We start from the raw sequence: 115,343 nt of genomic DNA, 5'->3' as shown, positions 1-115,343 counted from the left end.
TTATGAAACCGAATGTAAAGGGAATTGTGAAACATAATATTAGTCCGGAATATAGTTTCAAATGGGCGTATGTAGAAGAGAAATAAAAAAGAGAAGAGCATTTTCAAGTTGCGGTATAGCACTTGGAAATGCTTTTTTTATGTGCACGATTTATTGATAGGTGAATATATGTATTATAGAAAATTTAAAGGAGAATTCTATGAAACGAAATACTTACATCGATTTCCTAGCTTATTACGGAATAGGAAGTGCTCATCCTGGTGGTTTTACGTTAACGAAACAATTGTTAGCACAATTACCTTTTAAATATGGAGCAAATGTCCTTGAGATAGGCTGTGGTACGGGGAAAACAGCGGCATATATGAAGAAAGAATATGGTTATAAAGTAACGGCGGTTGAAAAGAATGAGATTATGATTCAAAAGGCGAAAGATAGATGGTCGTTTGAAGGAATAGACATTCAATTAATTGAAGGAAATGTAGAGCAATTACCTTGTTTGCATGACTCATTTGAGTTCGTACTCGGAGAATCGATACTCGCTTTTACAGAGAAAGAAAGGGTTATCCCGGAGTGCTATCGTGTACTACAGAAAGACGGTAAACTTGTTGTCATTGAAATGATTATTGATAGGCACATTGAGAAGAGTGAGGAAGGAAAAATTGCCCGACTATACGGGATGAAAGAACTATTAACTGAGAGTGAATGGGTACAATTATTTCAGAAAGCAAATTTTAAAAGAATTACAATTGCTGGCGGTGGTACAATTGCAGAAACGATCTCGGGCTATATAGAAGAGCCAGAATGGAATGTATCCTCGCATATTCCAAATGAATTATATGAGGCATGGGTACAGCATGAAAATGTACGACTTATGTACCAACATATTTTAGGACATCGTATTTTTATATGTGAAAAATAAAGAAAGAGAGTTGACTAAAGCTAGTCAACTCTTTACTATGTTAAATGAAAAATAATGCAGCTAATGTAATTCCGAAGATGAAACCAAATCCGAGTTCAACGCCCCAGCCGCCGCCACCCCAGCCACCACAACTACCGCAACCACGACCGCCACATCCACAGCCGCTGAATCCACCACCACAACCAAATCCGCAACTATCACATCTGCTAAGGCCCCCACAAAGGTCACAGCCACCGTTTGCATATGCGTCATAGTATCCAAATCCTGTATCAAAAGATGAGCGCTGTTGCACTGGTTCAATCCATACAGAGCTGTTTGTCACATCAATTATTTTGCCTAAATGAATGCGACCATCACGATCTTCAATTCGAACGACTTTACCGAAATAACGTTGGCACGTATCGTAACATTTTTGTCTATGCATGTTCTTTCCTCCTTCCCCATTACAGTAATACGATATGTAATGGGGACAAGTGCGGCTTGTACGAATGCCCTATCTATCATAATTGTTATAGGAAAGGGGAAATATAGGAAGAGGATATATAAGGAGGCAAAAGGCATGAAATCTACAGATCAGTTTCAGACATACGAAGTACCGTGGGAAGAATTTATTGAAGCATTGCGAGAGGAAATGAAGAAGCAAGTAGGGGCAGATATAATTGATACAGTAGTTTGCAATTTAGAAGATGGCTTTGAAGTGTATACATATGTGCAGGGGGATTTGGAGTTTGAATACAAGGAAGCACTTGAAAGAAAATACGGAAGCGATGCAAAAACTCCTAATGTGCTAACGATTATGTTATTAGCTAGTATTTATAGTACAAGTGAAGAGAATTTACGCTTGCATGCGGATAATAAAGAAAATCCGGTTGTTGAAGTGTATGTGAAGCAATAAAACACGCTGTGAAGGCGTGTTTTTTATTTATCCCGCATTAACGGGCAGTAAGGCCCCCACTGATTCAAGTTTCACTTTATATGATAAAATGTTAGAAAATTAAGAAATATGGTGATGGTTTGAAAATTAAACATCTTAATTTAACAGTTTCAGATGTAGCAGCTACTAGAGAGTTTTTAGAAAAATATTTCGGTTTAACTTGTAGCGGAGCAAGGGGAAATGGCTTTGCGGTTATGCGTGATAATGATGAGTTTATCCTTTTCGGCAAGAAGACTCCATCTGATTTGTGTTACGGGTGAAACCCAACAATTCAGGTGGAGATGAGTTGCCGTCAGTCAATAAGGCTGAACTCTTTTGTTTCGTTCATAACAATTTTTTAGGGCGAATGTTTGTTTTTTTGTCTTACGATACAATCTGTCCTTAGATAAGGAGGGAATAGATTGTAAGACAACGAAATTGGATAATGATCATCATTCGGCTACTTGAACCAAAAGGAATTACGATGAAGACCATGTTCACATTTCTTTCCAAATATTGATTTATCAAAAGTAATGAACTTTCTAAGAAAGGTGGTGAAAACAATGGCTAGAAAGAAAGCAGTGAAAGTATTACGTAAACAAAAGAAAAGAGAAACCATGCAACGATTCACTCAAAAACAAAATATCGGACGAGCGTGCCTCACAGCTAAAGAATTTCGTTTACTTCAGCGCATGTCGCATAGTTCAAAAGCATTGCGAAATGTTGGATTGTATACCATTAAACAAAGTTACCTGAATAATAATAAGATTGCTACTGTAAAAGAAGTGGACACTGCTATGCAAGCCGATTTGAATTACTGGGGCATGCAATCAAACTCTGTTCAAGCGATTCGTAGAGCCTTATTTACAGAAGTGAAGAGCTTTTTTAAGGCATTGGAACAGTGGAAGAAAAAACCTGAAGCATTCACAGGTCGTCCTGAGTTTCCAAATTATTCTCGTTCTACTGATAAACGAATTATTGAAATCTATCAAGTTCCAAAAGTGGATGAGAACGGGTATTGGATCATTCCGATGAGTGTGGCATTCAGAAAAAAATTCGGTTCCATTAAAATACGTATGCCTAAGAACTTAAGAAATAAAAAAATCTCCTATATTGAGATTGTACCGAAGCAAAAAGGTCGGTTCTTTGAGGTGCATTATACATCTGAAATGCACGTTTCTCAAATGAAGAAACAATCCACGACCACTAGTAACGCTTTGAGTTGCGATTTAGGCGTAGACAGATTAGTAAGTTGCGCAACGAATACAGGTGATACATTCTTAATTGATGGAAAAAAATTAAAATCTATAAACCAATATTTTAACAAAATGATATGTAACCTCCAACAGAAAAATATTGACAATGGAATTTCAAAACGTATTGTAACGAATCAAATGGCTGCACTTTGGCATAAACGAGAACGACAAATAAATGGTTACATTTCACAAACTATAGGCCTGTTGTTCAAAAAAGTGAAAGCATTAGGCATAGATACGGTTGTCGTAGGCTATAACGTTGGTTGGAAACAAAAATCTGATATGGGAAAAAAGAATAATCAAAAATTTGTTCAAATCCCATTTCATAAAATGATTGCAGCAATTGAGAATAAATGTATAAAAGAAGGTATACGATTTTTCAAACAAGAAGAAAGTTATACTTCAAAAGCTAGTTTTCTAGATAAAGATCCGGTTCCAGTTTGGTCTAAGGATGAGAGGACGCATTATCACTTTAGTGGCAAACGAATCACTCGTGGTCTGTACCAAAGTAAGGCAGGAACATGTATCCATGCTGATATTAATGGTGCATTGAATACATTGGAAAAATCAAGAGTTGTAGAATTGGATGACAATCTCAAAGTGAAAACGCCGATTCTATTAGAAGTGCAAAAACGTAAGGCTGTTGCTTCGCGCATAGCTTAGTGGGTGCGTCAACCATCCATGTGTACTCGACTTGTCGGGGCTTGTAGCAAACGCCGGGTTCATCTGAGTGGTGGCTTCTTCCACAAGGGAGAACTGCTCTTTTTCGAAAGGGTGGTGCAAGTGGGAAAACAATCGTTCGTTGCCAGTACCAACCAAAAATATACTTGGGTGTTACCGGAAGGTGGCATGAATGCTAGAGCGTCAAACTGTCTAGCGATAGACGAAAAGACCTAGCGTTCGAACTCAAGCCCCACTGAAACGCTTCATCTCAGTGGGGGTAGTTGACGTTGAAGCACCTGGCGGATTTACAATTGAAGTGATGTGTTAATTTAAAATCAAACTTTTTGATGCTTGTTTTCAATATGAAAAGTAGGAAAATTCTGTTTTAAGTGTAGAGCTTAAACAGGCTTTTTTACTTATAGTATCGGATAGAAAACGCTAGAAGGAATCATATTCAATATATATATCTGTTTACATAATAAAGTTATGCTGCGCTAGTTGTCCTAAAATACAAGTCATATATCTTGTATCCTCTCATAAATTTAAACATAGGAATTTGTCTACAAAGGTGGCGAAGCCTCATCATGAAAATTCGAATTTGTGCCACATTCATGTTGTTTCTATTTATATGGTTACATCCTTTTTGGACTTTTGCAAAAGGAGAGGAGGCAAAGGAAAGGGTCGTTTCACTTGTATATGATGATTCGGGCAGCATGAGAAATAACGATCGCTGGAAATATGCCAATTATGCTTTGCAAAGTTTAGTTGCGCTATTAGATGAAAAAGATAAATTCTCTTATGTTCCAATGAGCAAGCCGAATGATCCATTAAACATTTCGTTAACGAAGGATAAGAGACAAACAGAAATTGAGGGAATTGGAGCATGGAAAACGTATTTAAATACTCCGTTTAGCGCAGTAGAGACGGCGATGCAATCTATAAAAAAGGAAGCAGATATAGATGGAAAACGTGAATTTTGGCTTATTGTCTTAACTGACGGGGCATTTAATGATTTAGAGAAAGATAAGGTTGGCGGAAAAGAACAAATTACACAGAAGCTAGCACAGTTTAAGAAAGAAATGGATGCAAAAAAGATATCGTTACATCCAATTTTAATTACGATGGAAGAGGATTTAGGGCAGCAAGAAAAGGCACAACTAAATACGTTTAAAGAAATATGGAAGAAAGAGATAAATGGCGTTACGATGCCATCTAGTGGAGAGGATGGTATTGTAAAAAGCGTCAATCAAGTGGCAGCATTAGTTGCAAATCGTGATCCGTTCTCCTCGGTTGAATCGATTGTAAAAACGAAAGTAGTAGGAAAGAAAGTAGAGATTACAACACCATTCCCGTTAAAGCGTATGACGCTTGTACGGCAATCGCCTTCTTTGTCTAATTATCAGGTCACACAAATTTCTAAACCATTACAATTACAATCTTCTTATTCCATACATGCACCAGGGGAAGCGAAATTATTCGGAAATATAGTTCATATAAGTACGGAAAATCACGAAGTTATTAAACCAGGAACGTATACGATAGAAGTGGATCGAGATATTGAGAAAGAAGGATTACAAGTACTAGTTGAACCGGCGCTTAACTATACTGTTTCTACTTATGACAAAGACGATAGTAGTCAAAAAAATGTGGAGAAAATGTACGAAGGTGTTACTGCTGTTATTGAAGCGAAGCCTACGGAATTACCAATTCAGTCTTCATATTTTCAGTCAGAAGTAGAAATAGACGGAAAACAGTACCCGATGAAGTGGGACGATAAAAAACATGTATTTTACTACGAAACGAAGATCGATAAAGGGTTAGTGCGCGGGAAAGTTCATATGAACATAAAGGGGTTTTACAGACAGACGAAGGAATTTAAAATTGAAGTAACTGAAAAACCAAAATTATCATTGCAAACTATTACGAAAGATTATGAGGAAAAAGTAACGAATTTAGAGAATAGTAAACCGTTTATTATACAACCACAGTTAGATGGTAAGCCGATGACAGAAGAAGCTGTAAAGAAACTATTAAAATCTACTGGTGTCACATCTAAACAATCAATCAACTATGAAATAAAACAACAGGATAATCAAATTTATATTTATCCTCGCCCTCATTACTCCGACACATTCAATTTTACAGATACCGGCACCGTAGAAGCTACCATCGTAGTGCAAGATTCAAAATTACAAGAAGTAAAGAAAAATATATCACTTCATATTCAAAATGCACCGTTCTATGAAAAATATGCGCTTATTTTTAAGTTTGTTATTCCTATCACTTTATTATTGTTAGTAGTAGGAATAATCGTTTTAGGATGGATTGTTCGTCCAAGATTTCACCGAAAAGCACTATTGTATTACGAATGGGATCAAGAGGTAGCGAAAGATTGGTTATATCAATCTGAGCCAGAATTACTTAAAAATAAATGGTGGAAACACTATTTTGGCATTCCATTCCGAGCAGAAAGAAAGACTGTGCAATCCGTTACGTTTATAGCAAAGAAAGGATCGAAATCAATATTTGTAGCGAAAGAGTCACAAGTAGTAGGAATGATTATTGATGGGATGTTTATAACAGAAGATGAGGTTGGAATGGAACATAAGACGCTATATCCAAATGAACTTTTAGTAGTTGATAGAGGGTATGGTAAAGAAATTTACAAATATGAGTGTGAATAGTAGATAGGGAAAAGGAGGGAGTCTTATCTTTCTCCCCCTCTTTTCAAACAAGCAAGAATAGGAAGGTGGTTCACATGACGTTACAAGTTCCAACGATATTAATTGGTTTAGGTGGAATCGGTAGTACTGTGACACATCAAATATATGAAAGGCTACCTGAGGAGCGCCGAAAAAAGGTAGCAATGCACGTATTTGATACAGATGTGAATACATTGAGTAAATTTGATCATATTCGAAAGTTTAAGACGCAAACGAGTTCTAGTAAAACGCCAAGAGAGTATATTGCAGGAGATCCAACGATTCCAGAGTGGTTTCCGATGGACCCGACTATACTTGATAAACCACTGACAGAAGGGGCAGGACAGTTACGCGTCATTTCCCGTTTAGCGTTACTTGCTGCGATGAAAGAAGATAAATTGACATCCTTTTGGCAAGAAATCGAGAAGATTTTTCCGGTTACAAGCGATCAAACGGAATATGGAGTGCGTGTCATTATCGTAACATCACTAGCGGGCGGAACAGGTTCAGGGATGTTTCTACAAATTGCATTATATTTACGTGAAATGCTTCGGAAAAAACTGCAGCATCACAACATTTTAATACGTGGTGCGTTTTTAATGCCGGATGTTTTAGTTAAGACGAGAACGGTTAGTGCGAAAGAGTTTGAAACGGTGCAAGCAAACGGCTATGCCTCGTTAAAAGAATTACATGCCATTACACTCGGTTCCACTGGAGAATTATCAAAACGTGGCGGTGTGACGATTGAATTAGAATATCGACCTGATCAAGTAGATGAAGACGGAAGAACGAATCATACGATTAAACAACATCATTTACCATACAATTATTGTTTCCTATACGATTACGAAAATCTACATGGACACCATCTGCACAATTTATCAGATTATATGGAGCAAATGGCAAATACGATTTATTTACAGTTATTTAGTCCGATGTCTGCAAATCATTTTGCACAGGAAGATAATCAAATTCAGCAATTAGCAGAATCAAGTGGGAAAGGACGATATTGCGGGGCAGGAACGGCAAAGATTATTTATCCGTATGAGCACGTGTTAAAATATTGTGCTTTAAAATGGGCTGTGCAAGGTTTAGATGAGTCTTGGCTGCATTTAGATCAACTGTTTCAAGAGAAGAAGCAAAGATATGACCAAGACGTCAAACGCGGGATGCAACGTGAAAAGCCAGAGCGTGGGAAAAGTTATTTAGAAGACTTAGAACATCTTGCTACCCGTCCAGAACAGGCTCATATTTTTTATAGACAAATGTACAATGAAACGCGTGAAGGAGCAGAGGGCGGTAAGGTCGGTGTTGCGAAATCTAAACTGTTTTTAGAGGCTGTAGAAAGTTATGTACAGCGTACGGTGCAAAAAGATGAGGAATTAAACCGACTGCAGCACGAGTGTAAAATTTCGGCTGCGAAACTGAAAATGATGGAGCAAATGAAAGGTGAAGTAGCAAGGGTGGATCATGCGGTTCGTTTATATGCGTATGCGATTCCGAGCCGCGTACATGAGCATGTAACGACACTATTGTATGACATGATTGAATCAGACCGTTTTTCACCAAGTGGTTCTGAAGGGCAGTCCTATCAATTAAATACATGGTTTTTAAAGAAAACAGATCCTGTTCATCCAGTATCAGCTCGTTTTATGTTGTATGAAATTCGAAAGCAGTTAGTCGAGAAAATGAATCGACTACATGAAAATAATGAACAAAAGCGTAATTTAATTCAAAACTACGATAAGAAATTTAATGTGAGTAATATTGATGGAACGGTAACAGCTGTTCGCCGAGTAGAAATCGCGCAGCAACAAGGCTGGTTTGGAAAAATGATTAATAATCAGCAGCGTTTGTTTAAAAAAGAATTTGAAGATATTGTAACGCAGTATGTACACAAATTAAACGAGTATCGCAAAGAAATGCTATTAGAACTCGTTTATCAATCGCTTTATCAAGCAGTTAATAAAATGATTCAATATTGGGAAAGGTTTTTTGATAATTTACACGAAACGCGTGAAAATTTATTGTTTGAAATTCAAAAACGAAGCAAGGAATTTGAAGGGAAAACAAACCCAACGAATGTATACGTATTAGCTGAAGAGAAGTTGCAAGAAAAGATATGGCAAGATATGCAGCAACATTTAAATTTGGGAGTATTACCGAAAGATATATCTGCGGAAATTTATATGAGTTTATACGGGGAATATTGCCGGGATGCAAAAACAGAAGAGATTCAATCGAAAAAAGTAGAAGATTTTTATCGTGAGCACATACTAAGTTATTGCTACGATGAATTACAAATACGCTATCGTGATAAATTAGAGCTGAATATCGTTGAGGCGTTACGAAAAGAGGCGGATTATAAGAAGCGTGATCGTGATGAATACGTCCGTGAAAAAATTGAAGACTTGTTTCATTTAGCAAGTCCATTCGTTCCGAAAGTTTCCCATCATAGGGAATTACAATATTGGGGTATACATCCATCTTTAAAGAAAGAATTGCAAGAGGAATTAATTCAAGAAATGTTTAAAGAAAAAGATACAGTACATGAAGCTTTTTCGCCATTTGAGGTCATTTGTTATCGTGCGCATTACGGTTTATCACTACAAGACTTTCCTAAGCTGTCGTCTGGACATATTGCAAATGGATTTATGAATGATAAAGGTGATTATTTTCAGTCTTACTATCGCCGTGTGAACAAGTTGAATAGTAAAAAATCTAGTTTAACGCCGCATTTAGATAAATATTGGCACTTGCCAGCTTTCATGCCAGACTTAAATGCAACGCAAACGAAGTTGGATTACGATAAATGTAATCGCGCTCTTCTATATGCGTATATGTATCGTTGGATTAGTTTAGTTGCTGTTGATGGCCAGTTTGTGTATCAATATAACGGTGTTGGACGTAGCTTCTTAATTCAGTCGATGGGAAAAAATATTTCAAGTGAAAGTTATAAATTACACAGAGCATTGCTTCATAATCCGTTTATTTATGAAAACATCTTGTCCAGATTTGAAGAAGAACAAGAAAAAGCTATGATACAGGGCGGACATTTATATACACATCCGTTCGTATTAGGTGCTCAAGATATTAGATGGCTTCGTAAAGAGCATGTCCATAATATTTTAGATATGATTTTAATGTATGACCGTGAAGCAAAATATGATCCAACGTTAGAAGAAACTTCTGATGAATTATTAAGATTATTCCTTGACGAAATTGAGTTATATTTCCAAAACTATTACGGTACAGGTGCCGATATGGTTGCAAAGAAAGAGAAAGAAATGTTTATTAAACAATTGTGGGATCGTTCGTACGCGAAAGGTTATGTAGATCCAAATAGTGCTCCTTATAAAAAGTGGCAAAATTTATTAAGCGTTCATGATGAAGAAGAAACGCCAAAAACGAATGTAAAATGAATGAAAAGGGAATCCTTAAAAGTGGCAATACAACTTTAGAAGAGAGGGATTCCGATGCCGTTTTTAGGAAGTGTATATCAAATATTTGGATTGTATCCAGAAATTTATTATGGAATGATTTCAGCCGAACTTGCGGAGCAGCAAAGATTGGAACAAGCGGAAAACGAAGAACCAGAAACAGAAGCGTAACTGTATAGGAAGCTTCAAAATAAAAATGATAACACGCTACTTAATCTTTGCACGTATAAGAGCAAAGAGTAAATAGCGTGTTTTTTTATTTAATAATCCCGTTCTCTAAAATTTTAATAGTAGGTGCTACTTTCACATTAGACTTTGAAAAGGCACTCGGCCAATCGTCTTCAACCGTTTTCCATTCTTTATATTGAAATGCTCTCGCATAATCACCAAACCCGAATGGATCAAGTTGCTGTTTTTGAATTTTGTGGATTAAATCGTTTAAATCTTTGTTTAGTTGTTTTGTAATAAGTGAAGTTAATTTCTTTCTACCTTTGTCTATATCCATGTTGAATGTAAGTTCAGATACGGAAACTTTAAAATTCATTGCAATATTAAATTTGAAGTGGTTATCGTTATAGCCTGTGTGAATGTCACGATTCATGCTAAGAACATTTATTGTTGCGAAGTCGTCGCCGTCTGTATCTTTTAGATGACTATTACTTTCAACTGAATTAGAAGGGATTTTCAGTGTAAGTGAAACGGGTATATTCGCTTTCTTTTGTAATAGAAGAAGAAGGGCACTTTCATATCGATTTAAAGACATTTTATAGATTCCGCGAGAAGTTAATAATACAGAGCCGGTAACGAGAATATCTTTTTTACCTTTTTTTATTTCTGAGATAGCAGGTGTTATACCTTTATTAAAAGTTTGCCTATGGAATTCATGGAATGTCGTAAACGCGGTTCGATTGTATAGTTTGTTCGTATTAATTAAATCTGTTAAATATTCAGGAAGTGCAGGCTTATCTTTAAAATTATTATATATAACTGAAGAGATTGGACCGTCTACTGCAACCATGCGCATATTTCCAGTATTTTTAGGGTCGCGATACCAAACATCAAGGTAAGGCATAGCTCCTTCTTGTTTTAAAAATTTCGTACTAAATAAAATGAGTTGTAACTTTTCTGTAGATACTAAACCGCTACTTGAACTATTAAATGTTGCTTTTGCTTCTCGAGGGGTATGTACTGTCGCTTCATGAGTTTCGTATTTTTTCTCCACATCTTCATTAAAAATAGGGTTTACGTGGTATACAATTAATTTTCCTTTTGCTTTTGCATCAAACCCGTAAATTAATGAAATGGATTGTTTTTCTAAGTCGAGCCGATCTCCTCCACATCCTGTTAAAAAGGTTATGAGAAAGCAAAATATAGTGAAAATAAAGCGTCTCATTTAAATTTTTCTCCTTTTCCAATGCTGATAAAGTGTCATGTATAAGAGAAATACGACTGGGAATAGAAAAACGATAAAATAACTTGCAGTTCCCCAAAATTCCCGCAATGCACTTATTTGATACGAGGATGGGATATAAAAAAATAAAACGAAAACACACCCGAATAATAAAAACCAAATAGGTAATGAACTCCCTTTTTTGTTAAGTAACTGATTGATTCCATCTGAGGCAGTAAAAATATAAGGAATGCAAGAATCAAAAATAATGAAGAGATAAAATGACAAAAAGATAATTTCAAACCGTTCCAGAAATGAAAAGTGAAATGGTGTAACAAGAGAAAGAGTGGGCCATAAAAACTTAGTTATACCATCTGGGCTAAAATAAACGAAAGAAACGAACGTAACTTGCAGGTAAACGAATAAAGTAATCATATTTGCAATAACGATTCCTTTTTTTGCAGATGATTTATTACTGAGATAAGGATAAAGGACAAATGCAAACTCAAATCCGAGAAAGGCAATAATAGTTGATTTTACTGTGTTGAAAACTGGTAGCCATCCCTCTTTAAGGAGAGGAAGAAGATAAACCCAATGCCCGTCTTTAAGTGGGATAAATAATAGCAATGGCATCCAGAGTGTAAATAAGACAGTAAAAACAGCATAGCGGCTAATAATAAGAACACCTTTACATGCGAGCATAACCATTGGGATAGATAATAACATCATGATTAAAAACATTGGAGATCTAGGTAAAATCCAAATGTGAATAACGTATAAGAGGGAAAAAATTAAGGATACAGCTGCAAGAACAGCATATAAAATCCAAAAAATCATTCCTACTCTTCCTAGCCACTTCCCAAGATAACGAGTTAGCACATCAAGTAAAGTATACCCGGGATGTTTTTCCATAATTTTTACAATACATAGACTGACTAAAGTAGTGATAGCGCATCATATTATAATAGACATCCAGCCATCTGTATTCGCCCCTTGCGCAACTTCACGTGGCAGTGTAAGTACACCGAACCCTACTTGAACACCACTAATCGTTAAAATGTATTGAAATAAACTAATCTCCCTCTTTGCACGCTTTGTCACTTATCTTCCTTCGTTTCTTCTATATCGCGTTGTCGATTCTCTTGTTTTAAGTTAAGGGATAGTGGTCGTTTCTTCATTAGTTTCCATGGTAAACGTACAAGAATGTCTTTTAAATCTGAAGCAAATGACGGAGAAAAAGGACTACCATAAGGAACACCAAGTGATTCCATAGAAAGAATATGGATGATGATAACTGCCATCCCGACCATAATTCCAATGACCCCAAACAAAGAAGCGGTTATCATCATTGGAAAGCGAAGAAGCCGAATTCCTGCTGACATTTCCATGTTAGGGATGATAAAAGAAGCGACTGCAGTAATAGATACGACGATAACCATAACATTACTTACTATTCCTGCTTGGACAGCAGCTTGCCCAATGACAATCCCTCCTACGACTCCAATCGTTTGTCCAACGGGACCAGGAAGCCGAACCGCAGCTTCGCGGAGCATTTCAAGTACTAGTTCCATCAAAAGTGCTTCTAATATAGGGGGGAAAGGAATTTTAGCTCGAGATTCTCCAATTGTTAACAATAATTTAAGTGGAATCACTTCATAATGAAAGGAAATCATAGCAATATAAAGAGCTGGAGCAAATATTGCAATAAATAGTCCGGTAAAACGAAGTAGTCGTATGAAAGATGGAATCATTGGCCGGAAGCTGTAATCATCTATCGTCTGAAAAAAAGATGAAAAGGTCATAGGTCCAATTAATACGCCGGGTGAGCGGTCTACAACAACAGCAATTCGTCCATCCAAAATGTGATGGGCCGTTGTATCAGGGCGTTCGGTTATTGATAATTGCGGAAAGAGAGTATAGGAATTATCTTCAACAAACCCTTCTAATTCTCCAGTAGTAATAATGGCATCCACTTTGATTGATTCGATACGGCATGCCATTTCTTGTACAACGTCTTCGTTTGCAACGTCTGCTAAGTACAGCAAAAAAACTTTGAAGTAGCTCGTTCACCAACAGTGAATTCCTTCACTTTCAATTCGCGATTTGGAATATATCGACGAATAAGTGCAAGACTGTCGCTCGCTACTTCATTAAATCCTTCGTGGGAGCTTTTTATAGCAGTTTCTGTTGTAGGTTCTTCAATACTTCTTTTTGGCGCCGATTGCGTATCTAGTTCTAATGCTGTAAGTTGTCCATTTATAAATAAAATGCTTTTACCATGTAAAAGGGAATGTTCAATGTCGGACCACTGCTGAATTTTCTTTATATTCCCGACTGTAACTGAGGATTCCCAACAATCAACTTCATTCCACTCTTTAAATAGGAGAGGTCGAAGAATATCAATGTTAATAACGGTTTTGTCTACAAGTCCTTCCATATATATAATTGCAGCTTCTTTTCCGTTTTTTAACGGAAAAGTACGTGTAATTAATTCTGGAATACCGCTAAAAAGTTTGGACAAGTGCTTTAGATTAAGGGAAAGAGAGGAAGAGATAGATTTATTTAAAAGGTGATCAGCTTGTTCTTGTGCAGAGAAAGATTTTTCACCACGTATCCATTTATTAAAAGACCCCATTTGTTCGCTTACTCCTTGTTATGTTTTATATGGGTTATTATGGATAGTTCCGTGCTGACATATGCGTAGTTTAAATTTTATATTGTATATTTCCATCTTTAACGCTATAATTATAGTGTTAAAGATGGAATCGTGATATGACCTGTTATGAATCTATCGTTTTATTTATGAATAAATGGATTGGTATTTTAGCAAGATGTGCTAATAAACTACTCCACCATGATAATAACGTGCCGAAATGTGGTGCGTATATTTTCGTGGTGGAGTTTTTTTATTCTCAAAAAGGGGGAAAGACCATGAATAACAACATGGTTCATATTACAATTGACGGAAAAAAGTATACAGCGGAGCTTGGTTCAACGATATTGGGTGTTATTAATGAGAACGGGATTGAACATCCGCAAATTTGTTACGTGCCAGAAGTAGATCCTATTCAAACATGTGACACTTGTATTGTAGAGGTTGACGGAAAGTTAGTGCGCTCTTGTTCGGCAGTAGTGACAGAAGGTATGAACATTGAACGTAATTCTGCTCATGCCAAAGAAGCACAAACAGAGGCAATGGATAGGTTACTAGAAAATCATTTATTATACTGTACAGTATGTGACAACAACAATGGGAACTGTAAACTGCATAATACAGCAGAATTAATGGAGATTGAACATCAAAAATATCCTTATGAACCAAAAGTAGATGCAAGTGAAGTTGATATGACGCATCCGTTTTATCGCTACGATCCTAATCAATGTATTGCATGCGGTCAATGTGTTGAGGTTTGTCAAAACTTACAAGTAAATGAAACGTTATCAATAGACTGGGAAGCGGAACGTCCACGAGTTATTTGGGATGAAGGAGTAAATATTAATGATTCTTCATGCGTGAGCTGTGGTCAATGTGTAACCATTTGTCCTTGTAATGCTTTAATGGAGAAAACGATGCTCGGTGAAGCTGGATTTATGACGGGATTAAAACCAGATATTCTTGAACCGATGGTAGATTTAATTAAAGAAGTTGAGCCTGGATATAGCGGCATTTTTGCGGTATCAGAAGTGGAAGCGGCTATGCGTGATACTCGTACGAAGAAAACGAAAACAGTATGTACATTTTGTGGTGTAGGTTGTTCATTTGAAGTGTGGACGAAAGGGCGTAAAATCCTTAAAGTACAACCTTCTTCTGATGCGCCAGTTAACGCAATTTCTACTTGTGTAAAAGGAAAATTCGGTTGGGATTTCGTAAATTCTAAAGAAAGAATTACGAAACCTTTAATTCGTAAAAATGGAACGTTTGTTGAATCTACATGGGAAGAAGCACTAAATGTAGTTGCAAGTAAATTAGGATCTATTAAAGAAGAATACGGTAAAGATGCTGTCGGCTTTATTTCTTCATCTAAAATTACGAATGAAGACAATTATGTAATTCAGAAATTAGCTCGACAAGTATTTGAAACGAATAATATTGATAACTGCTCACGTTATTGTCAATCGCCAGCGACAGACGGATTATTCCGTACAATTGGTATGGGCGGAGATGCTGGAACGATTAAAGATATCGCAAAATCCGGTCTTGTTATTATTGTAGGTTGTAATCCGACAGAAGGTCATCCTGTTTTAGCTACACGTATTAAACGTGCGCATAAATTACACGGACAAAAATTAATTGTGGCTGATCTTCGTAAAACAGAAATGGCAGAGCGTTCAGACGTTTTTATTAGTCCAAAACAAGGAACAGATCAAGTATGGTTAATGGCTGTTACGAAATATATGATTGACCAAGGCTGGCACGATCAACGATTTATTGATGAGAATGTAAACTTCTTTGAAGATTTTAAAGAGAGTCTTACAGAATATACACTTGATTATGCAGAAGAAATGACTGGTATTTCAAAAGAAATACTTATTCAAATGGCTGAAATGATTCGTGATGCAGATGGTACATGTATCCTTTGGGGTATGGGAGTAACGCAAAATACAGGTGGATCGGATACTTCCGCTGCGATTTCAAACTTACTGCTTGCAACAGGTAATTATCGTCGTCCAGGTGCTGGTGCATATCCACTTCGAGGTCATAATAACGTACAAGGTGCTTGTGATATGGGTACTTTACCAGGATGGCTTCCTGGATATCAGCACGTTACTAACGATATGGAACGTGCGAAATTTGAAATGGCTTACGGAGTGAAAATTAATAGTGAACCAGGTCTTAATAATATTGAAATGCTTCACGCAATTGATGAAGGGAAAATGAAAGCTATGTATCTTGTCGGAGAGGATATGGCTCTTGTAGACTCTAATGCGAACCACGTACATGAAGTGTTATCAAGCCTTGATTTCTTCGTTGTACAAGACGTTTTCTTATCTAAAACTGCTCAATATGCAGATGTTGTATTACCGGCAGCACCGTCTCTTGAGAAAGAAGGTACTTTCACAAATACAGAGCGTCGTGTACAAAGATTGTATCAAGTTCTTCCTACGCTTGGAGATGCGAAGCCAGATTGGTGGATTGTGCAGGAGATTGCGAATAAATTAGGTGCAAACTGGAATTATAGCCATCCAAGTGAAATTTTTGCTGAAATGGCAAGTTTATCACCACTATTCTCACAAGCAAACTATGAAGTACTTGAAGGGTGGAATAGTTTCCATTGGGGAAGTTTTGATGGAACGAATACACCACTTCTGTTCCAAGATGGATTTAACTTCCCAGATAAAAGAGCTCGTTTTGCGATTGCTGACTGGGTACGTCCAGCTGAATTCCCAGCGGAGTTCGATCTTCACATTAATAACGGTCGTATGCTTGAGCATTTCCATGAAGGGAATATGACAAATAAATCAACAGGTATTCAAACGAAAGTACCTGGTGTGTTTGTAGAAGTTTCTCCAGCACTTGCAAAAGAACGTGGAGTGAAAACAGGTTCATTAGTTCGTCTTGTTTCTCCTTTTGGAGCATTAAAATTACGTGCACTTGTAACAGACCGTGTAAAAGAAAATGAGTTATATTTACCGATGAACTCTACAGATAATGAAACAGCAATTAATTTCTTAACAGGTCCTGCTGTGGACGTACGTACGAACACACCTGCTTATAAACAGACGAAAGTGCGTATGGAAGTGCTAGAAGTTGATGGCGCAAATCCGATGCCAAAAGCGAACCCGCGTAACAAAAAACGTCATCCTCAAGCTGGTATTGAGGTAAATCGTAAGTGGGCACGTCCAGGGTATGTGCATTTAACGGATAAGTAGGAGGAGAAAAATATGGCTGCACCTATAAAAGTGATTCAAAAACAAGAATTAACTGAGGAAGAAATAAAACAGCAAAAATTAGATGATTTAAAAGAGCTTCTAGCTAATAATGAAGAGGCTTTAAATCAAATGTTTAATATTGTTGGGGAATTAAATGACATCGGAATGCTAGAAGCTGCAAATTCTATGTTAAAGGCGAAAGAACCGATCGCAAAGATTGTACTTGGCCAAGTGACTCGTGAGCCTGTTACGAATTTAATTAATAATATGATGGGTGCTGCGGGTGCTTTAACAGAACTTGATCCAGAACTTACGAAAAAGCTAATAGGTAGCTTATTAGTAGGGTTAGAAGAAGGTAATGAACATCTAGAGAGTAATAAAAAAGTAGGGGTATTTGACCTTATGAAAGTATTGAAAGACCCAGATATTAACCGTGCTATAGGGTTTGGGCTTCATTTCTTAAAAGGTATGGGTAAAGGGTTAAAAGACGAATAATCTTCATGAAGTGAATCTTTTCGCCCAAATGTTTGTACGAAATATTTTGGGCGGAAGGGTCATTTTGGTAAAATATATAATAAAGTAAAATGAGGATTTTTGGGAGGTATAATTGTATGTCAAAAAAAGTACATGAATTTAATGATATGATACGAAAACTTCGAAAGGAACTTTTCGGAAAAGGACCAGAACGAATTCATACTGTTTTTGCTGAAAATATGGCGATTGCGACCCTTTACGGAAACTTAACACCTACTGAAAAATTCATTTCAAGTACGATGGACGGTGCGGAAATGGTTCATATGGCTAGAACGAAAATGATTCAAGAAGTGTATGCTGCGAATTCCCGTGAACATTTGGAGGAACTTGTTGGAGCGAAATTAGTGAATTTATTTTCAGATATGAAAGTAGAAGAAGATATTGCAGTTTCGGTATTTGTTTTTGATAAAAATATAACGTGAGAGAAGGATACTGATCGTGAAACCGATACAGGTAGAAAGAGAAATCTTTCGTTATGAACAAGGGGCGTTTAAACATATAGAGGACAGTATTGTAACAGAGTTTCCTGTCACGATTAAAATGAACGGACAGGAGTTTGTTACAATGGTTAGTACTCCAGAATATATAGAAGATATGGTAATAGGCTTTTTAGCATCTGAAGGAATCATTCGGAAGTATGAAGATATTGATGACATATGGGTACAAGAGAAAGAAGGATTTGTGCATGTCACAACGAAAAAAGTGAATCCGTATTACGAACAAATGCAAAATAAACGTTATATTACTTCATGCTGTGGTATGAGTAGACAAGGGTTTGTTTTTGCAAATGATGTACTAAGCGCTAAAAAAATGAATGGTGTCCATGTACAGGTTGCTGCAGAAGACTGCTTTCGATTAATGAAAGAAATGCAGCAATCTGCGGAGACGTTTCAACATACAGGTGGCGTTCATAATGCATCTTTGTGTGATGTGAATGGCATTATTTTAAGCCGAATGGATATCGGTAGACATAATGCATTAGATAAAATTTACGGTTATTGCTTAAAAAATAATATTTCTATAAAAGATAAAGTCATTGTATTTAGTGGTCGTATTTCTTCGGAAATATTATTGAAAGTTGCAAAAATCGGTTGTGAAATTATATTGTCAAAATCAGCTCCAACCGAATTGGCTTTGCAGCTAGCAGAAGAATTAGGTATTACTACGATAGGGTTTATTCGGAATCAATCATTAAATGTATATACGCATCCAGAGCGTGTTATAAATATAAAATAAGTAAAAGTGAGGCAATAAATATGAAATCTGTCACATTAGACAAACTACAACGTCCTTTAAAGGATTTACGTATTTCTGTTACTGATCGCTGTAATTTCCGCTGTCGTTATTGTATGCCAGAAGAAATATTTGGTCCTGATTATTCGTTTTTGTCTAATGATAAAATTTTATCTTTTGATGAGATTGAAAGGATAACACGTATTTTTGTTTCTTTAGGTGTAAGAAAGTTACGCATTACGGGCGGAGAACCGTTACTTCGAAGAGGTCTTCCGCAGCTTATTGAGCGCCTTAATAAAATAGATGGTGTGGAGGATATCGGTTTAACAACCAATGGATCACTACTGAAAAAGTTTGCTCCTGATTTATATAAGGCGGGTTTATCACGTGTGACAGTTAGTTTAGATTCCTTAGAAGAAGATCGGTTTTTCTATTTGAATGGTAATAGAAGCAAAGTGCAAAGGGTCCTGGAAGGCATACAGGCTGCAGCTGAAGTTGGTATGAAAATTAAAATTAACATGGTCGTTCAAAAAGGGAAAAATGAACAAGATATTTTGCAGATGGCGCAATACTTTAAGGAAAATAAGCATATTCTTCGTTTTATTGAGTATATGGACGTTGGAAATTATAACGGTTGGGAATTAAGAGAGGTCGTCTCGAAACAAGAGATAGTAGATGCCATTCATCAAGTTATGCCATTAGAACGGATAGAAGCAAATTATGCAGGTGAAGTTGCGACTCGCTATCGTTATATTGGAAATGAAGAAGAGATAGGTATTATTTCATCAGTAACAGATTCCTTCTGTTCATCATGTACGAGAGCACGTATTTCTGCAGAAGGAAAATTATATACTTGTTTGTTCGCTTCTAAAGGAAATGACTTGAGGGAACTACTTCGATCTGGATACAGTGACGAGGAAATAACAGATATCGTACGTGATATATGGAACAACCGAGAAGATCGTTATTCAGATGAACGCTTAAATCATACAAGTAAAAAAAGATCGCCTAAAATTGAAATGTCACATATTGGTGGTTGATATATAAGAGTGACGCTTTGAGGAAGTATATACAAAATGGAAAGTATGCAACGTTTGTAGATTTTCTATTTTATAGTAAAAGTGATGATTGATATCTCTGTAAAAGATGTGCAGAGAAATTAAGCAGCATTCAAAAACCTTTATTTTGAGGAGGTTTTTTGAAGCTGCTTTTTTATTTGGAGAAAATGGAGGAATTAGTAATGGCATTTCATAAACCGGAACAAATTGCTGAGCTTGTAATTGAGGCCGGTGTTCAAAAAGTAAGTCAGACGTTGCCAGCAATGCTTATTCTCGGTTTTTTAGGAGGAGCGTTTATTTCGTTAGGTTTTTTGCTTAATATTCGTGTTTTAGGTAATTTACCTGAGCGCTGGGGTAGTTTAGTCAATGTTTTAGGAGGAGCGGTTTTCCCTGTTGGATTAATGCTCGTCGTATTAGCAGGAGGAGAATTAATTACCGGAAATATGATGTCACTTTCTATGGCGCTTTATGCAAAGAAAATTACATTGGTAAGTGTACTAAATAATTGGGTTTGGATTACTTTCATGAATTTCGTGGGAGCTATTTTTGTTGCGTATTGTTTCGGTCATCTTGGCGGATTAACAGAGGGAGATTATTTAAATAAAACGGTAGCGATAGCGGAAGGGAAATTACATGAATCATTTGGGAGAACTTTAATTTTAGCAATTGGTTGTAATTGGCTCGTTTGTCTTGCGCTTTGGCTCGCTTATGGGACGAGTGATTTTGTCGGGAAAATAATCGGAATTTGGATTCCGATTATGGCATTTGTAGTGATTGGATTTCAGCAAGTGGTAGCAAATATGTTTGTTATTTCAGCAGTTATTTTTGCAGGTCATCTGACGTGGATGGATCTTGCTAGAAATTTTGTTCCTGTTTTTATCGGAAATGTAATTGGGGGAGCTGGATTTGTTGGATTTGCTTATTTTGCTTGTTATCAAAAACAACATTCTAATATGAAATAGAGTTCGTGAGAGGAAGGATATGTAATGGATGAGCGGTATTCACGACAACAGTTGTTCAAACCAATTGGGAGTAGAGGGCAAGAAAAAATTCGGAATAAACATGTGTTAATTGTAGGAGCAGGCGCATTAGGAAGTGCAAGTGCCGAAAGTTTCGTACGTGCAGGTATTGGCAAATTGACGATTATTGATCGTGATTACGTTGAATGGAGTAATTTACAAAGGCAACAATTGTACTCTGAACAAGATGCGAGAAAGAAAATGCCGAAAGCAATTGTTGCTAAAGACCGGCTAGAACAAATTAATTCGGAAGTACAAATGCATGCTTTCGTAATGGATGCAGTTGCAGAAAATATGGAGGACCTATTAAAAAATGTAGATGTAATAATTGATGCAACAGATAATTTTGATATTCGATTTATAATAAATGACTTATCACAAAAACATAATATCCCGTGGGTATATGGTTCTTGCGTTGGATCGTACGGTATGAGTCATACGGTTATTCCGCAAGAGACACCGTGTTTACATTGCGTGCTGAAGAACGTTCCTGTTACAGGTGTGACATGTGATACCGCTGGAATTATTAGCCCGACTGTTCAAATCGTCGCAGCATATCAAGTGGCGGAAGCACTCAAAATTTTAGTCGGAGATTTCTCAGCAATTAGAAAAACATTTTTCATGTTTGATATATGGAGTAATCAAAATCATTTTATAAGACTAGGGAAAATCAAAACAGAAGATTGCCCCTCGTGCGGTTTGAATCGAACTTATCCTTATTTATCATACGAAAACCAAACGAAGGTGGCTGTTTTATGCGGAAGAAATACAGTGCAAATTAGGCCGGTAGAAAATAGGAAGTACGATTTTGACGATATAGAAAAAGTATTAAAAAAATTGGGGGAAGTAGATCGGAATCCGTATTTACTATCTTGCCAACTAGATGATTACCGCGTCGTTATTTTTCGAGATGGTCGTGTTTTCATTCATGGTACAAATGATATTTCGAAAGCGAAACAATTATATTATCGCGTATTCGGTTAATAGAAAGGGTTGTCAATAATGGAAAGAAGAGTGCCAATTACGGTTGAAGAAGCTGTTCGTAAAGTAATGGGATTTGCTAATGAGGGATTAAAGGAGTTACTACCTATTGAATTAGCTTACGGACGTATATTAGCGGAGGATTTAATAGCTGACCATGACGTACCTTCATTCAATCGTTCACCGTATGACGGATTTGCTATTAGAGCAGAAGATACGAATGTAGCAAGTTATGAAACACCAATTGTGTTTGAAGTAATTGGTGAAATTGGTGCGGGATCAATATTTCACGAGAAAGTAGGGCCGTTTCAAGCGGTTCGAATTATGACGGGAGCGCAAATTCCGAATGGGTGTGATGCGGTTGTTATGTTAGAGCTGACTCGTCAATATGAGGAAGCTGGCAACAATTATATGGAAGTGAAGCGATCATTCAAAACGGGTGACAATATTTCTTTTCAAGGTGAAGATGCTCGTAAAGGAACGGTTCTTGCAAAAAAAGGATCATACATTCATCCAGGTATTTCAGCTCTTCTTGCTACGTTTGGATATAGTGAGGTACCAGTGGCAAGAAAGCCTGTAATTGGATTGTTAGCGACTGGTAGTGAATTACTGGATGTAAATGATTCATTACAGCCAGGGAAAATCCGAAATAGTAATACGTATATGATATTGTCTCAAATTCGAAGAGCGGGCGGAAGAGTAAAATATTTTGGGAAGTTTAGCGATGAGTTTCATACATGCTTCACAGCTGTAAAAGAAGCGTTAAGCCAAGTGGATATGCTCATTACAACAGGTGGTGTATCAGTAGGGGATTACGATTATTTACCAGCTATTTACGAAAAGTTAGGTGCATCGGTTCTTTTCAATAAAGTTGCAATGCGGCCAGGTAGTGTTACGACTGTAGCACAATTAAATGGCAAGTTATTATTTGGTTTATCAGGAAATCCATCTGCTTGTTACGTAGGATTTGAATTATTTGTAAGACCTTGTATTCGGACGTATATGTTTAGTGAAAAAGCACATGTAAAAAGAGAAAAAGCGTTATTAGGAGAAGATTTTCTAAAACCAAATCCATTTACCAGATTTGTGCGAGCAAAACTGACATATAACGAAGGGCAATTAATCGCTTATCCGTCAGGGTTTGATAAATCTAGCTCGGTTTCTTCTCTAGCAGAGACAAATATATTTATTGTACTTCCAGGTGGTACGAGAGGTTATAAAAAAGATATGTTCGTAGATGTTCTTTTGCTGGAAGATAACGAAGGTAGTGAATGGCCTTGGGCATTTTATAAAGTGAGAGGTGTTTCTAATGGGACAAGCGCTATTTGAGATTGTAGATATACCGATTGTAGTTGAAGAAGTAACGAATAAAGTCGCAAGAAGAGAAGCAGGTGCAATTACAACATTTATTGGTACGGTGAGAGAATTAACAAAAGGAAAACGAACGTTACATTTAGAGTATGAAGCATATAAACCGATGGCAGTAAAACAACTTACAAAAATTGGTGAAGAAATTAACGGAAAATGGCCGGACGCAAAAGTAGCAATTAAGCACCGTGTAGGGCGGCTAGAAATCATGGATATTGCGGTCGTTATTGCAGTTTCATCACCGCATCGTAAAGTAGCGTATGAAGCGAATGAATACGCGATTGAACGTATAAAACAAATCGTCCCAATTTGGAAAAAAGAATTTTGGGAAGATGGGACGATGTGGATTGGAGATCAACTTGAAAATACGGCATATCCAGAAGGAAAACCGAAGAAGGAAGAATGAGAAGATGATTACAATTTTATTGTTCGCAAATTTGCGTGAGGAAATCGGATCGGATCAATTAATAATTTCAGAAAAACAAGAAATGACAGTGCAGCAATTAAAAGAATGGCTCAAAGCAAGCTATTGCTTACAATCGCTTGATAGAGTGATGGTGGCTGTTAATGAAGAATTTGTAACGGATGAAGAGATGATAAAAGCTGGAGATATAGTCGCATTAATCCCGCCCGTTAGTGGGGGATAATAAGCTTTTTCGCCAAGAAGATGTTGTATATAAATTCGAATACGAGAAGGGATGAGTTCTATGATTACTCAAGAACAAATAATGAACGCATTAAAACATGTAGAGGATCCGGAGTTACACAAAAGTATTGTAGAATTAAATATGGTTAGAAATATACAAATGAATGGAACAGAGGTTAAACTTGAAGTAGTGCTAACGATTCAAGGTTGTCCATTAAAGGCAAAAATTCAACAAGATGTGGAAGAGTCTCTTCAGGCAATTGGTGCATCTAAAGTAGATTTGACATTTGGTTCTATGACACAAGAAGAACGAGCTGCGCTAACAGAGAAGTTAAAGAAAAATAGTAGAACAGAAACTGGAATGCCGAGCATGCTTCGCCTTGATTCAGGGGTACGATTTATTACTGTAACGAGCGGTAAAGGTGGAGTTGGAAAATCAACAGTGACAATTAACCTTGCAACTGCTTTAGCTCGTATGGGAAAAAAAGTGGGGATATTAGATGCAGATATATATGGTTTTAGCATTCCGGCTATGATGGAAACGAATCAAAAACCGACGATGATTGATCAAACGGCAATTCCGGTTGTAAGTCACGGTGTTAAAATTATGTCGATGGGATTTTTTGCAGAAGGAAATAACCCGGTTATGTGGCGCGGACCGATGTTAAATAAATGGATTCAAAATTTCCTTGCGAATACGCACTGGGGAGAATTAGATTATTTACTTCTTGATTTACCACCTGGCACAGGAGATGTAGCTATTGATGTTGCAGCAATGATCCCGCAGGCGCAAGAAATTATCGTTACAACACCACACAACGTAGCTTCATTCGTAGCATCTAGAGTAGGTGTTATGGCAAAACATACGAAACACGAGATTTTAGGAATTGTAGAAAATATGGCTTATTATGAAGAACAAGATGGATCGAAAAATTATCTCTTCGGAAAAGGAGGCGGCGAAATGCTTGCAGAACAATTGCAAACAGAAGTGATTGCACAAATACCTTTTGCAAGACGAGAAGAAAATAACGGTTCATCTGTATATGATGAAGAGTCTCTTGTAGGAGAAGTGTTTACATCGTTAGCGGAGGATATTATTTATAGAGGATAGAGGGGGAAGTTTAGTATGGCGTGTAATATCGATCATTCTATGGAAGATGTAATGAGTAAACTTGAAAGTCAAAAGAGTTTTTTACCGGAAGTGATTTTTAAAGAGTTAAAGGTATTTTCGCGAGGGAATCATTCACAGGAAATATTAAATGATATCTTTCATCTTTTAAAAAAGTATGATTTGGTTAGTGAAGAAGAACGAGAGATGAGAAATACTCAATTATTGCTGATTATAAAATAAATACGCTTTGGCTTTTGTTTTTTTGCAGAAGGGGTGAATGTAATGAATATGAAAAAGATGATTGAAACGATAGAAGCAACTAAAGTGACTAACGAAGAATTATCGATTTCTACTTTACATCAAAAGCTTGTGAAGTTGTATAGTCAAAAAGATAGTGCGGAGTATAAGGAGATATTAAAATATATTTTATCATTATCCGTGCAGCTGAACCTACATTTCGTATTGAAATATTTTGGTGTGCGCCCGGTTGTTGTTGCAGATGAACGTATGCAATTTCAAGAGATATTTAAATGTTTAGCTAAGAAAGATGATAATGGGGAATGGTTTCTAAATTTCGTTTCTTTATATGTAGGACTAATTGTAGTTCTTCATTTCGATGAAAAAGAGATTGAGAGAAGTTTTTTCGATGATATGGTAGTGGATGAAGGGAATGCAATATAAGATTCTGCTCATAATATCTTTCTATTTAATTGCTGTAACTGCGATTTTAGTTGGTTATTTAAATATAAAGGTAACTAATTAATAAAAAGTGTTCTTCAGTTGTTTCCATCGTTTTTTCATGTTACCATTAAGCGAATTTTTCATAGGGAGAGAAAGCGATGAAATGGATTTATTTTATTATTATTAACGTTATAGCTTTTAGCCTTATGGGGCTTGATAAACGAAAAGCGAAGAAGAAACAGTGGAGAACGCCAGAAAGTACGTTGTTTTTATCAGCGGTAGCTGGAGGCGCAGTTGGTGCTTGGATTGGTATGTATATGTTTCACCATAAAACACATAAAAAGAAATTTGTTTTCGGTATACCGTTACTTGTCGTTATAACAGTATGTTTACTTTTTGCTGTATGAGAAATGTCGAAAGAATTGCAGATTGATTATTGGTAAAGTGAGCATGCGGGACCGTATAATGGAGAAAAATGAGAAGAGGAGAAAAGGGAAGATGGGGAGTCAATCAGCACAGCAAAAAAAAGGAATTATATATGCGGCTGGTGCTTATACGATGTGGGGAATCCTACCAATCTATTGGAAATGGGTTGAGGAAGTTCCAGCAGATGAAATATTAGCACACCGCATCGTTTGGGCGTTCGTTTTTATGTTACTTGTGTTAGGTGTTACGAAGAGGTTTCGTCAGTTTATTGGGGAGTTCGTGAATCTTTTTAAACGACCTAAATTATTAATGTCATTAACAATAGCTTCAGTCTTGATTAGCGGAAACTGGTTTGTCTACATATGGGCCGTTAATCATAATCATGTCATTGAAGCAAGTCTTGGATATTATATTAATCCGCTTATTAGTATTTTACTTGGTACAGTCGTTTTAAAGGAAAAGTTAAACTTTTGGCAATATGTTGCAGTTGGTTTAGCTGGAATAGGGGTTATCATTTTAACAGTCCGTTTCGGATCTATTCCGTGGGTTTCTTTATCACTTGCCTTTTCATTTGGATTATACGGATTAACAAAAAAATTGTTAAACTATGATGCGACAATTGGTCTTACGATGGAAACGATGTTAGTGACGCCGTTTGCGATTATCTATCTCGTTATGACAGGAGCGCATGGATTCGGTTCATTTGGATCTATTTCCATGTCATCGACGTTACTATTAATAGGAGCGGGCATTGTTACAGCTTTACCACTTTTTTATTTTGCAAAAGGAGCACAACTTATTCCGCTTTATATGGTAGGATTTTTACAATATATTGCACCAACGATTAGTTTAATTTTAGGTGTATTCGTATTTGGTGAACATTTCACATCTACTCATATGATGGCATTTTTCTGTATATGGGTTGCATTATTTGTGTTTTCAATAGCGAAAACAAAGTTTTTAGTGCAGAAACAACCGAAATTTATAAAAAATAAATCAGCAAAAGTATCATAATGCGTAGTATTTTCTATGCATTTTTCTTTATACTGATACTATATAGATTTCCATTATAGTCAGTAGGGAGCTGAGAACGTGGAAACAATTTTACATAATGATCCGCTTATGGCCGCTGTAATTTCATGGTTTCTAGCACAATTAACGAAAGTAGTCTTTAAATTATTCAAAACGGGTGAATTTGATTTTGCAAAGTTTTTCGCTTCAGGTGGGATGCCGAGTTCTCATGCTTCAACTGTTACAGCACTTGCGACAGGTGTTGGCGTTGTAGAAGGTGTGGAAAGTACCTTATTTGCTATTGCTGCTATCTTTGCAATAATTGTTATGTATGATGCTTCAGGAGTAAGACTTGCAGTTAGTAAACAAGCGAAAATATTGAATGAGTTCTTTCACGGTAGACAAACAGAATATAAGAAGTTAAATGAACTTGTCGGGCATACACCGTATGAAGTAGTAGTCGGTGCTTTAGTAGGGATTATTGTCGGAGTGGGATATTGCTTATGAGCAGAACATTTTATATGTTCTGTTTTTCTTTGTTTTCATACATATTTAGCTACCTTTTTGAATATCGTTATACGGATTTCGAAAGGGTGGGTGAGTAACTTGTTATTATATGAAAAAGTGCATGAAGAAATAGCGAGAAGAACAACTGCACTTCAAACGATGCAACGGCAAGATGGTACGTGGCAGTTTTGCTTTGAAGGAGCACCATTAACAGATTGCCATATGATTTTTTTATTAAAATTATTAGGTAGAGATAAAGAGATAGAACCGTTTGTAAAAAGATTAGCATCACTTCAAACAAATGAAGGAACATGGAAATTGTATGAAGATGAAGTGGGTGGCAATTTATCTGCTACAATTCAATCTTATGCTGCCTTACTAGCTTCAAAAAAATATACAAAAGAAGATGCGAATATGAGGCGAGCCGAAATGTTTATTAAGGAACGTGGAGGCGTGGCGCGTGCTCATTTTATGACGAAGTTTTTATTAGCAATTCATGGAGAATATGAATACCCTTCGCTCTTTCATTTGCCAACACCGATTATGTTTCTGCAAAATGATTCACCCCTAAGTATATTTGAATTGAGTAGCTCAGCACGTATCCATTTAATTCCGATGATGGTGTGTTTAAATAAAAGATTTCGAGTAGGAAAAAAGTTACTGCCAAATTTAAATCATATCGCAGGCGGGGGCGGGAAATGGTTTCGGGAGGAGCGGTCTCCGTTGTTTCAAACGTTATTAAGTGATGTAAAACAAATCATATCGTATCCACTTTCTTTACACCATAAAGGATATGAGGAAGTCGAACGTTTTATGAAAGAGCGTATCGATGAAAATGGAACGTTATATAGTTACGCAACTGCCTCATTTTATATGATTTATGCTTTACTCGCGTTAGGACATTCTCTTCAATCATCAATGATTCAAAAAGCTATAGCAGGGATAACATCTTATATATGGAAGATGGAAAGAGGGAATCATTTGCAAAATTCTCCTTCAACTGTATGGGATACGGCTTTACTCAGCTATACGTTACAAGAGGCCCACGCTTCGAAAGATAATAAGATGATTCAACATGCAGCAGCGTATGTATTAAAAAAACAGCATACAAAAAAAGCTGATTGGAGCGTACATGCTCCGGCGCTGACTCCAGGCGGTTGGGGTTTTTCGGATGTGAATACGACAATTCCAGATGTCGATGATACAACAGCTGTGCTAAGAGCGTTGGCAAGAAGTAGAGGGAACGAAAATGTAGATAATGCTTGGAAGAAAGGGGTCAATTGGGTTAAAGGGTTACAAAATAATGATGGTGGCTGGGGAGCGTTTGAAAAAGGTGTGACGAGCAATTTATTAGCAAATTTACCAATCGAAAATGCAAGCGATATGATTACAGATCCTTCCACACCAGATATTACAGGAAGAGTGTTAGAGCTTTTCGGGACATACGCGCAAAATGAATTGCCTGAGAAACAAAAACAAAGTGCGATAAATTGGTTAATGAATGTGCAAGAGGAAAATGGATCATGGTATGGGAAATGGGGGATTTGTTATATATATGGTACGTGGGCTGTTATGACTGGTTTACGGTCACTCGGAATTCCATCTAGCAATCCATCAATGAAAAGAGCAGCTTTATGGCTGGACCATATACAGCATGAAGATGGTGGGTGGGGGGAATCGTGCCACAGTAGCGTGGAAAAAAGGTTCGTTACTTTACCATTTAGTACACCATCCCAAACAGCATGGGCGTTAGATGCTCTCATTTCTTACCATGATGAAGAAACACCAGCTATTCGAAAAGGTATTTCATATTTGCTTGCGAATCCTGATGATAATGAACACTATCCTACCGGAACAGGTTTACCAGGTGGGTTTTATATTCGTTATCATAGCTATGCATATATATATCCGCTACTTACTTTGGCACATTATATAAAAAAATATAGAAAATAAACCGAGAGGATATCTCTCGGTTTATTTTATTGGGTAGTAGGTCCCTGTTGAAAAGAATAAGGTTGTGCGTTCCTTATTTCTCTATTGACTGGCGTTTTTGACGTGCATCAGCGGCATTTGCACGTGCGTTTGCTTCTAAGTCATTGTGGTCAGCGAGTTCACGAGAGAACTCAACATCAATGCCATCAGCAGCTTTGTTTTGTTTGAAATTTTTTTTGTTCATTCGACACAATCTCCTTGTGTTTTATGCGACGTTGCAAAGTTAGTTTGACACAAATAGACTTTTTTATACAAAGAGGAATTGGGAAGCAAAGAGCCGAAATATACAGTATAAGTAATAGAAATGGGGGATAGGGATGGAGTTTTTAAATGGGAAAACAGCTGTAGTAACAGGAGCTGCACAGGGAATTGGAAAAGAGATTGCAAGGGTTTATGCAAAACTAGGGGCTAAAGTATTAATTAGCGATGTAAATGAAGAGAAGCTACAAAAAACGACACGTGAGTTATCAGATGAAGGATATGAAGTGAAGCAGTATCGTTGTGATGTGAGTAATCAAAATGATGCGAAGTCCTTAATTGAATACGCTGTCCAAACATTTGGTACACTGCACATTTTAGTAAATAATGCAGGAATTACGCGAGATGCTATGTTACATAAAATGGAGAAACCGGAATGGGAACAAGTACTGCAAGTAAATTTAACAGGTGTTTTTTATTGTATGCAGCCAGCGCTTCTTTACATGAGACAACAAGGGTATGGACGCATTATTAATATATCTTCAATTAGTAGAGAAGGAAACATAGGTCAAGCGAATTATGCGGCTACGAAGGCAGGCGTTGTAGGTTTAACGAAAACGGCAGCGAAAGAAGTTGGAAGTTTCGGCATTACGTGTAACGCGATTTGCCCAGGATTTATGGATACAGATATGACAAAAACGATACCAGATAAAGTGAAAGAAAAGATGGTTGGCGCGATTCCGGTTGGTAGAATTGGAACGCCAGAAGATATTGCGAACGCAGCGGCCTTTTTAGCATCAGAGTACGCATCCTATATTACAGGAGAAGTATTAAATGTGAGCGGGGGATTGCAAGTTTAAATGAATACATAATGAAAAGAACCTGACCGGATAGGCCAGGTTCTTTTTTCGTTAATTTAAGTTGAGCCAAACACTCTTCACTTCTGTATAGTTATTTAATGCGTAAGATCCCATTTCACGACCAAGACCAGATTGTTTAAATCCTCCGAATGGAGATGCTGCATCAAAGACGTTATAACAGTTTACCCATACTGTACCAGCACGTACTTTACTTGCAACATAATGTGCTGTTTTAACATTTTCTGTCCACACACCAGCCGCTAAGCCGAATTGTGATTTATTTGCACGTTCAATTACTTCATCAATATCGTTAAAAGGTATTGCAGAAATAACTGGACCGAAAATTTCTTCTTTTGCGATGGTCATTTCGTCATTTACGTCAGCGAATACTGTAGGAGAAACGAAGTAGCCTTGATCGAATGGATTGCCTCCTCCGCAAAGTACTTCAGCGCCTTCTTCAATCCCTTTTTCAATGTAGCCCATTACACGTTTTTGTTGTTCTTCGGAAACGAGAGGACCGATTGTTGTTTCAGGGTTAAGACCGACACCTTGATTTAGTTTTTTAGAATAGAGGACGAGATCAGCCATGACATTATCATACATTTTCTTCGGAACAAATAAGCGTGATCCAGCAGAGCATACTTGTCCTTGGTTAAACATAACACCAGAAAGTGCACCAGGAATCGCGCGAGATAAATCAGCATCTGGCAAGATGATATTTGGTGATTTACCGCCTAACTCAAGTGTAACGCGTTTTAATGATTCAGATGCTTGTCGCATAATTTGTTTACCGACTGGAGTAGAACCAGTAAATGCAATTTTATCAACGAGTGGATGATTAACGAGAGCTTGTCCAGCTGATTCACCGAATCCAGGAACGATATTAATAACACCTTTCGGGAATCCAGCTTCTTCAATTAATTCAGCTAAGTATAGAGCGGATAGTGGAGTTTGCTCTGCAGGTTTTAAAACGATTGTACATCCTGTAGCAAGCGCTGCTCCCATTTTCCACATTGCCATAAGAAGTGGGAAGTTCCAAGGAATAATTTGACCGACGACACCAACAGCCTCATGGCGTGTATAGTTAAAGTAATTACCAGAAACAGGAATTGTTTGACCAACGATTTTCGTAGCCCAGCCAGCATAATAGCGCATATGTTCAATTGCAAGTGGTATGTCTGCTGCCATTGTTTCACGGATTGGCTTTCCGTTATCTAATGTTTCGAGCTGTGCAAGCTCTTCTTTATGTTCTTCCATTAAATCAGCTAACTTGTACATAAGACGGCTTCGCTCAGCAGTGCTCATGCGAGACCAAGGACCTTCGTCGAAAGCCATACGAGCTGCAACGACAGCTTTATGAATATCTTCTCGACCAGCCTCAGAAACGACGGCAAGTGTTTCGCCGGTTGCTGGGTTAGGTGTTTTAAATGTTTTTCCGGAAGCGCTTTCAATGAAAGATCCATTCACATATAACTTTTTTGTACCTTGAAGAAACTTTTCTACCTTTTCATGAAGATTTACAGCTAGTTGACTCATTGTATAACCCCCTTGAAAATATAATGTAAACGCAGTACGAGACGGCGTTTATTCCGAAATCAAGGATGTGGGAACTAGATGGAAAGCCTCTAATTTTAATCATAATTAACGAATACTGAAAATTCAAATTTCATTTGTGTTACAATTGTAAAAAATATGTAATGTAAGAGAAGCTTCTATATGATTATAAAAAATCCTGCTTGTTTTTGCTTTCTAGTAGGAAAAACTAGAAGAACAATGGTACAATAATACATCGTGAGAGGAGGGAGAAAATGAAGAATTATCATGATGATCCACGCTTTCGAATTGCCCATAGAGAAGCGTTAATTGGTCTTGGACTTGCTATTATCAATTTTATAATATGGTACGGATTTGCTTATGGGCTTGGTAGTAAAAATCCAAGTGAATATACATATGTATTCGGTTTTCCAGCATGGTTTTTTTATAGCTGTATCGTTGGATTTATCGTTATGGTTATTTTACTTAGTTTAGTTGTTCGTTTTGTATTTCAAGATATTTCACTCGATGAGGAAGAAAAAAGTGAGGAATAATAGATGAATTGGTATGTAATCATTCCAATGATAATTTCGTTTATCGTTGTATTTTTAATTGGTGTATATGCTTCAAGACGCGTACAAGCGACTGCTAATAATAAATTTTTACAAGAATATTTTCTTGGTGGGCGTGAACTTGGCGGTTTATTATTAGCGATGACAATGATTGCTACGTACGGTAGTGCTAGTAGCTTTATTGGTGGTCCAGGTATTGCGTACAATATGGGCCTCGGATGGGTATTATTATCTGCGATTCAAGTTGTAACAGGGTATATCGTTTTAACGGTTATCGGTAAAAAGTTTGCAATTATCGCTAGGAAGATGGAAGCCATTACTCTTATCGATTATTTAAAGGGAAGATACAATAATAAAGCAGTTGTTATACTTTCTGCGTTATGTATTATTATCTTCTTATTTTCAGCAACAGTAGCTCAATGGGTCGGTGGTGGCCGATTAATTGAATCACTAACGGGTCTATCTTATACAACAGCACTATTTTTATTTACTTTTTCTGTACTTGTGTACGTATTAATTGGTGGATTTCGTGCAGTTGCTTTATCAGATACGTTATTAGGAATCATTATGTTAGTTGGAACGACAATCATTTTAATTGCTACTGTCATTGCTGGTGGTGGAATTGAAAAGATTATGCAGGAGCTTATTCAAATCAATCCAAATTTAATTACACCATTCGGAGCGGATGGTAGTTTAACGAAATCATATGTGACATCATTTTGGATTTTAATTGGAATTGGTGTTGTTGGGTTACCGCAAATTAGCGTGCGTGCCATGTCTTATAAAAATTCAAAAGCTATGCACCAAGCGTTAATAATTGGAACGGTTGTTGTAGGTACAATTATGATTGGTATGCATTTAACAGGTGTATTTGCGCGAGTCGTACTTCCGGGTATAACGGTACCGGATAAAGTCATGCCGCTACTCGCGATGGAAGTGTTGCCACCTTGGCTAGCTGGAGTTTTCTTAGCTGCGCCAATGGCAGCAATTATGTCTACAGTAAACTCGTTATTGTTACTTGTAAGTTCATCAATTATTAAAGACATATACGTAAATTACATAAATAAAGATGCAGCAGACAGTACGATTAGAAAAGGAAGTTTGTGGATTACTGGTATCGTAGGGCTGCTCGTTTATGCAGCAGCAATTAAACCACCAGATTTTTTAATATGGTTAAATTTATTTTCTTTCGGTGGGTTAGAAGCAGCATTCATTTGGCCAATCGTATTAGGGTTATATTGGAGAAAAGGAAATGCAACAGGAGCGCTTGCCTCTATTTTAGTTGGGGTAGGCTCATATATGTGTATTCATCTTTTCTATCCAAATCCGTTCGGTATACATACAGTTGTCTTCCCAATTTGTTTTGCGTTTATAGCTTATATCATTGGAAGTATGAGTGCTGTGAAGAAAAACAGTATAGGTTAGAGGAAGAACGTAGTCCTTATAGAGGACTACGTTTTTTTGTGTGAATTTATTCTTTTTTATTCTGTATATGTAAGGTTATTCATAAATTAATAACAATTGAGGGGATGGAGTTGAGGTCGATGAAAAAAGTATTATTTTTGGGAGACCCAGGAATTGATGACTCTTTAGCCATCATGTACGGAATTATGCATCCTGATATTGATATTGTTGGTGTTGTAACCGGATATGGAAATGTAACACAAGAAAAGGCGACAAGTAATGCAGCATATTTGCTACAAATGGCAGGACGGGAAGATATACCTGTTATTAATGGTGCGAAAATTCCTTTATCCGGAGATGTTACAACGTATTATCCAGAAATTCATGGGGCAGACGGTTTAGGGCCAATTAAACCTCCAAAAGCTTTTTCACCAAATATAAAACCTTTTTGTGCTTTTTTTGATATTCTTGAAAAATATAAAGGAGAATTAATCATTGTCGATGCAGGCAGGTCAACGACACTAGCGACAGCATTTATTTTAGAAAAGCCGATGATGAAGTATGTGAAAGAATATTATATAATGGGTGGTTCTTTCTTAATGCCTGGAAATGTTACACCAGTTGCAGAGGCGAATTTTCATGGTGATCCGATTGCGTCACAATTAGTTATGCAAAACGCCAAGAATGTGACATTAGTGCCACTTAACGTTACATCTGAAGCAATTATTACGCCAGAGATGGTGAATTACATTACGAAACATTCTAAAACGAATTTTAATAAATTAATTGAACCGATTTTTACGTATTATTATAAAGCTTATAGAAAGCTAAATCCGAAAATAAAAGGAAGTCCAGTGCATGACGTTGTCACAATGATGGTTGCGGCAAATCCGTCTATTTTGGACTATGTATACCGCCGTGTCGATGTAGATACAGTAGGGATTGCAAAAGGAGAAAGTATTGCTGATTTTCGTCCTCAACCTGATGCAAAATCCTTAAAGAATTGGGTGCGAATTGGTTGGTCATTACATTATAAAAAATTTCTCGAAGACTTCGTGAAAATTATGACGTAGACATAATAGGAGAATACAAGTTAAAATAATGGAGATGATTACTAAAATAATCATCTCCATTATTTTGTTTGAAAGAGATAGATAGAGAAGAGTTATACAATAGGAGAGGAATTTTACTTGAAAAAAACTATAGTATGCGCAGTGATTGTGGGTATTTTCGTTTTGCTAATATCGGGTAATTTTTTAGTGAAAAAAGTGTGGAGTTCAAATAATGATGATGCACAGTATATCGCATCCTTTATTGAAGAACATAAAGATGAAAAAAATAGTGCCCTTCTCGTGAAGAGAAATGATAAAGTTGTTTATTCTGTAAATCCAAATGTTGTATTGCCAGTTGCTAGTACGATGAAGTTAATTGTGGCGCTTGAATATACGAAACAAGTTACGGAAGGGAAAATTGATCCGTCTAGTTTCGTTTCCATTAATGATATAAATCGTTATTATGTGCCGAATACAGATGGCGGTGCACAAGATAGATGGCAAAGGTATTTGCAAAAGACAGAAAAGATAACAGAAGGGGCAGTTTCTTTAGAAGAAGTGGCAAAAGGAATGGTTAAGTTTAGTTCGAATGCGAATGCTGAATATTTGATGGAAGTGTTAGGATTAGATAATATTAATCGTAATTTACAAAGTTTATCGCTTCCAGCACATCAGCCGCTATTTCCGATTGTTTCATCTTTATACATCCCTGGATATTTGCATAAAGAATTACATGTTCCGAAATATAAAATAGAGAAAAAGTTAAAAGAGATGTCTCAAGAGCAATATCGTGAATATGCGATGATTATACATGAACGCTTAAAGAAGAAGGGGCCATTATTACAGAAGGAAATTCCTCTTTATTTAGAGGAACGTTACGATAAAATTTGGTCAGATCGATTACCAGCAGCTTCTGCAAACGATTATATGGTACTGCTTCAAAAGGCAAATCATAAAGGTGGCCTAACAGAAGCCGAAGAAAAAGTGTGGGCGAATATCGTTGAAACAGATATGAGTGCTAAAAAATATCGTAAAACATTTAGACATGCAGGGCAAAAAAATGGCTATACGCCATGGACAGTTACAAAAGCAGTTTATGCGATGGATAAACGCGGGAATTGTACAGAAATAGTGTTTTTAGCAAATAATTTAAATGAGGACGACAGTGCAGAAATACGGAAACATTTAGCGAACTTACATTTCCAAGTGCTGCAAAGTGATAAGTATGATGCGACTTTTATTAAGTAAACTCGGTGCAGAGAGCACCGAGTTTATTTTTATCCCGCTTTAATGGGCAGTAAGACCCCCACCTCAAAATTCAGCGAAAGCAAAGAAGTTAGGTGGGGGATCAACTGCCCCTAAAAGTCCGATTGGTTCAACTAATAATCAGTGGGGGATGAAGAAAACCCCCACTGATTAAAGTTTCACTTTATGTACAAGCACTTTTTTCCTATCTCTGGGTATGATGGGTAGTAATACTTAGGTGAGAGGGGAAAAGGTGATGAAACAAAGTAAAGAAGAGTTTATAAAGAGTGAAGGCGCTGATTTCCCTGGAAAAACATATGTAGATTGCGTATTACAACATGTATTTCATTTTCAGCGAAATTACTTATTGAAAGATATGTTTCAAGTGCATAAAGCGCATATCACGATGCTGACTGAAGAAAATTTAATGAAAAAGGAAGAAGCTAAAGTTATACTACACGCATTAAAAAAGGTAGAGGGAATTCCAGAAGAGCAATTGCTCTATACAGAGCGGCATGAAGATCTCTTTTTTTTAGTGGAACATTTAATTTCTCAAGAAGCGAAAAGCGATTTTGTAAGTAATATGCATATTGGTAGAAGTAGAAATGATATGGGTGTAACGATGTATCGCATGAGTTTAAGAAGATATGTATTACGATTAATGGAACATCATTTATTATTGCAAGAAAGTATATTACAACTTGCCGATGATCATAAGGAAACGATTATGCCAGCTTATACACATACACAACCAGCACAGCCCACAACATTTGGTCATTATACGTTAGCGATTTATGATACGATGCAAAGAGATTTAGAACGAATGAAACGAACGTACAAACTTTTAAACCAATCTCCAATGGGAGCTGCCGCTCTTTCTACAACAAGTTTCCCAATTAAACGAGAGCGAGTTGCCAATTTACTTGGGTTTACAAATGTAATTGAGAACTCATATGATGCTGTTGCTGGAGCGGATTATTTATTAGAAGTTAGCTCGTTACTTATGGTAATTATGACGAATACGAGTAGATGGATCCATGATTTCTTACTATTAGCGACGAAAGAATATGATGGTATTACTGTCGCAAAGCCATATGTACAAATAAGTAGCATTATGCCGCAAAAGCGAAATCCAGTTTCCATTGAACACGCCCGTGCGATTACGAGTAGTGCTTTAGGAGAAGCATTTACAGTATTTCAAATGATTCATAATACTCCATTTGGTGATATTGTCGATACGGAAGATGACCTGCAGCCGTATTTATATAAAGGGATTGAAAAGACCATTCGTGTTTTTTGTATTATGAATGCAGTTATTCGAACGATGAAAGTAGAAGAAGAAACGTTGAAGAGTCGTTCTTATAAACATGCAATTACGATAACTGATTTCGCAGATGTTTTAACAAAAAACTATAGCATTCCATTTCGGCATGCGCATCATGCAGCGAGTGTTATTGCGAATATGTCATTGGAGCAAAAAAAAGAGCTGCATGAATTACATGTAAAAGATGTAAATATATACTTACAAGAAAAATTTAAAATAAAATTATTAGAAAAAGAGTGGGAAGAAATTGTATCACCAGAAGCTTTTATACAAAAAAGAAATGTATACGGTGGACCGAGTAAAAAAGAAATGGAGCGCATGATTAACAATCGAAAAGAGTCATTTCAAAAAGAAGAAGAGGTATTTGAAAAGGAAAAACAGAGAATTTTACAAGCGGAAAATGATTTAAATACGTTAGTTTCGAATATTATTGAATCGTAAAAGAGGAATTTAATGAATTAATCGCCAATACTTAATGAAACTATAAATAGAGAGAAGAGATTGTCGATGATTCAATTACATGTATATGAAGAGATTCTTACTTTTAAAAAAGAGGTTACACCATTTTTAGAAAAGAATGAGCAGGAAAATAATCTCATATTAGGTGTATTACAAATGGTTCAACAACCGATATTTATGGGAGTAGCAAAACAAAGAGAAGAAATTAAAGTTGTATTTCTTCAAACAGAAGAGAAGAAACAAATCATTGTTGCTACGTCTGAAATGATGGAAGAGGAAATTGTGGAACTTGCAAAAAGATTAGCAGAAGTATATCCAAATGTTCCTGGATTGATTGGTAATAAGAAAATGGTACAGAGATTAGCGGAAGAGATTGCAGTGTTAGAAAATAAGAAAACTACTGTTGCAATGGAGCAAGGTATATATGAATTAAAACAAGTGAAGAAAAAGTGGAACGGAGATGGAGTATTTCGAGAAGTAAGTAGTGATGAGCTACCATTAATAGAACAGTGGATATATCAATTTTGCGAAGATGTGAATTTGCCTACTACGAAAGAAGAAGCGACCCAAACCGCTCATACATTAATTACGAACCGTCGTCTATTTGGTTTAGAAGTAGATGGGAAGCTTGTATCTGTAGCTGCAAAAACGAGACCGACTACAAACAATATAACAGTTAATTTCGTATATACGCCGAAAGAAGAACGGAAAAAAGGATATGCATCTAGTTGTGTCGGTGCACTTAGTCAACGTATGTTAGATGAAGGGTATAAGACGACTACGTTATATACTGATCTAGCGAATCCTACGTCTAATAAAATTTATCAAGAAATTGGTTATGAACAAATTGCGGAGTCTATACTTATATTTTTAGAGAAATAAAATGAAAAGGCACGCTATTAGAGCATGCCTTTTTGTTATTCATCAATTCGAATGACTTCACCTTGCGGGAAATTCTCAGTTTCTAGTAAGTTACGAATTGCTTTCGCAACGTATTCAGGTGACAATAGTTTTCCTTCTTCTTTTAGTGCGATGAAGCGGTCTAAATTTATGAAATCTTCTTTATTTGTTTCACGAATTTGTGCTTGCATACTTGTGTCAACAACACCAGGTGCAAAAGAGACGATTTTTACTGGATATTCTTTTTCTGCTTCTTCGGTTGCTACGCACTGTGTAAACATATTTACACCAGCTTTCGTCGTGCAATAAGCGCCCCATCCGAAATAAGGATTTTTCCCTGCACCAGATGAAATGTTTATAACACGTTTATCTACTTTCCAGTCTTTCGTATGTTTCATGAAAGTGGAGGTAAGGATCATCGGTGCAAGTAAATTAATTTGAACATTCGTAATGAGTAGTTCGCTTTCAGCTTTTTCTATTGGTCTCATTGGTGCGAGTGTACCAGCGTTATTAATTAAATGAATAGATGATACAGTGTCTTCTTGAATGGATGAAATGATTTCGTTAAAGTTCGTTTCTAAATTATGTACATCTTGAAGATCTAAGGAGTGGAAAACACAATTGCTGTTATATTGCTGTGCAAGTTTCGTAAGCTCTTTATTTTCTCTTCTAGAAATAGAGATGATACTCGTGTTTTCTTCTAACAATTGTGCGGCAATTGCCTCACCTAAACCTTGTGAAGTTCCTGTTACGATAACATAGCGCATAGTGTAGTAAGCTCCTCTCGTATGTGCGGAATTTTGTTGGACAAAGTACATTGCATAGTTTGTCTACATTTTATAGTATAGAGCACTTTTTACTATAATTGAAATGAGATGATTGTGTGCCTTTTATAAATCGTTTTACAACAACAGTACCTGGTGCCGTCACGTTCACTGGGAATACGTTAGGGCTTAGCCCTACATCACCTGCACCAGGTAATATTTTTGGTACACTTGCTGTGTTTACGACAGTAAATACAGCGCTACAAGTACCAGGATTCCCGGTAGGGACAACAGATGAATGGCAATTGAATTCTTCAAGTGCAATTTTAAATCTTCCAGCGGGAAGTAGTGTGTTATATGCAGAATTAGTTTGGGCTGGTACTTTCCGGACTGATACGGAAGATGTTTTACCGTTTTTAAATGATAATATTACATTTACAACACCGGCTGGGACTTTTTCTGTTACGCCAGATCCTGCTACTGCGCAGCAAGGTTCAGTAGGGAATCAGTTTTATTATGCGCGCTCTGCCAATGTAACGAATCTTGTTAGTGCGGGTGGGGCAGGCACATATACAACCGGGGCTGTGCCAGCTGCAAGAACTTCATCTGATCCAACTATTAGTCGTTCGGCTGGATGGACGCTTGAGGTTGTGTATCAAAATGCTAGTTTGCCACTTCGGAATTTATCAGTTTATGCAGGTCAAGAAATTATCGATGCTTCATCACCACCAGTGGATGCTACTATTTCAGGATTTGCTACTCCAGCCACAGGAGCTGTAACAGGACGGGTGCTCGTAACTGCTCAAGAAGGTGATTCTAACATTGTTGGAGATCAACTTCGTTTTGGACCGAATGCAAATACTACAGTTGCATTATCCGGCCCGAGAAACCCCGCAAATAATTTTTTTCAGTCACAAATTTGTAACGATATTGGAGAGTTAGATACAACTGGAACGTTTGGAGATTTGAATCAGCCTTTAGGGATAGCTTTAGCCGTCCGAAGACAAGGGTGGGATATTACAAATGTAAATGCCTCTGCATCATTAGTAAATAATCAAACGTCAGCAACGGTTCGATTCGTTACTAATGGAGATGGATATGCTGCAGCTGGTTTTGGGGTTCAAATTGATGCAACGGGGCCAATTATTAATCCTGTTAAATCGGTCAATAGAACAGTTGCAGGAGTTGGAGATATTCTTACCTACACAATTACAGTTCCTAATACAGGTACGGGAAGTGCAGAAAATGTTATATTACAAGATAGTATTCCGAACGGAACGACGTTTGTTACAGGTAGTGTAACGGTAGGTGGAGTAACACAGCCGAATGCGAACCCTGCTAATGGAATTAATTTAGGCACAATCCCAACTAACGCGCAAAGAGTTGTTACATTTCAAGTGCGAATAACATCGTTTCCGAACCCAAATCCTATTCCGAATCGCGCAATGGTGTCATATCAATTCCGTCCTTTCGTCGGTAGTCCACCAATTACAAGTATGTCTTCTTCAAATTCAGTACAAACGACAGTGAATCAAGCAACTATAAGTATGCAAAAATCTGTAGATTTACAGACAGCAACCCTTAATGATGTATTAACATACACAGTTAATGTGACGAATAATGGAAATGTCACTGCAAATAATGTTGTTTTTGTTGATAGTATCCCTGGTGGCACAACATTTGTTCCAAATAGTGTCACGGTAAATGGGGTAGCACGTCCAGGAGCAAATCCAGCAAGTAGTATTAATCTAGGAAGTATTAATGCTTCGCAAACGACGGTAGTGCGTTTTCAAGTTCGAGTAACATCTAATCCGCTTGTAAATCCAATTCCAAATCGTGCGAGTGTAACATTTAACTTTACTCCAGTACCTGGTCAACAACCAATTTCAGGACAGGCGACAAGTAACACTGTATTTACTACAATTAATGTAGCTGATATAAGAACGAGAAAAGCAGTGGATAGAGCTTTTGCGACAGTGAATGACGTTCTTACGTACACTGTTACAATTGAAAATATAGGAAATGTACTTGCGACGAATGTTATTTTTCAAGATCCAATCCCAATTGGAACGACTTTTATAGCAAATAGTGTAACTGTAGATGGGGTTTCACAACCAGGAGCAAATCCTTCGACTGGGTTTGCGGTAGCAAATATTTCTCCAGGTGGAAGTAGGACAGTGCGTTTTCAAGTCCGAGTGACATCTACGCCATTCGGAGGCACGATTGCGAATCGCGGAAATGTATCTGCTAATTTCGTCGTTATTCCGAATCAACCACCAGTGACGATTAATAGACAAACGAATACAGTTGTGACGCAAGTTAATACAGGCGGTTTAAATGTAATAAAAGAAGTGAATACGACACAAGCGGCAGTAGGGGACACTTTAACGTACACGATTGCCGTTCAAAATACAGGAAATGTTCCGTTAACAAACGTGTTTTTCCAAGACACTATTTCTTCAGCGGTTTCTTTCGTTGCAAATTCTGTAACCGTTAATGGAGTATCGCAAAGTGGATTAAATCCGAATACAGGATTCTCTCTTCCTAATATTCCTGCGGCTCAAACAGTTATAGTCACATTTGACGTATTAATTGTACAGGATCCAGAAAATGAAGATATTTTAAATCAAGCAAATGTAACAGCGAGTTTTCAAGTGAATCCGAGTGAACCGCCAGTAACAATCAATGTTTCGAGTAACATTGTGAATACAACAGTACAATCAGGGAACTTTGAAGTTTTGAAAACAGTGAATACGGATGTTGCAACGGTAGGGGATGTTTTAGTATATACAATTGAAGTTATAAATGCAGGTAGTGTAACAGCTACAAATGTGTTTTTTCAAGATTCAATTCCACAAGGGACATTATTTATTGAAAATAGTGTAGTTGTTAATGGTGTTTTACAAGAAGGGGCAGATCCAGAACTTGGATTCTTATTAAATAATTTGCCTACTGGCGCGAGTATAATTGTTACGTTTGAAGTATTAATTGATGAAATTCCTCAAGGAAATAATGTTGTAAATAATGCGAATGTAACTGGAGATTTCCTTGTAAATCCAACAGAGCCACCAATTACTGTAACGGTGCCAAGTAATACTGTTAATACAGTGGTGAATTCTTCAGGGCTAAATGTAATAAAAAGTGTAAGTGCTACTGAAGCAGGTGTAGGAGATACGCTAACGTATACAATTCGTATACAAAATAGTGGAACAGTAGCAGCGACAAATGTATCATTCGTTGATCCAATTCCATCTGGAACAACGTTTGTAGCAAATAGTGTAACGATAAATGGAACGCCTCAACCAGGTTTAAGCCCAACAATTGGATTTCCACTTGCTAACATTCCGGTAGGAGGTATGGTAACAGTTACTTTTCAAGTGACGATTACGAGTGTACCACCAAATAGAGTTCTTCCAAATAATGCGAATGTAACTGCTGATTTCCAAGTAAGTCCTCTCCAGCCACCAGTTACAATTGTAACGATTAGTAACATTGTTGTGACGCGAGTGAATGTAGGATCACTTAATGTAATGAAGAGTGTAAATACACCCCAAGCAGGTATAGGAGATACGCTAACGTATACGATTCGCATTCAAAATACAGGAACTGTTCCTGCAACGAATATTATTTTTCAAGATCCAATTCCGTCTGGTGCTGCGTTTGTAGCAAATAGTGTGACGATAAACGGAGTCGTTCAGCAAGGTGCGGATCCTATGGTAGGTTTCCCAGTACCAAATATTCCGGTCGGGCAAACATCTACGATTACGTTTCAAGTTACAGTGACGAGTGTTCCGAGCGGTGGAAATATAAGAAACCAATCGAACGTTACTGCAAGTTTTCTTATAAATCCAGCAAACCCTCCAATAACGACTGTTACGAATAGTAATTTCGTTGTGACGCAAGTAAACACTGCTCGATTAAATATACAAAAATCTTCATCTGTACAACAAGCTGCACTTGGAGAGACTTACACGTATTCTGTTGTCATTCGAAATAACGGCACAGTAACAGCAACGAATGCTTCCTTTATTGATCCAATTGCTCCAGAAACAACATTTGTAGCAAATAGTGTAACGATAAATGGAACGCCTCAACCTGGATTTGATCCAAATATAGGTTTTCCGCTTCCTAATATCGCAGCTGGAACATCGTTGACTGTAACGTTCCAAGTAACAGTAGTTGCGCCATCCACGCGCGGAGCCGTATTAAACACGGCATCTGCTACAGCCACTTTTTTATTAAATCCTTTACAGCCTCCTGTAACAACGACAAATTCAAGTAATACGACAGTAGTTACGATACCGTTACCTCCTCCTGGTGAAGTAACAGCAACAAAAACAGTTGATGTTGCTGCTGGAGCGGTTGGGGATGTATTAACGTATACTGTGCTAATTTCAAACGTAGGAATTATACCAGTTACAGATGTGTTCTTTCAAGATGTCATACCAGAAGGAACGATATTTGTAGCAAATAGTGTAACGATAGGTGGGGCGCAGCAACTTGGCTTAAATCCAGAAACAGGATTTCCAGTTAGTCCGTTATTAAATGCAGGTGCAAATATTGCTGTGACGTTCCAAGTGACGATTACGGAGATTCCAGATAATGAAGTCATATTAAATGATGCAGATGTTACATTTACTTCACAACCAAATCCGCAGGAACCACCAATTACGGAAACGATATTAACGAATTTAGTCGTTACGACAATTAATATAGCGTCTATATTTCCATTAAAACTAGTCGATAAAGAGGTAGCGACGGTTGGAGAAATATTAACGTATGATGTATTAATCTTTAATTTCGGTACAGTGGCAGCAACGAATGTTAAATTTATAGATACAACTTCCGCCGGTGTAGCATTTGTACCGGGAAGTGTGAGCATAAATGGGGTGCCGGCACCAGGATTAGATCCTTTCATTGGCTTTACAGTTCCAGATATCCCTGTAGATGATTTTGTACTTGTCACATATCAGGAAGTGGTTACGAGCATACCTGAGGGGGGAACGATTGTTAACTTTGTAGACGTTACAGCTACATTTGCTGTAAGTGAAACAGAGCCGCCTATTACAGAAACAACAACAAGTAATACGACATTAACAGAAATTAATGAACCCGGTTTAAATGTTTTAAAATCAGTAAGTCAGCCGGTTGTTGCAGTAGGTGATACAATCACATATACAACAATAGTTCAAAATACAGGTACAGTGGTAGCGACAAATGTTCAATATAGTGATGTATTACCGTCCTCGATCACATTTATACCAGATAGTGTAACGATAGATGGTGTGCTACAACCTGGATTCAATCCTAATAATGGATTCCCGCTTCCAGATATAAGCCCAGGTGAAAGTGTAGAAGTTACGTTCCAAGTAACAGTTGTCAGTGTTCCATCAAACGGAACAATTGCTAATACTGCAAATATTACGGGAAGCTTTATATTAGTACCAGGAGAACCACCAGTTGTAGTAAACCAACCGAGCAATACAACACTTACAACTGTAAATAGAGGACGATTTAATGTTATTAAACAAGTAAATAGGGCTGCTACTCTCGTTGGAGATGTATTAACGTATACAGTTCAAATAACGAATACAGGAACAGTAACAGCTAATGATGTTCAGTTTATTGATACGATTTCAGCAGGAGCGTCATTTGTACCAAGTAGTGTAACGATAAATGGAGCCCCGCAACCAAACTTAAATCCGATTACTGGCTTTGGAGTTGGAGATATACCAGTTGGAGAAACAGTTATCGTGACGTTTCAAGCGACAGTTACAAACATCCCGTCATCAGGAACCATTACGAACGTTGCAAATATAACAGGAAGCTTTACTTTAGTACCAGGAGAGCCGCCGGTTGTAGTAACTGAACCGAGTAATACGACAATAACAAGGGTAAATAGAGGGAGATTTAATGTTATAAAAACCGTAAATAAGCAAGCAACACGATTAGGGGATACGTTAACTTATAGTGTGCAAGTTACAAATACGGGAACGGTATTAGCGACGAATGTTCAGTTTATCGATGTTCCGTCACCTAGTTTAGAATTCATTCCTGGAAGTGTACAAATAAATGGAATTTCGCAAGTAGGTTTAGATCCATTTGTAGGCTTTTCATTACCAGATCTTGCAGTAGGGGACAGTATATTAATTACATTTGAAGTAAATGTAATCGCAATTCCGCCTTCTAGTAGCATTATGAATACAGCGAGAGTAACTGGTGATTTCGAATTGATTCCAGGAGAACCACCGTTTACAATTACGAACTCAAGTAATACGACAGTCACACCAGTAAATCGAGGTAGTTTAGATATGCTGAAAGAAGTAGATCATCCGATTGTTGGAGTGGGAGAAACGGTAACGTATACTGTTCGTATATTAAATACTGGTACGGCTGATGCGATGAATGTTCAATTTATAGACGTGTTATCTCAGGAAGCTGAGTTTGTTCCAAATAGTGTAACGATAAATGGAGTTCCGCAACTAGGGTTAAATCCACAGGCTGGATTTACGATACCAGACATCCCAGTGGGTGAGACGGCACTTGTAACATATGAAGCTACGATTACAAGTTTTCCAGATGGTGGTACAGTAGTGAACCTTGCTGGGGCGTTAGCAGAATATATTTTAGTACCAGGAGAACCGCCAGTTACAGTGATGGATACGAGCAATACAGTTATAGTGACGGTAAATACGGCAATCTTATTTGTTGCAAAAGGAGCGGATTTTGAAGTAGCGATGGTAGGAGATGTTGTCACTTACGGAATTGCTGTTATAAATGATAGTACAGTTCCTGTGACGAATATTGTTTTAACAGATATCATTGATCCGAATACGTTATTTATAAATGGCTCGGTAACGGTAAATGATGTACCTTTTCCATTTGCCAACCCGAATACAGGTATTCCGTTAGGTGATTTTCAGCCAAATGATGCAGCAATTATTAATTTCCAAGTTGTAATAACAGGAGGGCAAATAAATAACTTAGTTACAAATACAGCTACGGCGAGTGGGCTTGCAATTGTGAATCCAAATGAACCGCCTGTAGTAGTTGAAGGCGATAGCAATACAGTTGTTATCCCGTTTATTCCTCAAAATGTCTCAACGACTGTTGTAAAAGTGGCAGACCATCAAACAGCAACAATAGGAGATGTTATTACGTTTACGACAGTTATTACAAATACGGGAGATACAGCGATACAAAATATTCGTTTTCAAGATATGTTAGATAGTAGTGTTCAATTTGTCCTTGGAAGTGTAACGGTTGATAATACGCCAGTGCCAAATGTAAACCCAATATCAGGATTTCTTATAGGAAGTTTAAATCCAGGTGAAGCACGCACAGTCTCGTTCCAAGTAGTAGTTCAGAGCGCGCCAAGTGGTTCAGGAAATTATATAAATCAAGCGAGTATTCGCTTCGAACATCAAGTAGGTACAGTGTTACCGCCTGTTACACAAATAATAGAAAGTAATATTGTGGTCATACCGTTCGTCCCAACGATCGAACAAATTTGTGAAACAAACTTTAATTGCTTAGATAAAATTCCATTTCAATGTTCTCCGTGTAATCATTTGCACGAACATAAGAAATAAAAACAAAAAGAGCATCCTGAAAGAATAGGATGCTCTTTTTGTATTAATCACATAGATTCATTTTCGGGTGAGGTAAAAAACTCGTTGATTTTGTTGGAAAGTAGAAATGGAATGGCTCCTTTTATAACAGAAATATCCCAATCCCACCATGCGAGATTTTCTAGCTTGTCAATCGTTTCTTGCGGGAAACGATATCGAACAAATTTTGCAGGATTACCAGCTACAATTGCATATGGAGGTACGTCTTTTGTAACAACACTCTTTGCCCCAATAATGGCTCCGTTACCAATTGTAACACCAGATAAAATGCAGGATTGATAACCAATCCATACATCGTTGCCGACTACGATGTCACCTTTTGAAGAAGGATGACCAGTAATATGTGCTCCTTCATTAAAAAATGCATTAAATGGGTATGTCGTTATCCAGTCTGCGCGATGTTCACCGCCAAGTATAAAAACGACTTCTTCTCCTAATGAACAAAACTTACCTATTTTTAATTTTGTTTCATCATTCCAAGAAAAAATGGTTGGACCTACTTTACTATAAGTATAATCACCAATATCATATTTATTATATTCAGGTTTTTGATTTAAAAATAACATAACAAATTTAGCATCCTCTCTAAAGCAAGTAATGGATATGGAACATTATATGCAACTTGGAATAAGTCGAACTGTGTTGTATGAATTGGTAATGCACAAAAATAGTAGTAGGCGTAATGCATAAAAAAGGAGTGGAATGAATGATATACGAAATGGGATTATATAATAAACCTTTTCAATCAATTCAATTAGGAAAAAAAGTATATGAAGTACGTTTATACGATGCAAAACGTCAACTTATAAAACAAGGCGATCATATTGTATTTACGCACCTTACGACAGAGGAAACGATGACTGCCAAAGTAACGGAAATAAAACGATACGAAAGCTTTAAAGCGATGTACGAACAAATTGATAAAAAATTATTGGATTGTGAAAATGATAGTTTAGAGGAAATGCTAGAAAGTACATACAAAATATATACGAAAGAACAAGAAGAAAAGTGGGGAACAGTTGCGATTCGTATTGAGGTAATAAAATGATAAGAAATCGCGGCGCGGCTATCATTGTGCAGGAAGGGAAAATCGTACTTATAAAACGTATCCGAGAAGGAGAAATATATTATGTTTTTCCGGGAGGAGGAATTGAAGAAGGAGAAACACCTGAAGAGGCAACGAAGCGAGAGGCTTATGAAGAGTTAGGGGTACATATAAAAGTGGAGCATCTCATTGCAAAGGTGGAGTATAAGGGAACGGAGTATTATTTTAATGCCCATATTGTAGGTGGAGTTTTCGGAAGTGGTAAAGCTGAAGAATTCGAAATGAAAGATAGAGGGAGTTATATTCCATTATGGTTGCCGATACACGAGTTGGAGAAAGTGAATATAAAACCGTATGAAGTGGTCGGAAGTATATGTAATCATTATAAAAAGTAAGGTCTGACAACATACAAAAAAAACCATTGACATAGCCTTCTGATTTAAGTATTGTATTCGAGTATGTTTATAATCAGGAGGTTTATATGAGCAATCAAACAACTACACATCATGTGAAAATGACAACAGCAGATCCATCTGGAATTGGTCTATTTGGATTAGCGATGGTAACACTTGTAGCATCATCTCAAAAGTTAGGCTTAACAGATGGCGTTTCACTTGTATTACCGTGGGCAATCTTTTTAGGAGGATTTGCACAAATCTTTGCGTGCATTCACGATGCAAAGCATAACAATACGTTCGGTACAACAGCATTCGGTGCATACGGCCTATTTTGGTTAGGTGTTGGAATGACTTGGTTAATTCAACTTGGAGTATTTGGCGAAAAATTAGCACAAGCTGCAGATTCAAAACAGCTGGGTGTAGCCTTTATTGGATATTTGATTTTCACAATCTTTATGACAATTGGTGCAATGGAAACACATAAAGTATTATTTATGATTTTCGTCCTTATTGATTTCTTATTTATTGGTCTTTCATTAAGTACTTTAGGTGTTATGCCACATGCAATGCATAATTTAGCAGCGTATTCTGAACTATGTATTTCATTATTATCTTTCTATGGTTCAGCAGCAGCAGTGTTAAATACACACTTCGGTAAAGTTGTATTACCAGTTGGAAAGCCGTTTGGTATTTTTAAAAAGTAATAAAAAAGCACAGGTGATTGTATAGTCATCTGTGCTTTTTTATATGGAATAAATAAAAATGAAAAATATAATTGAAATTGATTCTCATTATTAATATAATGAGAATGAGAATCATTTATTGTAAGAGGGGGATGCCGAAGTGGCAAAAATTTTAATAGCTTATGCAAGTATGTCAGGAAATACAGAGAGTATTGCTGATTTAATAAAAGTTAGTTTAGATGCTTTTGATCATGAAGTAGTATTGCAAGAAATGGAAGGCATGGATGCTGAAGAATTATTAGCCTATGATGGAATCATTTTAGGATCTTATACGTGGGGCGATGGTGAATTACCGTTTGAGGCGGAAGATTTCCATGAGGACTTAGAAAATATAGATTTATCAGGAAAGAAAGTAGCGGTATTCGGATCAGGTGATACGGCGTATGAACTATTTTGTGAAGCGGTAACGATATTTGAAGAAAGACTTGTAGAACGCGGTGCAGAGCTTGTACAAGAAGGATTGAAAATCGAACTAGCTCCAGAAGATGAAGAGGATGTTGAAAAATGCAGTAATTTTGCAATTGCATTTGCTGAGAAGTTCTAAGAATGGGAGTGTCAACGTGGAGACAATGTTAAGTGCGACCGCTATTACAAAGTTAAGAGATGGAAAACTTATGTTAGCTACTACATATAATGGCTTATTTATTGAACGAGACGGAGAATGGAAACAAATATTAAAAGGTTTTCAAAAACGAATTAGGGATTTACATAGCGAAGATAATGTAGTGTATGGTGTAGGTGACGAAGGGATTTTTATTCGTAGTATGAATGGTGGAGAGAACTGGACGGTTCAGCGTTTTCCAACAAAAGCAACGAGTTGGAATGTGTGTAGTAATGTACAAGGAACAGTCATTGCTCATGGAGATAAAACGTTGTATCGTTCTAATGATTTTGGTTCGACATGGGAAACCATTCATCCATTTCTTGAGTATGGTGGCGGGGCACCATCTATTCGATCGTTATTTTTATATAAACATTACTTATTTATCGGTACGAAAATACATGCTAAATATGGTGGGGTTTGGCTCTTTAATTTGGAGACACGTAAATTAAAGAGGATTAAAATCGTGATGAATCAGATGATCTCAGCGTTGACTGTACACAATTCTTATATAGTAGCAGCGAGTGGATCGTGCAAGGGGATTAGCGGGAATATTTCTTTTTGTAAAATAGATGAAAGTATTGAGAGTGAAAAAACATATTGGCACACATGTCAAAGTGAGCAGAAAGCAAGTAGCTATTTAGCCTTGAGTGTAGATCAACATGTGCTATATACAACGTCAACGCAAAATAAGGCGGGGATTAGTACGGTTTGTCGTGTACTTTTAGAAGAAGGACTTGTTACAGTATGTGACTCAGTTAAAGGGCATGGCTGGCGCATCGTTAACCAAAAAGAGGGTTATGTTGTAGCTGGATCAGGTGAATCAAAAGCGATGCAGTGGAAGAAAAAAATTATATAGCAAAAAAAACTTTACTTTTATTATATTGATATGATATAGTTACTTTAAACCATTTTACTTTTAATAATATAGAGATTTAAATGAGCTGTAACTTCCGAGGAGGATAGCAATGTTAAATCTCCTCTGGGGTTGCAGTTTTTTAATGTTTGAAGTATTATTGTAAAGTGGTTGAAAATGAATATGTACATATAGGTACATTGTAGGAGGATTTTTTAAATGCAAAACGGTAAAGTAAAATGGTTTAACGCAGAAAAAGGTTTCGGTTTCATCGAAGTTGAAGGCGGAGAAGACGTATTCGTTCATTTCTCAGCTATCCAAGGCGACGGCTTCAAATCTTTAGAAGAAGGTCAAGAAGTTACTTTCGAAGTAGAACAAGGTAACCGTGGACCTCAAGCTACAAACGTTAACAAGAAGTAATTACGGAAAAAAGAAGGGCTTGCCCTTCTTTTTTTTGCATTTTTATTGAATAACCTCCTATGTACATATAATAATGAGATTAAATTTTCGTTTATTAGACGAAGTATTTCATGCATAAAGTGTATGAATGAATAAATAAATACTGAAAATAGAGTATGTGTGTGAAAAGGAATTTAGAAAGAGGTAAATAAATTGGAAAACGCTACACATTTTATTGTGTTCGATATAGAGAGAAATTTCAGGCCGTATAAATCAGAAGATCCGTCAGAGATAGTTGATATCGGAGCTGTAAAAATAGAAGCAAGTACAATGAAGGTAATTGGAGAATTTTCGGAGTTAGTAAAGCCGAGTGCACGACTCACTCGTCATACGACAAAATTAACGGGAATTACAAAGGAAGATTTAATTGGTGTGGAGAAATTTCCGCAAATTATAGAGAAATTTATTCAATTTATCGGAGAAGACTCTGTATTTGTTTCATGGGGAAGAGAAGATTATCGTTTTTTATCTCATGATTGTACGTTACACGGTGTAGAATGCCCATGTATGGAAAAAGAGAGCAAATTTGATTTGCAGAAGTTTGTTTTCCAAGCGTATGAAGAGTTATTTGAGCATACACCAAGTTTACAATTTGCAGTAGAACAGCTCGGTTTAACGTGGGAAGGGAAGCAGCACCGAGCTTTAGCGGATGCTGAGAATACAGCGAATATACTTCTTAAAGTATATAGCGAGAGAGACATTCGTAAACGGTACAAAAGACATGGTGAGCTTGAACTTGTAGAGAACGGAAAACTAACAGAAAAAGCGAAAAAAAAGATGCGAAAATGGGTATTTAAAGAAATGAGAAAAAATACAGAGCGTCCTTTCGTTTGGAGTGCATTTGAAAATAGTGACACGTGGGAAAGTATAACAGAAAGATATTATATAAGTGAAGCTACAGTAGAACTTTTGAAAAAGCATTTTCGTACGGCGGTTAGAAAAGCGGAAAGACAGATTAGGTATTTGGCTGAGATGGAGGAGAATGTAGAGGTTAAATGACATTCTCCTCTATTTCTAGCTACATAAATTTAACGTCATTGTACTGATGGATGAATAAAGTATTCATATTAAATAGGAATTGAATTGTTGTGATTGGGCCATTATAATTGCTTTGAAAATTAAGGTGTGGTAAGAATTTTTAAATACATTCATAAAATTAGAGCCCATAGAAATGAAAGAGGGTAGAGTTAAATGGAAGCAATCTTTAACATTGTAACAGTTTTAGTTTTTGGGATAATATTTACCACGCTATTAGCAGTAATTACACTTCCTTTCATAGCAAAGAAGAAAAATTGGAAAACGCTTAATATATCTTTAAATCATGGTGTATTAAAGGTTAAAATCGAAGAGTAAAATATGAGTTTTATACAAGGGAGGTGTGATGGTGATAGACTTGGATATTAAAGACGTCGCCGTAAAGATGGAATTAAACGGAGTCTTTTGGAATGAGGATGGGATTGCTGAAATGACCGTGACTACAAAAGAAGAGCATTCTCTTCTTCTTCGTCTAGTAGTTGACTTAGAAAGTAAAACTATTAGGGCGAAGAGTGCCGAAATAGTGAATGGATTCTGCCCTCTGTGCAAACAGAAAAGGGACGAATGTAGTGAACTTAATGACTTACAAAACAAAATGGATATTTTAGAAGAAGCTTACGATTGGGTGAGAGAGCATCCAGAATATCGTTTTCAATTATCTTTTTACGAGTACAATAAATTTGAGGTAGTGAAGTGAAATTTTCATTTTACCAATATACATAGTGACTACTCTAATGGAAATACACTTGTACAACAAGGAAGGAATCTACTGGATTCTGCAACAATTGTTATCTTGGATTAAAAATAAGCATATTTTGTTTTAAAGCAGAAAAACCGATTCTTAGAAGAATCGGTTTTTTTATATAACGGTCAACTATGTCCCAAATAAAAGAGCGTTTGTTAACAGCGCTCAGTAAAAATAGTTATATGGAAGGATTTATCCCGCATTAACGGGCAGTAAGACCCCCCACCTTAAAATTCAGCTGAAGCAACGAAGTTAGGTGGGGGATCAACTGCCCGTAAAAGCCCGATTGGTGAGGGCTGATAATCAGTGGGGATGAACAAAACCCCCACTGATTAAAGTTTCACTTTATTCAATCCCGTTCGGATCGTAAGAATACTGTTGCTTATTCTCAATCCGCTCAATCACATCTTGCAATTCATCTGGCTTCAGAAATTCAATCGGAGAGAAGCCTTTCTCAAACGTAAGTGTATCAGCTTCAATCATTAATACGTATCGGTCATTTACCTTTGCGATATGTATTTGATCCCCGAAATCAGCAAGCAGGGCCTTTACGGAGATGTGGTCTGCTTTTAGCTTTAATTCCACTTCAGGAGCGTGCTCGACGATTTGAGCGGTAGCTTCCATTACTTCTTCGGTTGAAAATTGTTCCATAATTTCGCGTTTCGGACTGGCAGCCCATACTTCCATTGCTTGGTCGAATTGTTCGCGTTCTTCCGTACCTTCTTCAAATACATCTTCAATTTGGTCGTATACCATGTCCATTACTTGTGTTTTCATAATTTCAGGCATAGAGCGTTCGTACTCGACGAATTTTAAGAAGTCCTCAAAATAACGGGCGTGAGATGCTTGGTGAATTTTTAGTTCGCCTACTTCGACCATACCTTCTTCAGGCATGTACGGATATTGGATAGATTTCATGTTTTTTGTTGTGATGGCCATTTCAACGTTACGAATCAGTGTGGATTCATCTGAAATAGAAGCGACTTTCGGTTCGAAGTCACATTTCATAACGAAAACGAATGGATCATCAAAGTATTTGCGTAGTTTTGCTTGCGCAATTAAAAATACACCACCGCGTACAGCGCTTGTGTCCAGATATGTATAAACGAGAGGTTCACTCATATCTTTGAAGTTTTCTTTTGTTTCCGCAAAGCGAATGCGATTAAATAGGTTGTAATGAGGGTTTGAATCAAGTTCGTGCCCTTCTTCTACAATGAAGCGACCGATCTTTGTCGGAGCTTGTTCTGTTTTCGCATGACGTTCTACTTTTCGCTTTGAAATTTTTAATAATTCACCATTCAAAAATTCTTTTAAGGAGCTATCTTCATACTCTTCAGCGTCTAACGTTTGAAAATGTTTGTAGCGTTTATCAACAGCTTCACCTTTTCCTTCTACTTGTACAACATAAAAGGAAAGATAATTTATTTCAAAATCCATATTTATCACCTTGTTTCATTTCATTAACTCTTATCAGTATAGAGATGGAGAAAACTTTCGTCAATTTATATAAAGGAAGGGGGAGCCCCTTCCTTTATATATTTTTTACTTTCGAAATTAAAATCCGTCTTCTAATGCTGAAAATGGAATGTTTAGTCTGTTTTCTATTGTACGTAAACGCTGGTTTAAGCGGTTTAATCTACGTGTATGACGCTCAACCGTGTTTTCTAATTGACGTACTCTTTGCTCAAGTTCATTTACTCGTCTTTCTAGTTGACGGTTTCCAGTACCAGGAAAAGAGATTGGAAGTTGGAATTGTCGATTTTGATCATATGGATTAACTTGTTCTACTGGATCTATATATTGTTGGTATTGTGCTTGTAAATCATATTGAGGCTGATAAGCATTTTGGTTATATGGATCGTATGGATTGTAGGGGTACATAAAACATCCTCCATTTCTTTAAAATAGGTTAATTCACCATAATGTATGTGTAAAAGCGGAGTGTGGCACGGCAAATACCTATTTATGTTCACAGGATGTTTCTTTATAAATAAGAATATGGAGTTTTACATTTGTATTTCTTTTGTTTTATGGTATATACTGGATAAAAAGGTGAGGTTACATAAAGGTTACAATTCTATCGAACTCCAACTTTTATGTAAATATGTATAGACATTTAGAAAAGAAAAGAGTAATTTATATAGAGTAAAAAATAACTTGTAACATTTTATAAATATATTGTAAAATGATTGTAACAAAACATACATAAAAATGAAATAATACATAAAAGTAATATTGGGAAAAAGGGGAGAGTATATTGTTCCGTAAAGTAAAGGGTATATTAGTTGGGGTGTTATGTGTAGCTATAGTGAGTGGTTGTGGTGCAAAAGTAAGTGATGTTGCATTAGTAAGCGATATTGGTGGCCACACGGTAGAGGCTAAAGCAGAGGTACAGGATTCTATTAGTTTAGTAGATGGTCGTACTGGTACGGAAGTGAAAAAGCTAGATTTATCGAGTCTAGGTTATTTTGAAGACGAAGCAAAATTTAAAAAATCGGTAACGAAGGTTGCTAGCGAGGTTGGAAAAAGCGTTGACAAAAAGATGGTCCCTTCACGTGTAGCACCTGATGGAAGTTGGCAAGAAGGAAAACCTTCTTATGAATTAATGGAAAAAGAATTAGTAGATAAATTATTAAACGTTGGCATGTGGGATTCTTCATATCAATTACCTATTGTTGAGAAAAAGCCTATCGCAACATTAAGTGATGCGCAAGGAAGTGGTACGGTAATTGGTAGATATGAAACGAATTTAGGTGGCTCAGCAGGTGGCCGTATTGAGAATATTCGCTTGTCAGCAGCGAGCATAAATGGAGTTGTATTAGCAAAAGGAGACAGTTTCTCTTTCAATGCATTAATTGGTGATACAACGCCAGATAAAGGATATCAACTAGGAAAAGAAATTGTAGATGGTAAATTAGTAGATGGATACGGCGGTGGTGTTTGTCAAACATCATCAACATTATACAATGCAGCAGATCAAGCTGGTTTGAAAATGGTAGAGAGAACGACACATTCTAAAACGGTAGGTTATGTTCCACAAGGAAGAGATGCTACAATTGCATATCCATACTTAGACTTAGTGTTTGAAAACACGAATGATGCACCTGTGAAACTTTATATGGGCATTCAGGGTGGAAAGTTAGTTGCCGAAGTACATAAAATGAAATAAGAGTTACAGCATACTGTTTTTGTAAAGTCACATTTTCTGAAAGTTAGAAGAGGTGACTTTTTTATTATGAAAATAAAAAAATGCGTGTAAATTCTGACTTTTCTTATTTACATAGGATGATTTTAGTTGTATCCTTCATAGTAACGGTTATATGAAATAGGAAAATATCGGGATAAGGAGATGGAGTAATTCATGGTACAAATTCATCCGAAAACACGTATTGGTCATGTTGAATTTAAAGTGCAAGATTTAGAGCGCCAAATTGCATTTTATGAGAATGTAGTAGGCTTAGAAGTAATTAAGCAAGAGGAGAATAAAGCATATTTATCAGGAAAAGGTGGAAAGAACACGTTACTTGTTCTTGAAAAATTAGAGGACGGGGTACTGCAAGAACCGCGTACGACTGGTATATATCATGTAGCCTTTTTAGTTCCGACTCGTGAGGCTTTTGCTTCGGCATTATTTGGTGTAATTCGTAATAAGAATGTAATTGATAGTCCGGCTGAGCAAGAAGGACGTTATACATATTCAAATGAAATTTTACCGATCTCAAGGTTTAATAGTGCAAGTGATCATACATATAGCGAAGCGTTTTATTTACAAGATTTAGAGGGGAATGGCATAGAAATTTATGCAGACCGCCCGCGTGATCAATGGGGAGAAGGACCAGGAGGAAGTACGCCGCTAGATTTAAAAGAACTGGCAACGCTCGTTGATTATGAGGTTGATGGATTACCTGCTAATACTGTCGTTGGGCACGTACATTTACGAATAGCAGATGTAGAGAAGTCACACGAGTTTTATGTAGAGACAGTAGGATTTGAAGTGCAACAGCGTGAAGATGACTGCTTATTCATTTCTGCAGGAGGATATCATCACCATATAGGTGCAAATACGTGGAACGGAGTAAATAATCCACACCCACCCGCACATGCAACTGGACTTAAAGTGTATACAATTGTATTACCACATAAAGAAGCGTTAGATGAAGTGAAAGAAAGATTAATAGAAAAACAACATAAAGTAAACGAAGGTACAAACGGATTTACAGTAGTAGATCCTAGTGGTATTACAGTGCAGTTTGAAATAGAGAAAGCATAAAAGAAGTCGGAAGGTGTATAATCACTTTCCGACTTCTTTTTGGTACGTAATCCAAGTAGCACAAGGGTTAAAAGGAAAGGATTTTAATAATTCCATTGCATATATACTCGTTGAATCGAATTCACCTTGAATGAAAGAATAACCGTGTTTACTTGCATACATAGCTTGTTTGAAAACGAGAAGTTTCAGTAAGGATAAATTTTCTGTAGTGTGAGTCCCACACCATCCTAGTTCTACCGTATTATCCTTTTCTGATGTATGGAGGAAAGAGTACGCAATAATTTTATTCTCTTCATCTATCATTACAAAGCTCCCATCTAGTAACACATCATCAGTTAAGATCTGTTCTTTCCAAGTTTCGAGCGGGTATGAGGCAACGGGATTTGCTAAGTGAGTATCCTCATAATTCGTTTTTACTAAGTGAGCTAGCTTTTCAAAGGAGCTATTATTGGATAGGATGATTGATAAGCTTTGTACATCATAATTTGAATGAAGCTTTGTATCGATAGCTATGATTTTGCGTACTTCTAATATCGGCATATATGTTCTTCGGATTTCCATAAAATTATGTTCTTCATAATAGGCTTTTAAATGAGCCGATGTTCCCCATATAGAGGTTTGTAATGGTAGTTTGAAGTTTTCTCGTTTTTGAACCTCGTTTAATAAAAATTGTTCAATGTGTACCTCTGAATAGAACGGATTTGTATACATTCGAAAGTATGTGCAGTATGGATGGAAGTTACTGTTCCACGTGAAAAAGACGCCTACTACATCTTTTTTATAGTAGGCAATATACGCACATTTTGTTTTATTATCTCGTAATAAGTTAAATAGATAAGAGTCTTCATTGTATAAATCAATAAGTTGTTTTACTTTTAGCTCATTACTTCTACTATATTTCTCTATAACAAGATTATTTTCATCGGATGACTTCTTCATAGCTCAATCCAAAATCTTCTTACTACATTTCCATCTTCCTCAATGAAATCATCATCACGAAGCCCGCCGTTATGTAAAATTGTTTTTTCTGAAGCTGTATTCACTTCGTCGCAAACGACAAGTGCTTTCGTAATGTTTAATTCCTTCGTTTTTTCTAGCGATAATTCTAATAACTTCGTAGCATAACCTTTTCTTCTTTCAGAAGGGCGAATGCCATAACCGATATGACCTCCAGCGTTAAATAAATGCTTGGTTAAACTATGACGTATATTAACAGCTCCTACAATTTTATTTTCATCTGTAACGAGCCAATACGTAGAGTCTGGTACCCAAGATTCAGGGAGGTTTATTCCGTTATGCGCATCGAGCAATTCTTGAATCATAGCCGGAAAGTTAGAAGGGTCCTTTGAAATAACCCACGGAATCATCGTTTCACCGCTATCTTTCCATTCGTTATAAAAATCTAAGTATTCTTCTTGTAAATCGATAGTAGGTGTAAGTAAAGAGACGTTCATTGTTAGTAAGCTCCTTTATTTATTTAGTATGTATAAAAAAATACGGTATAAAATGTAAGCGTTTTCTTAACTTTCTCAACCTCATTTCATGTAATCCACCTTTGTTTTTTAAGAAAATTAGTGGAGTTTTAAAATTAGAAGTTATTTATTTTATGTTAATATTTAAAATATTAACATAAAACGGTCAGAGTATTAAGTGTATTTTAGCAAAATTCCTTCATATCGATAAAAGGATGTGTGTGATAATTTTTGTTTTATCTATCTATAATGAATGAAAGGGGGAAGGGCTCGTGAGTGTAAATTTTGATTTGATTATACGAATCGGTGTTGCGGGTTTGTTAGGAGCAATAATCGGTATTGAAAGGGAAATTCGATCAAAAGAAGCGGGATTAAAAACACATTTCCTAGTAGCGGTAGGAAGTGCATTAATAATGGTCGTTTCGAAATATGCTTTTTCAGATATTATGAATGAGGAACATATGGCTCTTGATCCGAGCCGTATTGCAGCACAAGTTGTAAGTGGAGTAGGGTTTTTAGGTGCAGGTACAATTATTATTCAAAAACAGGCAGTGAAAGGATTAACGACAGCGGCTGGTTTATGGGCTACAGCAGGAATTGGATTAGCAATTGGGGCTGGCATGTATGTAGTAGGCATTGGAGCGACGATTCTAGTTTTAATTGGTTTAGAGATTGTGAGTCGTATTTTTAAGGTGCAATTTTTATTTCCGCAAAATATAACAGTGCAAATGTGTATAAATAAACATGAGGCGGTACAACAAATAGTAGAAACGCTACAAGTGAAAGGTATTCCAATACTGTCATATGAAGTGGAAGCTTTGCAGCGAGGTACAGAAATAGTTTATAAGGTAGGGATGCAGCTGAAAAATATATCGTCAGAAGAAAAGAATGAATTTATTCAGCATATGCAAGCATTACCGGAAGTTACGTTTATAAAGTTAAAATCATAGCGTTGAAAACGAGGATAGATATAGCAGGAATTTCGCTATTATCTATCTTTTTTGATATAAAATTCACATAAAGTCAAGTGTTAATTTTGCGCGGTATGGATACATATGTGAACGTTCCCTTATTTTTTCTCAATACAGAATAAAAAGTAAGAATAGTAAAATAATGGTGCGGGACACTAAAAAATGTAAGGTAGGGGAGAGCATGAAAGGCTATTCAAAAAAAGTGTTAGTAGGGGTAAGTTTTGCTAGTTTAATGTTAGGGAGTTTTCAAGGGAGCACATTGGCAGAAAGTAAAAAGGGAGAGCAAGTTTCTTATCGGAATGTGCTCAAAATGGAGCCAGTTGGTGTACAACTGCCAATGCAAGAATTAGCTCATTCATCAAAAGTGCTTGAAAATAAGTCTTTTGAGAAAAGGCTACAATTTGCTGATTTGTCGCAAAGGCCACCTGAAGTAAAAAAAGAAAGTAAGCAATTAGCTGCAGCGAAAACTTATACAATTGCTGAATTAAATCAATTAAACAATCAGCAATTAGTAGATCTACTCGTAACAATTGATTGGGAGCAAATTACGGGTCTATTTCAATTTAATAAGGATAGCCTTGCATTCTATCAAAATGATAGTAGGATGCAGGCAATTATTGATAAATTGAAGCAGCAAGGACAAGCTTATACGAAGGATGATTCTAAAGGGATTGAGACTTTAGTAGAGGTATTACGCTCAGGGTTTTATTTAGGATTTTATCATACAGAATTAAGTAAACTAAATGAGCGGAGCTATCATGATAAATGCTTACCTGCATTAAAAACGATTGCGAATAACCCGAATTTCAAACTCGGTACGTTAGAACAAAATAGAGTAGTATCATCATACGGAAAATTAATAGGAAATGCTTCGAGTGATGTGGAAACGATAACATCAGCTGCAAAGATTTTTAAACAATATAACGATAATTTTTCTACATTGGTAGACAATCTTTCAGCTGGAAATGCGATTTACGATATTATGCAAGGTGTTGATTACGACATTCAATCGTATTTGTACGATACGAGAAAAGCGCCGAAAGATACGGTATGGTACCAAAAAATTGATAGCTATATTAATGAATTAAGTCGTTTTGCTTTAATTGGAACGGTGACAGAGAAGAATGGTTGGTTAATTAATAATGGTATTTATTATACAGGTAGACTTGGTACGTTCCATAGTACAGGAACGAAAGGATTGCAAGTTGTAACGGACGCAATGAAAATGTATCCGTATTTAGGAGAGCAATATTTCGTAGCGGCTGAGCAAATTGCGACGAACTATGGCGGGAAAGATGCAAATGGAAATGTTGTGAATTTAGATCAAATACGAGAAGACGGGAAGAAAAAGTATTTGCCGAAAACGTATACGTTTGATGATAGGGCAATTGTTTTAAAGGCTGGAGATAAAGTGACAGAAGAAAAAGTAAAACGTTTATATTGGGCGGCAAAAGAAGTAAAGGCACAATTCCATCGTACAGTTGAAAGTGATCAACCTTTAGAAAAAGGAAATCCTGATGATGTATTAACGATGGTTATTTATAATAGTCCAGCTGAATATCAATTTAATCGTCAATTGTACGGATATGAAACGAATAACGGTGGCCTTTATATTGAAGGAACAGGTACGTTCTTTACTTATGAACGTACGCCAGAAGAAAGTATTTATAGTTTAGAAGAATTGTTCCGACATGAGTTTACGCATTACTTACAAGGTAGATATGAAGTACCAGGGCTTTGGGGACAAGGTAAGATGTATGAGAATGAGAGATTATCTTGGTTTGAAGAAGGGAATGCGGAGTTTTTTGCGGGGGCAACGAGAACGGATAATGTTGTACCGAGAAAGAGCATTATAGGAGGAATATCTTCAAATCCAGCAGAACGTTATACGGCAGAGCGAACGTTAAATGCAAAGTATGGAACGTGGGATTTCTATAATTATTCATTCGCTTTACAATCGTATATGTACAATAAGAGATATGATATGTTTGACAAAGTTCATGATCTTATTAGAAAAAATGATGTAACAGCATATGATGCATACCGCTCTGCATTAAGTAAAGATGCGAATTTAAATAAAGAGTATCAAGACTATATGCAAATGCTAGTCGATAACCGAGAGAAATATAATGTTCCATTAGTATCAGATGATTATTTAGCAACTCACGCACCAAAACCAGTTTCAGATATTGCGGCAGAAATTACAGCAGAAGCAAAATTAAGTAATGTATCAGTTAAGAAAAATAAATCACAGTTCTTTAATACATTTACACTGCAAGGAACGTATACAGGTACTACTGCAAAAGGGGAATATGAAGACTGGAAAACAATTACACAAAACGTAAATGATACGTTAAAACGTTTAAGTGCAAAAGAATGGACAGGCTATAAAACAGTAACAGCTTACTTTGTAAATTATCGTGTGAATGCATCAGGACAATTTGAATATGATGTTGTATTCCATGGTATGAATACAGAAGAAGGTGTTGTGAATAAAGCACCAGTTGCGGTTATAAATGGTCCATATAACGGAATTTTAAATGAAACAATTTCGTTTAAAAGCGATGGATCAAAAGATGAAGATGGAAAAATTGTTGCTTATAAATGGGAGTTTGGTGATGGTACTGTAAGCAATGAACAAAATCCAACTCACGTGTATACAAAAGAAGGAACGTACACGGCAAAATTGACAGTAACAGACGACAAAGGATTAACGAATACTGTTACAACGAATGTAACGGTTCAAAAGAAAGAAGATAACAGTGTAGAAAAAGAGCCAAATAATTCATTCCAAACAGCAAATAAACTGCAATTAAATCAAGTTTTACGTGCTAGTTTAGGAAATGGTGATACGAGTGATTACTTTGAAATAAATGTGGAAACTGCGAAAAACCTACAAATTAATGTAACGAAGGAAAATAATATCGGAGTAAACTGGGTTCTTTATTCAGAAGCGGATTTAAATAATTATGTTACGTATGCTCAGCAAGAAGGGAATAAGTTAGTAGGAAGTTACTATACGTATCCAGGAAAATATTATTTACATGTGTATCAGTATGGCGGGGGAACAGGGAATTATACGGTAGAAGTGAAATAGCAAAAGAGAAATTGTCTTTCAATAAATGGAAATGAATTTAAGCCTATATCAAGTAATGCAGGTTACAATATCAGTTATGAAGATAAAAATTGGTATCTTTATGAATAGTAAAAAGTTAATATTTTAAATAAAAGAATAACTGTAGGTAATGTATCTAATGATATTAAGAAATCAAGTATCAAGAGATCTTATCTTGAAGTTAAGTAGACCTAATCAGTAAATGAGATACAATCGATGAATTATGATTTCATAGAGATGTGAGCAAAGTAATAAAATTTAAGTATATTTGATTTAATTAAAGGACTAGAGTATATCCGTAAAAAAAGATATACTCTGGTCCTTATTACGTTTAATTTATTCACGAAATCAAGATGATTAATGAGTTAAGTAGCGGCATTTTTGAAATTTATTTTAGAAGTTAAATAGAAAAAATAATTATTTTAATAATTCCGTCATATTAGCAAGGGATACTAATGGAAAATCGTGTACCTTGGCCTAATTTACTCTCTATTTCTATATCACCGTTTAATTCTTTAATAATGCTATAAGCAATCATAGTACCAAGCCCAGTTCCTTTTTCTGTTGTTGAATAGAATGGTAAAGCAATCCGCTTTATTTGTTGAGAGGACATTCCAACCCCTGAATCAATAATATCGATTATAATATTACCTTTAATTTTCTGTATATTTATTTGTAATATTCCACCATTTATCATGGCCTCAATTCCGTTTTGCATGATGTTGTTTAGACAGATCCTGAATTTTTCGGGGTCTCCATTTATATAAAAGGAATTTGTACTATTTTGTATTATTTCAACTTTGTATGATAGAGCGAGTGGTGAAATAGTGTCTTTCACTTGATTTAAAATATGATTAATATCTATTTTCTCTTTTAGGGTGTTCTGTGGTTTTGTTAAAGATAAATAGTTATTAATAGTAGATTGTATATGTTGCATTTCAATTAACATGATTTCTAAGTACTGATTCTGAGGTAGCTTAGAGGCATGTTTTTCATTTAACAATTGAGTGAATCCATGTACTGTGGTTAGTGGATTGTGGATTTCGTGTGCAATGGACGCGGCTAGTTCGCTAGCTATATAAAATTTTTCAGCCCGTTGCAGCTTTTCTTTCATTTTATATTTCTCAATCATTCCCTCTATTAAATACACTGATAATAATACTGTAAATATATTAATGATTATATAATTTAATAAAAATTCTATGAGAGTAGAGTCAATTTTACCACCTGTATTTATTTGAGTTACAATACCGCAGATAGAAAGTGAAGTTGTACATACTAAAATAAGAAGCAAGCTTAATAATATCTTTTTTTCTTTAACATACATTGGTAATAAGTAACGAAAGAGCATTGTTATAACAGAAATAATAGTAAAGATAATAAATGATGGAAGAACTCCATTTCCGCCTAAGAAAAATCGATAAGAAAGATATAAAATTCCTATAAAAACAATGTTTTTTGTATTTCCATATAGAAAAACTAATATGATAGGAATAAAACGTAAATCATAAATAAATCCAGCATGTAAATGAAAAGGAAAAGTCATGCAAAAAATAATAGCAATGGAGGAAAGGATAGAAATCAATATATTATTACATGTTTTTTTTTCTTTAAATTCTAGCCAAAATACGTGGTAGCTAAGGATACAAATTATTATTATAAAGGTATTTAATAAAAGAGTAGATATTCCCATAGGTTTGCATCTCCGATAGTTTGTATATTGGATTATGTATGAGTTAAACTTAGATGTTTAGTTATCAGTAGACTTTCTATCTAAAAAAGGAAGAGCGCTTGAAAAAGTACTATAATATTACTTTTATCCCGCATTAACGGGCAGTAAGACCCCCACCTCAAAATTCAGCGGAAGCAAAGAAGTTAGGTAGGGGATCAACTGCCCGTAAAAGCCCGATTGGTGAGGGCTGATAATCAGTGGGGGATGAACAAAACCCCACTGATTAAAGTTTCACTTTATTAGAATTGATAAGGAAGTTAGGAAAAATAATAGATAAAAAAATCTACTTAGATATTTATACATATGAAACTAGAAATTGACTTTTGTATAAGGAAAACTAGGATTGAGTTACTAATAAAATAATAGGATTTTAAGTATGAATATTCTATGAAAAAATATATTTTGTGGATTCTATTTGTAGCCTTCGTTATATTAACATGGAATATACCAAATTATAAAGTGTAAATTTCAAAATTTTTCATTAGTATATTTTATCTAAAATGGAAACGCTATTTATTTGCGTGCTTGGTACTTAATTGTATGAATTCTCGTTAAAAAGATTTTGAAATTTACATGTTTTTTATGAATCATAATACTGTAGCTTTATCAATGTGAGTTTTTCAGTAACTATTAAGGTGTAAAGTTAAAATATATAGGTTTAAAGATATGAATTATTACATAAAAACGCACCTGAAAAAGAATGTATGATGGTAATAGATTACAAACATCAAGGGGGAACTTAAAATGAAGTTAAATAAACTAGTGCTTAGTTGTGGAGTAATTTCAGCATTAACACTTGGTGTGTTAGGAAATAATACTTATGCTGAAGAAATACACAAAACGAATGATACAATTCATATAGTCGAACATGTTCCTGTAGACTTATTATTAACTCAAACAATGGATTATAGTGGAGAGGCTGTAACTTCTTTTGTATATAATGGGAGTGAAAATTTAAGCTTCTTTATGAAAAATAATGGCCAAAATACAATGGGATATAGTGTGAAAGGTCCAAATATGGAGCTAATTGTTGGTGGTTATATAAAACCTGGAGAACAAAAAAATAATGTTACAAATGTACGGAATGCTTTATCTCCATTACCAATTGGAACATATAAAATTTACGTTTCAAATGATGATGGTTCTAAGGGACAATTCCAAGTTGCAGTAAGATCTATGAATTAAATTTAAAACGCTTTGTTTTAAGTTGATTTAATCTTTCCTTATTGGAAAGAAACTAAATTGAATTGAGAATTACCGATCAAAATGAAAACGAGCACCTTATCTAATTTGAGAGGATGTTCGTTTTTTGCTATTAAACAAAAAACAATTACTTCCAACCGCTTATTAATACATTTTCATATTTCCATCGCTAATCTACTAGTTTGTGTCAACGAGAGAATGTCTACTATAAAATAATTTTTTAAAAACAAAATATAATTTGGCTAAAAATTAGAGGGCATCAATTCATTGGAACAGTAAAAGCTGTTTATTGGATGGGTGTCTTTTTTTGTTTAAGAACGAGAATACATTTTCTCAACAGGACAAATGGTAAATATCTATAAGTACTACTTATGAGGATAATTGGAAAATAGAAATTAATAATAAAGGGGAATGCGAAATGACAATATTAATATCTAATAGAGATCTAGCTAACATTCAAGAGGAAGATGTAGATATATTAAAAGTAATGGCACATCCCGTTCGATTGAAAATTGTAAATGAATTAATGCACCATAAACTGTGTAATGTTACACAGTTGACAGAAATATTAGGACTCCCGCAATCTACTGTTTCACAGCATCTATCAAAATTAAAGGGAACCGTGCTCCGTGCAGAAAGACGAGGGTTAGAGATGCATTATTATATCGATAATGTTAAGGCTCGTCAGATTGTAGGAGTTCTAGGTTTGTAGCTAAAAAGAGTACTTTTCAAAAGTGCTCTTTTTAAGATGTGCATTAGGACTTGAAGGAGGCACCAATGCTAGTTTAGAGGGAGTGTGCTTTGAATCAATCTTTGCTTAAAATACGAGATAATTGTTTATATCGTTTAATAATTACTTAATATATTATTAAGTTTGTTACCTTACAAAACTGTAAGGTTATTTCAATTGACACTCGTATATATAAGTAACTATACTAGTTACACAATGTTGGTGAATATATGTAATAGTCTCAATCTATAAGTGTATGCCGAAGGGTTCTTTTCGGAATGATAATTCTATACTAGATTCTTTATCTTATAATAGTGATGACGCCAACTTAATCTATAATTTATTCGAATTCATATTATTTAAAGATTAACTATATTTTACATAATTTACCGACTTGTAATAATTTTTTAGAGGTGCTAAATTTTGAAGAACAAATTAATTGCTACAGGAATTCTTGCTGGAAGTTTACTATCTTATTCTACTAGTATTTTTGCAGATACTCACAAATTTCCAGATGTTCCTGCATGGGCTGACAAATCCGTTACTTATTTAGTTGATAAACAAGTATTGAGTGGTTATCCAGATGGAACTTTTGGTTCAAGTGATACACTAGATAGAGCTTCTGCAGCAACCATTATGACAAGGGCTCTTGGTATACACATTGATTTAAATGCAAAACCATCTTTTAAAGATTCACAAAACCACTGGGGAACCCCTTATATCGCCGCAGCTGAAAAGGCAGGAATAATTAAAGGTGAAGGAAATGGAATATTTAATCCTTCTGGAAAAGTTACTCGTGCTGCTATGGCTACTATGCTAGTGAATGCATATAAACTACAAAATAAAAACACTAGCAATGGACAAAGTAAATTTGAAGATTTAAAGGGACATTGGGGTGAAAAGTTCGCAAATACTTTAATTGATTTAAAAATTTCAGTTGGTACAGATAATGGTTGGCAACCAAATAGGTTCATAACACGCGCTGAAGCTGCACAACTAACCGCAAAAACAGATATGCTTCAATATAGTCAAAGTAATCCTTTAGAAAATAAGACAATAATTATTGATCCCGGACATGGTGGCGCAGATCCTGGAAAAGACACAAAGGGATTACCTGAAAGTAAGATTGTACTTGACACTTCTTTACGTCTACAACAATTGCTTGAAAAACATACACCATTTACAGTTTTACTAACTCGTGAATCTGATACTAGACCTGGACATGATCAAAAAAGCTCTTTACAGGAACGTGTTAAATTTGCTAAACAAAATCAGGGGGATATCTTTATAAGTGTTCATGCAAATGCTTATAATGGTAATGCAAAAGGGACAGAAACATACTACTATAAATCTTCTAAATCTGAAAAAACAAATCCTCATGTGGAAGAAAGTCGTGTTTTAGCTGAAAAAATTCAAACCCGATTAGTAGACGCTCTTCAAACACGTGATAGAGGCGTTAAACATGGCGATCTTCATGTTATAAGAGAAAATGAAATGCCAGCTGTGTTAACGGAACTTGCTTTTATAGATAATGGTATTGATTACAGTAAGTTATCTACAGAAAACGGAAGGCAGGTTGCAGCAGAAGCCATTTATGAGGGGATTTTAGATTATTATGAATGGAAAGGGAATAATGTATCTGAATATAGGTTGCAATAAGTAAATGAAAATATAGTAATTCTCGAAATAAAGAATTCTATAATTTTTTTGCATTTTTTTAAACAACAATTTTAAATATTTATTTAAAATTGTTGTTTAAATCGTTATTATGTGTTTTAATAATATTGATAATAGTTATCAGTAAAAAAAGAGATGGAAATTAGAAAAACAAGTGTTGATAGTTATTGTCATAAAGATTAATAAATTTCTACATTGTAAAGTTATGAACCTATCTCTAGTATTGAGAGCTAAAAGTAATATGTTTATACCTTTTAAATGTTTAAGAAGGAGAGGCTGTCTGTATGAAAAAAACAAATGGAATAGCTAAAAGTGTTGCGGTAGCGTCCGTTATTATGTCTGGATCACTTGGTTTACAAGCAACATCTGTATTTGCAGATTCTAAAGGAACTGTAGAAAATCTTCAAAATGGTGGAAAAGTCTATAATAGTTTTAAAACTACTTATGACATGAAGCAAAATATTAAAAATTCAATAAAGGTTTCTTTTATTGAGGATCCTTACGCAGATAAAAAGATTGCAATTGTTACTACTGATGGTAGTAATATAGATGCTAAATATACAATTAATGGCGGATACTATAACGCAGGTTTAAAGTGGCCATCGGCTTATCATACTGAAGCAGAAATAACAAGTGGTGATAGCGCTCAATTCCATAAAGCTGCCCCAGTTAATACAATGACTTCAGCAAAGGTTACTTCTGAAGTAGGGTATACACTTGGCGGAAGTGTTAAAGTTGGGGTAAATGATAAAGGCCCAAATGCTGATGCAAGTATTACAGGTAGCTTTGCTTGGAAAGAAAGTGTATCTTATGATCAAGTAGACTATAAAACGGTATTAGAGACTCACACAGATAAAAAATTAAATTGGAAAGTAGGATTCCAATCATTTAATTACCCGGAGTGGGGAATTTATAATCGTGATTCATTTAATACTTTCTACGGTAATCAACTATTTATGAAATCACGTAGTTACAATGAAGGAACGAATAATTTTGTTTCAAAAGATACAGTACCAGCTTTAACAGGATATGGTTTTTCTCCTAATGTAGTAGCAGTTATTACTGCAGATAAAACAGAATCTACATCTGATTTAAAAATAACAAATCGTAGAATATCAGATCAGTACAATATCGAATGGGTAAGTTCGAAATGGTGGGGAACAAATAATAAAGATACATATAATGAGTTCTTTACAAACAACTATAAGTTAGACTGGAAAAACCATCAAGTTACTCTTGATAAACAAAAAGCCCTTGAAGAACAAATGAGTAGTATCAACAATGTGAATAACCAACTTAACAAAGGCAAAGGGAAATTATCTTTTTCAATGAATGGAAATCAGCTCAAAGCGACATCTAGCAATGCTGGTTATGGTATTAGTTACGAGGATAAAAATTGGGGTATCTTTGTGAATGGTGAAAAGATCTATACGTTTAATGAAAAAACAACTGTAGGTAATATTTCGAATGACATTAACAAATTAAACATCAAAGGACCTTATATTGAGATTAAACAAATCTAATCAGTAAATGAATTGCAAATGAAAGGGCCAGAGTTTATCTGTAAAGATAGATAAACTCTGGCCCTTATTATTTTTTTCATTCTTATACGCAATTAGAAAAGAACGTGAGGTATTTGAAAGCTATTCATGCCACGCAGGGAGATATTGTTTTAAGTAGGGTGTTTATTTTTATTTCATTTTTAAATGAATTCTTTGTATGATGACATAGGGTAGGCGATGTTCAGGAGATGTTTCTTTTTGAGGAGTATGTTGTGTGGCGAATAGTTTAAAGTAAGCAAGTCTTCATCGGTTGTTAAGTTATTACTTTAAATATATAATTAAACTTCATTAAAAAGATACTCTATTCAAAGTCCTTAGTGGATTTTTGAAGTGAAATATATATTATTTGAGGTGTGTGAAATGGGGAAATCTCGAGAGCAGACGATGGAAAATATTTTGAAGGCTGCTAAGAAAAAATTTGGAGAGCGTGGTTATGAAGGTACGAGCATACAAGAAATTGCAAAAGAAGCGAAAGTGAATGTTGCTATGGCTTCTTACTATTTTAATGGGAAAGAAAACCTATATTATGAGGTGTTTAAGAAATATGGTCTTGCTAATGAGTTACCTAATTTTCTTGAGAAGAATCAATTTAATCCTATTAATGCTCTAAGAGAATATTTAACAGTCTTTATTACACATATAAAAGAAAATCCTGAAATTGGCACATTGGCATATGAGGAGATTATTAAGGAAAGTGCAAGATTAGAAAAGATTAAACCGTATTTTGTAGGTAGTTTTGAACAGTTAAAAGAAATATTGCAGGAGGGGGAGAAACAAGGAGTATTTCATTTCTTCTCTATAAATCATACGATACATTGGATCACTTCTATTGTTTTATTTCCAAAGTTTAAAAAGTTCATTGATTCTTTAGGACCAAATGAATCGAATGATACAAATTATGAATGGATGCCAGAAGATTTGGTGAGCAGAATTATTTCTGCTTTAACAGATAAGCCTAATATGTAAATTACTCATTGTTTATGAATCCTAATTTTCCTGTTAAAAAGCCTAATTTCTCAATGGATTGTAGAGAAATTAGGCTTTTTTGGACACTTCATTCAAATACTTTATAGACTAATGGCTTGATTTATTAATGATTCGAGTGGAGTTACATAGATATAGTTTTCGTTGCAACGGTTTGTTGAAATGCCTTATCATGCTCAACAATAATCATTGTGGGATTAAATTGTTGAATCAGCTCTTCAATTTGCATACGTGAATAAATATCTATAAAGTTTAATGGTTCATCCCATATATACATATGGGCTTTTTCACATAAACTTTTAGCGATAAGCAGTTTTTTCTTTTGTCCACCAGAATAATGAAATATATCTTTCTCAAATTGAATTCGGTCAAAATCCATCTTTCGTAGGATGGATTTAAATAATGTCTCATCAATCTTGTGCTCTTCAATAAAATTTGATAGCGATCCTTTCAAATGAGAAGTATCTTGTTGGACATAGGAGATGGTGAGTCCTGTACCTAAAGTAACTGAACCTGTATGCTGTATCGGATACCCTAGAATTAGTTTTAGGATACTGCTTTTCCCGCTCCCATTTTTGCCATCAAGCACAATTCGGTCACCTTGTTCAACTACGAAGTTAATTGGCTCATTCACGACTTGTTCATCGTACGTAACAGACACGTCAGCCAAAGTAACTAATTCATTTGACTTGAACTTTAATGCTTCTAATTTTAATGACTCAGTTTTCTCCACATTTTTTAGTAATTTTGACTTTTCTTCAATAGCTTTTTGTTGCCTTGATTCTAGGTTTTTTGCCCTTTTCATCATCTTGGCTGCTTTATGTCCTACAAATCCCTTATCCAACTTAGAACCTGAATTTCTTGTTCCATTTTTTGAAGCTTCTACATCATGAGACCAACTTGCTGAACGCTTGGAAGACTGTTTTAATCTTCCTATGTCTTTTTGTAGACGATCATTTGTAGCCTCTTCGTGCTCTTGCTGTCTATCGAAATTTAATTTCCAAGAAGAATAGTTCCCGCTTTGAACTTCAATATTTGCTCTATTTATAGATAAGATATGGTCAACGCATCCATCTAAAAAGACTCTGTCATGTGAAATTAAAATAAACCCTTTTTTCTTCCTTAGATAATCAGAGACTATTTTTCGTGCATCCGTGTCTAGGTGGTTTGTTGGTTCGTCAATTAATAGGAATTGGCCCTCATTTAAAAACAGTGCAGCAAGCAACACCTTTGTTTGTTCTCCATTTGATAAAGTTTTAAACGGTCTGTACATGACCTCGGCATCAACATTTAAATAGGATATTTCACGTAGAAATTCCCAATCTTCTGCTTGGGGACAAATTTCTTCAAGGATTTCATGAGTGAATTTGTTCTTATCTGCAACAGTGTAGGGGAAGTAATTGAATTCTACCGAAGCAAGGATTTTTCCACTATACTCGTAATTTCCTAATAATAAATTAAAGAATGTCGTTTTACCTCGTCCGTTTCTACCGATAAATCCTAGTTTCCAATCCGTATCTATTTGAAAGTTTACATCTTCAAAAATATTATCAAAGCTACCTGGGTATGAAAAAGTTAAGTCTTGAACTTTTATCATTGACATAATAATTCCTCCTTTATATATCGAAACGTTTCATATAAAGTCGGAACATCCATCCATTTTTTAATTTCTCTATATAAGTTTGATGGATATTAACGACTTATATAGAGCATTACATGTGTAACAATAGTATCTGAATTAGCCATTTTTTTCGCTCCTTTATTTGTTAGGTAAATTTAGCGATTAATAAATTTTAACTTACATAAAAGGGAATAAAAAAATCCCCCGATTTTTAATCGGAAGGATTAGTCTGTCGCTTAAGTAAGTACTTATTAATCATTTGAATCATGACAAATAAAGTATGAAATGAATTATAAAAATGGATAGACTAACCCTATATTTTGTAGTTTGAAGTTATAAAATTCAACTTAAAATATAAATTAGTTAATCATTATTCATCCATCATTCCTTTCATCATTCTATTTTTAGAGTAACATTCTTTTTTGGGAGATGCAATATCATCTTCACTTAATGCTAGATCATTTATATTTCTTTGGTTAGGTCGATATAACATTACATCTTTCTTATAAACATCTTATTTTTGTTCAAAATGTCACGTCTTTTGTCCATTAAAAGGGGAGGTATTTGAAATTGACAGCACCCTTCACTGTAACTATAATAGTTACAGTGAGTTCGGTCATTTAATTCGAATTTCTAAATTAATGATAGTATATTACCCTTCTTTCTAAGTGTGACAATAAGCGAATAACTATGTTGCTATGGAAGTTTAGATTCTATCTCATATTCAAAGAACAGCTAAGTTGTATTATTCAAATTTACGATGAGTAAATACCGAAAAATAACATTTTCCATCGTATTCTTTTTGGAATGCTTAGTTAAAAAAGAAGAAATATCTGCAGAAAGTAAATCAGGCTGTGGTATGTAGAAAGAAATCCTATAAAAAGTTCATAATATGGAATAATAAGTAAGTTCATTTTGATGAATACGAGCAGTGCAGCATCAGGTCATTTTTAATAAAAATCTAGAAAAAATTAAGAAGGTGAGTCCGTTGCGTAAACATTCACATGTGCAATTTTATGTATTGATATTAGCTCTACTAGCTTATTTAAGCTTTTGTTTTATATTTTTATTTGTTTTTCCGAATCATTATTTTGTATCAGATTTTAATATACGACTATCATCCTTAGTTGTTGAAACTACTGTATTTATCTCATTACTTTACTCTATGGTATCAAGAAAAATTAAACTAGGAGTCTTTTGGGTTTGTATTACTATTGCAATAGGGTGTTTCTTGATAGGGAATTTTATATCTGCTTTTCAAGTACTTAATGTAGAATTACCAATAGAAAATTTTAATATCTCTGATGTATTTTTGTTGTTTTTCTTATTCTTCTTTCTCCTTGCGTTCTTTTATAAAATCATTATGGAATGTAACAAGTGGGAAAAAGCGTATTTAATTTGTGATTTATGTATTGTTGTTACTGCTATTTTTACCTTAGAATGGTACCTATTTAATAAACCTTCTGCAAATATCTTATTCTTATCAATTGGAGATGTTTTTCTTTCATTTATTTTCCCAATTATAGATCTATTGCTTCTATTACTAGGAGTTAGCCTTATTTTTCGACCAGCAATTTTTAATGCGAAAAGTAAATTGTTTATTTTTATCTTAGTATTAACTGGCTTGTCTATTACGGACTATTTATATTTCTATTTACAAGATGATTTATCACATCGTTCACTTATATTATTAAGGTGTTTGTATAGAGTTTTTCTATTATTTATTGCCATTGCTGCTACTATTCCAAGGAGTACATCTTCTAGAAGAGATTACTTTATTATTAATCCGACATTTGGAAAGAAACTTCTTGTCATATTTCCTTATCTTTCAGTTGCAATTTTAATTGGTTTTACTTTCAAAGAGCAAACTTCTTCCTCTACACTGATTACGGGAAATTGTATTGCCTTTGTATTTGTACTGATTCGTCATACAATTGTACGAATGCAAAACAAAGATTTAACCGAAACATTAAAAGTGTTTAATAATCAATTAGAGCAAAAAGTATCTAAAAGAACAGCAGATTTAATAAAAAAATCTAATGATTTGGTGAAAAATCAAGAGAGGTTTAAGTCTTTATATGAGTACCATCCAGATCCTATATTAACAATTGATTCAAATGGTACCGTATTAAATATAAACCAGTCTGGAAGTATGTTATTAGGAAAAGACAGTGCAGCATTAATAGGAAAAGAGTGCTTTTCTATTTTTTCAGATGAAGATAAACCTGAATTGGAAGCAGCTCTAAAGATGGGGAAACGATGTAGTTCGTCTGCGTTACAGTTACGTGTGAAAAATAATAATGAGAAGGATATACATTTTTGGTACGTTACTATTGTTCCTATCATGATAGAAGGACAAACTTTTGGGAGTTATATAATGGTAAAAGACATAACGAGGATGAAGAAACAACAGGATGAGATAAACTATCTAGCATTTCATGATACAGTGACGGGGATTGGAAATCGAATATTCTTCCAACAAGAATTAGACAGATCTATTGAGCGTGTACAAAAAACACAGGATAAGTTTGGACTTCTGTATATAGATTTAAACCGCTTTAAGACCATTAATGATACACTGGGGCATGCAATTGGTGACAGTGTTTTAAAAGAAGTTGCCAAACGTTTTAGGACATGTCTGTCACCAGCTATTCCTTTAGCAAGAATAGGGGGAGATGAGTTTGCAATCATTGTCCATAACAAAACAGAGCAACAGCTATTAGATTTGTGCGGAATATTATTTCGTATAACTGAAGAACCATTTGTAATAAATCAACACAGCTTTTATTTATCCCTTAGTATAGGAATAGCGTTGTATCCATTTGGAGGAACAAATGCCACAACACTTTTACAACATGCTGATATCGCTATGTATAGCGCAAAGGAAGAAGGTAGCAATGCTGTTTGTATATACGACGAGACATTATCTCTAAAAATAACAAGACGATTACAATTAGAGCAAGATTTACCGAATGCAATTGAAAATAATGAGTTGTTTTTATTGTACCAACCACAAGTTGATAGTAAGGCAGGAAAGGTTATTGGTGCAGAGGCATTAATACGTTGGCAACATCCAGAGCTGGGGCTAATTTCACCTTTTGAGTTTATACCTATCGCGGAAGAAACATCACAGATTATTACAATTGGGAAATGGACGCTACAGCAAGCGTGTTCACAACTGAAAGAATGGCATTCTGCAGGTTATACAAATCTAAAAATGGGGATAAATTTATCAGCTATAGAGTTTGAACAGAAAGATTTTGTTCAAACGATTATATCTACCATAGAAGAAATAAGAGTACCAGCTAATTTGATTGATTTGGAATTAACAGAGCGAATTGCCATGGTAGATGAAAAAGAAACTTTATTGAAGTTAAAAGCATTAAAATCATATGGTGTACATTTATCAATTGATGATTTTGGTACAGGATATTCTTCATTAGCATATCTACCTTTATATCCAATTGATACTTTGAAAATTCCAAGAGAATTTGTGAATAGGATTGGAACTTCGAATGATGGAGATGAAATTATACAAACTATTATTTCGCTAGCTCATACTTTAAATATGAAAGTGATTGCGGAAGGAGTAGAAACGAAGAAACAATTAACAGTGTTACAACAAAATGCATGCTATTTAATTCAAGGCTATTATTACAGTAAACCTGTAAATGAAGATGAGTTTCTCAAGTTTTTAAGCAGGGAATAAGTGAGAACTATGTACTTGTGAAGTAAAGGGAAAAGAAGTTCTACCTATATTAAGTAGAACTTCTTTTTTAGTTAACTAGCAGTTAGGTTTCCAAAATATTTTGCATTAAGATGTATCATTACTCAAGCTGTTATCTTGTTCTTAAGTGATTCCTTTTTCATGACTTGTCTTCTCGTCAAGAAATTTGAAGGGATCGTATTAAAGGTGCAGGTCATACTGTCTAAAGTCATTTTATTATTTATCGTTTATTACATTTGAAATGACTTTTAATGTGCATATAAGCACGTGATAAGTAAATTAAATAAACAAAAGGCCCTGTAAAAAATACAGGGCCGGATACAGGGTTAAGGGAACGCATAGTTTCTTATTAATATATTAGCATAAACTTTTCATGTAGCTACATAAGAGTTTTGACAACTTTAAGAACAAAATAGAGTGTTTGTAAGAATAAATACACTAATTTAAATTAGAATTGTGATTTAAATTAGTGTGGTTATAATGTGAAAAAACAGATGAGTATTTTAATCATAATAACTTTTAGGAATGTATATGTAAGAAATATTTTTTGATTAGATTAAAAGTGAACTCTGACAATTTATTATATGTTATACCCAAATAACTTTAAGTTTTCTCCAGAGTCTGAAATTATCTCTTCGAACTGAAATCCTACTTTTTCTAAAAGATTTCCTGAATTGATGTTATCAATAGTAGTAATTGCTACAATTCGTTTCAGCGCGAGCTTTTGTACACCGTAGTCGATTACAGCAGAAGCTGATTCAAAGCCATACCCCTTCGAACGGAATTTCTCTAAAAAGGCAAAACCGATATCGACATCTTCTAATGAATCTCTTTTAATAAGTCCGCACATACCAAGTGGAGTGAAATCTTCTTTTCGTTCAACTAAGTAAAGACCAAATCCCATTTTATTATACATATCAACTGGTCCGTTTAAGATGTATTTTTTTGCATCTTCTAAGTTTTTAATCCTTTTATCACCAATAAACTGAATCCAGGCAGGATCGTTTACTAATTCAAGAATAAATGGAGCGTCTTTTATATGAAACCAGCGAAGAACGAGTCGTTCAGTTTCAAGAACTATCAAGCTATTGCACCACCTTTAACATTTATAATAATTAGTATGGAGTGTGTAATACGAAATCGCAACATATTTTAAAATAGTCCTGCTTGTTCACATAAAGTTCGTTTGTTTTGTATAAAGGGATATCCTATAATTAAAATTGATTGTAAAGAGTGAGATGCTTATACAATGACTCCTAGGTGACTAGGAGTTTTTACTATATAACTATCATTATTACTAAATATGGCACACTACACATTCTACTCAAGGAGGTACATAATGAAGAAATTATATAATGCATCGTTTACGTATTTGATTATCGGTTTATTATCAGGAATTTTCGCCAGGGAGTATGGAAAGTATAAGGGGATTTTAGGTTCTACTTTGTTAAATTTATTGCATACACATACACTTGTACTTGGCTTTTTCTTCTTTTTAATTGCTTTAGGATTAGCAAAAGTATTCGCGTTTCATGAAGCGAGAAGTTTTAATAAGTGGTTTGTTGTACATAATATCGCATTAATTTTAATGTTAGGTTCATTGGCCGCAAGAGGGCTTCTTCAGTTAAATGGAGCGGACTTTAATGGATTAACTTATATTGTTGGGTTTTCTCATTCGCTGATGGCAGGTACTTTAATTTGGTTTATGTTGTTAATAAAGAAGTCATTTAAAATGTAGTTTTATAGTAAAGAACTTGCGATAGGTATTGCAAGTTCTTTTTGTTTATTCGACAGTATGAAACTTGCATATGTATAAAACTTGAATTATTTAATTTTTCGGATTATTATGTATAAAATAGTTAACATATTTTGTAATTCAAATTTATAGAAAGTAGGAGAGTGTACGATGGAAATAACGGTAGAGCGTTTAGTAAATGAATTAAAGGGTGTACTTCCCGAAGATCGAGTAGTTGTAAATACGACAGTAAGAGAGTTACATAGTAAAGATGAATCTTATCATACTAGTAGTTTACCTGATGTAGTAGTTTTTCCAAAAACGACTGAAGAGGTTAGTAAATTAATGAAAGTAGCGAGTGAGCATAAAAAACCTGTCGTTCCTTTCGGTGTAGGCTCTAGCTTAGAAGGCCACGTTATTCCATATGAAAAAGGAATTACAATGGACTTTTCGCTCATGAATAAAATACTCGAAATAAGAGAGAAAGATTTCCTTGTAAGAGTACAGCCGGGAGTGACTCGCTCTCAGCTTAATAAAGAATTGAAAAAGTATGGATTGTTTTTTAGTGTGGATCCAGGAGCAGATGCAACGTTAGGTGGAATGGCTGCTACAAATGCGAGCGGAACGACAGCAGTTAAGTATGGGGTAATGCGTGATCAAGTTCGTGATTTAGAAGTCGTTCTTGCTGATGGGGAAGTAATACATACTGGAAATTTAGCGGCGAAGTCATCATCAGGTTACCATTTAAATGGTGTTTTCGTAGGATCAGAAGGTACGCTTGGATGCTTTACAGAGTTAACGTTAAAAGTATACGGCATACCAGAACATGTTATGGCTGCGAGAGCATCGTTTCCAACTATAAATAATGCAGTAGAAGCTGTTATTAATATACTACAAGCGGGTATTCCAATTGCAAGAATTGAACTTGTAGATGAATTGTCTATGAAACAAGTAAATCATTATAATGAAACAAGTTACAGAGAAAAACCTACACTGTTTTTAGAGTTTCACGGTAATGAAGCAGGGCTAAAGCAAGATATTGAATTCACGAAGGAAATTGTTTTTGATCATAAATGTAAAGAAGTTGCTTTTGAAACGGAAACTGCGGCGAGAAATAAATTATGGGATGCGCGGCATAATCTAGCATATTCTTACGTTCATAGCTATCCTGGTAAAAAGCTTATGAGTACAGACGTATGTGTACCAATTTCAGAATTAGCTGGTGCAATCCAACATGCGAAAGAGACATTAGATAAAGTAGGTCTTATCGGTGGTATTCTTGGGCATGTGGGAGACGGGAATTTCCACGTGCTCTTAATGGTTGATCCAAACGATAAAGAAGAAGTGGAAAAGGCGGACGAAATAAATGAAAGTATCGTTTTATATGCTCTTAAACGAGGTGGAACGTGTACGGGAGAACATGGCGTTGGAATCGGAAAACGAAAGTATCAAGAAGAAGAACATGGGGCGGCATTACTCGTAATGGAAAAAATAAAGAAAGCTCTTGACCCACAAAACATTTTGAATCCGAATAAAGTTTTTCAGTTGAAGGATAGGGGATGATTGGGTGAAAGTACTAGAAGCGATAAGTAATATAGCTGGAAAGTATTTTGCATTTTGGGTTATTTGTATGGCAGCTATTGCATATTTCATTCCTGGACCATTTCTCGGGTTAACTAGTTATATAACAATTTTACTCGGGATTGTAATGTTTGGGATGGGATTAACATTAAAGGCTGTTGATTTTAAAATCATTGCTACAAAACCATTGCCAGTTATTATCGGTGTATGTGCTCAGTTTATTATTATGCCACTTGTCGCATACGTACTAGCCTACGTTATGAAGTTACCAGCTGAATTAGCAGCTGGATTAGTGTTGCTCGGTTCAGTACCGGGTGGCACTGCATCAAATGTTATGGTTTATTTAGCAAAAGGGAACTTAGCGTTGTCTATTGCAATGACGTCATTATCAACGTTATTAGCGCCAATTGCTACACCTCTTATTTTATTATTACTTGCAGGACAATGGATGCCAGTGAATGCTATGTCTATGTTTCTTTCTATCGTACAAGTCATTATCCTACCAATTATTTTAGGATTAGTAGTGAAGAAGTTTTTCCTTAAAACTGTTACGAAAGGAATGACTGTTATCCCTTTAATATCAGTTGTAGCAATTATCATTATTGTTTCTGCCGTTGTTTCAGCGAATGTAAGTAGCATTACTTCTTCGGGCCTGCTTATCTTCATTGCAGTGATGCTCCATAATGCGTTTGGTTTTTTACTCGGATATATCACAGCGTTCGTACTTAGACTAGACGAAGGGACAAGAAGAGCTATTTCAATAGAAATAGGAATGCAAAATTCAGGCTTAGGAGTTGCGCTGGCAACAGCACATTTTGGACCAGCAGCTGCACTTCCAAGTGTATTAGCGGCAGTATGGCATAACATTGCAGGACCGATTTTAGCAACTATCTGGTCAAAAAATGCAAAGAATACTTTCAGTGATGAAAATTTATCGGTAAATATAGAAAAATAGGAACGATAAAGAATGCAAAAACGTATTGTACATTTTGAAGGGCTGGTTGTTTTCGTAGCCACAATTTATGCGTATTCAATATATGAATTTAGTTGGATTATATTTTTGGTATTCCTTTTAGCCCCGGATGTATCCATGTTAGCGTATGGTATAAATAATCGTGTTGGTGCTAAAGTTTATAATATATGTCACACATATATTATATCTATATTAATAGCTATCATAGGTGTCTATTTTAAGATAGATACCGTTATAATGATTGGCTTAATATGGACAGCACATATTGGGATGGATCGAATGTTTGGATATGGATTGAAATATGAGACGGATTTTAAAGATACTCATATTCAAAGGTTATAATTGCTTTTGAGGAGAGGGATACGTTGAAACAGAGAATTACTATCGAAGAATATAACATTATATGGGAAAGTGATTTTTATAAACTACAATCGCTCATTAACAATGTAATAAAAGAACTTGTTTTGTCCATTGAGCATGTTGGGAGCACATCTGTTAAAGGACTTGCATCGAAGCCAATATTAGATATTGATATAGTAATAGAAGAGTACGAAATTTTTCCTGAAGTAGTAAAAAGGCTTGAAACGATAGGGTATTACCATCAAGCAGACTGGAGCTTCAAAGGAAGAGAGGCGTTTGGCAGAAAGGACGCTTTCGTTCCATGGAACGGGGAAAGTACAGTTTGGATGGAACATCATTTGTATGTGTGTGACAAAAATAGCGAAGAGTTAAGAAGACATATAGCGTTTCGGGATTACCTTCGTGAACATGCCGATGTTGCTATTGAATATGGTCGTCTAAAGGGAAAGTTAGTAAGAGAGTCGAAAAATCGAGTGAGCTATAGTGAAGGTAAGACGGCATTTATTACAAATATATTAGAAAAAATAAACTAAGGCGGCATGGAATACATGCTGCCTATTCTTTTTTAATTGAAAGCTGCCACTATAAAATAATGACAAACTGTCCCTGTTGATTGCTGCGATTACTAAATATAATAGGAAATAAAAAAGAAAATATTGGAAAAGAGGGAGCTTATGTACATACCAAAATATTTCGCAATACAAGATGAAGAGATGAAGTACGAAATAATGGAACAAAGTAGCTTTGCGACATTATTTTCTCAACATAACGGGGAACCATATGCAACGCATTTGCCGTTGTTATTAAATAGGGAGACCCTAACTTTACATGGCCATTTCGCACGTCCGAATGAACAGTGGAAAGATAGTGGGAATCAACAAGTACTCGCTATATTCCAAGGGCCACACAGTTACATATCGCCGTCATGGTATGAAACAAACAATGCAGTGCCAACATGGAATTACGTTGCAGTACATGTATACGGTGAATTAGAAATTGTTGAAGGTGAACAGGAATTATTAAATTCTCTTCAAGATTTAGTACATACATATGAAGAGCCACAGAGTACCTACTCTCTAAATGAGGTAGATTCGAATTATATGGCAGGATTAAGTAAAGGGATAGTTGGTTTTAAAATTAAGATTAGTAAAATAGAAGGAAAAGCGAAGTTAAGTCAAAATCATTCTGTAGAGAGACGGAATTTAGTTGTGGAGGAACTTGAGAAAGTTGGTAGTGAGGGGAGTAAAGCAATCGCGGATTTAATGAAAGAAACAAAATGAGTTTTGTGAAATAGAGGTAATTTGCTAATTTTGTAGAAAATATATTTTTACTTAAAAGAAAATGCCTCCGTAGCTCTAGAAGGGAAGAGCGCCGGAAAACATGTCGCACCGGGTCGCAAGGCGAAGGTTTCAGAAGCGCCGAAAAGCAAATAAGCTGAGACAGGTGGAATTCCTGTCGGTGAAATTTCGTAGGGAAGCGTGTTCCCCTTAGCCTATGCCTTACGAAAGGAGTACGGGTTCGAATCCCATCGGAGGCATATGGAAAGCCCTGTATGAAGAAATATTCGATTATATTAACTAAATAAGTGCAATTAAAAAAGACCTTCTAAATTGAAGGTCTTTCGTTTTTTAAAGTGCTTTTTCAGCTGTTGTTGAGCTGTAGTCTTTACTTGCGTCAACAGATTGAACAAAGTCAGGCCTTTGTGGTGAAGGGAAATCTGCATGACTTGCTTGATATGTAAACGAACTATTTACCCCAATAGACACAATTCCGATAACAGATAATCCTAATAAGATGGAACCAATTTTTCTTATCATTTTAATGCCCCTTTCTCAAACGTTTTTTCTTTTGCTTGTAACGCTTTATGAAAATACTCGCTTGCTTTTATATGATTATTTTCATCGTAAAGTTTAACGGCTAACTTTTCTGAATATTCCTGAGTGTAGTTATATAAAGATTCTTTGTCGAAATACGCAATTCCTTCAAGAATAATTTTTTCTAAGTCTTCAGTTGACTCGTTATTGTTAAGGGACTCTAAAATTTTAAAGTGAAGCATATATTCTTCATTGTTAAGTTCTGTACAAATTTTTAATCCTTTTTTTATAAGTTCTGAAGCGATATTTATTTCACCAAGTTTAGAATGTTCCCTAGCTTGTAAGAAAATTGCTTTGAAATGGGTAGGCATTTTTGTCGTTACTTCAGATAGATGGCGAATAGCCAGTGTTGATAGGTTTTGATTGGCATATAGCCAGCCTAAATTATTACGAACTCTTAAAAGTAAAGATTCTTCATTTTGTTTTTGTAAAATATTGATTGCGGAGTTGTAGTGTTCTTCAGCTTGCTCGTATTGTCTTAATTGTACACATGATGCACCTATAACGCTTTCACATGAAGCGACATTTTTTTCATAATCTCTATACATGAAAAATATTTCTCGAGCTTTATTAGCATATTGAATTGCTTCAATAGGTTTATAAAAATGTTGATTAAAGATAGCGAATCGGTAATTATATTCTGCTTCCTCTAGTTTATCTGAAACATTAACTAATAGCTTTTCAGCTTTTTCATAATGTTCACTTGCTAAATTATAATTTGTTGTTAAAGTAGCATGAATCGCTTTAAATAAATGATAGTAGTAAGAAAGTTGGTGATTAGGTGAAATCGCGTAAGAATCTATTTTATTGAAACTGTCTTTTGTGATGCTTAAACCATCAGTTAAAACTTTGAAACGAAAATTTAGTAGAGAATAGTATAACGCTAAGTTTTCATCTTCCTCAAAGTTTAGTTCCTTTTCCTCAATTTCATGCTTTAAGTTTGTCGCCTGGGACACATCTTGTTTAAGCATAGCTAAATACCAATCATTAAATAATTTCGTAATTTGTTCATTACCTTGTAGTTGAACGTTCATGAAATCCCCTCGCTTTTTGAATATTCTTATAAAATATATTATCAAAAATAACAATATTTAGAAATGTAATTTTTATTTCTCAATATTTGTTTAACAAGCTCATGAGTAAGTCTATTGGAATAGTTAGGTTTTTGTTTTGGAGAAAAGAAAAGGAATCGGGGGAAGTGCATTTTAAAGTTCTAGTTGAGAGGCGAGAGTATAAAAAAGGTGTGCTCACACAATTTGTATGAACACACCTTTTTACATATTAAACAATCAAGTCCCACAAAAAGTACGATAAGGACGATTCGTCGGTGCAGGTGGAACACAGTATTCTTCTTGATCTGTAGCATACGCATAAGGATTTGATAGAGCTTCAAGAAGTTTTTCCATTACGCTATAGTCGCCATTTGCCACAGCTGCTTCTAGCGCTTCTTCTACGCGATGGTTTCTTGGGATGATGGATGGGTTATTATTTTTCATCATTTCGTAGGCGTTTTCTTTCGCTTCTTCTTGTCTTTCTAATCGAGATTGCCACAGTTTGTACCATTCTTTAAATTCAGGACTTTCAAATAGAGCTGTATTTTCTATAGTATCAAGAGTTAATGAACGAAATGTATTTGTGTAATCTGCTTTAAATTTCTCCATCATTTTTAAAAGTTGCTCAATAAGTGATTGATCTTGTTCCTCACTGCTAAATAGTCCTAATTTCTTTTTCATTCCAATGAACCACAGGTTTTCATATTGTACGCTAAATTTTGAAATTTCGTCTTGAGCAATTTTTAATGCTTCTTCTTCATCTTCATGCAGAATTGGTATTAAAGATTCTGCTAGTCGCGCCAGGTCCCATGCGGCCATATATGGTTGATTTCCATATGCGTAGCGACCTTGTGTATCAATAGAGCTAAATACAGTTCCTTGGTCGAAATTGTCCATAAATGCACAAGGGCCGTAATCAATCGTTTCTCCACTAATCGTTATATTGTCAGTGTTCATTACGCCATGGATAAATCCAACAAGTTGCCATTTAGCGATGAGACTTGCTTGTTTCTTTATGACTTCTTGTAGTAATGCAGTATATCGATTTTCATGTGCTTCAATTTCTGGATAATGCCTTTTTATCGTATAGTCAGCTAGCGATTTAAGGTCATCGATGGAACCTCGAGCAGCAGCATATTGAAATGTGCCGACACGTATATGACTGCTAGCGACTCTAGTTAAAATTGCTCCAGGTAACTTTGTTTCCCGATATGTTGGCTCGCCTGTTGTGACAACTGCTAAACTGCGAGTAGTTGGAATATCAAGTGCATACATTGCTTCACTAATAATATACTCACGTAGCATCGGACCGAGTGCAGCACGACCATCACCACGGCGTGAATACGGAGTAGGGCCAGAACCTTTCAGTTGAATATCAAAACGTTTACCTGAAGGAGTAATTTGTTCACCTATTAAAAGCGCGCGACCATCGCCTAACATATTAAAATGTCCAAATTGATGACCTGCATACGCTTGTGCTAATGGATGAGCTCCTTCTGGGAGTGCATTACCAGCGAAAATAGCAATTTCAACTTCTTTTTTCAATTCTTCAGGATTAAAGCCAAGAGATATTGCTAGCAAATGATTTAGTTTAACTAGCTCCGGTGAACTTACTGGAGTAGGGGGGATTTCTGTATAAAATGTTTGTGGTAAAGTTGTATAACTATTATCTAAATTCCAACCAGCTTCATTATTTTTAGTCATTTTATCTCCTCCTTGTTTATTTTTTTATAATGTATTTGTACGTATGTATTCTTTGTAAAATTAGCTAAAAGTATAATATGATATTTCCCCTTAAAATCTATTGTAAGGACTTCAGTGTGCTATGTCTATTTAACAGCAAATATAAAAACTCCATTTAAAAAAATGGAGTTTTTATTACTACTTAATTTTTACGATTATTTTTCCTTTTGCTCTTCCAGCCTCTGAATATTCCATTGCTTTTTGAGTATCTTCAAAAGGGAAAACTCGGTCGATTACCGGTTTGATTTTTCCAGCTTCAATATAGTTTGCGATAGTACGTAATTGATCCCCACTTGGCTTCATAAATAAAAATGAATATTGCGCATTATGCTTTTTTTCAAGTGCAGTAAGTTTTTTGCTTGCTAATGAAAATAAGAGTGTTTTAAAAAATCCGGAACCAAATTCTTTACCGAAACGAGCATTTGGCATTCCTGAAACAGAAACAATGTTGCCGCCGCTTTTTATAATATTGAATGATTTTTCAAGTGTTGTACCGCCGATTGTATCAAATACTGCATCATAATCTTTTAGTATTTCTTCAAATTTTTCTGTTTTGTAATTGATAATCTCATCTGCGCCAAGAGACTTTACTAAATCAGAACCAGCTTCACTAGCAGTTGTTGTAACGGTAGCGCCCATTATTTTTGCTAACTGAATTGCGAAAGTACCAACACCACCAGACCCAGCGTGAATTAAAATCTTTTGTCCTTTTTGTAAGTGCATAATGTCATGTAGTGCTTGATAGGATGTTAAGCCAACGAGTGGAATCGACGCGGCTTCCTCAAAACTTAAATTTTTTGGTTTTAAAGCTATATCATCCTCATGAATGGCTATATATTCCGCGAAAGTACCGATCTTATTTTTTCTTGGGCGTGCATATATTTCATCGCCGACTTTAAAACGAGTTACTTTTGATCCAACTTTTACGATGACACCAGAAAAGTCATTACCAAGGATTAGGGGCATTTCATATTTAAGTAACATCTTTACTTTTCCATCACGTATTTTAAAGTCAATTGGGTTAATACTAGCTGCATGAATTTCTGCGAGCACTTCATGTTCATTTATTTCAGGAGTAGGTACTTCTGCCATACGCATTGGAACTTTCCCGTATTTATCAATTATCATTGCTTTCATTTCTTATACCTCCAAATTTCAATAAAGTGAAACTTTAATCAGTGGGGGTTTTCTTCATCCCCCACTGATTATTAGTTGAACCAATCGGACTTTTATGGGCAGTTGATCCCCTACCTAACTTCTTTGCTTTCGCTGAATTTTGAGGCGGGGGTCTTACTGCCCATTAAAGCGGGATAAAAGTTGTGCAATAGCTTTTCAATATCTAATACAAGATTTTTTAATACACCTAATTTTGTACGTATATCAATATAATAAAAGTTTTTTGTACCTTCTTTTCGCATTAAAATAATACCGGCTTCTCGTAAAATTCTAAGGTGATGTGATACCGCTGGTCGAGAAAGGTGTGTTTGTTTCGTAATTTCTCCTACACGTAATCCGGTTTGACATTCCGTTTCCATGAGAACTAACAAAATAGCTTGACGTGTTTCATCGCCAATTGCCAATAATACTTTTTGAGAATCAATAAAATCTTTTTTTATAACATTTAATTGTTCTTGTTTATTCATTTCAATCACTTTACCTCCTGGTAATTAGTCGAAAGGTTTAAGATGATGAACCATTACATCGATACGGTAATGCTACATGATTGTTGTATGAGCTGCAATATTGGGAAAGAAAATCGAGACGAATGAAATTATATGTGTTGAAAATGAGAGGGAATAGAAAAGAATTTCATAATATATTGTTTACAGAAGATAAAGGATGAGGGTTTTATAAAAAATAAGCGGTCGTAACCCTGTATAACTTATAGGGTACGACCGCTTATCATGTTGGTGTCTACTAAAGTGAGTTGTTTCGTTTTACTCTTTCATACATGCATAATGCAAGCAGATTATAGATGTATGAAAAAATAAAAGTAATTTGGGGCGTAATCTATCTATATGATAATTCAAAATGAAATATAAGTCTATATCTTTGTTGTTTTTTTGATTATATTTATATCACTGAGCTCAGAACAATGATGGGAGGATAAATATATGAAATCGAATTACGTACCAGTTTTAATTATTGGAGGAGGATTATCAGGGTTAGCATCTGCGCTATTCCTTGCAAAACATAACGTTGATTATTTATTGGTTGAAAGGCACCCGTCTACTGCAATTCATCCAAAAGCAGGTGGAATCACTTTTCGTACGATGGAGTTATTTCGAGAATTAGGTTTAGAACAAAGAATTAGATTGGCGGGTAAAGCATTAGAAAATTGCCGAGGAAGAATAGCAGTTCATACGATAGCTGAGGCGAATAAGGAAGAATTGGCAAAAATGCGGGCGACTCAGTATGGAAATGATGAGAAGTTACTTCAAAAAATAGAAGAGATTAGTCCATCAAAACAAACGGCTTGTTATCAAATTATTTTAGAAGAGATGATGTTACAAGAAGCGAGGTCATTAGATGGAGAATTATCTTTTTATCATGAATTGGTTTCTTATGAACAAAATGAGCACGGAGTAATCGCAACGATTCGGAATCGTGAAACGGAAGAAGAAAGTATTATTCATTGTGACTATGTAATTGCAGCAGATGGAGCGAAAAGTAAAATACGTGAGCAGCTAGGGATAAGTACTGAGGGACGAGGTACAATCGGTGGCTATTATATGAATATTTATTTTGAAGTGGATTTAAGTGAGTTTATACAAGGAGATGCATTGGGTTTTACTATGGTACTTCATCCAGAAGTTCTTGGTGCGCTTATTCCAGTTGATAACGAAAGAAGATGGATTTATCATGTATCCTACGATCCATTAAAAGGAGAGGGACCAGAGGATTTCACTATAGAACGCTGTAAACAAATTATTCAAACCGCAATTGGAAGCACAAATGTTGAGCCAGAAATAGTAAGTGTTTTACCGTGGGAAGCGACAGAAAGTACTGCTACAAAATTTCAAGATAATCGCATTTTTTTAGTTGGTGATTCAGCACATATTATGCCCCCAACTGGAGGATTCGGTTCAAATACAGGAATACAAGATGCGCATAACTTAGCTTGGAAATTAGCAGCTGTTATAAAAGGGAAAGTAAATCCAAAATTGTTAGAAACATATCATAAAGAGAGATATCCTGTTGCAAAATTAACGACAGAGTATGCGAGTAGTTTATTGTTCCGTGCTGCAAGTAGAGAGGAAGGCAGTTTGAATAATATGGATGGATTAACTGTAACTGTTGGGTATCACTATTGTTCAGAGGCGATAGTAGATGACTCAGCTACTCCACATAGAATGGATATCGTAGAGTTGAACGGAAGACCTGGAACGCGAGCACCACACTTTTGTGGAACGTATGATGGAAAGGAAATTTCTATACTTGATTTATTAGGAAATGATTTTGTGTTACTTATTGGAGCAGAAAATCACGCTTGGGCCGAGTGTGCACAAGATGTTTCATCTGAATTAGGAATAAATATAAAAGTGTATCGAGTAGGTTTAACCGGAGACTTTATTGCTCAAGAAAATGTTTTTCGTGAATTATATGGGATAGAGAATGAAGGAGTTGTACTAATTAGACCAGATGGATTTATTGGATGGCGTTCGGAAAAAGCGGTGGTAAATCCAGCTGTAATGCTGGAGGAGGTAATGAATAAATTATTATGTGATTTTTAAGTAACTGCGGAAGTATTGTCTTATATGCTTCATTTTACTGAAAAAATAATATTCACAAATTTTAATAGGTTTGGTATGATTAATTTCGACAAGTTAATCGAGGCCGGAGATATTTGAGATAAGCCATATATTTATTTAGGGATACAGAAGTGTCCTCTAAATAAATTATGGCTTTTTTTATTGATGAACTGTAATCAATAAGGAGTTACATGTGAATAGGAGGGATATGGAAAATAAATAGTATAGTAATAACATAGGGGAATTATATTTGTAAGATTGGAATTTTCATATAAGCTTATAAAAATAATGAAAGTATATCTTCTATTTCGTGTAAATCTCATTAACTTGTTGAAATTTGCAACGTAGGAAGGGTTAGAAGGATGAGAAAAATTATTAGCGTGTTCGTTATTTTCTTTATGACGGGAAGTATCTTTGCTGGGGGAGCTGTTCATACAAAAGCAGAAGGGAAGCATGAATGGAATACGAATAAGTTTTTAAACATTGCACATCGCGGAGCAAGTGGACATGCACCTGAGCATACTTTTGCTTCTTATGATTTAGTGAAAAAAATGAAAGCGGATTATTTGGAGTTAGATATTCAATTAACTAAGGATGGCCAATTAATCGCAATGCATGATACAGCAGTTGACCGCACTACAAATGGTACAGGGGAAGTACGAGATAAAACATTAAGTGAAATAAAGAGCTTAGATGCAGGATCTTGGTTCAATAAAGCTTATCCAGAAAAAGCTAAGCAAGAGTATGTTGGACAAAAGATTCCGACTCTTGAAGAAATCTTCCAAAAGTACGGAAGAAGCATGAAGTATTACATTGAAACAAAATCACCAGATGTGTATCCAGGAATGGAAGAGAAATTGTTAGCGTTGTTAAATAAATATAATTTAGTAGGTCAAAACATGTCTTCTAGCCGTGTTATGATTCAATCATTTAGTAAAGATAGTTTAACAAAGATTCATAGTATGAATAAAAATATTCCGTTAGTTCAACTGCTTTGGTATTATCCAAATGAAAATAATGAGATTGTTGAATGGTCTGGTATTACACATGAACCGAAAAGTGTAACGAATGATGATTTTCAAGAAATTAAAAAGTATGCAGTTGGTATTGGGCCAAACTTACGCAATGATAACGGAGAACTAATTATTGATGAGTCATATATGAAAATGGCAAGGAAGAATGGACTGTTAATTCACCCGTATACAATTAATGAGAAACCAGATATGAGATTGTTAATTAAATGGGGTGCTACAGGAATGTTTACAAATTACCCTGATCGATTACATAGTGTGTTAAACGAAAAATAAATAGGAGAAAAGGTATACCGACGTTTTGGTATACCTTTTTCTATTATGCTAGATGATAGTAGTAGGATACATATTCCTCTAAGCCTTGAACTTCTTTTTCAGGAGGCTCAATGCCGCCTTTTCTACCATAGCAAATATTTCTCAAGTATTCTTCAAAAATCATAGAGCGACTCTTTTCATTTTCCATCCAGTTATATCTATTCATTATAAACTCACCATCGAAACTTGTATCAAATGTATATGGGATACAAGTAATAGTTTTAGGTAGATGTTTTTTTAATACTCTAAATTGCCGACCAGCTCCTAAACTTTTGCATACAAATAGTAGCCGATTAATTTTTGTGAAATCAAAAATCTTTTTCGCTTCAATTACATTAGCGATTGAATGGAGGGAGTTTGTCTCGAATAGGATAGCGTCTTTTGGTATGCCGTGTTCCATTAATTTATGTACAATTACTTCTGCTTCTGACAAATCCCCGTAATTCCAGCTCGGATGTTTCATGCCATGCAAACTAGTACCACTTGTAACGATAATTTTATTTCCTAAACCCTGTCGATAGGCTTCTAGAGGAGCTTGCCAATTGCCAGGGTGAGAACCGCCGAAAACGAAAATAACATCACATTTTTGTGGTGTTATTTCTTTTAGAAAAGTGATTTCTGTAATTTGATCGATTTGTTTTTTCGTAAGAGTAGGGACATCAGGATATTTAGGGATTACCATTTGAAAACCTCCAATAAAGTAAAATAATAAATTCATTATATAGCGATTTTGTTAGGTGAAAAAAGGGAAGCTTTTCATTTGAAGGTACCCCTTTTAAGTTAATTCTCCAACAAACCAAATTTCTTTTTTATAGCATTCACCTTCATCATAAATGATCTCTTGGAAGTGCAAGGTTTGAAAGGGAGGATAAATTGAAATTCCCCATGTCTTCCAAAAATCAGATTTATTTGAAAGAGGAATCCATTTTTGAAATTTACTATTTCTATTAAAGAAATTATGAAAGTAGTCTTCATTTTTAAATATAATTATTTGTGAATCCCACAAACTTTCTATAGAAATCAAAACAACAACTCGATATGTATGTGTATCGCTCGGTTTTATTTTTATTAAATGGTTTGCTTGATTTAATAGAGTTTGTATACATAATCGTTTTACTTTTTTAGGTGTTTTACACGAATTGATAAAAGCTTGGGAAACTGGTAAAGGCATATACCAATATTCATCGTTATAGAAAGCAGAAGGGAACGTTTTTGTATGTTCTTCAATTCGCTTTATCATCGTGTTTGTTTTACGCTTCATCCCACGTATTTTCTTTTCACGCATTGTTAAATCATCTCCATAAATTTTTGTAATGCAGCTGAGTGATATATATCTTTTCTAGTAATAAAAGTAGTAGGAACCTTTTTGAATCTATTTGGTAAAGGGTTGAATGATAAGTTATGTGCATGACCATTTAAAATAGATTTCATCATAATTGCTACGCCCATATTTAATTTTACACAGGCGAGTATTGCTTCAATTGTTCCGAACTCTAATATTCGTTTAGGCGAGATGCCTTCTTCTTGAAGCCAGTCTTCTAATAAACTTCTATAATAGCAACCTTGACTAAAAGCGAGTAAATTCATATCTTCTATGTCTGTAAGAGAGGGTAAAGGTTTTTTACTAATGAGAACTAATTCTTCTTCACGAAATACACTTGTATGAAGTTCAGCGTGCTGAGTAGAGCCAGCTATAAACGCTCCGTCTAATTTTCTTTCTAACACTAGCCTAATTAGTTGTTCGGTCGTATTTGTTTCTAAAATCAATTCGACTTTTGGGTGTTTCTCATAGTAGGCCGTTAATATAGAGGGAAGCCTTACCGCAGTTGTAGATTCTGTACATCCGATTTTCAACGTGCCCTTTGGCTCAGTTCCATTACTTTGAACCGCTTTTATAGATTGATCCATTAAGTGGATAATTTGTTTAGCGTATGTTAATAAAATCTCACCGTTAGAAGTTAAAGTTACACCTTTTCCGTTACGGTAAAATAAAGGCACACCTAATTCATTTTCTAGTTGTTTCATACGCATTGTTACGCCTGATTGTACATAGTTCAAATTTTTAGCTGCGTGAGAAATATTATTTTCCTTCGCAACTTCGTAAAATACAGTTAAATCTTTTATGTCCACGTTTCATTCCTCCGAAAAGGTATCAATTTTTTTGATGGATTATATGATGAATATTTATTTTATATGATATCAGAACTTTCATACAATGGAAGGGGGTGGAGGGATGATTGTGTTAATCGAAGAAAGGATGAAAAGTACTTATAAGTGGATGATGTTAATTGTTGCGACGATTGCTCAAACAACAGCGACGCTTATAACGTATGGTGTTGGAGTTTTGGCGTTATTTTGGAAAGAAGAATATGCGCTTACGAATATGGAGAGTGGATTGTTAGTAAGTTTTGTAAATGTTGGACCATTATTTTGTATGCTTTTTGTTGGGCGGCTACTTGATCAATATGATGAAAAGTTGTTAATTTCTATAAGTTCATTTTTGCTAGGAGGTTCGCTTTTACTAACTAATATAGTAAATGGATTTAATGGACTGTTATTTGTACTTTTATTAGTAGGAATGTTTTATAGTGTTTCCCAGCCAGGAGGAAGTAAAGTGATTTTAAAATGGTTTCCAAAAGAAAATCGTGGATTAGCGATGGGAATAAGGCAAGCTGGTATACCGATTGGTGGCGCGTTAGCGGGAGTTTTAATCCCGTTTCTTACAATACAATATAATGTGACTTATGCGATAAATAGTATGGCATGCATTTGTATAATTGGAGGTTTATTATTTTTTATGTTTTATAAAGAGCCATATGTCCAAGAGGATGTAAGGAAAGAATATATTAAAAATTCTTTATGGATGCAGCTAAAAGTAGTGATATGTAAAAAAGAGTTGTATCCAATTTATATAACAGGTATTTGCATGATTTCATTACAAATGGTGTTAGTTGGACACTTTATGAAATTTTTAGTAAGGGAACAATCCATTACATCTATTGTAGCCGGAACAGTATTTTCAGTTATGTTCTTTTCTGGAATGATTGGCCGTGTTGCATTAGCAGCTATTAGTGATGTGTTTTATAAGGGGAATCGGCGCATACCTTTATTTATAACTGTCTGTGCTTCTATCGGTTTGATTCTATTGTTAGTAATGAGCATACATACAGTAACGAGTGGAGTATTGTATGGTGTCAGCGCATTGTTAGGCTTCTTTTCAATTGGTTGGTTTAGTCTTTTTATCGTCGAAGTTGCTGAATTGGCAAGTGAAGAATCTGTTGGAATAACAGTTAGTTTGGCGCTGACATTCAATCAAATTGCTATTATTGTTGCACCTGTTTTATTTGGTTATATTGTCGATGAGAAAGGGTATACGTGTGCGTGGTTGTGTATAGTGGTATTACTAAGTATTTCGGCAGTGAGTTTATATAGTAAAAGCAAAAAATAAAAGAAAGTTAGTAATGTAAATTTTATATGAAGAAATTCTAAAGAAATGCCGAATGTGCGACATTTCTATTTTATATGTTGTATAATCAAAAAATAAATGAGATTCGTTTTCAATGACGTTCATTGCCTCTTTTGAAATTACCTGTTACTTTAGCCATAATGAGTTGTTTTTCTGTATCGTTATGTTATGTGCATGATTTATTTTGTTTAAAAATTTTTCAGCATCATTTCCTTTTAATATTTTAATTTATTTTCCGTAATATTCAATTAAAACTATGTTATTTTTTGTTACTCTGTAATGGAACATCATATCATTTAAACGATTGTGTTTATCGGTATTTTTCATCGTAACAACTCCATTTCTTATTATGTGTAACAAATGTTACATAAGCTGTTGAAATTATAGTAGGGTGTATCCGATTGTAAGGTGGAAATTTTGCAAGAAAGAAATACAATAGAGAGTAGCCAAAAACTGAATATGAGAAAAAGGAATCTAGTTTAAATAGGTGAATAATAGATAGATAATATTATGAAATATTCGAAAATTAAAAGATATAGAATAGAATGGATGCGCGTTAAGTGAAACTAGATAAAAGAGGGTTCCTATTATGCTAAAGAAATGGTTAATTGTTTTCTTTATTTTTGCTATTTTTTGTGGGAGTGTCGTTGCACTAATACATGTAAATAAAGGAAAGAAATATGATATAAAGGCATTTTCTAATGTAAATAGTAAGCAAAAGGACGGTATGCAAGAAGTTGATGCAAATGAAAAAAAGCGCTATGAAGTTGTAGCTGGAAAACTAGATCAATATTTAAAAGATAAAGGATTTAATGGGAGTGTTCTTGTAGCTAGTAAAGATCATGTAATTTTACGAAAAGGTTATGGATATGCGAATGTGAAAGATAAAGTAGTAACAACGCCAAGAACGAAATATCGCATTGGTTCTATTACGAAAACAGTCGTTGCAATATCTATTATGCAGCTAAAAGAAAAAGGGAAATTAAATATTGAAGACAATGTAAATAAGTATATTCCATCATTTCCGGCAGATAAAAACATTACGTTACGAAATTTGTTAACACATACGTCTGGGTTGCCAGATCAGGGACAAGGTAGGGTTGATGCGGCGTCACGATTAAAGTTAGTAACGTGGATTGGTGCACAAAAATTGCAATTTCCTGCAGGGACTGGGTGGAAATATACAGATTATAATTATATGGTGCTTGCGTATATTGTAGAAAAGATATCGAATAAACCGCTCGCTGAATATGTGAAAGAAAATATTTTTACGTCTGTTGAAATGCATGAATCTGGAATGGGTGCAACTCTCCCTGAAGATATTTTTTTAGCAGAAGGTTATACGAAAAAAGATAACGAGTTAATAGCTGCGCCTCGGTTAAAAATGAATTGGCTGTATGGGTGTGGTGAAATGTATACGACTGTTGAAGATATGAAAAGATTAGATGAGGCTATTATGGATGGAAAGTTGATTTCTAAACAAAGTGTATCAGATATGTTTACTGCATCATCTGTAAGAAAATATGGGTTTAGTTTCTATACTAATCCAGATTATTATCATAATCATGGTGTATTAGCAGGTTGGAATACATTTAATAATTTTAACCGGGATAAACGAACGTTTGTAATATTATTCTCTAACGTACAAAATGGTATGAATGATTCATTTAATCAGGAGTTTAGGAAAATGGCGAATGATTTAATAGAAGGAAAATAATAATTTTAAAAGTCGGTATTGATATGTAATAATCAATACCGATTTTTTTTATTTCGTAAAGTTCAGCGTGCTAAATAAGTAGGTAAGGAAGGTAGTTGAATAAATACATATAGTTAGTTAAATGATATGAATGCAAAGAGAAATTGGTAATTTTTACATTGAAGAAAAAGCTTGAGATTCACACTATGTGAAGCTTTATATTATTGGAGATAGGAACAGGAGGTTGAAAAAATGAAAAAAGTAGTAAAGTTTTGTTTAATAAGTGTATTATCCGCAACGATTATTAGTGGTTGTTCTTTTGAAGGTGGTAATGAAAATTCAAAAGGGAAAGAGAGTGAAAAAGTAGAGGTACAGAAAAAGGTTGGAAAATATACGATGCCAGATGAAAAAGATAAGCATGAAGGTACATGGTTGCAATGGCCTCATGAATACACATATGGTCAAGAATATAAGCAGGAAGTTGAACCGATTTGGGTTAAGATGGCAAGCGCTTTAACTGAGGGTGAAAAAGTTCATATTGTTGCATACGATGAGGAAGAGAAAGAGCGCATCAATAATCTTTTAATAGATAAAGGACTGAATATAGATAAAATTGATTTCTTTATCGCTCCTACTGATGATGTATGGGCAAGAGATAGTGGACCGATTTTTGTTTATGACAATAATAAAAATCTCAAAATATTAGATCCGGCATTTAATGGTTGGGGAAAGAAAACACCTTATAAAAATGATGCTCGTATACGTGAAAATGTTAGTAAACAATTAGGGGTTGAAAGGATTGATTGGGGGAACTTTGTCCTTGAAGGCGGCGCAATTGAATTAGACAGTAATGGGACTGCTTTATTAACTCGAAGTGCAGTAACAAATAAAAATAGAAATCCAAATTTATCAGAAAAGGAAATTGAAAAATATATAAGTGACCTAGGAGTATCAAACTTTATTTGGTTAGATGGAGTACCTAATTTAGATATTACTGATTTTCATATCGATGGATTTGCTAAATTCCATGGTAAATCTACCATTGTAACGATGAAAGAAGATGACCTAGCCGAATGGGGGTTGTCAAACAAGGATATGGATACATTGTTAGATGCAAAAAATGCTTCAGGACAGAAGTATAAGTATGAATACTTACCCCTTAGTAAAGATAAAGTTACTTTAGAAAATGGAAAAGCTCTCGATTATAAAGGCTCGTATATCAATTATTATATTGGGAATGCTGTGGTATTGGTTCCTAATTATAATGATCCGAATGATAAAATCGCAAACGATACGATTCAGAAGTTATATCCAGATCGTAAAGTAGTTGGTATTGATGTGAGAGAGCTTTATAAAAATGGCGGCATGATTCATTGTGTTACACAGCAACAACCGATTCAATTGAAATAATCGATTGAAATTCAGCAACCTACCGACAAAATAGGTACATTGTTACCTTTATCTATTTTGTCATGTTTTATTTTTCGCAAAAAGGAGCAAGGGCATTGAAAGGAATAATATTAACTAGTTTCATACTGATAGGGCTTATGATTCTATTATTAAATTTCATACTTTCATATAAATTTTTATTATTGTATTTTAAAACCCTGTCAAGAGTCAATTTTTCGCTCAACCACGGCTATATATTTTTTATATAAATATATAATATTTCTCCGTGCTATAATCCATTCATGAAATGTGCACGTTTCGAACATTGTTATGAAAAGAGAAATAGTTGGCATAGTGAAATTAGTTATTCAACCATTATTAAAAAGCGAGGTAAATAATATGGAACAAAAACATAATGGAATTATTTTTACTGCAATACCAGATAAATCAAATGCATATTATCGTCCATTTTATGAAGACCTGATTTATTTTAATGAATACTTAAATGAAAATAAATCATTTACTGATCAACTTGTTTCTTTATCCATTGAAGAGCAAGACTTTCATACAAGCTTTTTTGAGTATGATGATATTTGGCTAAGAGATGTTGCACCAGTTGTTACAAATCATTTAGTTAAATTTAAATATCAACCAAATTACTTACCGAAAGATCAATGGAGATATTTAGATCAACAATTTAATAAATGGTTAAAAAAGAACGATTTTGAATATGGGAAGTCTCCATTGATATTAGACGGTGGAAATCTTATTTGGAATAAAAAAGATACTGTTATAGTAACGGAACGCATATTTGATGATAATGATGATTGGACGGAAGAAGAAATTATAGAGCAACTGGAATGGGATTTGGATGTGAGCCGAGTTATTATTATTCCTGCTGAAGAAGGGGACGTACTTGCACATGCAGACGGAATGGTTAAATTTATTGATGAACATACGATGTTTATTAGTGATTTTTTAGGGGATCATGAATTTAGATATAATGTTCAAGAAATTATTCAAGAGCAAATGCCAGAAGCTAAATTTATAGTTGTTCCATCGTCATATACAGAAAAGGGACAATATGATGAAGAAATAGCATCGGCAAAAGGGTTGTATATAAATATGTTAGAAACATGTGATACGATTTATGTTCCTAAGTTTGGATTAGCTAAAGATAGGGAAGTTTTACAATATATTCAACAGCATACGGAGAAACAAGCTATTCAAATTCATGTAGGAGAAATATCGACAATGGGAGGCGCAATAAATTGTTTAACGTGGTATTGCCCTCGTCATTTATTACCTTCAAAAATGAGGAGATTGAAAAATCAGAATGAAGATTTTTCAGTTAAGAAGATTTTTGATTGGTTTTAAAATAAGCTTATAAGAAAATGTATTCAAGGGGTAAGTATATGTATACAATTACTGAGTTTTCACGGATTTGTAAAATGAGTACACGGATGCTAAGGCATTATGACAAAGAGGATATATTAAAACCAGCATATGTGAACCCGGAAAATGGGTATAGATATTATGAGCAAGGACAGTTAGAAATAGCGTTGAAAATAAAAAAGTTAAGAGAGTATAAGTTCCCTCTACCAAAAATTAAAATCATTTTGCAGTCATCAGATCAAGACTCGTTTGTGAAACATATGCAAGCACAAATTATAGAGTTGTCTCACGAAGTGAAGCAAAATTTACAGGTTATTTCAGAAATGAATGAAATGGTAAATGTGAATAATGGCCTGCATATTGCTCGCCATAGAAGTTACGATATATTAATTGGAATGAGAAATGAAATAACAGTAATTGCTCAAAGACTGCAAATAAATATAGATGATATGGATGATTATTTTTATGACTTATATGAAAAAGTACAAAAGCATAACTTATCAATAGTTGGTTCGCCCTCTACGGTCTTTTATGATGAAGAGTATATTCCAAATGAAAGTGATGTTGAATTAAGGATTCCGGTCATGCATGGGAACAATAAAGATGTAGTACAAGAATATGAAATAAAAAAATTAAATCCACATCAAGTCGTTACTACTATGCATTATGGAAGTTATGACTATATAGGCTACGCTTATATTGCGTTAGAAAAATGGATTGAAAGAAATAGTTATGTAATAGAGGGGTCACCATATGAGGTTTACATTAAGGGACCTGAATGTGATTGTTTAGTAGAGGAGTATGTGACACAAATTTGTTTTTTAGTTATGAAAATAAGCTGAGAATAAGGATTGACATTAACATTATGTCAATCCTTATTCTATTTATGTAAGTAATTCATCATAATGAAAAGGAGAAAAAATATGAAAAAAACAATCATGATTATTTGTCTGATTCTAAGTATGACATGGGTATCGGCTTGTACTCCTGGAGTAGGAGAAGGTGAGAATGGTAGTTTTGTTTTACCTAAGGAATTGCCCAAAAATGTAGTGTTTAAAAATGGTACCATCTATACTTCAAATGGCAAGCAAGACATTGTAGAGGCTGTAGCCGTTAAAGAAGGGAAAATTACATTTGTTGGTTCAAACAAAGATGTAGAAGAATTTATAAATGAAGATACGAAAGTGGTGGATTTACAAGGACGTTTTATTCTTCCTGGTTTTGTGGACAATCATAATCATATATTTGAGGCGAAATCACCAGCAGCAGGGAATTGTAGTGTTTCACCGGATGCTTCGTTGCAAGAACAACGCTCGTATTTAAAGGCTTGTAAAAAAGATGTGAAAGATGGCGAATGGATAAGTGGAACGGGATTTAGTTTGGAAGAGCTGTTAAAAGATATGGACGAAAAGTCAGAACAACAAACGCCATTACAAGTTCTTGATGAGTTATTTCCTAATAACCCTGTATTAATTATGGAAAGAACTTCTCATTCTGTCTGGGTTAACTCAAAAGCATTGGAAGTAGCGGGAATAAATAAAGAGACGAAAGATCCGCAAGGCGGAAGAATCATCCGGGATCCAGAAACAGGAGAGCCTTTCGGGCTTCTGTATGATACAGCAGGAGATATCGTGATGGAAAAAGCATGGAATTCTCAGCCTAATCTCTTTGAAAAAAATTATGAAGGTTTGCTGGACGGTTTAGATGAGGTTGCGAAGAATGGGATTACTACAGTCGGCGATGGACGTCTTTATTGGAAACGAGGCTGGTTAGATGTTTGGAATAAAGTTAACGATGAGAAAAAGTTAACGTCGCGAGTAGTACTTCGTCCGTGGGTATATCCGAACTTAAATGAAGCAGAACAAATAGAGTATTTCAAAAAGATTAAGCGTGATGATGTATCATCTCGAATGCTTATTAATCAAGTGAAGATGTATAGTGATGGAATTAGCATTAACAGTACAGCTAAAATACTAGAAAAATATAAATTTGAGTGGTTTCAGGGAACGCCGTACGGTTTGAACTATATTCCAGAAGAGAAAATGAAATGGTGGTTGAAGGAACTTAATAAACTTGGTTACGGTGCGCTCATTCATACGATTGGAGATGGCGGGGTAAGAGAGAGTTTAAATGCAATTGAGGCAGCGAAAAAAGAAGGGGCGAATCAGCCTTATACGCTTACGCATGTTGAGATGGTAGAAGATAGTGATATAAATCGTTTTGCTAAGTTAGGTATTAGCGCTGATTTCCAAGTAGGTCATGATTTTGCAGAAGATCCTAAACAAAGCTGGGCAAGTACGTATTTTACAAATCAACAGATGAAACGAATTATGCCGTTAGGACGCATTTGGAAAACAGGAGCAAACGTGTCACTTAGTAGTGATTGGGATGTAAATGAACTAAATCCACTTGTGACGATTTCGAATGCACTAAGTATTGATGAAAAGGGCTTGTCAGATGTATACGCAGCTATTGATGCATATACAATTAAGCCCGCTAAAGCATTAGGTCTTGATAATATTACTGGTTCAATTGAAGTAGGTAAATCAGCCGATATGGTATTACTAAATGAAGATATTACTAAAATGAGTGCCGATAAGATTCCGAATGCGAAAGTTTTAGTGACGGTTTTACAAGGAGAAGTAGTGTATCACAAGGGAAAATAAAGAATCAGTTTATGAAGTAGTTAATATATTTCTGTTGACCTTAACACGATGTCAAAGTTTAGACTGAACTTACATTGATAGAAGGGGTGAACACGTATGACAAAAAGTTTATTTTATATGCCTGCTGAGTGGGAGAAACATGAGGGGACATGGCTCCAATGGCCTCATGATAAAGCTCATAGAGGTGAAGGTTACAGAGCTAAGCTAGATGATATTTGGATAACGATGGCAAAGGAGCTTCATTACGGAGAAATTGTGCATATTGTTGTATATGATGAAGAAGAAAAAGTACATGTCCAATCGAAGTTAATGGAAGCGAAAGTGGATATGGATAAAATTGATTTCTTAGTTCAAGAGACGGATGATGTGTGGGTAAGAGATAATGGACCGATTTTTGTAAAAGATAAGGAAGGCAATCTCTGCTTAACACACTGGATTTTTAATGGGTGGGGTGAGAAATATCCGTATGAAAATGATGCGGGTATTCCGGCGGAAATAAGTGAAATGTATAGCATTCCAAAAGTTAATTCTAGTGTCTGTCTAGAGGGCGGGGGAATAGAGATAAACGGAAATGGAACCTTAATGGCGGCAAAAACTTCTATTATAAATGAAAATCGAAATGCTACACTAAGTCAGGAAGAGATTGAAATAGAGTTAACGAAGCATTTAGGGGTAACGAATTTTATATGGATAAGGGGCATTCGCGGTGAGGATAATTATGATGAAGATACGGATTACCATATTGATGGAGCAGCACGTTTTGTAAATGAAAATACAATTCTTTATGAATATGATCCTTTCGGAGAAAGTGAATCATACCTTTTGGAGGCGTACGAAAAGCATTATCAAGAATTGCGACAAGCAAGAAATATAGATGGAAAGCCATTTCAGCTCATACCAGTACCGGTGACAAGAAAAGTGGTAAAAGAAGCAGACTGTAAGGGCTCATATTTGAATTTCTACATTGGAAATGAAGTTGTATTAGTTCCTATATATGGCGATGAGCATGACAAGTTAGCGCTTCAAATCATGGAAGGGCAGTTTCCTGGAAGAAGAATTGTCGGTATTTATGTAAATGAACTGTTTGCGTATGGTGGCATGAATCACTGTGTGACGCAGCAACAGTTAGCATAAAGTAAGAAAAATGAAAAAAGCATGCAGAGTATATACTCTGCATGCTTTTTATAATGCTGAAAACTCTTCAACAAGTGAGCTAAAACGATTTAGTGCACTTTCAATCGGTTCTGGCGTAGTTAAATCAACTCCAGCTTTCTTCAGTAAGTTTAATGGATAGTCAGAACTTCCGCCTTTAAGGAATTCAATATAATGTTTTTGAGTATTTGGATCGCCGCTCAATAACTTATCAGCAATTTGGATTGCAGAAGCAAAACCAGTTGCGTATTTGTACACGTAAAATGGACGATAGAAATGCGGTATTCTAGCCCAGCCGTATTTTACTTCTTCGTCAAATACGAGGGAGTCGCCATTATACGCTCTAAACAAGTTTTCATAAACTTCGCTAAAGACTTGGGCATTTAATGGTTTACCTTGCTGTGCCATTTCATGTGTGATTTTTTCAAACTCAGCGAACATAATTTGTGTAAAGAAAGTGCCTTTAAATTTGTCGATGAAATGATTTACTAAATGGTTACGTACATTAGCATCTTTTGCTTCTTTTAATAAATGATGAATTAATAGCACTTCATTTACTGTAGAAGCGACTTCTGCAACAAAAATAGTATAGTGTGCAGAAATTCTTGGTTGGTATCCGTGTGAGTAGTGCGTATGCATACCGTGTCCACATTCATGAGTGAGAGTGAAAAGGCTATTTAAATCATCGTGATGATTTAAAAGAATGAAAGGATGAACACCGTATACACCAAAATTATAAGCGCCGGAACGTTTTCCTGGCGTTTCTCTCACGTCAATATAACGTTTATCTTTAAAGCTTTTTAATGTTTCAATATATTCTTCACCTAATGGAGCTAGTGATTCGATCATCATGTCAAACGCTTTGTCATATGGAATGTCTTGTTTTACACCCGCTACTAAATCAACGCTCAAGTCGTACTGGCGTAGTTCATCTACATGTAATTTTTCTTTTCGAAGTTCATTATAAGTATGTAGTGATTGAATGTTTTTTTTCGTCGTATCAATTAAATTTTCATATACTTCTTTCGGAACCATGTCGCCAAATAATGATTTTTCTAAAGCAGATGGATAGTTTCTTAGCTTTGAAACAGTAACATTATTTTTAATAGCAGCAGATAAAGTAGAAGCGATAGAATTTTTTAATTGAACGTATGGTTTGTAATAAGCTTTATAGGCTTCTTTACGTTTCTCACGATTCTCATCTTCTATTAACTTTGCATACATTCCGCGCGTTAAAGTAACTTTTTCTCCTTCATCAGTCGTCACTTCACCAAATAGTATATCTGCATTATTTAACATGCCGTATGTATGTTGTGGGGAGGAAAGTGCTTCGCCCATTTGTGATAAAATCTCTTCTTGGTCTTTATTCAATACGTGTTTTTTATAACGGTATAATTCAAATAAGTCTTCTTTATAATATTGTAAACCTTCTGCTTCTTCTATGTAAGAATGTAATGTGTTTTCATCTACGCTAAGTAAGAATGGGGAAAAGAAAGATTTAGCCGCACTTACTTTCACGTGTAATTGTGATACTTTATCGACAAGAGATTGAGCGTCAGTATCGCGCGTATCAAGATCAGATTGTAATCGTGCATAAGCGAACATTAAAGATATTATGCTAGAAATTTCTTCGCTCTTTGTTAAATAGGCTAATAAACTATTGCCATCGTGAATATGTCCATTAAACTCATGTAATTCTTTCGTTAATACTTCAATTTTATGAAAATCGCTTTCCCAATCTTCAATTGTATGATAAATATCCGTTAAATCCCATTTCTCTTTATCATCTACTTGTAGTCGATCTTTAAGTTCTGTCATAATCATTTCCTTTCTAAATATGTAGTTATATTCCTATATAACTATGAAATACAACAAATTGCAAAAAATCCCTGCTGAAAATTGAAAAGCCTTGCTAAAATGACAAGGCTAAAAAAATTATAATGTAATTCCGAATTTTGAATGTAAAAGATTTTTATATTGCACATCTGTAACGTTTTCTTTCGTTTTTTTACCGTTTTTCGCTATTGTGAGACTATCCTTTGTTAAAGATGCATGCCCATCTTCAGTTAGTTTTACAATAAGAGGTACTTTGTTAAATGGTGAGCCCTCATGTTCAACGATAATTTCTTGTGCTGCATTTGCCTTTTCTTCATCCACTTCTTCTATATAAAATGCATAGCCTAACGTCCAATCATCAGCAGAAGATTGATCCAAAAACTCATTGTTTTTACGCATCTCTAACATGTAATTTCCCTTTTCAGTCATTTCTTTACGAATACGATAATCTCCTGTAATGGAGTGAATGACTTCACCTGAGAAAGGAATAGGTGTAAGAGGTAAGTATGATCCGAATCCTACTTCAATTAAATAAAGTTCATTATGATGTGCTAAAACAGTTGCGATGTGTCCAGAATCAACAGCCCATATAGAATTTGCAGCATTGTACACTGTTCCTGAAACGAGATGAACATCAAATCCAGCGTCTTTAAGGAAGTAGTACATAGTAGGATTGAGTTCATAACAAAGACCGCCACGGTTGTTTACTAAAATTTTTTCTTTTAGATTTTCTTTTGATATTTCTGTAAAGTTGTTTTCGAGTATATTTAAGTTTTCAAAAGGGACAGTTTGTGCCATCGCGTACATAATGTTAGGTAAATCTTCAAATGAAACTTTTTGTTTTTCTTCTATATGTAATCGTGCGAAAAATTGTTTTTGAAAGTCGGTCATAGAAATCCCTCCGTCATGCTTTTATAGATAAATTGTAAACAATCTTGAATAAGATGTGAAATGAAAACTACTTTGAAGTATTTGTTAAATATGTGAAGTTAGATTAAAAAATAATGTGGGAGAGTGAGAGATTGCTACTTTACTAATTGTAGAACGAATATTATAATAATTCCGATAAACTATGCAAACGTTTTCTTGGAAGGGGATGATGTAAATATGTTGAAAAGAATAACAGTAGTCGGCTTGTCGATTGTTTTGTATTTACCTAGTATATATGGGGGGAGTAAAGTTTATGCAGATACGGTTAACAATGGAACGTTAATGCAGTATTTTGAGTGGTATGCTCCGAATGATGGGAATCATTGGAATCGTTTGCGTTCGGATGCTGGAAATTTAGCTCAGAAAGGAATTACATCTGTCTGGATACCGCCTGCATATAAAGGAACTACGCAAAATGACGTAGGATATGGAGCGTATGATTTATATGATTTGGGAGAATTCAATCAAAAAGGAACGGTGCGGACGAAATATGGGACAAAAGCACAGCTGAAATCTGCAATTGAAGCTTTACATAAGCAAAACATTGATGTATATGGTGATGTAGTTATGAATCACAAAGGTGGAGCAGATTATACTGAAACTGTAACAGTTGTCGAGGTAGACCGTAACAATCGAAATATTGAAGTATCCGGTGATTATGAAATTAATGCATGGACAGGGTTTAACTTTCCAGGGCGTGGCGATGCTTATTCTAATTTCAAATGGAAATGGTATCATTTTGACGGAACGGATTGGGATGAAGGAAGGAAATTAAATCGAATTTATAAATTTAGGGGGATAGGTAAAGCATGGGACTGGGAAGTGTCTAGCGAGAATGGAAATTATGATTATTTGATGTATGCAGATCTTGATTTTGATCATCCAGATGTTGCGAATGAGATGAAAAATTGGGGAAAGTGGTATGCGAATGAATTAAATTTAGATGGCTTTCGTTTAGATGCTGTTAAACATATTGATCATGAATATTTACGCGATTGGGTAAATCATGTCAGACAGCAAACGGGGAAAGAAATGTTTACAGTAGCTGAATATTGGCAAAATGATATTCGAACTTTAAATAATTATTTAGCGAAGGTCAATTATAATCAATCTGTATTTGATGCACCACTGCATTACAATTTTCATTATGCTTCAAAAGGAAATGGGAATTATGATATGAGAAATATTTTAAATGGAACAGTAATGCAAAATCACCCTGCACTTGCAGTTACTCTCGTTGAGAATCATGATTCTCAGCCTGGACAGTCATTAGAATCTGTAGTAAGTCCGTGGTTTAAACCGTTGGCATATGCATTTATTTTAACTCGTGCAGAGGGCTATCCTTCAGTTTTCTATGGTGATTACTATGGGACAAACGGAAATAGTAGTTATGAAATTCCAGCATTAAAAGATAAAATTAATCCGATTTTGACGGCACGAAAAAACTTTGCATATGGTACGCAGCGTGATTATTTAGACCATCCAGATGTGATTGGATGGACAAGAGAAGGTGATAGTGTACATGCTAATTCTGGTTTAGCGACATTAATCTCTGATGGACCGGGAGGATCAAAGTGGATGGATGTTGGAAAGAATAATGCAGGGGAAGTATGGCACGATATGACGGGTAATCAAACAAATACTGTAACAATTAATAAGGATGGATGGGGGCAGTTCCATGTAAGTGGAGGATCAGTTTCCATATATGTTCAGCAGTGAATTGTTAATAGAAAAGAAGAGGTAGACTGAAATATAAGTTTTCCTCTTCTTTTTATATTATTATCATTCCTAAATCTTTATTTTAATAAATGAACTAGTCGACTTTTGAGACAACAAGAGATGCGTTGGAATAAATAATGTCACCTGTGGCTTCTCTTATTCGTACTCGAAGAATATCTCCTTACTGTGATTGCTATAGAACTAAATATTAGTATGTTTTTAACGTGATTTTAATAGATATTATATTTGCTTTACGGTAAAATGAACATAGTGTAAAATTACACAATAAGTGTAAAGTGATAATAAATAGGTTTTTTTACACTTGTGACTATTGAAAGAAGTTCTTTATATAAATCGTAATTTAAAATCGATAAGGACATTTCTATATAGGTAGTAGTAGCAAAAGGAGAGGCAATATGAAAAGAACAATAATGAAATATAGCATAATGTTTAGTTTATTCCTATTAACATCATGTGATATATCGGATAAAGAAATTGAACAAAAAGCACAAAGTTATACAAAATTGGAGCATGGTATTTCTGTGAAACTAGATCGAATTGAAATACCCGAACAAGGTAAGGATTTTTTAGGCCCAAACAAACGGACAGCTTATGTACAGCAAGTAGATGAACCATATTTACAATTTCAAATAGGGTTCGATGGACGAACCTCTCCAAAGGTAAATAATGATAACTATAAAATAAAAAAAGAAGCGAATGATTTACGAGAAAGATTCAATACATATTATGAAGAAAAAGGGACTAATACTATACTTACTTTCGAGAAAATGCAAACAGGGGACGCTGTTTTCGGTAAGAATGAAGAGAAAAAAGTAGCGAAGCAACATCCGAAGCATTATGTTACTGCGGTTTTCAAAAGTAATATCTTTTTAGATGTAAACAACCGTGCGCATATGGAGACATTAGCGGAGGTTGCGAGAAGTATTCAGGAATTTAATAAAACGATTGAAGATAGTAAGAGTAGTGTGGATGATATAACAATTCAGTTGCCAAATGATAATAAGGATGTATTACTACATATTGCGATAGATTATATAGTAACGGCTGAAGATGCGAAAAAGACCCTTGAGAAAAAGGTTGATTATATGAAAGCTTTACAATCTGCAAGGGAATAGTCTGACACCTTTACTTCTCACAAAACATATAGTATGATGATTTCAGTAAATTAGATTTCAATGACTATAATATAAATTAATGAGAGGTGCTTTTTTGTGAGTGCGGTAGGTACTAAATAGGAAAAATTTAATGAAATAAATCGGATAAGACCAGGGGATTTTTATGTATATCATACCCCTAATTTGGTCATGGATTTATTTCGATACCTATGAAGATACCTACAATACTTTATAAAGCGTGTAATAAGGGGAGTGCCATCCGTTTTTTATGGCTTATTTCCTCATATGTTATTACACATGCCTTGTAAATGTAAAAGCTGCGGTATCCCCGCAGCTTTTTTGTATATTTTTTTAATGTATAAAAATGGTAAATGAATCATGTAGAACTCATTGGAATCTAATGAGTAGGTATCTTCATTTATGATAAAAATCAATCATAGTGAGGAGAAACAAAATGAATACGATGACTTTTGAAAAGTTACAATATAATGAATTGAAGGATATAGTGAAATCTTATTGTGTAAGTGGGTTAGGTAAAGAATTATTAAATAAATTAGAGCCGAGTACGAGTATAAAAGTAGTGAGGAATCGTTTGAATGAAACGACAGAAGCACGAGCTATAGTAGATGCAGAGGGGCATGTTCCTTTCTTTGGCATTTCAAATATTGCTAGTACAATTCAAAAATTAGAAAAAGGGATGATTTTAGATCCTGAAGAGTTAGTAAGTGTTTCTGACTTTTTACGCGGCTGTAGAAAGATTAAAAAATTTATGTTAGATAAAGAATTTTTTGCGCCAGTATTAGCTTCTTATGCGAATTCAATGACTGAATATAAAAGTATTGAAGAGGAAATCAACTTTTCCATTAAAGGTAATAGTATTGATGCAGCTGCGAGTAAGGAATTAAAACGAATTCGCAATAACATTGATTCGGTAGACGGAAAAATAAAAGAGCGCTTAACGAAGTTTTTAAATAGTAGTGCAAATAAGAAGTATATTCAAGAGTTCTTTATTAGTAAGAAGGATGATAGGTATACGATTCCAATTAAATCTTCTTATAAAAATCAAGTTGCGGGAAGTATAGTTGAAGCGTCCGCTAAAGGTTCTACTGTATTTGTAGAACCGCATACGGTTACAAAGTTAAACGTGGAACTCACAAGTTTGAAAGCAGAAGAAGCGATGGAAGAGTATCAAATTTTAGCGACTTTATCAGGCATGGTAGTAGAAAATATTTATCATATAAAAATTAACATGGAATTGATTAGTCAATATGATATGGTATTTGCGAAAGCGAAGTTTAGTAAATCGATCGATGGAATAGAGCCGAAGTTAAATGATCATGGCTACATTCATTTAGTGAATTGTAAGCATCCGCTTTTAAGTGGAAAAGTAGTACCGTTACACTTTGAAATCGGTCAAAGTTACCGTAGTTTAATTATTACAGGACCGAATGCGGGCGGGAAGACAATTGTATTAAAAACAATTGGACTACTAACATTAGCGACAATGTCAGGCCTGCACATCGCTGGAGATAAAGAAACAGAAATTGCTATTTTCGAAAATGTATTTGTAGATATTGGTGATAATCAAAGTATTGAAAATGCACTAAGTACATTTTCATCTCATATGAAAAATCTATCTGAAATTATGAGGATGTCAAATAATAATACGCTACTATTATTTGATGAGATAGGAAGCGGGACTGAACCGAATGAAGGGGCAGCACTTGCAATTTCTATTTTAGAGGAGTTTTATCTTGCGGGATGTATTACAGTTGCGAGTACTCATTATGGTGAAATTAAACGATTCTCAGAAATGCATGATGATTTTATGAATGCAGCGATGCAATTTAATAGTGAGACACTAGAACCACTTTATAAATTAGTAATCGGAAAATCAGGTGAAAGTAATGCACTTTGGATTGCAAATAAAATGAACGTAAGAGAACATGTACTGAAAAGAGCGAAAGAGTACATGGAAAATAAAGAATATCGTTTTGAAAAACTGAATGAAAGCAAAATTAGAAAACCGAAATTTGTGCAAGAAAAAAGAGAAAATCATTACGAGTACAAAATCGGCGATCGTGTAAATGTATTAGATTATGATGATTTTGGTATCATCTATAAGGAAATAGATAATTTCTATAACGTCGTTGTATATTATAACGGTGAATTCGTTGAAGTGAATGTAAAACGTATTACGTTAGAGGTAGCAGCAAAAGAATTATACCCAGAGGGATACGATTTAAATACACTATTTGTCGATTATAAAGAAAGAAAAATGCAACATGATATTGAGCGTGGATCGAAAAAAGCGCTTCGTAAAATCCAAAAAGAAATAAGAAAGAATAGAGAATAAGTTAAAATGGTAACGATTAGACAAGAACAACAAAGTGATTATAAAAAAACAGAAGAAGTTGTACAACAAGCATTTTTAAAAGAAGAATTCAGTGATAAAACAGAACATGAACTTGTGAGTCGTATTAGAAAATGTGACGCGTTTATTCCTGAATTATCAATCGTTGCGGTAAATGAAGAAATTGTTGGGCACATTCTGTTATCAAAAATAAAGATAGAACAAGGTGCAACTTCTGTAGAATCATTAGCACTTGCACCGGTTTCAGTTGCTAGGGGCTATCAGAAAAAAGGAATTGGTGGAAAACTTATTGGAGCTGCGTTAGAAAAAGCGAAAGAACTTGGATACGGGTCAGTTGTAGTATTAGGACACCCAGAATACTATCCGAAATTTGGCTTTAAGAAAGCAAGTGAGTGGAATATAAAAGCACCATTTGAAGTGCCAGATGAAGTATTTATGGTGATGGAGTTAAGTGAGAACGCTCTGCAAGGTGTAGAAGGAATTGTACAGTATTCGAGTGCTTTTGCTGAGTAGGAATATCAGTTAAGAAATGTAATCATAAAAGATGCTATCTTTTTGTAGAGATATACAGAAAGATAGCTTTTTTTATTGAGCAAATTCACTTACGTATATTTTGCTCAATGAATAATTAAGATGGTAAAATTGATATAGAAATGTAAAGGGAGAGAAAAGAATGAAGAATCGAGATACAGATAGCAATGAGAATGTAGTTACGTTATATGTTACGAGACACGGTAAAACAATATTAAATACGAATCATCGCGCGCAAGGTTGGGCAGACTCTCCGTTAGTAGAGAAAGGGGTGGAAGTTGCCTCTAATTTAGGAACGGGATTAAAAGATGTTCATTTTATGAGTGCATATAGTAGTGATAGTGGACGAGCGATTGAAACTGCTAATTTAGTATTAAAATATAGTGAGCAATCAAAGTTAAAACTTGAGAAAAGAAAAAAATTACGAGAATTAAATTTTGGTATTTTTGAAGGTGAAAAACTTGAAAATATGTGGGATGTAGTTGGAAAAGCTGCAGGTGTTGCATCACCAGAAGAACTTATGAAGTTTTCTATTCAAGAAGTGATTAATCTTATTAGAGCAGCAGACCCTACGAAACAGGCGGAAGATTGGGAATTATTTTCTACTCGTATAAAAGAAGAGATTGATAAAATTAGTGAAGAATCTGCTGCAAATGGTGGCGGTAACGTTTTAGTTGTTGTTCATGGGCTTTTGATTACTACATTAATCGAAATGTTAGACAGTAGTAAAACAAAACTTGGAGTGGAAAATGCTAGTGTGACGAAGATTGTATATCAAGACGGAACATACACAGTCGAGTCTGTTGGAGATATGAGTTATGTTGCAAAAGGGAAAGCAAGTGTGGAAATATAAAAATAAGAAAAGGAAGGTAGAGAAATCTAGCTTCCTTTTTATGTTGTTAATTATGGGATCAATAAAATCTTCCCAGTACTTTTTCTGCTCTCTAATAATTCATGAGCACGGGCACCATCTTGTAAAGAGAATGTAGTAGAACTTGTGATCTTTAATTTTTCGGTCGCAATCCATTTGAATAATTGAGAGGAGCGTTCTTTTCTCTCTTCATAAGATGTAAGCACGTTCCAAAGGTCTCCGCCAGTTAAAGTTTTCGAAGTATCCATAAGCATACGCGGATCAACGGGCGCAGGATTACCGCCGGCCATTCCGTAAAATACGACAGTGCCACCAGTTTTAGTAGCGCTAAAACTTTCCTCTAATGTAGAACCTACTGATTCGTATACAACATTTACTCCAGTTCCATTTGTTATTTCAACTACTTTTGTATGCCATGCTTCAGAATATAAAAATACGTGATCAGCGCCAGCTAATGTGGCTATCTTTGCTTTTTCTTTTGATGACGTTAGGCCGATCACTTTTCCGCCCAGTAGTTTAATGATTTGAATAAGTAGTTGCCCAACACCACCAGCTGCAGCGTGTACTAAAGCTATATCACCTTGTTTTATTTGATAGCTATCTTTCGTTAAATAATGTGCCGTTAGACCTTGTAATAAGACAGAAGCGGCTGTTTCAAAAGAGATAGAATCTGGAAGGTTAATTGCTTTCTCCGATGGAACGGCAACTAGTTCTGCATTTGCAAATGGAACGTCAGCAAATGAAATACGATCTCCAGGATTAATATTCGTAACGTCAGCTCCTACTTTTTCAACAATACCAGCGCCTTCATAACCTAATATATAAGGCGGATTGCCAGCGAGATGATAATCACCGCGGCGTCTATAAATATCGGCGAAATTTAATCCGATTGCTTTCGTACGGACAAGAATTTCATTTGGATTTATGATTGGATCATGTATTTCTTTATATTGTAGTACATCCGGACTTCCAAATTGTTCGAAACAAAGTACTTTCATATGGAATACCTCCATTTTTATTGTTTGTCGATGCTCTTTATCATACAATACAAATATCGATAGACAAAGAGGATTATTTCGATGAAATCAATCGGGAATATCGATTGAAAAGAGGGACGATAAATGGAGATAAAACAATTAATTACATTTAAAGTGGCGGCAGATAGTTTGAACTTTACACAAACTGCGAAGAAACTAAACTTTGCTCAATCGAGCGTAACGGCGCAAATTAAAACGTTAGAAGCTGAGCTAGGTACGCCGTTATTTGAAAGATTAGGAAAACGTCTTTTTCTAACTGAAGCAGGTAGGAAGTTTCAACTATATGCGGACAAGATGATTGCACTCAGCAACGAAGCGAAAATGGCTGTGAAAGATGATGAAGAAATAGCAGGTACGTTAATAATCGGTGCGCAAGAGAGTCAATGTACATATAGGCTCCCATCTATATTAAAGAGGTTTAAAGCACAATTTCCTCAAATAAAACTTGTATTTAAACCAGCGCATTCCAATAAAGATGCGAAGGAACAATTGATGGAGGGAAAAGTCGATCTTGCCTTTATTTTGGATGAATGTAAAACAGAAGATGCTTTACATGTGGAGCCGCTTATGAAAGAAGAATTAAAAGTAGTAGCTGCTTCAGGGCATCGTTTACTTGAACAACCTTCCATTACTACAAAAGATTTAGAAAGTGAGACACTTTTACTAACGGAGCTTGGTTGTTCGTATCGGACTTTATTTGAAGAGCTATTTCGTACAGAAGAGGTGTATCCAGCAAATAAGATTGAGTTCGTTAGTGTAGAGGCAATTAAACAATGTGTTATTGCAGAGTTAGGAATAGCCGTTTTACCAGCGATAGTAGTAGAAAAAGATATAAGAGAAGGGACGATAAAAGAGTTACATGTAGAAAATGCAATCTCACCGATTTATACACAAATTGCTTGGCATAAAGATAAATGGATGACAGCGCCGCTACAACAATTTATTGATGTAACGAGGGAGTTTTTTACAACGGATTAAGTGGAGAAATATTTATTTTATATAAAAGAAAAAATGGCACTTTTGTATAAAGAACCGATGCTTGCATGTAACAAGTATCGGTTCTTTTATGTTTTAAATAAAGGATGCTATAAAATGTGTATTTCTCAACTTTTTTTCTTAGACGGATACGTAAATTTCTTCGTATATTCCAATACTCATAAGGAAATTTACAACGTTTATTCGTTTCTGTAAGATGCCTCTAGGAAGTATGAAAGGAGGGGCGTACATAGGGGGAGATTGTCTTTATTATACGTACTTATTTTGAGGGAGGAGATTGAAAATGTTTAAAAAGTTAATGAAAGTATGTGTATTAAGTGTGGCAAGTATAGGTGTATTATTTAGTTTTCAAGGAAGTACATTTGCAGCTACTGATTTAAGTAGTTACTATGACGGAAAAAATCCGGCTACAACAAAAGTATACGGAGGCAGTACAACGTGTGATGCAGATGGATTTAATGCAAAGTCTACAGCGGTGTATGAGGGTAGTAAAAAAGTAGGGACAGTGTATTTACGTTACAGTAATAAATGTCACGCAGCATGGTCTAAGCTTGTTTTAGATCAACCAGCACCTTCTGTTTCTGGGGGAATATATGCTTACGCTGTTATTAATAAATATAAAAACGGTGTATTCCAAAAATCAGTAGATTCTAATAGTGGTAATGGAGCAATAAAAACAGGTCAAACGAGCACTTATACAGGAATGGTATTTGATTTAACTGCTGATTTTGGTTATACAGCTGATGCCGAAGCGGTGACGATTAATAATGGTTACGGGAAAACTGGACGTTATTAATAAGGGAGCGGAGTGCTATGAAACTTTTAAAAAAGCTGAGCGCATGTTTTTTTCTATCTTTGCTCGTTTTAACTAGTATGTTTAGTATGACTGGTAATGATAAAGCATATGCAGAAGACCATTCATATGATGGGAAAAGTCCTTACTATAATAGTTGTGACCAATCCGCAGTAACGAAAGAAAAGAAGTGGATTGATTCCAATTCTTATGTGGAATTAAAATTTAGCACGACGTGTAAGACAGCATGGGCAAAAGTTACAGTAACTCGTGCAGCAGTATATAATAACGAAGCTGATGCAAGAATCGTAAGAAAAACAGATGGAAAGGC

98 protein-coding genes and 6 pseudogenes (2 of these 104 running past the window's edge) are annotated in these 115,343 nt (G+C 35.2%); 76 read left to right on the top strand and 28 right to left on the bottom strand.

Annotation, left to right across the window (positions count from 1 at the left end; all coding sequences use genetic code 11):
- Both RBB48_RS12895 and RBB48_RS12890 read left to right on the top strand, forming a co-directional pair.
- Positions 1 to 86: the end of a peptide ABC transporter substrate-binding protein gene (locus RBB48_RS12895; RefSeq protein WP_048565906.1), read on the top strand. It extends 1,621 nt beyond the left edge of the window; 86 of the gene's 1,707 nt are visible here — the last part of the coding sequence; its start codon lies off the left edge, out of view; the stop codon is at positions 84 to 86.
- A gap of 113 nt (positions 87 to 199) precedes the next feature.
- Positions 200 to 919, top strand: coding sequence for a class I SAM-dependent methyltransferase (locus RBB48_RS12890; protein WP_088064174.1), 720 nt, complete (start codon positions 200 to 202; stop codon positions 917 to 919).
- A 40-nt stretch (positions 920 to 959) separates the two neighbouring features.
- Here RBB48_RS12890 and RBB48_RS12885 read toward each other — a convergent pair whose 3' ends face one another.
- Positions 960 to 1,343, bottom strand: a complete 384-nt coding sequence (locus RBB48_RS12885) for a hypothetical protein (RefSeq protein ID WP_048544012.1) — start codon at positions 1,341 to 1,343, stop codon at positions 960 to 962.
- 135 nt (positions 1,344 to 1,478) lie between these two features.
- Between RBB48_RS12885 and RBB48_RS12880 the strand changes: the two genes are divergently transcribed.
- From RBB48_RS12880 to RBB48_RS12855, 6 genes and pseudogenes are all read left to right on the top strand, one after another.
- On the top strand, positions 1,479 to 1,814 hold the full coding sequence (locus tag RBB48_RS12880; protein ID WP_088064493.1) for a hypothetical protein: 336 nt from the start codon (positions 1,479 to 1,481) through the stop codon (positions 1,812 to 1,814).
- A gap of 119 nt (positions 1,815 to 1,933) precedes the next feature.
- Positions 1,934 to 2,074, top strand: a pseudogene (locus RBB48_RS12875) (VOC family protein); the annotation flags it as partial.
- Between the two features lie 321 nt (positions 2,075 to 2,395).
- Positions 2,396 to 3,751 (top strand): RNA-guided endonuclease TnpB family protein, encoded by a 1,356-nt coding sequence (locus RBB48_RS12870; protein ID WP_306007734.1) that lies wholly within the window; start codon positions 2,396 to 2,398, stop codon positions 3,749 to 3,751.
- 584 nt (positions 3,752 to 4,335) lie between these two features.
- Positions 4,336 to 6,435, top strand: coding sequence for a vWA domain-containing protein (locus tag RBB48_RS12865; protein WP_106383403.1), 2,100 nt, complete (start codon positions 4,336 to 4,338; stop codon positions 6,433 to 6,435).
- A gap of 74 nt (positions 6,436 to 6,509) precedes the next feature.
- Complete coding sequence (locus RBB48_RS12860; RefSeq protein WP_088064171.1) at positions 6,510 to 9,875, top strand: tubulin-like doman-containing protein; 3,366 nt, start codon at positions 6,510 to 6,512, stop codon at positions 9,873 to 9,875.
- 54 nt (positions 9,876 to 9,929) lie between these two features.
- Complete coding sequence (locus tag RBB48_RS12855) at positions 9,930 to 10,064, top strand: hypothetical protein (RefSeq protein ID WP_001116178.1); 135 nt, start codon at positions 9,930 to 9,932, stop codon at positions 10,062 to 10,064.
- Positions 10,065 to 10,149: 85 nt separating this feature from the next.
- On the opposite strand, the gene RBB48_RS12850 is transcribed toward RBB48_RS12855, so the two are convergent.
- The 3 genes and pseudogenes from RBB48_RS12850 to RBB48_RS12840 form a co-directional block, all read right to left on the bottom strand.
- On the bottom strand, positions 10,150 to 11,286 hold the full coding sequence (locus tag RBB48_RS12850) for a Ger(x)C family spore germination protein (RefSeq protein WP_088064170.1): 1,137 nt from the start codon (positions 11,284 to 11,286) through the stop codon (positions 10,150 to 10,152).
- A pseudogene (locus RBB48_RS12845) lies at positions 11,287 to 12,384 on the bottom strand (endospore germination permease).
- Positions 12,381 to 13,918 (bottom strand): annotated as a pseudogene (locus RBB48_RS12840) (spore germination protein). The pseudogenes RBB48_RS12845 and RBB48_RS12840 overlap by 4 nt, the downstream one beginning before the upstream one ends.
- 296 nt (positions 13,919 to 14,214) lie before the next feature.
- Between RBB48_RS12840 and fdhF the strand changes: the two are divergent.
- From fdhF to RBB48_RS12755, 17 genes are all read left to right on the top strand, one after another.
- The gene (fdhF, locus tag RBB48_RS12835) at positions 14,215 to 17,154 is read left to right on the top strand and encodes a formate dehydrogenase subunit alpha (RefSeq protein ID WP_306007733.1); all 2,940 of its coding nucleotides are present in this window, start codon (positions 14,215 to 14,217) and stop codon (positions 17,152 to 17,154) included.
- A gap of 12 nt (positions 17,155 to 17,166) precedes the next feature.
- Positions 17,167 to 17,649: a helical membrane plugin domain-containing protein gene (locus RBB48_RS12830; RefSeq protein ID WP_087981472.1), complete on the top strand. Its 483-nt coding sequence runs from the start codon at positions 17,167 to 17,169 to the stop codon at positions 17,647 to 17,649.
- Positions 17,650 to 17,765: 116 nt separating this feature from the next.
- Entirely contained in the window at positions 17,766 to 18,110 is a 345-nt protein-coding gene (locus RBB48_RS12825; RefSeq protein WP_000039582.1) for a Na-translocating system protein MpsC family protein, read from the top strand.
- 16 nt (positions 18,111 to 18,126) lie between these two features.
- The gene (gene fdhD, locus RBB48_RS12820; protein ID WP_306007732.1) at positions 18,127 to 18,924 is read left to right on the top strand and encodes a formate dehydrogenase accessory sulfurtransferase FdhD; all 798 of its coding nucleotides are present in this window, start codon (positions 18,127 to 18,129) and stop codon (positions 18,922 to 18,924) included.
- Positions 18,925 to 18,944: 20 nt separating this feature from the next.
- A complete protein-coding gene (moaA, locus tag RBB48_RS12815) occupies positions 18,945 to 19,961 on the top strand; it encodes a GTP 3',8-cyclase MoaA (protein WP_306007731.1) in 1,017 nt (338 codons plus the stop codon).
- Between the two features lie 200 nt (positions 19,962 to 20,161).
- The gene (locus RBB48_RS12810) at positions 20,162 to 20,941 is read left to right on the top strand and encodes a formate channel (RefSeq protein WP_033656377.1); all 780 of its coding nucleotides are present in this window, start codon (positions 20,162 to 20,164) and stop codon (positions 20,939 to 20,941) included.
- A gap of 24 nt (positions 20,942 to 20,965) precedes the next feature.
- Entirely contained in the window at positions 20,966 to 21,982 is a 1,017-nt protein-coding gene (locus RBB48_RS12805) for a molybdopterin-synthase adenylyltransferase MoeB (RefSeq protein ID WP_306007730.1), read from the top strand.
- An 18-nt stretch (positions 21,983 to 22,000) separates the two neighbouring features.
- Positions 22,001 to 23,308 carry a molybdopterin molybdotransferase MoeA gene (gene moeA / locus RBB48_RS12800; protein ID WP_088064164.1) on the top strand — a complete coding sequence of 436 codons (1,308 nt, stop codon included), beginning with the start codon at positions 22,001 to 22,003 and terminating at the stop codon, positions 23,306 to 23,308.
- On the top strand, positions 23,289 to 23,753 hold the full coding sequence (gene moaE, locus RBB48_RS12795) for a molybdopterin synthase catalytic subunit MoaE (protein WP_088608890.1): 465 nt from the start codon (positions 23,289 to 23,291) through the stop codon (positions 23,751 to 23,753). The genes moeA and moaE overlap by 20 nt, the downstream gene beginning before the upstream one ends.
- A gap of 4 nt (positions 23,754 to 23,757) precedes the next feature.
- Complete coding sequence (moaD, locus tag RBB48_RS12790; protein WP_087982170.1) at positions 23,758 to 23,994, top strand: molybdopterin converting factor subunit 1; 237 nt, start codon at positions 23,758 to 23,760, stop codon at positions 23,992 to 23,994.
- Between the two features lie 60 nt (positions 23,995 to 24,054).
- Positions 24,055 to 25,104, top strand: coding sequence for a P-loop NTPase (locus tag RBB48_RS12785; protein ID WP_087982172.1), 1,050 nt, complete (start codon positions 24,055 to 24,057; stop codon positions 25,102 to 25,104).
- A gap of 15 nt (positions 25,105 to 25,119) precedes the next feature.
- Positions 25,120 to 25,344, top strand: coding sequence for a group-specific protein (locus tag RBB48_RS12780; RefSeq protein ID WP_097889897.1), 225 nt, complete (start codon positions 25,120 to 25,122; stop codon positions 25,342 to 25,344).
- 42 nt (positions 25,345 to 25,386) lie between these two features.
- Entirely contained in the window at positions 25,387 to 25,785 is a 399-nt protein-coding gene (locus RBB48_RS12775; RefSeq protein ID WP_075311544.1) for a hypothetical protein, read from the top strand.
- 158 nt (positions 25,786 to 25,943) lie between these two features.
- Positions 25,944 to 26,192 carry a DUF1294 domain-containing protein gene (locus tag RBB48_RS12770; RefSeq protein WP_000871331.1) on the top strand — a complete coding sequence of 83 codons (249 nt, stop codon included), beginning with the start codon at positions 25,944 to 25,946 and terminating at the stop codon, positions 26,190 to 26,192.
- Positions 26,193 to 26,283: 91 nt separating this feature from the next.
- Entirely contained in the window at positions 26,284 to 27,225 is a 942-nt protein-coding gene (gene rarD, locus RBB48_RS12765; protein ID WP_000535553.1) for an EamA family transporter RarD, read from the top strand.
- 78 nt (positions 27,226 to 27,303) lie between these two features.
- On the top strand, positions 27,304 to 27,729 hold the full coding sequence (locus RBB48_RS12760; RefSeq protein ID WP_000447816.1) for a divergent PAP2 family protein: 426 nt from the start codon (positions 27,304 to 27,306) through the stop codon (positions 27,727 to 27,729).
- Positions 27,730 to 27,828: 99 nt separating this feature from the next.
- Positions 27,829 to 29,682 (top strand): terpene cyclase/mutase family protein, encoded by a 1,854-nt coding sequence (locus RBB48_RS12755; RefSeq protein WP_097889896.1) that lies wholly within the window; start codon positions 27,829 to 27,831, stop codon positions 29,680 to 29,682.
- A gap of 73 nt (positions 29,683 to 29,755) precedes the next feature.
- Here the strand turns inward: RBB48_RS12755 and RBB48_RS12750 are convergent, their stop codons facing one another.
- A complete protein-coding gene (locus RBB48_RS12750) occupies positions 29,756 to 29,905 on the bottom strand; it encodes a YfhD family protein (RefSeq protein WP_060487356.1) in 150 nt (49 codons plus the stop codon).
- Positions 29,906 to 30,038: 133 nt separating this feature from the next.
- Here RBB48_RS12750 and fabG point away from each other — a divergent pair, with 133 nt between their 5' ends.
- Positions 30,039 to 30,779 carry a 3-oxoacyl-ACP reductase FabG gene (gene fabG / locus RBB48_RS12745; RefSeq protein ID WP_000395032.1) on the top strand — a complete coding sequence of 247 codons (741 nt, stop codon included), beginning with the start codon at positions 30,039 to 30,041 and terminating at the stop codon, positions 30,777 to 30,779.
- A gap of 51 nt (positions 30,780 to 30,830) precedes the next feature.
- Here the strand turns inward: fabG and dhaS are convergent, their stop codons facing one another.
- Positions 30,831 to 32,315, bottom strand: a complete 1,485-nt coding sequence (dhaS, locus tag RBB48_RS12740) for an aldehyde dehydrogenase DhaS (protein WP_046954598.1) — start codon at positions 32,313 to 32,315, stop codon at positions 30,831 to 30,833.
- Between the two features lie 272 nt (positions 32,316 to 32,587).
- Between dhaS and RBB48_RS12735 the strand changes: the two genes are divergently transcribed.
- From RBB48_RS12735 to RBB48_RS12710, 6 genes are all read left to right on the top strand, one after another.
- On the top strand, positions 32,588 to 32,866 hold the full coding sequence (locus RBB48_RS12735; protein WP_000800722.1) for a YhdT family protein: 279 nt from the start codon (positions 32,588 to 32,590) through the stop codon (positions 32,864 to 32,866).
- Between the two features lie 3 nt (positions 32,867 to 32,869).
- Positions 32,870 to 34,309: a sodium/pantothenate symporter gene (gene panF, locus RBB48_RS12730; protein ID WP_001104842.1), complete on the top strand. Its 1,440-nt coding sequence runs from the start codon at positions 32,870 to 32,872 to the stop codon at positions 34,307 to 34,309.
- 119 nt (positions 34,310 to 34,428) lie between these two features.
- Positions 34,429 to 35,361 carry a nucleoside hydrolase gene (locus RBB48_RS12725; protein ID WP_097889895.1) on the top strand — a complete coding sequence of 311 codons (933 nt, stop codon included), beginning with the start codon at positions 34,429 to 34,431 and terminating at the stop codon, positions 35,359 to 35,361.
- Between the two features lie 117 nt (positions 35,362 to 35,478).
- A complete protein-coding gene (locus tag RBB48_RS12720) occupies positions 35,479 to 36,588 on the top strand; it encodes a serine hydrolase (protein ID WP_097889894.1) in 1,110 nt (369 codons plus the stop codon).
- A gap of 235 nt (positions 36,589 to 36,823) precedes the next feature.
- Positions 36,824 to 38,350 (top strand): argininosuccinate lyase, encoded by a 1,527-nt coding sequence (argH, locus tag RBB48_RS12715; protein WP_097889893.1) that lies wholly within the window; start codon positions 36,824 to 36,826, stop codon positions 38,348 to 38,350.
- A gap of 66 nt (positions 38,351 to 38,416) precedes the next feature.
- A complete protein-coding gene (locus RBB48_RS12710) occupies positions 38,417 to 39,250 on the top strand; it encodes a GNAT family N-acetyltransferase (RefSeq protein WP_046954603.1) in 834 nt (277 codons plus the stop codon).
- Positions 39,251 to 39,285: 35 nt separating this feature from the next.
- Here RBB48_RS12710 and RBB48_RS12705 read toward each other — a convergent pair whose 3' ends face one another.
- Positions 39,286 to 40,035: a (S)-benzoin forming benzil reductase gene (locus RBB48_RS12705; RefSeq protein ID WP_088064154.1), complete on the bottom strand. Its 750-nt coding sequence runs from the start codon at positions 40,033 to 40,035 to the stop codon at positions 39,286 to 39,288.
- A 116-nt stretch (positions 40,036 to 40,151) separates the two neighbouring features.
- On the opposite strand from RBB48_RS12705, the gene RBB48_RS12700 reads away from it, so the two are divergent.
- Complete coding sequence (locus tag RBB48_RS12700; protein WP_306007729.1) at positions 40,152 to 47,624, top strand: DUF7507 domain-containing protein; 7,473 nt, start codon at positions 40,152 to 40,154, stop codon at positions 47,622 to 47,624.
- Positions 47,625 to 47,671: 47 nt separating this feature from the next.
- On the opposite strand, the gene RBB48_RS12695 is transcribed toward RBB48_RS12700, so the two are convergent.
- Positions 47,672 to 48,229, bottom strand: coding sequence for a CatB-related O-acetyltransferase (locus RBB48_RS12695; RefSeq protein WP_000898179.1), 558 nt, complete (start codon positions 48,227 to 48,229; stop codon positions 47,672 to 47,674).
- A gap of 140 nt (positions 48,230 to 48,369) precedes the next feature.
- Here RBB48_RS12695 and RBB48_RS12690 point away from each other — a divergent pair, with 140 nt between their 5' ends.
- The 9 genes from RBB48_RS12690 to RBB48_RS12650 all read left to right on the top strand — a co-directional run bounded on the left by RBB48_RS12690 (position 48,370) and on the right by RBB48_RS12650 (position 53,497).
- Entirely contained in the window at positions 48,370 to 48,711 is a 342-nt protein-coding gene (locus RBB48_RS12690; protein WP_088064152.1) for an ASCH domain-containing protein, read from the top strand.
- Positions 48,708 to 49,103 carry an NUDIX hydrolase gene (locus RBB48_RS12685; protein ID WP_088064151.1) on the top strand — a complete coding sequence of 132 codons (396 nt, stop codon included), beginning with the start codon at positions 48,708 to 48,710 and terminating at the stop codon, positions 49,101 to 49,103. Before RBB48_RS12690 ends, RBB48_RS12685 begins: the two co-directional genes overlap by 4 nt.
- A gap of 86 nt (positions 49,104 to 49,189) precedes the next feature.
- Positions 49,190 to 49,810 (top strand): acetate uptake transporter, encoded by a 621-nt coding sequence (locus tag RBB48_RS12680; protein WP_000070936.1) that lies wholly within the window; start codon positions 49,190 to 49,192, stop codon positions 49,808 to 49,810.
- A 139-nt stretch (positions 49,811 to 49,949) separates the two neighbouring features.
- Positions 49,950 to 50,393 carry a flavodoxin gene (locus RBB48_RS12675; protein WP_001062763.1) on the top strand — a complete coding sequence of 148 codons (444 nt, stop codon included), beginning with the start codon at positions 49,950 to 49,952 and terminating at the stop codon, positions 50,391 to 50,393.
- 16 nt (positions 50,394 to 50,409) lie between these two features.
- Complete coding sequence (locus RBB48_RS12670) at positions 50,410 to 51,309, top strand: WD40/YVTN/BNR-like repeat-containing protein (protein ID WP_088064150.1); 900 nt, start codon at positions 50,410 to 50,412, stop codon at positions 51,307 to 51,309.
- Between the two features lie 216 nt (positions 51,310 to 51,525).
- Entirely contained in the window at positions 51,526 to 51,726 is a 201-nt protein-coding gene (cspB, locus tag RBB48_RS12665) for a cold shock-like protein CspB (protein ID WP_001179147.1), read from the top strand.
- A gap of 192 nt (positions 51,727 to 51,918) precedes the next feature.
- Entirely contained in the window at positions 51,919 to 52,764 is an 846-nt protein-coding gene (locus RBB48_RS12660; protein ID WP_088064149.1) for an exonuclease, read from the top strand.
- 192 nt (positions 52,765 to 52,956) lie between these two features.
- Positions 52,957 to 53,118, top strand: coding sequence for a hypothetical protein (locus RBB48_RS12655; RefSeq protein WP_088064148.1), 162 nt, complete (start codon positions 52,957 to 52,959; stop codon positions 53,116 to 53,118).
- A gap of 31 nt (positions 53,119 to 53,149) precedes the next feature.
- A complete protein-coding gene (locus RBB48_RS12650; RefSeq protein ID WP_137014375.1) occupies positions 53,150 to 53,497 on the top strand; it encodes a hypothetical protein in 348 nt (115 codons plus the stop codon).
- Between the two features lie 393 nt (positions 53,498 to 53,890).
- Here the strand turns inward: RBB48_RS12650 and RBB48_RS12645 are convergent, their stop codons facing one another.
- Positions 53,891 to 54,982: a DUF3900 domain-containing protein gene (locus tag RBB48_RS12645; protein WP_000345047.1), complete on the bottom strand. Its 1,092-nt coding sequence runs from the start codon at positions 54,980 to 54,982 to the stop codon at positions 53,891 to 53,893.
- Between the two features lie 117 nt (positions 54,983 to 55,099).
- Positions 55,100 to 55,426 carry a hypothetical protein gene (locus RBB48_RS12640; protein ID WP_046957795.1) on the bottom strand — a complete coding sequence of 109 codons (327 nt, stop codon included), beginning with the start codon at positions 55,424 to 55,426 and terminating at the stop codon, positions 55,100 to 55,102.
- A 376-nt stretch (positions 55,427 to 55,802) separates the two neighbouring features.
- Between RBB48_RS12640 and RBB48_RS12635 the strand changes: the two genes are divergently transcribed.
- Positions 55,803 to 56,714, top strand: coding sequence for a VanW family protein (locus RBB48_RS12635; RefSeq protein ID WP_000488977.1), 912 nt, complete (start codon positions 55,803 to 55,805; stop codon positions 56,712 to 56,714).
- 192 nt (positions 56,715 to 56,906) lie between these two features.
- Positions 56,907 to 57,815 carry a VOC family protein gene (locus tag RBB48_RS12630; RefSeq protein WP_106383417.1) on the top strand — a complete coding sequence of 303 codons (909 nt, stop codon included), beginning with the start codon at positions 56,907 to 56,909 and terminating at the stop codon, positions 57,813 to 57,815.
- Between the two features lie 21 nt (positions 57,816 to 57,836).
- Here RBB48_RS12630 and RBB48_RS12625 read toward each other — a convergent pair whose 3' ends face one another.
- Both RBB48_RS12625 and RBB48_RS12620 read right to left on the bottom strand, forming a co-directional pair.
- Positions 57,837 to 58,754, bottom strand: coding sequence for a GNAT family acetyltransferase (locus tag RBB48_RS12625; RefSeq protein ID WP_106383418.1), 918 nt, complete (start codon positions 58,752 to 58,754; stop codon positions 57,837 to 57,839).
- Entirely contained in the window at positions 58,751 to 59,269 is a 519-nt protein-coding gene (locus RBB48_RS12620; protein ID WP_306007728.1) for a GNAT family N-acetyltransferase, read from the bottom strand. The genes RBB48_RS12625 and RBB48_RS12620 overlap by 4 nt, the downstream gene beginning before the upstream one ends.
- 290 nt (positions 59,270 to 59,559) lie before the next feature.
- On the opposite strand from RBB48_RS12620, the gene RBB48_RS12615 reads away from it, so the two are divergent.
- From RBB48_RS12615 to RBB48_RS31675, 3 genes and pseudogenes are all read left to right on the top strand, one after another.
- Positions 59,560 to 60,237 carry an MgtC/SapB family protein gene (locus RBB48_RS12615; RefSeq protein WP_088064142.1) on the top strand — a complete coding sequence of 226 codons (678 nt, stop codon included), beginning with the start codon at positions 59,560 to 59,562 and terminating at the stop codon, positions 60,235 to 60,237.
- A 202-nt stretch (positions 60,238 to 60,439) separates the two neighbouring features.
- Positions 60,440 to 63,355, top strand: coding sequence for a collagenase ColA (colA, locus tag RBB48_RS12610; protein ID WP_306007727.1), 2,916 nt, complete (start codon positions 60,440 to 60,442; stop codon positions 63,353 to 63,355).
- An 18-nt stretch (positions 63,356 to 63,373) separates the two neighbouring features.
- A pseudogene (locus tag RBB48_RS31675) lies at positions 63,374 to 63,562 on the top strand (beta-channel forming cytolysin); the annotation flags it as partial.
- A gap of 250 nt (positions 63,563 to 63,812) precedes the next feature.
- Here the strand turns inward: RBB48_RS31675 and RBB48_RS12605 are convergent.
- Positions 63,813 to 65,066 carry a sensor histidine kinase gene (locus RBB48_RS12605; protein ID WP_306007726.1) on the bottom strand — a complete coding sequence of 418 codons (1,254 nt, stop codon included), beginning with the start codon at positions 65,064 to 65,066 and terminating at the stop codon, positions 63,813 to 63,815.
- Between the two features lie 783 nt (positions 65,067 to 65,849).
- Between RBB48_RS12605 and RBB48_RS12600 the strand changes: the two genes are divergently transcribed.
- The 5 genes from RBB48_RS12600 to hlyIIR all read left to right on the top strand — a co-directional run bounded on the left by RBB48_RS12600 (position 65,850) and on the right by hlyIIR (position 71,243).
- Positions 65,850 to 66,290 carry a hypothetical protein gene (locus RBB48_RS12600; protein ID WP_088608873.1) on the top strand — a complete coding sequence of 147 codons (441 nt, stop codon included), beginning with the start codon at positions 65,850 to 65,852 and terminating at the stop codon, positions 66,288 to 66,290.
- Between the two features lie 436 nt (positions 66,291 to 66,726).
- Complete coding sequence (locus tag RBB48_RS12595) at positions 66,727 to 67,020, top strand: ArsR/SmtB family transcription factor (protein WP_088608872.1); 294 nt, start codon at positions 66,727 to 66,729, stop codon at positions 67,018 to 67,020.
- A gap of 441 nt (positions 67,021 to 67,461) precedes the next feature.
- Positions 67,462 to 68,697 carry an N-acetylmuramoyl-L-alanine amidase gene (locus RBB48_RS12590; protein WP_087984035.1) on the top strand — a complete coding sequence of 412 codons (1,236 nt, stop codon included), beginning with the start codon at positions 67,462 to 67,464 and terminating at the stop codon, positions 68,695 to 68,697.
- 302 nt (positions 68,698 to 68,999) lie between these two features.
- Positions 69,000 to 70,238 carry a hemolysin II HlyII gene (hlyII, locus tag RBB48_RS12585; RefSeq protein WP_306007725.1) on the top strand — a complete coding sequence of 413 codons (1,239 nt, stop codon included), beginning with the start codon at positions 69,000 to 69,002 and terminating at the stop codon, positions 70,236 to 70,238.
- 399 nt (positions 70,239 to 70,637) lie between these two features.
- Positions 70,638 to 71,243 carry a hemolysin II regulator HlyIIR gene (hlyIIR, locus tag RBB48_RS12580; protein ID WP_000520491.1) on the top strand — a complete coding sequence of 202 codons (606 nt, stop codon included), beginning with the start codon at positions 70,638 to 70,640 and terminating at the stop codon, positions 71,241 to 71,243.
- Between the two features lie 142 nt (positions 71,244 to 71,385).
- On the opposite strand, the gene RBB48_RS12575 is transcribed toward hlyIIR, so the two are convergent.
- Positions 71,386 to 72,864, bottom strand: coding sequence for an Lsa family ABC-F type ribosomal protection protein (locus RBB48_RS12575; RefSeq protein WP_046954623.1), 1,479 nt, complete (start codon positions 72,862 to 72,864; stop codon positions 71,386 to 71,388).
- A 1,006-nt stretch (positions 72,865 to 73,870) separates the two neighbouring features.
- Between RBB48_RS12575 and RBB48_RS12570 the strand changes: the two genes are divergently transcribed.
- Entirely contained in the window at positions 73,871 to 76,591 is a 2,721-nt protein-coding gene (locus tag RBB48_RS12570; protein ID WP_306007724.1) for a sensor domain-containing protein, read from the top strand.
- 598 nt (positions 76,592 to 77,189) lie between these two features.
- Here RBB48_RS12570 and RBB48_RS12565 read toward each other — a convergent pair.
- The gene (locus RBB48_RS12565) at positions 77,190 to 77,693 is read right to left on the bottom strand and encodes a GNAT family N-acetyltransferase (RefSeq protein ID WP_087984039.1); all 504 of its coding nucleotides are present in this window, start codon (positions 77,691 to 77,693) and stop codon (positions 77,190 to 77,192) included.
- A gap of 255 nt (positions 77,694 to 77,948) precedes the next feature.
- Between RBB48_RS12565 and RBB48_RS12560 the strand changes: the two genes are divergently transcribed.
- The 6 genes from RBB48_RS12560 to RBB48_RS12535 all read left to right on the top strand — a co-directional run bounded on the left by RBB48_RS12560 (position 77,949) and on the right by RBB48_RS12535 (position 82,538).
- Entirely contained in the window at positions 77,949 to 78,347 is a 399-nt protein-coding gene (locus RBB48_RS12560) for a DUF2871 family protein (protein WP_088610281.1), read from the top strand.
- Between the two features lie 168 nt (positions 78,348 to 78,515).
- The gene (locus RBB48_RS12555; protein ID WP_306007723.1) at positions 78,516 to 79,907 is read left to right on the top strand and encodes an FAD-binding oxidoreductase; all 1,392 of its coding nucleotides are present in this window, start codon (positions 78,516 to 78,518) and stop codon (positions 79,905 to 79,907) included.
- Positions 79,908 to 79,911: 4 nt separating this feature from the next.
- Positions 79,912 to 80,880, top strand: a complete 969-nt coding sequence (locus RBB48_RS12550) for a bile acid:sodium symporter family protein (protein WP_306007722.1) — start codon at positions 79,912 to 79,914, stop codon at positions 80,878 to 80,880.
- A 12-nt stretch (positions 80,881 to 80,892) separates the two neighbouring features.
- Positions 80,893 to 81,240 carry a DUF4260 domain-containing protein gene (locus RBB48_RS12545; RefSeq protein ID WP_097908576.1) on the top strand — a complete coding sequence of 116 codons (348 nt, stop codon included), beginning with the start codon at positions 80,893 to 80,895 and terminating at the stop codon, positions 81,238 to 81,240.
- 23 nt (positions 81,241 to 81,263) lie between these two features.
- Entirely contained in the window at positions 81,264 to 81,791 is a 528-nt protein-coding gene (locus RBB48_RS12540) for a GrpB family protein (protein ID WP_306007721.1), read from the top strand.
- 141 nt (positions 81,792 to 81,932) lie between these two features.
- Positions 81,933 to 82,538 (top strand): FMN-binding negative transcriptional regulator, encoded by a 606-nt coding sequence (locus RBB48_RS12535; RefSeq protein ID WP_306007720.1) that lies wholly within the window; start codon positions 81,933 to 81,935, stop codon positions 82,536 to 82,538.
- Between the two features lie 348 nt (positions 82,539 to 82,886).
- Here the strand turns inward: RBB48_RS12535 and RBB48_RS12530 are convergent, their stop codons facing one another.
- The 5 genes from RBB48_RS12530 to RBB48_RS12510 all read right to left on the bottom strand — a co-directional run bounded on the left by RBB48_RS12530 (position 82,887) and on the right by RBB48_RS12510 (position 87,579).
- Positions 82,887 to 83,075 (bottom strand): Phr family secreted Rap phosphatase inhibitor, encoded by a 189-nt coding sequence (locus tag RBB48_RS12530; protein WP_097908440.1) that lies wholly within the window; start codon positions 83,073 to 83,075, stop codon positions 82,887 to 82,889.
- Positions 83,072 to 84,166, bottom strand: coding sequence for a response regulator aspartate phosphatase (locus RBB48_RS12525; RefSeq protein ID WP_097908441.1), 1,095 nt, complete (start codon positions 84,164 to 84,166; stop codon positions 83,072 to 83,074). The genes RBB48_RS12530 and RBB48_RS12525 overlap by 4 nt, the downstream gene beginning before the upstream one ends.
- A 255-nt stretch (positions 84,167 to 84,421) precedes the next feature.
- Positions 84,422 to 85,888: a protein adenylyltransferase SelO gene (locus tag RBB48_RS12520; RefSeq protein ID WP_306007719.1), complete on the bottom strand. Its 1,467-nt coding sequence runs from the start codon at positions 85,886 to 85,888 to the stop codon at positions 84,422 to 84,424.
- A 177-nt stretch (positions 85,889 to 86,065) separates the two neighbouring features.
- Positions 86,066 to 87,064, bottom strand: coding sequence for an NADP-dependent oxidoreductase (locus RBB48_RS12515; protein ID WP_088122771.1), 999 nt, complete (start codon positions 87,062 to 87,064; stop codon positions 86,066 to 86,068).
- A 110-nt stretch (positions 87,065 to 87,174) separates the two neighbouring features.
- The gene (locus RBB48_RS12510) at positions 87,175 to 87,579 is read right to left on the bottom strand and encodes an ArsR/SmtB family transcription factor (RefSeq protein WP_088122770.1); all 405 of its coding nucleotides are present in this window, start codon (positions 87,577 to 87,579) and stop codon (positions 87,175 to 87,177) included.
- 462 nt (positions 87,580 to 88,041) lie between these two features.
- Between RBB48_RS12510 and RBB48_RS12505 the strand changes: the two genes are divergently transcribed.
- Positions 88,042 to 89,661, top strand: coding sequence for an FAD-dependent oxidoreductase (locus RBB48_RS12505; RefSeq protein ID WP_306007718.1), 1,620 nt, complete (start codon positions 88,042 to 88,044; stop codon positions 89,659 to 89,661).
- Between the two features lie 380 nt (positions 89,662 to 90,041).
- Positions 90,042 to 90,986 carry a glycerophosphodiester phosphodiesterase gene (locus tag RBB48_RS12500; RefSeq protein ID WP_306007717.1) on the top strand — a complete coding sequence of 315 codons (945 nt, stop codon included), beginning with the start codon at positions 90,042 to 90,044 and terminating at the stop codon, positions 90,984 to 90,986.
- A gap of 43 nt (positions 90,987 to 91,029) precedes the next feature.
- Here RBB48_RS12500 and RBB48_RS12495 read toward each other — a convergent pair whose 3' ends face one another.
- The 3 genes from RBB48_RS12495 to RBB48_RS12485 all read right to left on the bottom strand — a co-directional run bounded on the left by RBB48_RS12495 (position 91,030) and on the right by RBB48_RS12485 (position 93,155).
- Positions 91,030 to 91,707: a YdcF family protein gene (locus RBB48_RS12495; protein WP_306007716.1), complete on the bottom strand. Its 678-nt coding sequence runs from the start codon at positions 91,705 to 91,707 to the stop codon at positions 91,030 to 91,032.
- A 93-nt stretch (positions 91,708 to 91,800) separates the two neighbouring features.
- A complete protein-coding gene (locus RBB48_RS12490; RefSeq protein WP_199694479.1) occupies positions 91,801 to 92,310 on the bottom strand; it encodes a DUF3916 domain-containing protein in 510 nt (169 codons plus the stop codon).
- Positions 92,311 to 92,312: 2 nt separating this feature from the next.
- Positions 92,313 to 93,155, bottom strand: coding sequence for a LysR family transcriptional regulator (locus tag RBB48_RS12485; RefSeq protein WP_306007715.1), 843 nt, complete (start codon positions 93,153 to 93,155; stop codon positions 92,313 to 92,315).
- An 85-nt stretch (positions 93,156 to 93,240) separates the two neighbouring features.
- On the opposite strand from RBB48_RS12485, the gene RBB48_RS12480 reads away from it, so the two are divergent.
- Positions 93,241 to 94,473 (top strand): MFS transporter, encoded by a 1,233-nt coding sequence (locus tag RBB48_RS12480; protein ID WP_142310818.1) that lies wholly within the window; start codon positions 93,241 to 93,243, stop codon positions 94,471 to 94,473.
- Positions 94,474 to 94,582: 109 nt separating this feature from the next.
- On the opposite strand, the pseudogene RBB48_RS12475 reads toward RBB48_RS12480, so the two are convergent.
- Positions 94,583 to 94,818: pseudogene (locus tag RBB48_RS12475) on the bottom strand (hypothetical protein).
- A gap of 262 nt (positions 94,819 to 95,080) precedes the next feature.
- Between RBB48_RS12475 and RBB48_RS12470 the strand changes: the two are divergent.
- From RBB48_RS12470 to RBB48_RS12445, 6 genes are all read left to right on the top strand, one after another.
- The gene (locus RBB48_RS12470; RefSeq protein WP_306007714.1) at positions 95,081 to 96,208 is read left to right on the top strand and encodes a serine hydrolase domain-containing protein; all 1,128 of its coding nucleotides are present in this window, start codon (positions 95,081 to 95,083) and stop codon (positions 96,206 to 96,208) included.
- Between the two features lie 231 nt (positions 96,209 to 96,439).
- Positions 96,440 to 97,597: an agmatine deiminase family protein gene (locus RBB48_RS12465; protein WP_306007713.1), complete on the top strand. Its 1,158-nt coding sequence runs from the start codon at positions 96,440 to 96,442 to the stop codon at positions 97,595 to 97,597.
- 378 nt (positions 97,598 to 97,975) lie between these two features.
- Complete coding sequence (locus RBB48_RS12460; RefSeq protein ID WP_098082292.1) at positions 97,976 to 98,953, top strand: agmatine deiminase family protein; 978 nt, start codon at positions 97,976 to 97,978, stop codon at positions 98,951 to 98,953.
- A gap of 38 nt (positions 98,954 to 98,991) precedes the next feature.
- Entirely contained in the window at positions 98,992 to 99,813 is an 822-nt protein-coding gene (locus RBB48_RS12455; RefSeq protein WP_088064123.1) for a MerR family transcriptional regulator, read from the top strand.
- Positions 99,814 to 99,894: 81 nt separating this feature from the next.
- Complete coding sequence (locus RBB48_RS12450) at positions 99,895 to 101,637, top strand: amidohydrolase (RefSeq protein ID WP_306007712.1); 1,743 nt, start codon at positions 99,895 to 99,897, stop codon at positions 101,635 to 101,637.
- 96 nt (positions 101,638 to 101,733) lie between these two features.
- Entirely contained in the window at positions 101,734 to 102,771 is a 1,038-nt protein-coding gene (locus RBB48_RS12445) for an agmatine deiminase family protein (protein ID WP_306007711.1), read from the top strand.
- 48 nt (positions 102,772 to 102,819) lie between these two features.
- On the opposite strand, the gene pepF is transcribed toward RBB48_RS12445, so the two are convergent.
- Both pepF and RBB48_RS12435 read right to left on the bottom strand, forming a co-directional pair.
- Positions 102,820 to 104,607 carry an oligoendopeptidase F gene (gene pepF, locus RBB48_RS12440; RefSeq protein ID WP_098134260.1) on the bottom strand — a complete coding sequence of 596 codons (1,788 nt, stop codon included), beginning with the start codon at positions 104,605 to 104,607 and terminating at the stop codon, positions 102,820 to 102,822.
- Between the two features lie 117 nt (positions 104,608 to 104,724).
- Entirely contained in the window at positions 104,725 to 105,516 is a 792-nt protein-coding gene (locus RBB48_RS12435; protein WP_088609600.1) for an arylamine N-acetyltransferase family protein, read from the bottom strand.
- A 216-nt stretch (positions 105,517 to 105,732) separates the two neighbouring features.
- On the opposite strand from RBB48_RS12435, the gene amyS reads away from it, so the two are divergent.
- Positions 105,733 to 107,274, top strand: a complete 1,542-nt coding sequence (amyS, locus tag RBB48_RS12430; RefSeq protein WP_306007710.1) for an alpha-amylase — start codon at positions 105,733 to 105,735, stop codon at positions 107,272 to 107,274.
- A 94-nt stretch (positions 107,275 to 107,368) separates the two neighbouring features.
- Here the strand turns inward: amyS and RBB48_RS12425 are convergent.
- Positions 107,369 to 107,455, bottom strand: a pseudogene (locus RBB48_RS12425) (exosporium leader peptide); the annotation flags it as partial.
- Between the two features lie 235 nt (positions 107,456 to 107,690).
- Between RBB48_RS12425 and RBB48_RS12420 the strand changes: the two are divergent.
- The 4 genes from RBB48_RS12420 (at position 107,691) to RBB48_RS12405 (ending at position 112,168) form a co-directional block, all read left to right on the top strand.
- Positions 107,691 to 108,410, top strand: coding sequence for a hypothetical protein (locus RBB48_RS12420; protein ID WP_106382877.1), 720 nt, complete (start codon positions 107,691 to 107,693; stop codon positions 108,408 to 108,410).
- Between the two features lie 454 nt (positions 108,411 to 108,864).
- On the top strand, positions 108,865 to 110,766 hold the full coding sequence (locus RBB48_RS12415; protein WP_088122755.1) for an endonuclease MutS2: 1,902 nt from the start codon (positions 108,865 to 108,867) through the stop codon (positions 110,764 to 110,766).
- Between the two features lie 6 nt (positions 110,767 to 110,772).
- Positions 110,773 to 111,297 carry a GNAT family N-acetyltransferase gene (locus RBB48_RS12410; protein WP_097889782.1) on the top strand — a complete coding sequence of 175 codons (525 nt, stop codon included), beginning with the start codon at positions 110,773 to 110,775 and terminating at the stop codon, positions 111,295 to 111,297.
- Between the two features lie 160 nt (positions 111,298 to 111,457).
- Positions 111,458 to 112,168, top strand: a complete 711-nt coding sequence (locus RBB48_RS12405; RefSeq protein WP_149212388.1) for a histidine phosphatase family protein — start codon at positions 111,458 to 111,460, stop codon at positions 112,166 to 112,168.
- 50 nt (positions 112,169 to 112,218) lie between these two features.
- On the opposite strand, the gene RBB48_RS12400 is transcribed toward RBB48_RS12405, so the two are convergent.
- Positions 112,219 to 113,184, bottom strand: coding sequence for a quinone oxidoreductase family protein (locus RBB48_RS12400; protein WP_306007709.1), 966 nt, complete (start codon positions 113,182 to 113,184; stop codon positions 112,219 to 112,221).
- 123 nt (positions 113,185 to 113,307) lie between these two features.
- Between RBB48_RS12400 and RBB48_RS12395 the strand changes: the two genes are divergently transcribed.
- From RBB48_RS12395 to RBB48_RS12385, 3 genes are all read left to right on the top strand, one after another.
- Positions 113,308 to 114,201, top strand: coding sequence for a LysR family transcriptional regulator (locus RBB48_RS12395; protein WP_306007708.1), 894 nt, complete (start codon positions 113,308 to 113,310; stop codon positions 114,199 to 114,201).
- A gap of 301 nt (positions 114,202 to 114,502) precedes the next feature.
- Complete coding sequence (locus RBB48_RS12390; RefSeq protein WP_306007707.1) at positions 114,503 to 115,015, top strand: DUF2690 domain-containing protein; 513 nt, start codon at positions 114,503 to 114,505, stop codon at positions 115,013 to 115,015.
- A gap of 17 nt (positions 115,016 to 115,032) precedes the next feature.
- Positions 115,033 to 115,343 carry the 5' portion of a DUF2690 domain-containing protein gene (locus tag RBB48_RS12385; RefSeq protein ID WP_098134276.1) on the top strand. The gene runs 166 nt beyond the window's last position, so only the first 311 of its 477 coding nucleotides appear in the window; its start codon is at positions 115,033 to 115,035; the stop codon falls past the right edge of the window.

This window comes from Bacillus sp. MMSF_3353, from assembly GCF_030733445.1.
Taxonomy (GTDB): Bacteria; Bacillota; Bacilli; order Bacillales; family Bacillaceae_G; genus Bacillus_A; species Bacillus_A wiedmannii.
This window is presented reverse-complemented; position numbering and strand designations above follow the sequence as displayed.

What these genes read in the sequence shown, in the direction of transcription:
- RBB48_RS12880 (WP_088064493.1), top strand. Translation starts at nt 1,479, where the DNA reads ATGAAATCTACAGATCAGTTTCAGACATACGAAGTACCGTGGGAAGAA.
- amyS (WP_306007710.1), top strand. Translation starts at nt 105,733, where the DNA reads ATGTTGAAAAGAATAACAGTAGTCGGCTTGTCGATTGTTTTGTATTTA.
- RBB48_RS12780 (WP_097889897.1), top strand. Translation starts at nt 25,120, where the DNA reads ATGGCGTGTAATATCGATCATTCTATGGAAGATGTAATGAGTAAACTT.
- RBB48_RS12515 (WP_088122771.1), bottom strand. Translation starts at nt 87,064, where the DNA reads ATGAAAGCAATGATAATTGATAAATACGGGAAAGTTCCAATGCGTATG.
- RBB48_RS12525 (WP_097908441.1), bottom strand. Translation starts at nt 84,166, where the DNA reads ATGAACGTTCAACTACAAGGTAATGAACAAATTACGAAATTATTTAAT.
- RBB48_RS12710 (WP_046954603.1), top strand. Translation starts at nt 38,417, where the DNA reads ATGATTCAATTACATGTATATGAAGAGATTCTTACTTTTAAAAAAGAG.
- RBB48_RS12410 (WP_097889782.1), top strand. Translation starts at nt 110,773, where the DNA reads ATGGTAACGATTAGACAAGAACAACAAAGTGATTATAAAAAAACAGAA.
- hlyIIR (WP_000520491.1), top strand. Translation starts at nt 70,638, where the DNA reads ATGGGGAAATCTCGAGAGCAGACGATGGAAAATATTTTGAAGGCTGCT.
- hlyII (WP_306007725.1), top strand. Translation starts at nt 69,000, where the DNA reads ATGAAAAAAACAAATGGAATAGCTAAAAGTGTTGCGGTAGCGTCCGTT.
- panF (WP_001104842.1), top strand. Translation starts at nt 32,870, where the DNA reads ATGAATTGGTATGTAATCATTCCAATGATAATTTCGTTTATCGTTGTA.
- RBB48_RS12415 (WP_088122755.1), top strand. Translation starts at nt 108,865, where the DNA reads ATGAATACGATGACTTTTGAAAAGTTACAATATAATGAATTGAAGGAT.
- RBB48_RS12860 (WP_088064171.1), top strand. Translation starts at nt 6,510, where the DNA reads ATGACGTTACAAGTTCCAACGATATTAATTGGTTTAGGTGGAATCGGT.
- RBB48_RS12750 (WP_060487356.1), bottom strand. Translation starts at nt 29,905, where the DNA reads ATGAACAAAAAAAATTTCAAACAAAACAAAGCTGCTGATGGCATTGAT.
- RBB48_RS12805 (WP_306007730.1), top strand. Translation starts at nt 20,966, where the DNA reads ATGGATGAGCGGTATTCACGACAACAGTTGTTCAAACCAATTGGGAGT.
- RBB48_RS12500 (WP_306007717.1), top strand. Translation starts at nt 90,042, where the DNA reads ATGAGAAAAATTATTAGCGTGTTCGTTATTTTCTTTATGACGGGAAGT.
- RBB48_RS12655 (WP_088064148.1), top strand. Translation starts at nt 52,957, where the DNA reads ATGGAAGCAATCTTTAACATTGTAACAGTTTTAGTTTTTGGGATAATA.
- cspB (WP_001179147.1), top strand. Translation starts at nt 51,526, where the DNA reads ATGCAAAACGGTAAAGTAAAATGGTTTAACGCAGAAAAAGGTTTCGGT.
- RBB48_RS12420 (WP_106382877.1), top strand. Translation starts at nt 107,691, where the DNA reads ATGAAAAGAACAATAATGAAATATAGCATAATGTTTAGTTTATTCCTA.
- colA (WP_306007727.1), top strand. Translation starts at nt 60,440, where the DNA reads ATGAAAGGCTATTCAAAAAAAGTGTTAGTAGGGGTAAGTTTTGCTAGT.
- RBB48_RS12490 (WP_199694479.1), bottom strand. Translation starts at nt 92,310, where the DNA reads ATGCGTGAAAAGAAAATACGTGGGATGAAGCGTAAAACAAACACGATG.
- RBB48_RS12495 (WP_306007716.1), bottom strand. Translation starts at nt 91,707, where the DNA reads ATGGTAATCCCTAAATATCCTGATGTCCCTACTCTTACGAAAAAACAA.
- rarD (WP_000535553.1), top strand. Translation starts at nt 26,284, where the DNA reads ATGGGGAGTCAATCAGCACAGCAAAAAAAAGGAATTATATATGCGGCT.
- RBB48_RS12460 (WP_098082292.1), top strand. Translation starts at nt 97,976, where the DNA reads ATGGAACAAAAACATAATGGAATTATTTTTACTGCAATACCAGATAAA.
- dhaS (WP_046954598.1), bottom strand. Translation starts at nt 32,315, where the DNA reads ATGAGTCAACTAGCTGTAAATCTTCATGAAAAGGTAGAAAAGTTTCTT.
- RBB48_RS12680 (WP_000070936.1), top strand. Translation starts at nt 49,190, where the DNA reads ATGAGCAATCAAACAACTACACATCATGTGAAAATGACAACAGCAGAT.
- RBB48_RS12825 (WP_000039582.1), top strand. Translation starts at nt 17,766, where the DNA reads ATGTCAAAAAAAGTACATGAATTTAATGATATGATACGAAAACTTCGA.
- RBB48_RS12855 (WP_001116178.1), top strand. Translation starts at nt 9,930, where the DNA reads ATGCCGTTTTTAGGAAGTGTATATCAAATATTTGGATTGTATCCAGAA.
- fdhF (WP_306007733.1), top strand. Translation starts at nt 14,215, where the DNA reads ATGAATAACAACATGGTTCATATTACAATTGACGGAAAAAAGTATACA.
- RBB48_RS12865 (WP_106383403.1), top strand. Translation starts at nt 4,336, where the DNA reads ATGAAAATTCGAATTTGTGCCACATTCATGTTGTTTCTATTTATATGG.
- RBB48_RS12625 (WP_106383418.1), bottom strand. Translation starts at nt 58,754, where the DNA reads ATGAAGAAGTCATCCGATGAAAATAATCTTGTTATAGAGAAATATAGT.
- RBB48_RS12630 (WP_106383417.1), top strand. Translation starts at nt 56,907, where the DNA reads ATGGTACAAATTCATCCGAAAACACGTATTGGTCATGTTGAATTTAAA.
- RBB48_RS12830 (WP_087981472.1), top strand. Translation starts at nt 17,167, where the DNA reads ATGGCTGCACCTATAAAAGTGATTCAAAAACAAGAATTAACTGAGGAA.
- RBB48_RS12850 (WP_088064170.1), bottom strand. Translation starts at nt 11,286, where the DNA reads ATGAGACGCTTTATTTTCACTATATTTTGCTTTCTCATAACCTTTTTA.
- RBB48_RS12885 (WP_048544012.1), bottom strand. Translation starts at nt 1,343, where the DNA reads ATGCATAGACAAAAATGTTACGATACGTGCCAACGTTATTTCGGTAAA.
- RBB48_RS12690 (WP_088064152.1), top strand. Translation starts at nt 48,370, where the DNA reads ATGATATACGAAATGGGATTATATAATAAACCTTTTCAATCAATTCAA.
- moaE (WP_088608890.1), top strand. Translation starts at nt 23,289, where the DNA reads ATGGGACAAGCGCTATTTGAGATTGTAGATATACCGATTGTAGTTGAA.
- RBB48_RS12465 (WP_306007713.1), top strand. Translation starts at nt 96,440, where the DNA reads ATGAAAAAAGTAGTAAAGTTTTGTTTAATAAGTGTATTATCCGCAACG.
- RBB48_RS12770 (WP_000871331.1), top strand. Translation starts at nt 25,944, where the DNA reads ATGAAATGGATTTATTTTATTATTATTAACGTTATAGCTTTTAGCCTT.
- RBB48_RS12520 (WP_306007719.1), bottom strand. Translation starts at nt 85,888, where the DNA reads ATGACTAAAAATAATGAAGCTGGTTGGAATTTAGATAATAGTTATACA.
- RBB48_RS12725 (WP_097889895.1), top strand. Translation starts at nt 34,429, where the DNA reads ATGAAAAAAGTATTATTTTTGGGAGACCCAGGAATTGATGACTCTTTA.
- RBB48_RS12480 (WP_142310818.1), top strand. Translation starts at nt 93,241, where the DNA reads ATGGAAGGGGGTGGAGGGATGATTGTGTTAATCGAAGAAAGGATGAAA.
- RBB48_RS12705 (WP_088064154.1), bottom strand. Translation starts at nt 40,035, where the DNA reads ATGCGCTATGTTATCGTAACAGGAACTTCACAAGGTTTAGGTGAGGCA.
- moaD (WP_087982170.1), top strand. Translation starts at nt 23,758, where the DNA reads ATGATTACAATTTTATTGTTCGCAAATTTGCGTGAGGAAATCGGATCG.
- RBB48_RS12785 (WP_087982172.1), top strand. Translation starts at nt 24,055, where the DNA reads ATGATTACTCAAGAACAAATAATGAACGCATTAAAACATGTAGAGGAT.
- RBB48_RS12445 (WP_306007711.1), top strand. Translation starts at nt 101,734, where the DNA reads ATGACAAAAAGTTTATTTTATATGCCTGCTGAGTGGGAGAAACATGAG.
- fabG (WP_000395032.1), top strand. Translation starts at nt 30,039, where the DNA reads ATGGAGTTTTTAAATGGGAAAACAGCTGTAGTAACAGGAGCTGCACAG.
- moaA (WP_306007731.1), top strand. Translation starts at nt 18,945, where the DNA reads ATGAAATCTGTCACATTAGACAAACTACAACGTCCTTTAAAGGATTTA.
- RBB48_RS12455 (WP_088064123.1), top strand. Translation starts at nt 98,992, where the DNA reads ATGTATACAATTACTGAGTTTTCACGGATTTGTAAAATGAGTACACGG.
- RBB48_RS12560 (WP_088610281.1), top strand. Translation starts at nt 77,949, where the DNA reads ATGAAGAAATTATATAATGCATCGTTTACGTATTTGATTATCGGTTTA.
- RBB48_RS12810 (WP_033656377.1), top strand. Translation starts at nt 20,162, where the DNA reads ATGGCATTTCATAAACCGGAACAAATTGCTGAGCTTGTAATTGAGGCC.
- RBB48_RS12695 (WP_000898179.1), bottom strand. Translation starts at nt 48,229, where the DNA reads ATGTTATTTTTAAATCAAAAACCTGAATATAATAAATATGATATTGGT.
- RBB48_RS12595 (WP_088608872.1), top strand. Translation starts at nt 66,727, where the DNA reads ATGACAATATTAATATCTAATAGAGATCTAGCTAACATTCAAGAGGAA.
- RBB48_RS12435 (WP_088609600.1), bottom strand. Translation starts at nt 105,516, where the DNA reads ATGACCGACTTTCAAAAACAATTTTTCGCACGATTACATATAGAAGAA.
- RBB48_RS12530 (WP_097908440.1), bottom strand. Translation starts at nt 83,075, where the DNA reads ATGATAAGAAAAATTGGTTCCATCTTATTAGGATTATCTGTTATCGGA.
- RBB48_RS12470 (WP_306007714.1), top strand. Translation starts at nt 95,081, where the DNA reads ATGCTAAAGAAATGGTTAATTGTTTTCTTTATTTTTGCTATTTTTTGT.
- RBB48_RS12575 (WP_046954623.1), bottom strand. Translation starts at nt 72,864, where the DNA reads ATGTCAATGATAAAAGTTCAAGACTTAACTTTTTCATACCCAGGTAGC.
- moeA (WP_088064164.1), top strand. Translation starts at nt 22,001, where the DNA reads ATGGAAAGAAGAGTGCCAATTACGGTTGAAGAAGCTGTTCGTAAAGTA.
- RBB48_RS12535 (WP_306007720.1), top strand. Translation starts at nt 81,933, where the DNA reads ATGTACATACCAAAATATTTCGCAATACAAGATGAAGAGATGAAGTAC.
- RBB48_RS12605 (WP_306007726.1), bottom strand. Translation starts at nt 65,066, where the DNA reads ATGGGAATATCTACTCTTTTATTAAATACCTTTATAATAATAATTTGT.
- RBB48_RS12640 (WP_046957795.1), bottom strand. Translation starts at nt 55,426, where the DNA reads ATGTACCCCTACAATCCATACGATCCATATAACCAAAATGCTTATCAG.
- RBB48_RS12400 (WP_306007709.1), bottom strand. Translation starts at nt 113,184, where the DNA reads ATGAAAGTACTTTGTTTCGAACAATTTGGAAGTCCGGATGTACTACAA.
- RBB48_RS12645 (WP_000345047.1), bottom strand. Translation starts at nt 54,982, where the DNA reads ATGGATTTTGAAATAAATTATCTTTCCTTTTATGTTGTACAAGTAGAA.
- RBB48_RS12505 (WP_306007718.1), top strand. Translation starts at nt 88,042, where the DNA reads ATGAAATCGAATTACGTACCAGTTTTAATTATTGGAGGAGGATTATCA.
- pepF (WP_098134260.1), bottom strand. Translation starts at nt 104,607, where the DNA reads ATGACAGAACTTAAAGATCGACTACAAGTAGATGATAAAGAGAAATGG.
- RBB48_RS12775 (WP_075311544.1), top strand. Translation starts at nt 25,387, where the DNA reads ATGAATATGAAAAAGATGATTGAAACGATAGAAGCAACTAAAGTGACT.
- RBB48_RS12395 (WP_306007708.1), top strand. Translation starts at nt 113,308, where the DNA reads ATGGAGATAAAACAATTAATTACATTTAAAGTGGCGGCAGATAGTTTG.
- RBB48_RS12685 (WP_088064151.1), top strand. Translation starts at nt 48,708, where the DNA reads ATGATAAGAAATCGCGGCGCGGCTATCATTGTGCAGGAAGGGAAAATC.
- RBB48_RS12450 (WP_306007712.1), top strand. Translation starts at nt 99,895, where the DNA reads ATGAAAAAAACAATCATGATTATTTGTCTGATTCTAAGTATGACATGG.
- RBB48_RS12870 (WP_306007734.1), top strand. Translation starts at nt 2,396, where the DNA reads ATGGCTAGAAAGAAAGCAGTGAAAGTATTACGTAAACAAAAGAAAAGA.
- RBB48_RS12735 (WP_000800722.1), top strand. Translation starts at nt 32,588, where the DNA reads ATGAAGAATTATCATGATGATCCACGCTTTCGAATTGCCCATAGAGAA.
- RBB48_RS12405 (WP_149212388.1), top strand. Translation starts at nt 111,458, where the DNA reads ATGAAGAATCGAGATACAGATAGCAATGAGAATGTAGTTACGTTATAT.
- RBB48_RS12600 (WP_088608873.1), top strand. Translation starts at nt 65,850, where the DNA reads ATGAAGTTAAATAAACTAGTGCTTAGTTGTGGAGTAATTTCAGCATTA.
- RBB48_RS12545 (WP_097908576.1), top strand. Translation starts at nt 80,893, where the DNA reads ATGCAAAAACGTATTGTACATTTTGAAGGGCTGGTTGTTTTCGTAGCC.
- RBB48_RS12890 (WP_088064174.1), top strand. Translation starts at nt 200, where the DNA reads ATGAAACGAAATACTTACATCGATTTCCTAGCTTATTACGGAATAGGA.
- RBB48_RS12620 (WP_306007728.1), bottom strand. Translation starts at nt 59,269, where the DNA reads ATGAACGTCTCTTTACTTACACCTACTATCGATTTACAAGAAGAATAC.
- RBB48_RS12555 (WP_306007723.1), top strand. Translation starts at nt 78,516, where the DNA reads ATGGAAATAACGGTAGAGCGTTTAGTAAATGAATTAAAGGGTGTACTT.
- RBB48_RS12390 (WP_306007707.1), top strand. Translation starts at nt 114,503, where the DNA reads ATGTTTAAAAAGTTAATGAAAGTATGTGTATTAAGTGTGGCAAGTATA.